The 115,343-nt window shown below is 56.8% G+C and carries 102 protein-coding genes (2 of these 102 running past the window's edge); 74 read left to right on the top strand and 28 right to left on the bottom strand.

The features are described 5' to 3' along the window. The 5 genes in view from ASN_RS00985 to ASN_RS00965 are tightly spaced (at most 2 nt apart) and all read left to right on the top strand, a layout consistent with a single transcriptional unit that may run on beyond the window. Positions 1 to 2,103: the 3' portion of an adenylate/guanylate cyclase domain-containing protein gene (locus tag ASN_RS00985; RefSeq protein ID WP_058986951.1), read on the top strand. It extends 234 nt beyond the left edge of the window; the window shows 2,103 of its 2,337 coding nt (coding positions 235-2,337); its start codon lies beyond the left edge, outside the window; its stop codon occupies positions 2,101 to 2,103. Further along, complete coding sequence (locus ASN_RS00980; RefSeq protein WP_058986950.1) at positions 2,100 to 2,993, top strand: MlaE family ABC transporter permease; 894 nt, start codon at positions 2,100 to 2,102, stop codon at positions 2,991 to 2,993. The genes ASN_RS00985 and ASN_RS00980 overlap by 4 nt, the downstream gene beginning before the upstream one ends. A gap of 2 nt (positions 2,994 to 2,995) precedes the next feature. Continuing rightward, on the top strand, positions 2,996 to 3,697 hold the full coding sequence (locus ASN_RS00975; protein ID WP_006557254.1) for a P-loop NTPase family protein: 702 nt from the start codon (positions 2,996 to 2,998) through the stop codon (positions 3,695 to 3,697). Beyond that, a complete protein-coding gene (locus tag ASN_RS00970) occupies positions 3,697 to 4,647 on the top strand; it encodes an MlaD family protein (RefSeq protein WP_006557255.1) in 951 nt (316 codons plus the stop codon). The genes ASN_RS00975 and ASN_RS00970 overlap by 1 nt, the downstream gene beginning before the upstream one ends. Next, positions 4,644 to 5,570 carry an outer membrane protein assembly factor BamD gene (locus tag ASN_RS00965; protein WP_058986949.1) on the top strand — a complete coding sequence of 309 codons (927 nt, stop codon included), beginning with the start codon at positions 4,644 to 4,646 and terminating at the stop codon, positions 5,568 to 5,570. The genes ASN_RS00970 and ASN_RS00965 overlap by 4 nt, the downstream gene beginning before the upstream one ends. Positions 5,571 to 6,013: 443 nt before the next feature. On the opposite strand, the gene guaD is transcribed toward ASN_RS00965, so the two are convergent. Further along, positions 6,014 to 7,348 (bottom strand): guanine deaminase, encoded by a 1,335-nt coding sequence (gene guaD / locus ASN_RS00960; protein ID WP_058986948.1) that lies wholly within the window; start codon positions 7,346 to 7,348, stop codon positions 6,014 to 6,016. A gap of 173 nt (positions 7,349 to 7,521) precedes the next feature. On the opposite strand from guaD, the gene ASN_RS00955 reads away from it, so the two are divergent. Further along, a complete protein-coding gene (locus tag ASN_RS00955) occupies positions 7,522 to 8,535 on the top strand; it encodes an ion channel (protein ID WP_006557260.1) in 1,014 nt (337 codons plus the stop codon). 386 nt (positions 8,536 to 8,921) lie between these two features. Next, entirely contained in the window at positions 8,922 to 9,269 is a 348-nt protein-coding gene (locus ASN_RS00950) for a type II and III secretion system protein family protein (protein WP_157765070.1), read from the top strand. Positions 9,270 to 9,319: 50 nt separating this feature from the next. Here ASN_RS00950 and ASN_RS00945 read toward each other — a convergent pair whose 3' ends face one another. Further along, positions 9,320 to 11,497 (bottom strand): FUSC family protein, encoded by a 2,178-nt coding sequence (locus ASN_RS00945; protein WP_330937346.1) that lies wholly within the window; start codon positions 11,495 to 11,497, stop codon positions 9,320 to 9,322. 601 nt (positions 11,498 to 12,098) lie between these two features. Next, positions 12,099 to 14,279, bottom strand: coding sequence for an FUSC family protein (locus ASN_RS00940; protein WP_058986945.1), 2,181 nt, complete (start codon positions 14,277 to 14,279; stop codon positions 12,099 to 12,101). Positions 14,280 to 14,535: 256 nt separating this feature from the next. On the opposite strand from ASN_RS00940, the gene ASN_RS00935 reads away from it, so the two are divergent. After that, positions 14,536 to 14,910, top strand: coding sequence for a YidB family protein (locus ASN_RS00935; protein ID WP_058986944.1), 375 nt, complete (start codon positions 14,536 to 14,538; stop codon positions 14,908 to 14,910). A 287-nt stretch (positions 14,911 to 15,197) separates the two neighbouring features. Next, on the top strand, positions 15,198 to 15,725 hold the full coding sequence (locus ASN_RS00930; protein WP_035377612.1) for a hypothetical protein: 528 nt from the start codon (positions 15,198 to 15,200) through the stop codon (positions 15,723 to 15,725). A gap of 538 nt (positions 15,726 to 16,263) precedes the next feature. On the opposite strand, the gene ccmI is transcribed toward ASN_RS00930, so the two are convergent. The 6 genes from ccmI to ASN_RS00900 form a co-directional block, all read right to left on the bottom strand. Continuing rightward, positions 16,264 to 16,995, bottom strand: coding sequence for a c-type cytochrome biogenesis protein CcmI (ccmI, locus tag ASN_RS00925; RefSeq protein ID WP_058986943.1), 732 nt, complete (start codon positions 16,993 to 16,995; stop codon positions 16,264 to 16,266). A gap of 4 nt (positions 16,996 to 16,999) precedes the next feature. Next, complete coding sequence (locus ASN_RS00920) at positions 17,000 to 17,494, bottom strand: cytochrome c-type biogenesis protein (RefSeq protein ID WP_006557269.1); 495 nt, start codon at positions 17,492 to 17,494, stop codon at positions 17,000 to 17,002. Continuing rightward, the gene (locus ASN_RS00915) at positions 17,491 to 18,072 is read right to left on the bottom strand and encodes a DsbE family thiol:disulfide interchange protein (RefSeq protein WP_058986942.1); all 582 of its coding nucleotides are present in this window, start codon (positions 18,070 to 18,072) and stop codon (positions 17,491 to 17,493) included. The genes ASN_RS00920 and ASN_RS00915 overlap by 4 nt, the downstream gene beginning before the upstream one ends. Then, the gene (locus tag ASN_RS00910) at positions 18,069 to 20,054 is read right to left on the bottom strand and encodes a heme lyase CcmF/NrfE family subunit (RefSeq protein WP_058986941.1); all 1,986 of its coding nucleotides are present in this window, start codon (positions 20,052 to 20,054) and stop codon (positions 18,069 to 18,071) included. The genes ASN_RS00915 and ASN_RS00910 overlap by 4 nt, the downstream gene beginning before the upstream one ends. Positions 20,055 to 20,104: 50 nt before the next feature. Further along, the gene (gene ccmE, locus ASN_RS00905; RefSeq protein ID WP_006557272.1) at positions 20,105 to 20,644 is read right to left on the bottom strand and encodes a cytochrome c maturation protein CcmE; all 540 of its coding nucleotides are present in this window, start codon (positions 20,642 to 20,644) and stop codon (positions 20,105 to 20,107) included. Between the two features lie 155 nt (positions 20,645 to 20,799). Then, a complete protein-coding gene (locus ASN_RS00900; RefSeq protein ID WP_006557274.1) occupies positions 20,800 to 21,573 on the bottom strand; it encodes a heme ABC transporter permease in 774 nt (257 codons plus the stop codon). 166 nt (positions 21,574 to 21,739) lie between these two features. Between ASN_RS00900 and ASN_RS00895 the strand changes: the two genes are divergently transcribed. Beyond that, positions 21,740 to 22,033 (top strand): YciI family protein, encoded by a 294-nt coding sequence (locus ASN_RS00895; protein ID WP_006557275.1) that lies wholly within the window; start codon positions 21,740 to 21,742, stop codon positions 22,031 to 22,033. 2 nt (positions 22,034 to 22,035) lie between these two features. Then, positions 22,036 to 22,455: an EVE domain-containing protein gene (locus ASN_RS00890; RefSeq protein ID WP_006557276.1), complete on the top strand. Its 420-nt coding sequence runs from the start codon at positions 22,036 to 22,038 to the stop codon at positions 22,453 to 22,455. Positions 22,456 to 22,547: 92 nt separating this feature from the next. Here ASN_RS00890 and ASN_RS00885 read toward each other — a convergent pair whose 3' ends face one another. Both ASN_RS00885 and ASN_RS00880 read right to left on the bottom strand, forming a co-directional pair. Then, the gene (locus ASN_RS00885; protein ID WP_006557277.1) at positions 22,548 to 22,886 is read right to left on the bottom strand and encodes a protein tyrosine phosphatase family protein; all 339 of its coding nucleotides are present in this window, start codon (positions 22,884 to 22,886) and stop codon (positions 22,548 to 22,550) included. A gap of 68 nt (positions 22,887 to 22,954) precedes the next feature. Then, complete coding sequence (locus ASN_RS00880) at positions 22,955 to 23,659, bottom strand: hypothetical protein (RefSeq protein WP_058986940.1); 705 nt, start codon at positions 23,657 to 23,659, stop codon at positions 22,955 to 22,957. Between the two features lie 296 nt (positions 23,660 to 23,955). Between ASN_RS00880 and ASN_RS00875 the strand changes: the two genes are divergently transcribed. Beyond that, positions 23,956 to 24,789, top strand: coding sequence for an EcsC family protein (locus ASN_RS00875; RefSeq protein WP_039903230.1), 834 nt, complete (start codon positions 23,956 to 23,958; stop codon positions 24,787 to 24,789). A gap of 408 nt (positions 24,790 to 25,197) precedes the next feature. On the opposite strand, the gene ASN_RS00870 is transcribed toward ASN_RS00875, so the two are convergent. Together ASN_RS00870 and ASN_RS00865 are read right to left on the bottom strand one after the other, a co-directional pair. Further along, a complete protein-coding gene (locus tag ASN_RS00870; RefSeq protein ID WP_006557281.1) occupies positions 25,198 to 25,383 on the bottom strand; it encodes a hypothetical protein in 186 nt (61 codons plus the stop codon). An 11-nt stretch (positions 25,384 to 25,394) separates the two neighbouring features. Next, entirely contained in the window at positions 25,395 to 26,369 is a 975-nt protein-coding gene (locus ASN_RS00865; RefSeq protein WP_058986939.1) for a 2-hydroxyacid dehydrogenase, read from the bottom strand. A gap of 223 nt (positions 26,370 to 26,592) precedes the next feature. On the opposite strand from ASN_RS00865, the gene aat reads away from it, so the two are divergent. The 4 genes from aat (at position 26,593) to ASN_RS00845 (ending at position 29,948) form a co-directional block, all read left to right on the top strand. Beyond that, positions 26,593 to 27,249 carry a leucyl/phenylalanyl-tRNA--protein transferase gene (aat, locus tag ASN_RS00860; protein ID WP_006557283.1) on the top strand — a complete coding sequence of 219 codons (657 nt, stop codon included), beginning with the start codon at positions 26,593 to 26,595 and terminating at the stop codon, positions 27,247 to 27,249. Positions 27,250 to 27,633: 384 nt separating this feature from the next. Then, entirely contained in the window at positions 27,634 to 28,479 is an 846-nt protein-coding gene (locus tag ASN_RS00855; RefSeq protein WP_231948315.1) for a DUF4412 domain-containing protein, read from the top strand. Positions 28,480 to 28,535: 56 nt separating this feature from the next. Next, entirely contained in the window at positions 28,536 to 29,231 is a 696-nt protein-coding gene (locus ASN_RS00850; RefSeq protein ID WP_082666530.1) for a hypothetical protein, read from the top strand. Positions 29,232 to 29,267: 36 nt separating this feature from the next. Continuing rightward, a complete protein-coding gene (locus tag ASN_RS00845; RefSeq protein ID WP_157765068.1) occupies positions 29,268 to 29,948 on the top strand; it encodes a hypothetical protein in 681 nt (226 codons plus the stop codon). Positions 29,949 to 29,969: 21 nt separating this feature from the next. Here ASN_RS00845 and ASN_RS00840 read toward each other — a convergent pair whose 3' ends face one another. Together ASN_RS00840 and ASN_RS20610 are read right to left on the bottom strand one after the other, a co-directional pair. Further along, positions 29,970 to 33,218, bottom strand: coding sequence for an AsmA-like C-terminal region-containing protein (locus tag ASN_RS00840; RefSeq protein WP_058986936.1), 3,249 nt, complete (start codon positions 33,216 to 33,218; stop codon positions 29,970 to 29,972). Beyond that, positions 33,215 to 33,388, bottom strand: coding sequence for a hypothetical protein (locus ASN_RS20610; protein ID WP_231948314.1), 174 nt, complete (start codon positions 33,386 to 33,388; stop codon positions 33,215 to 33,217). Before ASN_RS20610 ends, ASN_RS00840 begins: the two co-directional genes overlap by 4 nt. Positions 33,389 to 33,465: 77 nt before the next feature. Between ASN_RS20610 and ASN_RS00835 the strand changes: the two genes are divergently transcribed. Together ASN_RS00835 and bcp are read left to right on the top strand one after the other, a co-directional pair. After that, positions 33,466 to 36,408, top strand: coding sequence for a bifunctional [glutamine synthetase] adenylyltransferase/[glutamine synthetase]-adenylyl-L-tyrosine phosphorylase (locus ASN_RS00835; protein ID WP_231948313.1), 2,943 nt, complete (start codon positions 33,466 to 33,468; stop codon positions 36,406 to 36,408). Positions 36,409 to 36,742: 334 nt separating this feature from the next. Next, positions 36,743 to 37,219, top strand: coding sequence for a thioredoxin-dependent thiol peroxidase (bcp, locus tag ASN_RS00830; RefSeq protein WP_058986935.1), 477 nt, complete (start codon positions 36,743 to 36,745; stop codon positions 37,217 to 37,219). Between the two features lie 199 nt (positions 37,220 to 37,418). Here bcp and ASN_RS00825 read toward each other — a convergent pair whose 3' ends face one another. The 3 genes from ASN_RS00825 to ASN_RS00815 form a co-directional block, all read right to left on the bottom strand. Then, positions 37,419 to 37,808, bottom strand: coding sequence for a hypothetical protein (locus tag ASN_RS00825; RefSeq protein ID WP_006559122.1), 390 nt, complete (start codon positions 37,806 to 37,808; stop codon positions 37,419 to 37,421). A 117-nt stretch (positions 37,809 to 37,925) separates the two neighbouring features. Further along, the gene (locus ASN_RS00820) at positions 37,926 to 39,224 is read right to left on the bottom strand and encodes an MFS transporter (protein WP_006559123.1); all 1,299 of its coding nucleotides are present in this window, start codon (positions 39,222 to 39,224) and stop codon (positions 37,926 to 37,928) included. Between the two features lie 138 nt (positions 39,225 to 39,362). Continuing rightward, complete coding sequence (locus ASN_RS00815) at positions 39,363 to 40,646, bottom strand: dicarboxylate/amino acid:cation symporter (RefSeq protein ID WP_006559124.1); 1,284 nt, start codon at positions 40,644 to 40,646, stop codon at positions 39,363 to 39,365. Positions 40,647 to 40,827: 181 nt separating this feature from the next. Here ASN_RS00815 and rmuC point away from each other — a divergent pair, with 181 nt between their 5' ends. From rmuC to ASN_RS00560, 51 genes are all read left to right on the top strand, one after another. Continuing rightward, the gene (gene rmuC / locus ASN_RS00810) at positions 40,828 to 42,156 is read left to right on the top strand and encodes a DNA recombination protein RmuC (protein ID WP_407922289.1); all 1,329 of its coding nucleotides are present in this window, start codon (positions 40,828 to 40,830) and stop codon (positions 42,154 to 42,156) included. Continuing rightward, positions 42,153 to 42,896 carry a response regulator transcription factor gene (locus ASN_RS00805; protein WP_006559126.1) on the top strand — a complete coding sequence of 248 codons (744 nt, stop codon included), beginning with the start codon at positions 42,153 to 42,155 and terminating at the stop codon, positions 42,894 to 42,896. The genes rmuC and ASN_RS00805 overlap by 4 nt, the downstream gene beginning before the upstream one ends. Further along, positions 42,883 to 44,241: a sensor histidine kinase gene (locus ASN_RS00800; RefSeq protein WP_082666527.1), complete on the top strand. Its 1,359-nt coding sequence runs from the start codon at positions 42,883 to 42,885 to the stop codon at positions 44,239 to 44,241. The genes ASN_RS00805 and ASN_RS00800 overlap by 14 nt, the downstream gene beginning before the upstream one ends. Positions 44,242 to 44,370: 129 nt before the next feature. Next, positions 44,371 to 47,541, top strand: a complete 3,171-nt coding sequence (locus ASN_RS00795) for an efflux RND transporter permease subunit (RefSeq protein WP_058986933.1) — start codon at positions 44,371 to 44,373, stop codon at positions 47,539 to 47,541. After that, entirely contained in the window at positions 47,538 to 48,872 is a 1,335-nt protein-coding gene (locus ASN_RS00790; RefSeq protein ID WP_058986932.1) for an efflux RND transporter periplasmic adaptor subunit, read from the top strand. Before ASN_RS00795 ends, ASN_RS00790 begins: the two co-directional genes overlap by 4 nt. Beyond that, positions 48,869 to 50,485 (top strand): efflux transporter outer membrane subunit, encoded by a 1,617-nt coding sequence (locus tag ASN_RS00785; RefSeq protein WP_197603314.1) that lies wholly within the window; start codon positions 48,869 to 48,871, stop codon positions 50,483 to 50,485. Before ASN_RS00790 ends, ASN_RS00785 begins: the two co-directional genes overlap by 4 nt. Positions 50,486 to 50,590: 105 nt before the next feature. Further along, positions 50,591 to 51,022: a 50S ribosomal protein L11 gene (gene rplK / locus ASN_RS00780; RefSeq protein WP_006557743.1), complete on the top strand. Its 432-nt coding sequence runs from the start codon at positions 50,591 to 50,593 to the stop codon at positions 51,020 to 51,022. Positions 51,023 to 51,026: 4 nt separating this feature from the next. Then, complete coding sequence (rplA, locus tag ASN_RS00775; RefSeq protein WP_006557744.1) at positions 51,027 to 51,719, top strand: 50S ribosomal protein L1; 693 nt, start codon at positions 51,027 to 51,029, stop codon at positions 51,717 to 51,719. A 288-nt stretch (positions 51,720 to 52,007) separates the two neighbouring features. Then, positions 52,008 to 52,532, top strand: coding sequence for a 50S ribosomal protein L10 (gene rplJ / locus ASN_RS00765; protein WP_006557746.1), 525 nt, complete (start codon positions 52,008 to 52,010; stop codon positions 52,530 to 52,532). Positions 52,533 to 52,632: 100 nt separating this feature from the next. Beyond that, a complete protein-coding gene (gene rplL, locus ASN_RS00760; protein WP_006557747.1) occupies positions 52,633 to 53,010 on the top strand; it encodes a 50S ribosomal protein L7/L12 in 378 nt (125 codons plus the stop codon). A gap of 226 nt (positions 53,011 to 53,236) precedes the next feature. Beyond that, positions 53,237 to 57,409, top strand: a complete 4,173-nt coding sequence (gene rpoB / locus ASN_RS00755; RefSeq protein WP_039903568.1) for a DNA-directed RNA polymerase subunit beta — start codon at positions 53,237 to 53,239, stop codon at positions 57,407 to 57,409. 93 nt (positions 57,410 to 57,502) lie between these two features. After that, positions 57,503 to 61,681: a DNA-directed RNA polymerase subunit beta' gene (gene rpoC / locus ASN_RS00750; protein ID WP_058986931.1), complete on the top strand. Its 4,179-nt coding sequence runs from the start codon at positions 57,503 to 57,505 to the stop codon at positions 61,679 to 61,681. 338 nt (positions 61,682 to 62,019) lie between these two features. After that, positions 62,020 to 62,391 carry a 30S ribosomal protein S12 gene (gene rpsL, locus ASN_RS00745; protein ID WP_003622698.1) on the top strand — a complete coding sequence of 124 codons (372 nt, stop codon included), beginning with the start codon at positions 62,020 to 62,022 and terminating at the stop codon, positions 62,389 to 62,391. Positions 62,392 to 62,405: 14 nt separating this feature from the next. Then, positions 62,406 to 62,882, top strand: a complete 477-nt coding sequence (gene rpsG / locus ASN_RS00740) for a 30S ribosomal protein S7 (protein WP_006557752.1) — start codon at positions 62,406 to 62,408, stop codon at positions 62,880 to 62,882. A gap of 92 nt (positions 62,883 to 62,974) precedes the next feature. Continuing rightward, positions 62,975 to 64,165 carry an elongation factor Tu gene (gene tuf / locus ASN_RS00735; protein WP_039903569.1) on the top strand — a complete coding sequence of 397 codons (1,191 nt, stop codon included), beginning with the start codon at positions 62,975 to 62,977 and terminating at the stop codon, positions 64,163 to 64,165. Between the two features lie 106 nt (positions 64,166 to 64,271). Beyond that, entirely contained in the window at positions 64,272 to 64,580 is a 309-nt protein-coding gene (rpsJ, locus tag ASN_RS00730; protein ID WP_007282720.1) for a 30S ribosomal protein S10, read from the top strand. A gap of 10 nt (positions 64,581 to 64,590) precedes the next feature. Further along, positions 64,591 to 65,274, top strand: a complete 684-nt coding sequence (rplC, locus tag ASN_RS00725; protein WP_006557756.1) for a 50S ribosomal protein L3 — start codon at positions 64,591 to 64,593, stop codon at positions 65,272 to 65,274. Between the two features lie 4 nt (positions 65,275 to 65,278). Next, positions 65,279 to 65,893: a 50S ribosomal protein L4 gene (rplD, locus tag ASN_RS00720; protein WP_006557757.1), complete on the top strand. Its 615-nt coding sequence runs from the start codon at positions 65,279 to 65,281 to the stop codon at positions 65,891 to 65,893. Beyond that, positions 65,890 to 66,225, top strand: a complete 336-nt coding sequence (locus ASN_RS00715) for a 50S ribosomal protein L23 (protein ID WP_006557758.1) — start codon at positions 65,890 to 65,892, stop codon at positions 66,223 to 66,225. Before rplD ends, ASN_RS00715 begins: the two co-directional genes overlap by 4 nt. A gap of 16 nt (positions 66,226 to 66,241) precedes the next feature. After that, positions 66,242 to 67,072, top strand: coding sequence for a 50S ribosomal protein L2 (rplB, locus tag ASN_RS00710; RefSeq protein WP_006557759.1), 831 nt, complete (start codon positions 66,242 to 66,244; stop codon positions 67,070 to 67,072). 13 nt (positions 67,073 to 67,085) lie between these two features. Further along, a complete protein-coding gene (rpsS, locus tag ASN_RS00705; protein WP_006557760.1) occupies positions 67,086 to 67,364 on the top strand; it encodes a 30S ribosomal protein S19 in 279 nt (92 codons plus the stop codon). Between the two features lies 1 nt (position 67,365). Continuing rightward, positions 67,366 to 67,776 carry a 50S ribosomal protein L22 gene (gene rplV / locus ASN_RS00700; RefSeq protein WP_006557761.1) on the top strand — a complete coding sequence of 137 codons (411 nt, stop codon included), beginning with the start codon at positions 67,366 to 67,368 and terminating at the stop codon, positions 67,774 to 67,776. 3 nt (positions 67,777 to 67,779) lie between these two features. Continuing rightward, positions 67,780 to 68,457 carry a 30S ribosomal protein S3 gene (gene rpsC / locus ASN_RS00695; RefSeq protein ID WP_006557762.1) on the top strand — a complete coding sequence of 226 codons (678 nt, stop codon included), beginning with the start codon at positions 67,780 to 67,782 and terminating at the stop codon, positions 68,455 to 68,457. Positions 68,458 to 68,475: 18 nt separating this feature from the next. Further along, positions 68,476 to 68,892 (top strand): 50S ribosomal protein L16, encoded by a 417-nt coding sequence (gene rplP, locus ASN_RS00690; protein ID WP_006557764.1) that lies wholly within the window; start codon positions 68,476 to 68,478, stop codon positions 68,890 to 68,892. 1 nt (position 68,893) lies between these two features. Then, positions 68,894 to 69,130 (top strand): 50S ribosomal protein L29, encoded by a 237-nt coding sequence (gene rpmC / locus ASN_RS00685; RefSeq protein ID WP_006557765.1) that lies wholly within the window; start codon positions 68,894 to 68,896, stop codon positions 69,128 to 69,130. 13 nt (positions 69,131 to 69,143) lie between these two features. Then, positions 69,144 to 69,416, top strand: coding sequence for a 30S ribosomal protein S17 (gene rpsQ / locus ASN_RS00680; RefSeq protein WP_035377670.1), 273 nt, complete (start codon positions 69,144 to 69,146; stop codon positions 69,414 to 69,416). An 18-nt stretch (positions 69,417 to 69,434) separates the two neighbouring features. Next, positions 69,435 to 69,803: a 50S ribosomal protein L14 gene (gene rplN / locus ASN_RS00675; RefSeq protein ID WP_006557767.1), complete on the top strand. Its 369-nt coding sequence runs from the start codon at positions 69,435 to 69,437 to the stop codon at positions 69,801 to 69,803. A 2-nt stretch (positions 69,804 to 69,805) separates the two neighbouring features. Then, positions 69,806 to 70,126 (top strand): 50S ribosomal protein L24, encoded by a 321-nt coding sequence (gene rplX, locus ASN_RS00670; protein WP_006557768.1) that lies wholly within the window; start codon positions 69,806 to 69,808, stop codon positions 70,124 to 70,126. Positions 70,127 to 70,136: 10 nt separating this feature from the next. After that, positions 70,137 to 70,706: a 50S ribosomal protein L5 gene (gene rplE, locus ASN_RS00665; protein WP_006557769.1), complete on the top strand. Its 570-nt coding sequence runs from the start codon at positions 70,137 to 70,139 to the stop codon at positions 70,704 to 70,706. Between the two features lie 83 nt (positions 70,707 to 70,789). Next, positions 70,790 to 71,095: a 30S ribosomal protein S14 gene (gene rpsN, locus ASN_RS00660; protein ID WP_035377675.1), complete on the top strand. Its 306-nt coding sequence runs from the start codon at positions 70,790 to 70,792 to the stop codon at positions 71,093 to 71,095. Between the two features lie 9 nt (positions 71,096 to 71,104). Beyond that, positions 71,105 to 71,503: a 30S ribosomal protein S8 gene (gene rpsH, locus ASN_RS00655; protein WP_035377678.1), complete on the top strand. Its 399-nt coding sequence runs from the start codon at positions 71,105 to 71,107 to the stop codon at positions 71,501 to 71,503. A 10-nt stretch (positions 71,504 to 71,513) separates the two neighbouring features. Further along, the gene (rplF, locus tag ASN_RS00650) at positions 71,514 to 72,047 is read left to right on the top strand and encodes a 50S ribosomal protein L6 (protein WP_006557772.1); all 534 of its coding nucleotides are present in this window, start codon (positions 71,514 to 71,516) and stop codon (positions 72,045 to 72,047) included. Beyond that, positions 72,047 to 72,409, top strand: coding sequence for a 50S ribosomal protein L18 (rplR, locus tag ASN_RS00645; protein WP_006557773.1), 363 nt, complete (start codon positions 72,047 to 72,049; stop codon positions 72,407 to 72,409). The genes rplF and rplR overlap by 1 nt, the downstream gene beginning before the upstream one ends. A gap of 15 nt (positions 72,410 to 72,424) precedes the next feature. Then, positions 72,425 to 73,003, top strand: coding sequence for a 30S ribosomal protein S5 (rpsE, locus tag ASN_RS00640; protein WP_006557774.1), 579 nt, complete (start codon positions 72,425 to 72,427; stop codon positions 73,001 to 73,003). Next, positions 72,996 to 73,181, top strand: a complete 186-nt coding sequence (rpmD, locus tag ASN_RS00635; protein WP_006557775.1) for a 50S ribosomal protein L30 — start codon at positions 72,996 to 72,998, stop codon at positions 73,179 to 73,181. The genes rpsE and rpmD overlap by 8 nt, the downstream gene beginning before the upstream one ends. Position 73,182: 1 nt before the next feature. Next, positions 73,183 to 73,671, top strand: coding sequence for a 50S ribosomal protein L15 (rplO, locus tag ASN_RS00630; protein ID WP_058986930.1), 489 nt, complete (start codon positions 73,183 to 73,185; stop codon positions 73,669 to 73,671). 136 nt (positions 73,672 to 73,807) lie between these two features. Next, positions 73,808 to 75,166, top strand: a complete 1,359-nt coding sequence (gene secY, locus ASN_RS00625) for a preprotein translocase subunit SecY (RefSeq protein ID WP_006557777.1) — start codon at positions 73,808 to 73,810, stop codon at positions 75,164 to 75,166. After that, entirely contained in the window at positions 75,163 to 75,813 is a 651-nt protein-coding gene (locus ASN_RS00620; RefSeq protein ID WP_058986929.1) for an adenylate kinase, read from the top strand. Before secY ends, ASN_RS00620 begins: the two co-directional genes overlap by 4 nt. A gap of 141 nt (positions 75,814 to 75,954) precedes the next feature. Further along, positions 75,955 to 76,332 (top strand): 30S ribosomal protein S13, encoded by a 378-nt coding sequence (gene rpsM, locus ASN_RS00615; RefSeq protein WP_006557779.1) that lies wholly within the window; start codon positions 75,955 to 75,957, stop codon positions 76,330 to 76,332. A gap of 67 nt (positions 76,333 to 76,399) precedes the next feature. Then, complete coding sequence (rpsK, locus tag ASN_RS00610; RefSeq protein ID WP_006557780.1) at positions 76,400 to 76,792, top strand: 30S ribosomal protein S11; 393 nt, start codon at positions 76,400 to 76,402, stop codon at positions 76,790 to 76,792. Between the two features lie 112 nt (positions 76,793 to 76,904). After that, positions 76,905 to 77,924 (top strand): DNA-directed RNA polymerase subunit alpha, encoded by a 1,020-nt coding sequence (locus ASN_RS00605; protein WP_006557781.1) that lies wholly within the window; start codon positions 76,905 to 76,907, stop codon positions 77,922 to 77,924. A gap of 29 nt (positions 77,925 to 77,953) precedes the next feature. Then, positions 77,954 to 78,379, top strand: coding sequence for a 50S ribosomal protein L17 (gene rplQ / locus ASN_RS00600; RefSeq protein WP_058986928.1), 426 nt, complete (start codon positions 77,954 to 77,956; stop codon positions 78,377 to 78,379). A gap of 300 nt (positions 78,380 to 78,679) precedes the next feature. Further along, positions 78,680 to 80,008, top strand: coding sequence for an MFS transporter (locus ASN_RS00595; protein ID WP_039903570.1), 1,329 nt, complete (start codon positions 78,680 to 78,682; stop codon positions 80,006 to 80,008). 301 nt (positions 80,009 to 80,309) lie between these two features. Continuing rightward, entirely contained in the window at positions 80,310 to 81,350 is a 1,041-nt protein-coding gene (locus ASN_RS00590; RefSeq protein WP_058986927.1) for an ABC transporter substrate-binding protein, read from the top strand. Beyond that, positions 81,350 to 82,111 (top strand): ABC transporter permease, encoded by a 762-nt coding sequence (locus ASN_RS00585; protein WP_058986926.1) that lies wholly within the window; start codon positions 81,350 to 81,352, stop codon positions 82,109 to 82,111. The genes ASN_RS00590 and ASN_RS00585 overlap by 1 nt, the downstream gene beginning before the upstream one ends. After that, a complete protein-coding gene (locus ASN_RS00580) occupies positions 82,108 to 82,926 on the top strand; it encodes an ABC transporter ATP-binding protein (RefSeq protein WP_058986925.1) in 819 nt (272 codons plus the stop codon). The genes ASN_RS00585 and ASN_RS00580 overlap by 4 nt, the downstream gene beginning before the upstream one ends. 84 nt (positions 82,927 to 83,010) lie before the next feature. Further along, positions 83,011 to 83,247, top strand: a complete 237-nt coding sequence (locus ASN_RS00575; protein WP_039903572.1) for a hypothetical protein — start codon at positions 83,011 to 83,013, stop codon at positions 83,245 to 83,247. A gap of 49 nt (positions 83,248 to 83,296) precedes the next feature. Further along, positions 83,297 to 83,473, top strand: coding sequence for a DUF1328 domain-containing protein (locus tag ASN_RS18385; RefSeq protein WP_082666526.1), 177 nt, complete (start codon positions 83,297 to 83,299; stop codon positions 83,471 to 83,473). A gap of 501 nt (positions 83,474 to 83,974) precedes the next feature. Further along, positions 83,975 to 84,964, top strand: a complete 990-nt coding sequence (locus ASN_RS00570; RefSeq protein WP_058989029.1) for a CgeB family protein — start codon at positions 83,975 to 83,977, stop codon at positions 84,962 to 84,964. A gap of 198 nt (positions 84,965 to 85,162) precedes the next feature. Further along, the gene (locus tag ASN_RS00565; protein WP_231948312.1) at positions 85,163 to 88,051 is read left to right on the top strand and encodes a glycosyltransferase; all 2,889 of its coding nucleotides are present in this window, start codon (positions 85,163 to 85,165) and stop codon (positions 88,049 to 88,051) included. A 97-nt stretch (positions 88,052 to 88,148) separates the two neighbouring features. Then, positions 88,149 to 91,475 (top strand): glycosyltransferase, encoded by a 3,327-nt coding sequence (locus ASN_RS00560; RefSeq protein WP_058986923.1) that lies wholly within the window; start codon positions 88,149 to 88,151, stop codon positions 91,473 to 91,475. Between the two features lie 1,137 nt (positions 91,476 to 92,612). On the opposite strand, the gene ASN_RS00555 is transcribed toward ASN_RS00560, so the two are convergent. The 5 genes from ASN_RS00555 to ASN_RS00535 form a co-directional block, all read right to left on the bottom strand. Continuing rightward, positions 92,613 to 94,190 (bottom strand): efflux transporter outer membrane subunit, encoded by a 1,578-nt coding sequence (locus ASN_RS00555; RefSeq protein ID WP_006557792.1) that lies wholly within the window; start codon positions 94,188 to 94,190, stop codon positions 92,613 to 92,615. 9 nt (positions 94,191 to 94,199) lie between these two features. Then, on the bottom strand, positions 94,200 to 97,499 hold the full coding sequence (locus tag ASN_RS00550; protein WP_058986922.1) for an efflux RND transporter permease subunit: 3,300 nt from the start codon (positions 97,497 to 97,499) through the stop codon (positions 94,200 to 94,202). Continuing rightward, positions 97,496 to 100,675 carry an efflux RND transporter permease subunit gene (locus tag ASN_RS00545; protein ID WP_058986921.1) on the bottom strand — a complete coding sequence of 1,060 codons (3,180 nt, stop codon included), beginning with the start codon at positions 100,673 to 100,675 and terminating at the stop codon, positions 97,496 to 97,498. Before ASN_RS00545 ends, ASN_RS00550 begins: the two co-directional genes overlap by 4 nt. After that, positions 100,672 to 101,937, bottom strand: coding sequence for an efflux RND transporter periplasmic adaptor subunit (locus ASN_RS00540; RefSeq protein WP_058986920.1), 1,266 nt, complete (start codon positions 101,935 to 101,937; stop codon positions 100,672 to 100,674). Before ASN_RS00540 ends, ASN_RS00545 begins: the two co-directional genes overlap by 4 nt. Positions 101,938 to 102,226: 289 nt before the next feature. Continuing rightward, positions 102,227 to 103,621, bottom strand: coding sequence for an MFS transporter (locus tag ASN_RS00535; protein WP_058986919.1), 1,395 nt, complete (start codon positions 103,619 to 103,621; stop codon positions 102,227 to 102,229). 111 nt (positions 103,622 to 103,732) lie between these two features. Between ASN_RS00535 and ASN_RS00530 the strand changes: the two genes are divergently transcribed. The 3 genes from ASN_RS00530 (at position 103,733) to ASN_RS00520 (ending at position 105,923) form a co-directional block, all read left to right on the top strand. Further along, positions 103,733 to 104,038 carry a CsbD family protein gene (locus ASN_RS00530; RefSeq protein WP_006558982.1) on the top strand — a complete coding sequence of 102 codons (306 nt, stop codon included), beginning with the start codon at positions 103,733 to 103,735 and terminating at the stop codon, positions 104,036 to 104,038. A 110-nt stretch (positions 104,039 to 104,148) separates the two neighbouring features. Then, positions 104,149 to 104,793 (top strand): ribonuclease HII, encoded by a 645-nt coding sequence (locus tag ASN_RS00525; RefSeq protein WP_197603349.1) that lies wholly within the window; start codon positions 104,149 to 104,151, stop codon positions 104,791 to 104,793. Continuing rightward, positions 104,790 to 105,923, top strand: coding sequence for a site-specific DNA-methyltransferase (locus ASN_RS00520; RefSeq protein ID WP_006558984.1), 1,134 nt, complete (start codon positions 104,790 to 104,792; stop codon positions 105,921 to 105,923). The genes ASN_RS00525 and ASN_RS00520 overlap by 4 nt, the downstream gene beginning before the upstream one ends. A 93-nt stretch (positions 105,924 to 106,016) precedes the next feature. Here the strand turns inward: ASN_RS00520 and ASN_RS00515 are convergent, their stop codons facing one another. The 5 genes from ASN_RS00515 to ASN_RS00495 form a co-directional block, all read right to left on the bottom strand. Continuing rightward, the gene (locus ASN_RS00515) at positions 106,017 to 106,622 is read right to left on the bottom strand and encodes a hypothetical protein (protein ID WP_006558985.1); all 606 of its coding nucleotides are present in this window, start codon (positions 106,620 to 106,622) and stop codon (positions 106,017 to 106,019) included. A gap of 69 nt (positions 106,623 to 106,691) precedes the next feature. Continuing rightward, on the bottom strand, positions 106,692 to 108,884 hold the full coding sequence (locus ASN_RS00510) for a hypothetical protein (RefSeq protein ID WP_058986917.1): 2,193 nt from the start codon (positions 108,882 to 108,884) through the stop codon (positions 106,692 to 106,694). Between the two features lie 6 nt (positions 108,885 to 108,890). Beyond that, positions 108,891 to 111,836 (bottom strand): DUF4159 domain-containing protein, encoded by a 2,946-nt coding sequence (locus tag ASN_RS00505; protein WP_058986916.1) that lies wholly within the window; start codon positions 111,834 to 111,836, stop codon positions 108,891 to 108,893. Further along, complete coding sequence (locus tag ASN_RS00500) at positions 111,833 to 112,897, bottom strand: DUF58 domain-containing protein (RefSeq protein ID WP_058986915.1); 1,065 nt, start codon at positions 112,895 to 112,897, stop codon at positions 111,833 to 111,835. Before ASN_RS00500 ends, ASN_RS00505 begins: the two co-directional genes overlap by 4 nt. A gap of 4 nt (positions 112,898 to 112,901) precedes the next feature. Further along, the gene (locus ASN_RS00495; protein ID WP_058986914.1) at positions 112,902 to 113,915 is read right to left on the bottom strand and encodes an AAA family ATPase; all 1,014 of its coding nucleotides are present in this window, start codon (positions 113,913 to 113,915) and stop codon (positions 112,902 to 112,904) included. Positions 113,916 to 114,103: 188 nt separating this feature from the next. Between ASN_RS00495 and ASN_RS00490 the strand changes: the two genes are divergently transcribed. After that, positions 114,104 to 114,616 carry a DUF1285 domain-containing protein gene (locus tag ASN_RS00490; RefSeq protein ID WP_227004961.1) on the top strand — a complete coding sequence of 171 codons (513 nt, stop codon included), beginning with the start codon at positions 114,104 to 114,106 and terminating at the stop codon, positions 114,614 to 114,616. A 20-nt stretch (positions 114,617 to 114,636) separates the two neighbouring features. After that, a protein-coding gene (locus ASN_RS00485; protein WP_058986912.1) for a CCA tRNA nucleotidyltransferase crosses the window boundary here: on the top strand, positions 114,637 to 115,343 show its 5' portion. 517 nt of this gene lie beyond the right edge of the window; the window shows 707 of its 1,224 coding nt (coding positions 1-707); the start codon lies at positions 114,637 to 114,639; its stop codon lies off the right edge, out of view.

Below are 115,343 nucleotides of genomic sequence, written 5' to 3'. Positions count from 1 at the left end.
GCCTCGGCTGGGAATGTGATTGCCAGCGGCATGATCGAACACGTGCCGCCCGCAGTGCAGGACAAGGTGTTCTATTCCTATGGTGGGGCCATGTTGCGCAGCGTGCCGCAGCTTCAGTCCTTTTACCTGGCCGATGATAGCGGGCGCTTTACCCTGATTACCCGCCACGGCAAGGATGGGAAGGAGCAGGAACGCACCACCTTGCAGGTGAAGGATGGGCATCAGGTTTTCCATCATGACTATTACACCATTGATGGCACCAAGACGGGTGAAGCTGATGATGATGCCAAGGATTATGATCCGCGCAAACGGGCCTGGTATCAGAACACAAATGGCACCAACCAGATAAAATGGACGCAGCCTTATCTGTTTCCCACAGATAAGCAGTTTGTCATGACCAGTTCCCTGCGATTCAAGGGGCAGGATGGGCACACACTGGTTTTTGCGACCAATATCTCGTTGAACGAACTCAGCGCGTTTCTTGACAACATCAAGGTGGGCAAAAGCGGCAACGCCATTGTGCTTGATAGCAAGGGCCGTGTCATGGCTGGGCGAAACCTGATGCAGCTTGCCGAAGCGGCCGGGTGGGACCCCAACAAGATGGTACTGGACCCCAAAACGCACCCCGTCTTCGCCCGTGGGTATGATCATTACCGGGTGCGTGGATTTGGCCCCCGGACCTTTACCCTGAACAAGAAACGCTATGTGACCATTGCCTCGCCGTTGCCGGGGTCTTCTGAAGGCTGGATCCTGTTGCTGTCCGCGCCGGAGAGTGATTTTGCGAGCTTTGCCAAACAGAGCAGCCAGCAAAGTCTCCAGTTTGCGGGCGTGATTATTACGTTTTCCCTGATATTGGCCGGGTTGCTGATCCGTCAGGTCAGGCGGTCTGAACGGAACGCACGTCTTCTTGCACGCCAGAAAGCTCAGGTGACGCACGAAACAGGTGCCGTGCAGCAGGTGGCGTCCACGCCGCGTTTGTTTGACCCGACCAATGATTCCCTCGTGCTGACAGAGCAGTTGGCCTACGTTACCCACGCTCGTCGCGCGAGTATCTGGCGCTTCCTGCATGATGGGTCCGCCATGGTCTGCAATGATTCGTATGATGAAAAGCAGGATGCCCATTCTGGCGGGTTTGAAATGTCGCGGTCTGAACTGGATGCGTTTTTCAAGGCGGTGGAAGAAGGCGAGCCCTTTACGGTTGCAGATGCAGCGGTTGACGAACGCACCACGCAATTTGAACGGCTGGTCATGCGTGAGGCCGGAACCCGCATGCTCTCCGTCTACCCCATTCATGAAGCCGGGGGCGTAGCGGGTGCCGTGGTGCTGGAAGATGCGAACATGGCCCCGCATCTGGTGTATTTTGTCGATCTCATTGCGGCTATTGCTGGCATGCGGTTGGCTGCGGCAGCGCAGAATACGCCGGAAATTGATCACCCGAGCGAGGCCGGAGCGGACCACAGCACTCAGGCCGTGCAACAGGCATCCTCTCTGCCGACAACGCAGTTTGACAACATGCTGATGCGTGCGCCGGAAGTGGCTGCGGTTACAACATCCGGCATCTATCCTGCCGTGGCTGTTCTGGTCATCACGTTCTCTGACCCCGTGGTGGACGGAGAATCAGAAACGCAGGCTCTGCTGGCGCTCATCAATCAGCTTGCTTCCGATGTGCAGCGCATTGCGCAGGACAGAAAACTGTTCGCGGTGGAAGTGGCCGGGCACCGCCTGATCTGCATGGCGGGCTGCTCAACCGAGGAAGACGCTACGGCTATTATCCGGATGGCTGATGCCGCGCTGACCATGCGTGAAACGCTGATGGCAGCCCTTGCTGCAGCAGATCTGGAGCCCGTGTTCACCATGGGGCTGGACTACGGGGCCGCCTTTGGTGGGCCGGTTGGCGCAGACCCGCAGGTGTTCAACCTGTGGGGGCAGACTGTTTCTCTGGCCGAACTCATGGCGCAGGGTGCATCGGATGCGGGCACTATTCAGGTAACCGAACGTGTCTATGCGGCCCTGCGTGACCGTTACCTGTTCCGAAGCCGCGGAACATTTTTCGCGCCTCATCTTGGTCTGGGGCAGGCCTATGTTCTGGCAGCCCGCCGATGAGTGAGGACAACATTGCCCCACGCGAAGGCGGAGGAGACCGGGACCCCATTCTGGAAGGGGATGTCACCCCGCACCGTCAGCGCAGACCTTTTGTGCTGCACGAATGGATCAGGGAAAAACTGGCGTGGCTTGGGCACATCACGCGGCATCAGGCACGTTTTTTCCTCATCATGCTCGGAGCATCATGGGGCGTTATTTATGAAAGCTTCCGCTCCCACTCATGGCGCAGAACCGTCTGCTACGAGTTTGGTGTAACGCTGAACAGCGTAATCGGCGGCGGTCTGATTGCCACCCTGTTTGCGGGCACACTTACGGGCGTGGCGGCTGTTTCCCAAACCATATACTGGCTGGGGCTTGCGGGCCTTGCCAAAATGACAGGCTCCATTCTTGTCAACGTGGTCATTCGGGAAATTGCCCCCATTCTGGTGGGTATTCTTCTGCTGGGCCGTAACGGCATGTTGTCCGTGACAGAATTGGGGCTGCTGACAACCGGCGGCCAGATCCGGTCCATGCAGGCGCAGGGGCTGGACCCGTTTCTGCTGCTGGTCATGCCGCGCACACTGGCATTTACGGTCGGCGGCTTTACGCTGGGCATTCTGTTCTCGTTCGCAGCGCTGCTGACCGGTTACATCATCAGCCGTATTTCCGGGGTGATCACCAATCCGGTCTGGACGTTCTTTTATGATGTGGTGGTGGCCATGTCCTCCACAGATTATCTGGTCATTCCGCTCAAATTCATCACGGTCGGGTTTGTGGTGGGGCTGGGGGGCTGTCTGACAGGCCTGACTGCTACCAATGAGGACAATCTGCGCACGCTTCTGCCGCGTGGCTTCTCCCGCGGGATGCTGATTGTGATGGCTGTCAGCGTTCTGTTCAGTCTGGATCTGTAAAGATGGAGACACGCACCGTTGGCCCGCTGTTGGAACTGAACAAGGCCGTTCCTTCCTTTGATGAAAGCGGCCTTCCGCCCGTGCCGTTCAGCATGCGGCTGATGCCGGGGGAATGCGTGGTGGTTGAAGCACGAGACCCGGAAAACGCAATCCAGTTTGCAGATATGTGTTCCGGGCTTGTGCCGCTTGATGATGGCAGCGTGAAATTCATGGGGCTGGATTGGGCAGAACTGCATGACAGGGAGGTCAATGCCCTGCGTGGGCGTATTGGCCGCATTACGCGCAGGCCAAGCTGGCCCACGTTTCTGGGCACACATCTGGCCATCACGTTGCAGCAGTTGCATCATACCAACCGCCCGATGGATGATGTGGTGGCCGAGGCAACCCGCCTGAGCGAACAGTTTGGCCTGCCGGGCCTGCCGGTGCTCCGGCCAGCCCTGCTGTCTCCGGCTGATCTGGTGCGGGCGGAATGCGTTAGGGCTTTTATGGGACGCCCCCGTTTACTGCTTCTGGAAGACCCGCTGGAAGCAAGTCCCGTGGAACTGGAAAATGCGTTTCTGAGCGCGTTGACAGATGCGCGGGATAAGGGGGCAGGTGTGATCTGGCTGGTACGCAATAATGCCATATGGCAGGGCTACCGGCAGGGTGTAACCAGTATGTGGCGTCTTGCCGATGACGGGCTTGTAGCAGTACGGACGGGGTAATGTTCCAGATCCGCTTACGACAGAAAGTAAAACCGCTGATCTCTCTCCGCTATGCGGATGAGTGGGTGGGCTTCCTTGTGCTTCTCAGCGTGGTGCTGTTTGCCGGTGCTGTGGTGGAGGCAGGCGTGTTGCGAGACTGGCTGACGCCGCCCGCCACCTTGCGGGTGACATTGCCAGCAGGCGGGGTAGGGGGCCTGACAGTGGGGGGCGATGTGCAGCTTCTGGGCGCGCATGCGGGCACGATCCGTTCCGTCAAGCTGAACCCTTCGGGCGACATGTATGCCATTGTTGATCTGGACCCTCAGGCCAAACCGTTCATTCGGCGGGATAGCACGGCGGTTATCCGCAAGCAGTTTATTGTGACAGGGGCCGCCTATCTGGAACTGAACAAAGGGCATGGGGACCCCATGGACTGGAGTTACGCTGTGATCAGCGCCACCCCAGCCCCCAACCCGGCAGATATGATTACCGCCACCCTGAACGATATTCAGGCCCAGATCATGCCTGCCATTGCCAGCGCCCGCCACATGATGGCGCAGCTTGATGCCACCATTACAGACATGCATGCGGGCAAAGGCACCGTCGGGCAGTTGATGACCAATGATGAACTGATCCGTCAGGCGCAGGCGGCTGCAGTTTCGCTCAACACGGTTATTGACCGGCTGAAACCCATTGAAAAACAGATTTCGGGTGTGATGAACAAGACGGATGCCACTATGGGCAATCTGCGCTCGGCATCGCAGGATCTGAAAGGCGCCACGCCGCATCTGCCGGCCATTGCGGGCAATGTGGAGGCCAGCACGGCAGATCTGCCCGCTCTGCTGGCGCAGGCGCAAACCACTCTGTATGGGCTTGAAAAGCTGACTGACCAGTTACGTGGCATGTGGCTGCTGGGTGGCTCGAAGGTTCAGAAAAAGACGCGTCTCGCACCGCGGCAGGTGCGGCCATGAAGCGCCTGCATGCCGTGATGCTGCTTGGCCCGCTGCTTCTTTCGGGTTGCGGCGGCACCAAGGAAGCGCCCTCCGCTCGAGACGATGCCCAGTGGGATCAGGCCATGACAGCGGGACAGGATTCCTTTGATCTGGGCCGCTATAGCGTTGCCATTACCCAGTATCGGAAAGCGGCTGATCTGGCCCTGATGCGCGATGATGGAAAAGCAGCGGCCGAGGCAGGCTACAATCTGGCAGTTGCCCAGCTTGCGGCTGACCAGCCAGCGGATGCGGTGCGCACGGTCCAGGCCGCGCGGCAGGCTGCGCGTGTTCGCGGTGAGGGGATGCACGCCGCGTTTGATCTGGTGGAGGCTGCGGCTGATTATCGGCTGAAGCAGTATCCACAATCTGTTGCGCTGGCGGAGCAGGCCATGGGCGCGTCAGAGACAGCGCTCGCCAGTCGGGCGGCTTTTGTGGCTGGCCTCTCGGCTTCGGAGGGGGGAGATAGTGCGGCCCTTCAGAAGGCGAACGCGTATCTGCAAGGCATGAAGCCACCGCTTTCGCGCTCCATGCAGGCGGACAAGGCCGAGATTGCGGCGCGGGTTCTTCTGGCGTCTGACCCCACACAGGCAGCACAGCTTGCACAGAATGCTGCTGACTTGCGGCGGGACGATGCCTCTTATCGGGATATGTCGCGCGCGTTGGCATTGGCTGCCACGGCAACAGACCGTGCCGGAGATCATCAGAAAGCGGCAACGCTCTGGGCTCGTGCAGCACAGAGTGCGGCCATTCAGGCAAACGCGGCAGGAAAAGTGGATGCCGCCACGGTGGCGCATGGTGCTCTGGCCAAAGGCGGCACCCGCACGGCAGAAACTGACGCCGAACAATGGGCGCGTCTGGCTGGCGGTATCTCCCTGCATCCGTTTGAGACTGACACCAAGTAAGAAAAGACGCTCTGCCTTCAGCTTCGGAGGGGCGCGGGAAAACGCGCCATCCCGTGGCAAATGTGCCTGTTCGGAATTGCTGGAAAGACTATTCGGCTCAGCAACTCATGCTGTGCGCGCCTGCAAAATGTTGGAGAGGTGTTTCAAAAGGCGCATCGGATTGCCCGGATGTGCCTTTTGATAGATGTGTTCAGGCAGGAAATGGCCTGCGCTTTCAAAGCAGCACTCTGTTGATGCGTTAAGAAGCCTTGCTCACAGGAAGGACTGTGCCGGAGCACGGTGAAACTCCCTGCTGTCCCTGGCCGGGAACGACAGGGACAGGATGGCTGCCAGCACTTTTCATGCAGGAAGGCTCTTTTTTGAAACAGGCTTGAAATCATTCACTGTTTCATACCTTTTTCTGCGGGGCGCTGAAAGCCTTGGCCTGAGGCAGGTGTAACCCTTTATGCCTCTGATGAAGGACGTTGATGCACGCACTGGCCATTCACCCATGTGGCATCCACACAGCGGTCGTCCCCCAGTGTCATCAAGACAAACAGCATATCCGCGACAGTCTTGCTTTCACGCGTGCGGAGAGCCAGCAGCGGTGTGGCCTGTGGGTCAAGCACACAGAGGTCAGCCTCCATACCGGGGGCGATGGTGCCAATCAGGTCTTCAAGATGCAGGGCTTCTGCCCCTCCTCGGGTGGCCAGCCAGAAGGCCTGAATGGCGTGGAGCCGTTGAGGCGAGGCCATGAGAGAGACCTTGTAGGCTTCCCCCATGGTGGCCAGAAGGGAGAGGCTGGTGCCTGCGCCTACGTCTGTTCCCAACCCGACATGCACAGGGCGGTTGGTGGCTTTTGCGTCGAACAGTCGGAACAGGCCACTTCCCAGAAAAAAGTTGGATGTCGGGCAATGGGCCAGTGCGCATCCTGTATCATGGCAGTGCTGGAAATCATGCTCATGCAGATGAATGCCGTGGCCAAAGATGGCGCGCGGGCCAACCAGTCCAGCTTTGTCATAAACATCCAGATAGGAGGCGCTGTTGGGGAAGAGGCGCGCAACGGTGGCGATCTCTTCCCGGTTTTCGGAAAGATGGGTCTGCATGAACAGATCATCCTGACTGCGGTAGAGGTCTCCGGCCAGTTCAAGCTGTTCAGGCGTACTGGTAATGGCAAAACGGGGTGTTACGGCGTAAAGCTGCCGCCCTTTGCCATGCCAGCGCTCAATCAGGCTGCGGGACTGCTCATACCCGGTGCGGGCTGTATCACGCAGGGTATCGGGCGCATTGCGGTCCATCAGCACTTTGCCTGCAATCATACGCGTGCCAATCCGTGCAGATTCTTCAAAGAATGCGTCAACGGATTCTGGGTGCACCGTGCAATACACAGCGGCGGTGGTTGTGCCGTTGCGCAGCAGTTCGGTCAGGAAGGATTTGGCAACAGCCTGTGCCACATCCTTGTCTGAAAACTTGGCTTCTGCCGGAAAAACATACTGTTGCAGCCAGGCCAGCAGTTCTTCCCCCCAGGATGCGATAACGGGCAGTTGGGGGTAATGAACGTGGCTGTCAATAAACCCGGCGCTGATCAATTTGTTGGGGTAATGCGTGACGGAAACGCCTTCCGGCAGGAAAGCGCGTGTCTGCGTATAAGGCCCAGAATGCGTGATCTTGCCATCCGTGATCAGGATCAGGCCGTCTTCTTCCACATGAAGCGCGTCTTCCGGCGCTGTCAGGAAAGGGTTGGCGCGAAACGTGACAACGCACCCGCGCAACGCGGCATGACGGGAAGAGGCAGGCATACAGGCTCCTGAGATATCAAGAATGGCAAGGTGTGATCTCGCCCTTGTTACGCGGGTTTTCGCAACGGTTCCATGCGTAAATGGCCGGAGCGCCGCAAAAGCTGCGGGTGTATCACCGTGCGAGCGCGTAGCCATGGCGAGAACATGGCGGCTCTGGCACAGGAAGAGCAGACATGAAAAGCTTATGGCAGCGGTTGAAAGAAAAACGCGAGGCAAAGCAGCGAGATCGCTACACCAAACTGGATGAACTTCCCCCCACCGGGGCAGGTGCGCGGAATGGTGAGAAGAAAATTCATTTCACAACCAACGAGGCAGTACGCCGCTTCCGCGCTCATGCTTTGGTTGAAGAAAAAAGTCACCGCGATGTGGTGCGGGTGGGGCTGCGCGATAGTGTCTGGACAGACCTTTACCATCACGCGCTTACCGCAAGCTGGCCTGCTTTTGCTTATACGGCCGTTATTTCCTATTTCCTGATCAATCTGTTTTTTGCCGTTCTGTACTGGTTTGCGCCAGATCAGGTGACAGGGGACGGACAGCATACCCTGCTTTCTCTGTTTTTCTTTAGCGTGCAGACGTTGTCCACCGTGGGGTATGGGGGCATGGCCCCGGTTGGTCTGTATGCCAATACAGTTGTTTCGTTTGAAGTGCTGGTAGGTATGATGATCAACGCGCTGGCAACGGGGGTTGTGTTTGCCCGTTTTGCCCGGCCGCGCGCACGGATCATGTTCAGCAACACGGCGGTTATCAGTAACGAGAACGGCGTTCCGGCCCTGTGCATCCGGATTGCCAACTTGCGGATCAGCGTGATTTTATCTGTTGATGTTGAGGTTGCGCTCTCGCGCCTTGTTGTGAGTGAAAATGGCCATCTGGTGCGCCGGTTTGATCAGCTTCTGCTGGTGCAGTCCCATGTGCCCGTTTTACGTTTTGCCTTTGTAATGGCGCATGTCATTGGGCCGGATAGCCCCTTGCATGGCAAAACAGTTGCCGAGCTTGAGCATGAAGAAGCCGAAATCATGGTGACAGTCACCGGGACAGATGAAGCGTTGGGGCAGACTGTTTTTGCCCGGACCGCTTACCGGTTTGATCGGGTGCGCCATAATCATCGGTTTGTGGATATTGTGGCATCCCGGCCTGATGGAAGAATTGCCGTGGATTACACCCGTTTTCACGATATTGAAGAACACTGATCTGCGGCTTTGCGTCAGTGCGGCAGGATGGTCTTGGAACAGTGTCATCTTCGGCTATACACGCTGAACGTGGGTTCGGTTTTTGTGGAAGCGGTTTTGATCGTTATCGTTCTGCTATCGCCGGCATGACGAACTGCTACGCTTGAAAGACTTAAAGACGGGGTTAACAACACAAGCACGGCAACGGGTTGTGTCTGCAACGCCCGTGCTGAGTGTTGTTATCCTCTTTGCGGCATTCGTTGCCGCAAGGAATACACGTTTTTAGTTTGAAGATTTTTGTCAGCCTCACACTTTATATGAAGGGTAGTATTTTTTTCTGTTTGACATCGTCTCTCTTCGAAATTTATCTATTTATTACGTTATTTTAGTAAAAGGGATGAAGTGATTTGATCTATCGATTTGCGCCTTCAATCCGGCACCTCGGCATGATCGTTTTTGTGGGGGCAATGCTTCCGTCTATAGCGCTCGCTGATATCTCAAAGCCAACGGTTTCAAAAGTGGGCGATATGACAGTCGAGGATAGCACGCTTACGCTTGTTCCCGGAGGCTCTCAGATCGTTGAATTGCCTGAGAACGTGAAGTCTGCGTCCGCTTTACCGGGAGTTGTCTTAATCAATATTACGTCTCCCCGTGTTGCAGAAATCATTGCCCAAAAACCGGGGCGAGTGGACGTTATCTTTAATGGAAAAACGAAGATTGTGCGCCTGCACGTGACTGTCGCTGCCCCCAAATAGGGGCTTCTCACAGATCATTTTCTTGAGTTGATCTTCATAATTCCTGATGCTTAAGGTGCCTTCACGCCGGAAGGCACATGAAAGCGCCTTGTGGTATCCAGAAAAACAGCATTTTGAGCCAGTTCCTTGCGCATGACTTCCAGACTGCTGACAGCGCGGGTGAGTTCAAGATGAGTGGAAAGATTTTTCTCTTTCAGTGTAGCGGCCAGAAGTTTTTCCAAAGCATCTGATGCTGTTTGCGCAGGCGTTAGCGAATACCCACGCAGATGCGCAATGGCGTGCAGAACAGTGCGCAATGTTTGGGCCAGTTCTGGTGGCAGATCCCTGTAAGCCAGAACATGGTGCAGCCGCAGGATCAGTAACCCCACGGACATCAGGCCCATTGCGCCTGCCAGATAGGCTTCCGTTACGGCATCTGGTTTTGAACCTGCATGGCGGATGATCTGCGCCAGTCTTCCCCCAGAGCGGGCTATCCAGTCAGATGTGGAAAAAGCGGTGTCAGATGCGGCAAGAGCACGAAGGTCTCTGACCAGCTTGCGCCGAATACGCCACCGTTCGGCCGCGGCATCAAAAGGAAGCACCAGCCTGAACGCCCAGACACCCAGCCCAATGCCAAACACGACGGCGGGTGTTGTGTTGAACCACATCATCTCATCCATGCGTGTGTGGTTTGCAGGGCCGACCATAAAAGGCAGAAAATTGTTATAGGCCGCAGCTGTGCCTGTGGCGTTTGGTGCACGAAGCGCCAAACCACCAACCAGCATGGGGAAAAACAGGGAGGCCAGTAAGGTTTCATTGCTCGCCTGTTCCGGCAAAATCAGAAAGACCAGAAAGAAGGAGACAATAGCAGCCCATACAGCTCCCCTCAGAAAACCACCCGATGCCTGAACAGGATTTTCAAAAGAAGAAAAACGGGTGCTGGTAACGGCCACAAACATGGCGACGGTTGAGCCCTCCGGCCAGGCCGTAACTTCCCATAGCAAGCCGCCCATGCAGATGGCTGCTGCCGAGCGCAGGCCGTTGTTCAGGGCAAGTGTGAAATCTTTTTCGGGATGGCGATCAAACCGGAAATGATCTTTGGGAATGGGGTCTTGCGTTGCAATGAAATGAGCAAGCGCAATATCCAGTTCCAGAAGCAGTTTAGCCAATGCGGCTTCCAGAATGCGGCTTTCAAGCAGGTCGCGCATGGCCTGCGTTGGCTGCTCTGACTGAAGTCTTAGCTGCTCAAACGCGATCAGATCATCTACGGAGCGTTGCAGGCAGTCTGTGCGGTAACGGGTGAACTCCCGCCGGATGGCGATGGCGGCGGCAACCGGGTTGTCACTCTTGATCTCGTTGGGAACCTGACTGAGTAGCAGTGACAGTTTGCGAAGGATGCTTTGAAAAGACTCAGGCAGCGGGGCTGCGGCTTGCATGTGAATATGCAAGGTGAGCCCGCGCGAGAGGAAAGTGGAAATGGCACCCAACGCAGCACGTGCATGATCCCCGGCATGGGAGTGCGGGCCCATTTCAATATCGCTGAACTCAATCTGGTCAGCCAGTGAGGGAATGCTTCCCATCAGGGCCTGTGAGCGGAAGAGTCCGTCCTGCTGGCCAAGCAGAAGGTCGGTCATGCTGCGGCAGGCGCCGCTTAATGCATCCTGAAGCCGCGAGCATATTTCCTGTTTCGCAACACGATCAAGCCGGGGGGCGAACAGCATGGCAAGCGCGCTCTCGCACAGAATACCCAGCGTGATGTAGGTGGTGCGGGAAAGGGCGATCATGAACACGTTGTCTGGCTGGTTGGCGGCACTCAGCACAATAATGGTGCAGGTAAAGGCTATCAGAACCAGAGCGTAAGAGCGGAAGTTGCGTAAAAACGTGGCGTAAGCGCAGCACAGCCCGGCCCCAAGTGCCAGAGAGGGAAACAACAGCCACGGACTTTGCGGAAAGGCGGCCAGAAAAGCCACACCCGCAACAGCCCCAATGCATGTGCCGGTAAGACGCCACTTTGCTTTTGAAAGACTTTGCCCGCGGGAGTTCTGCGCCACGATCCAGGCTGTCATGGGGGCCCATTGGGGGCTGTCCATTTCCATCCACAGGGCAATGGTCAGCGCCAGTAGCGCCGCGCATGTTGTTCTGATGGCAAACCCCAGATTACTGGGAGAAGGCGCAACAAGCCAGGCCAATGGCGCTGTTTCTGGCAGGCCTTTCAAGCCCTCGGTTGCTCTGATGATCCATGTCCGCAAACGCAGGGGCAGGTGCTCAGAGAAAGAAAATGCGTGCACGAACCAATCAGTCCTCCCTTTTGTTGTTATAACAGAAAAGTGAGGGCTGGGCGCATATTAAAATAGTTTTTCAAAAACGGGAGATTTTCTGAATCTAGAGCAGGAAGATGCGTGGTGCATGCTCCTTTCCTCCAGGGTCGATCCGCCCTTAGAGGATGGAGTGGTATGGATTGATGCAGCCCGAAAACGCTCTGGGTGCAATGCCATCTTTGGATGATCGACCTGCTGGAAGATCGTTTGAAAAAGGACTTTCCGCCGATGGATGAATGAGGGGTTACTATAAGGCAGCTTGAAGCCTCAGTAGTTGAGCGATGGCGAGAGAGTTTTGTGATTTAATAGGTAGAGATGAAGGCGCGAAGCCTTCTGGCTCCAAAAGCTGCCAAGCAATAAGCCACAAAAAGACCCGCTAAAGTGAGTTGAGAGACTATTCAAACAACTTCAAAGCCTGAAAAGGCGAATTTCAAAGTTGGATGCTCAGGCGTTGGGCCGGGCCATACGGCTTAACGCCGCCATAAGCAGGAATGTCTCTCAAATACGGGTGCCAGACGCTATGGGGTTACCCTTATACGGCGCGGTATGGCTTGGTGGCGTCCAGGAAGACGGCGTTGGCTTCCAGTTCGTGCGAGACCACAATCAGGTAGGCAATCGCGCGTGTCAGTTCGATGCGGGTTGTGATGTTGGGTTCTACCGCTTCAATACGCCGCAATGTCTGGGTGGCAATGCGTGCCGAGCGTGAGGTGCGGCCATATTTCCCCGTAAAGCGGCTCATGCGTTGCATCACGACTTCAATGGGTCTGCGGGCTGAGGGCGGAATCTGGTTCCGTTCAAGCAGAACGCGCAGCCGGATGATGTTCAGCCCTATGGTCATGGCGGCAAGGGTGCCTTGCAGGCAGCCTTCAATGGTCGGGCTGGGCGTGGGGCCAGCATGACGGATCAAACGGGCGAAACGGTCAATATTGCGACCAATCCAGTCCCGTGTCTGCGGCATGGGCTCGGCGGAGGCCAGTGTGCGAAGATCTCTAAGCAGCGTGCGGCGCATCCGCCACCGTTCTGCCGCGCTGTTAAAGGGCAGAATGGCGCGGAACACGATAACCGCAAACGCAACGCCCAGCAGCACGGCCGCCGTGGAGTTGAACCACGCAACCTCGTTCTGGCGGCCCTGATTGAGAGGGTGAACAAAGTTGGGAAGCAGAAGGGTATAAGCGGCAGAATGCAGCGCCGTGGCGGCATTTCGGGCTGCCAGCCCGCCTGCAATCATGGGCAGGGCGAGGGTTGCCACCAGCATTTCATAATCCGCCTGTGTGGGCAGGATCCAGAACACCAGAAAGAAGGAGACAAATGCCGCCCACAGGCCACCGACCATGAACTGGGTGGTGGCAACAACCGGGTTTTCACGTGTGGCGAACAGGCCGCAGACAATGGCGACAAACGTGATGAAGCCCAGGCCAGCAGGCCAGGCGGTAATTTCCCACACCAGCCCCGCTGCGGTAATGGCCACAGTGGCGCGAATACCATTATAGATGGCCTCGCGCTTATCAACGTGGGACTGAAGCCGGAAATGGAAATGGTCGCCGCGGATTACATGCTGGCTGGCATCATATTCCCGAATGGCCTGTTCCAGTTCGCCCAGAAGTTCATCCAGCGCGTTGTGCAGAATGCGGCCATCCAGCAGAACCTGAATTTTTTCAGCCGTGCGGTCCTCATAGGGCGTGCTGATTTCAGCCGTCAGGGCATCCACAATCTGCTGGCGGCACCCGGCCCGTAATAATTGCAGATCACGCAGCAGAGCCTGGGTGCTTTCATCCGTTTCAAGCCGTGGCGCCAGACCGTTCAGAAACGTGCTGACACGGGTCGCCGTTTCGCGAAAAGCAGCCTGATCCGTGTCCAGCCATTGCAGACGCACTGCCATCCCAAGACCGCGTGAAAGCAAGACGGAAACAGCGGCCAGCGCTGCGCGGGCGTGATCGCCCTCGTGGCCGTGGGGACCCATTTCCACTTCTGAAAATTCGATCTGGTCATTGATGGACAGCAGCGGGCCGAACATGGCGCGAGACTGCACCAATGCTTCATCATCACCAGACAACAGGCTTGCGACAGAGTTCGAGACGTTCCCCAGCGCGGTGCGTAGCTTGTCGCGGATGTTTTTCCGCGCGGTGGCGGCCAGATTGTGGGCGAACAACCCCGCGACGGCACTTTCACAGACAATACCCAGCACAATATATGTGGCGCGGGACATGGCCGTCATGAACACGTTGGCAGGGTTGGGAATGGCCCCAATGGCGATAATGGCGCAGGTATAACCGGCCAGAACCAGCGCGTAGGATCGGAAATTGCGGACAATGGTAGCCAGTGTACAGCAGACGCCCACCCATATGGCCAGGGCAGGGAAGAACAGCCATGCCTGCTGAATGAAGGCGGAAATCAGGGTGATGGACATCACCACCCCAATGGCAGTGCCAACCAGACGCCAACGCGCCTTGGAAAGACTTTCCCCGCGTGAACCCTGCGCCACAATCCAGACGGTCATGGCCGCCCATTGCGGATCATCCAACTCCATCCACAGGGCGATCACCAGCGCGATCAGTGCGGCGGCTGTGGTGCGAACGGCAAAACCAACGGCGGAAAGAGATGGCGCAAACAGCCATTGCAGGCGCGCCGCGCTCTGCTGCCCGGGCCGCCGAAGGGGGCGGAAATGGCGCAGGGGGCCAATGCGATCAAGAAGGAAGAGCGGAAGGCTTGGCAAAGCGGATACTTTACTGGCTACGGCTGGAAGGTGCGTGTCTGATAAGGAAAGTAGCGCGATTCCCGAAAATTTCCTTGTAGTGTCAGATGCATATCAGCCAACCGGCTTCCTACGGTCTGTCCAGAAGGGCATATTTATCGCGTTTATAGCTCTCGCATATGTCAGCTATTTGGTCCATGATGAAATGCGCTGGTAGTGCGTGTGTGCAATACTGGGCTTACGGGTGCAGCAAAACAGACGAGCGGAGAAAGTCTAGATGTCCGATTTCCTTTCTAACCTGGTTGGTAAGGTGGAAAGCGCACTGGGTGTAGATTTGCAGGGCGCATTACAGCAGCAGCTTCAGAAGTTGCTCCAGCCGGAAAACCTGCAGGCTATTCTGGCACAGGCTGATCAGGCCGGACTGGGAGACAAGGTGCGCTCCTGGGTTGGGCATGGAGAAAACCTGCCTGCCACCACGGATGAAATCCGTGAAATTCTTGGCAGCTCCGTTGTGCATGATCTGGTGGCGCGTACCGGCCTGCCTGCGGATACCGTGCTGACAACGCTCTCGCACTACCTGCCGGAAGCCGTTGATAAAACCACGCCCGCTGGCGAAGTGCCTGCCGCGGCACCTGCGCCCAAGGAAGCCTGATTGCTCTTCGCACAGGCCTGAGCCAAGGGCCGATTGATATTTAAGCGGCAAAGTGAGGGATGCGTCTCTTGCTGCGTCGCTTTTCTGCAGGAAGGCAGCTCTCGTGAAGAGGGCCGCACCGTCGTCTTCCGTGCTGATGATATGCCCTTTTATGTGGCCGGTTGAGGCAGTGCAGTATGCCGTGTCAGTCAGCGTAAGCGGCGGTAAAGAGAACGTCCGCAGAGTGCCTTGGCATACGGGGGAATTCAGCAGGTGCGTTTGTCTTCATATTCCGTTATGATGATGAGATGAACCTAGGCGAGCGTATTACCCGAGTGGATAGCTGGCTGCTGGATGATGTGTGCCAGCCTCTGGCTGACCGTCTGCCCGAGCGGCTTCCTGCTCTTGAAGTGGGCATGAGCTTTCAGTTGGGCTCCCTCCTGTTTTCGGCTGTTTCCATTATCGCGGTTTTTGTTCTTGGCGGCATGATGGATTTCACCAACATGGCCTTCAATGTGCTGGTGTGGTGCCTGTGTGTAACGTTCTTCATCGGGCTGAGCCGCATGCGCGTGCTGGTCAAGCCGGGGCGGCCTAATCCTTTCCGTTACATGTTGCAGGGGGTGCGGCTGGTTTCCATTCCGTTCACCCTGTATGTGCTGTATCAGGCATCCACGACACCGCCGCCTTTTCGCATCGCCATGTGGTTCAATGCGCTCTCCAATCTTGTGTTTGTTGTGGGGCTGTATTTCATTTCCTGTCAGCCACGACCGCCTAAGGCCCGTGCGCGGGAAGATATCTGGGCCCGAGCGCATCTGCGTGAGGTTGGCACAGGTTAGGGCGCAAAACACCGTTTTCATTCAAGGAAGGCCCACAGAGGTGCGGCTTTTTTTTGTGCCTGCTGACAGGCGCTTGATCAGGTGCGTCCAATGCCTGTGCGGTTTTCATGAAAAAAGGCTGTTTGAATGGTTTCCCATGTTGGGAGGGCTTTTTGTGGCGGGAACCTTTGGGTTTTTCGTCCCGATGGCAACCGTGCCAAGCTTTCACATTTGCCTTCTTAGTCTCAAAATTTTTTGCCACCTCTCAATGCCTTCTAACGTTTGGGAAGATCTCTAATGCAGGATCGTAAGAGGCAAAGTGCGTGGCGGAGAGGTGGGGCGGCCCAATCTGCTGGCAGAAAGCGCGCGTTGGCAACGGTGGGAAAGAAAACTGCTCTGACGCTGCTATGCCCTGCATAGAGACTTCCTTACCCGTGTTCGGGTACAGCGTCTTGGGCTGCTTTTCCGGGATGAGGGTTAGGCAAAGAAAAAGCCGGGATACCATAATGGTCCCGGCTTTTTGGTCTGCTGCTAGGGCTGTTCCGCTGTGGTGGGCGGCTCAGGGGTTATCCTGATCGTGCTCGCCTTGGGCAATGCGGGCCTGTGCGGCCCCACGCCATGGAGCATCCTTGGGGGCGGCGTCCAGTGCTTTGCGGAACAGGGCGAGAGCCTCTGGCGTTACGTGGCCGTTTGCGCGGGTAAGAGCTTCCCCGGTGCGGGCGGCAATTTCTGGGTCAAAGCTCAGATCGAGCGCATGCTGCCACGCCGCTGCGGCTTCTGCATAATGTTCGCGAGAGGCTTCAGCCTGCCCCAGAAGCAGGTAACCCTGCCGCAGATTGGGGTCGTCCGCTGGCAACTGTGCCAGTGTCTGCTTCAGTTTGTTCAGAATGGTGTCATTCTTGGTGTTCTGCTCATGCTGTGCCACCAGACGCGGGCCAAGAGGCTGGGCTGGTAGGGATGGCACACCGTTGGTCAGATAAAGCCCTACGGCCACCAGAGGAATAAGCCCGAGCGCGACCCAGACCAAAGTGGGAGAAATGGCGTCCGCTGCCTCTGCCGGTGCGGTATCCGCCACCAGAATGCGGCGCTGGATTTCCAGGCGGGCAATATCATGCTCGGCTGGGGCAATCAGGCCGATGGCAAGATCACGGTCAATTTCAGAAAGCTGGGCTTCGTGCAGGGCGAGGGCCGCGCTGCGTTCATCCCGCACCTGCCGGGTGCGCCGCCACAGCGGTATGGCCGCCGGGGCCAGAGCCAGCAGGCTTAACAGGGCAATGGAGAGCCAGATCATGCGCTCAGTCCTTTGTCAGCTTGGCCAGACGGGCCTTTTCTTCGTCTGAAAGCGGGGGCGGAGCCGCAGGGGCAGCGGCACGGCGGCGATAGGCAAAGAATGCCAGTGTCAGGCCAAGCAGCAGGGCCAGAACCGGCATGCTCCATAACAGCAGAGTGCCAACAGAAAGCGGCGGGCTGAGGCGGATGAAGTTGCCGTAACGGTCCACCATCCAGTCCATGATCTGCTTGTTGGTTTCGCCCTTGGCCACATGTTCACGCACCACGCGGCGGAGGTCCCGCGCCAGTCCTGCACTGCTGTCTTCAATCGATTCATTCTGACAGACAAGGCACCGCAACTGGGAGCCAATGGCTTCCGCGCGGGATTCCTGTTTGGGGTCTGGCAGCATTTCGGATGGATCATCCACAGCCATCACCAGAGCCGGGGCCAGCAGCACACTCAGGCCGATCAGAAACGCCGGGACAAGGCGGCGCAGGGAGGTCAGGCGCGGGCGGCTCATGCTGTTTTCAGCTTTTCAAGCAGAGGGGCGAGTGTGTTGCGGATGGTATCAACATCCAGTGGAGAGGCCGTGTGCCAGCGGATAATGCCGCCGGGGCCAATCAGGAAGGTTTCAGGCACACCCGAAATACCCCATTCGATCCCCACGCGGCCTTCATGATCGCTACCCAGACGGGTGAAGGGGTTACCGGAATGTTTCAGGAAGTTGGCGGCGTTTTCAGGGCGATCCTTGTAGGCAATGCCCCAGAGGGTCACATCGTCTTTCAGGCTCATCAGTGTGGGCATTTCAGCCAGACACGGGATGCACCAGGAGGCAAAGAAGTTCACCAGAACCGGCTTGGTCAGGTTGCGCAGATCCTGTGCGCTAAAGCCCTCGCCGGGCGGCTGGTCGGGCAGAGTGAAGTCTGGCACCGGGCGGTTGAGCACCGGCGCATTGATGTCATGCGGATTGAAGGAGCCATGCTGCATGCCTGCCAGCATTTTCCAGAACCCCACACCCAGCACGGCAGCCCCGGCCAGAGGCAGGCCCATCATCAGCCGTCGGCGGGTGAGGTTCTCGTTCTGAGGGGAGGTGCTCATGCTGCTGTTACCGTTTCTGCGGAAAGTTTGGCACGGCGGGGAGCGCCCACGCGCATGCGGCGGTCAGACAGGGAAAGCGCACCGCCAATGGCCATGACCAATGCCCCCAGCCACATCCATGGGGCCAGCGGATTGTAATGCAGCCGCAACACGTATGTGGGGGCGGCATCCGTGCCGTGCTTATCACCTAACACACCATACAGATCGGCCAGCAGATTGGTGTGGATGGACACTTCCGTGGTGGTCTGGTTCTGGCTGTTGAAGCTGCGTTTTGACGGATGCATCACGGTCACAAGTTTGCCGTGGTGGCGGATTTCAATGGTGGCAACAAGGGCGGAATAGTTGGGGCCGGGCTCCTGCGTCTCGTATAACTTCGTATAATGTAAGCCCGCAAGATGCTCGGTGGTGCCCACTGGCACTTCCACAATTTTATGCTGGGCCTGAGACATAGCTGCCAGCCCCAGCACGGTAATGCCTACACCGGCATGAGCAAGGGCCGTACCAAAAATGGAGCGGGGCAGCATGCGGGCGCGTTGCAGGCTGCCAGCCAGCGGCATACGGAACAGGCGCACGCGCTCTGTAATATCCGTAACGCTGGCGGCAATGATCCATACCGCGACGCCACAGGAGAGCACAGGCAGCAGACCGGACACACCAAATGCAGCCACCAGAAACGCAATGGCGGTGACAATGGCGGCCAGCCAGAGCCGCTGAAGCACCGGCCATAACTGCGCGCGCTTCCATGGCAGCATCGGGCCAAAGCCCATGAAGATGAACAGGGGCAGCGCCAACGGAATGGTGGTGGCATCAAAGAACGGTTTGCCAACAGAAATGGTGCGGTCAAACAGCAGGGACATGAAGGGCGGATACATGGTGCCGGTGACAACCACTGCGCAGATGGAGCACAGCAGGATGTTGTTCAGCACCAGTGCACCTTCACGCGAGACCGGGGCGAACAGGCCACCCGCCGTCAGCGATGGGGCCCGATAGGCGAACAGCGCCAGAGAGCCGCCGATGACCAGCGCCAGAAGCCCCAGAATGAAGATGCCGCGGGCCGGATCATTAGCGAAGGCATGCACGGAATTCAGAATGCCCGAGCGCACAAGGAAGGTGCCGGACAGGGAGAATGAGAACGTGGCGATGGCCAGCAGAACGGTCCAGATTTTCAGCCCTTCACGCTTTTCCACCACAATGGCGGAGTGAATCAGCGCGGTGCCGGTCAGCCATGGAATGAGGGACGCGTTTTCCACTGGGTCCCAGAACCAGTAGCCGCCCCAGCCGAGCACGTAATAGGACCACCAGGAGCCAAGGGCGATCCCGCATGTCAGGAAGCACCATGCTGCCACGGCCCATGGGCGTACCCAACGGCCCCATGCGGCATCCACCCGGCCTTCCATCAGCGCAGCGATGGCGAACGCGAAAGGCACCGCAAACCCCACGTAGCCCGTGTAGAGAATGGGCGGGTGGAAGGCGAGGCCGGGGTCCTGCAACAGGGGGTTCATGCCCTGCCCATCCATGGGGGCAGGCCACACGCGGGCAAATGGGTCTGACGTGGTCAGGCAGAACAGTTCAAACCCGGCGGCCACGGCACCCAGAACGGCAATGACGCGTGCCCGCAGAGCCGAGGGAAGGTTCCGCCCGAAGGCCGCAACCGCAGCACCGCAGATGCCCAGAATAAGCGCCCAGAGGAGCACTGAGCCTTCATGGTTGCCCCATACGCCGGTGATTTTATACAGAAGCGGTTTGGTGACGGCGCTGTTTGCCGCCACGTTCTGCACGGAAAAATCATCCGTAACAGCAGCGTTCACAAGACACAGGAAGGACACCACAAGGGCAAAAAGCTGACCAAGGGCAAGCCCCGGTGCCAGCATCATCACACGCCTATCCCGCCGATGTGCGCCAATCAGAGGCAGGATGCCCTGTGCAGCAGCAAAAATACAGGCAAGTGCCAGGGCATAATGTCCGAGTTCGGGGCTCAGCATATCAGGGGGGTGACTCCCGGTGTTCTGGGTAACGGTATGAAAAGAAGGGCTTAGTTGGTGGAAGGCGCTGCGGGTTCTTTGGGAGAAAGATCTTTTTTCGCGTCCTGCACGGTCATGCTGTTCCAGCTTGCAGCACTGGGCGGCGGCCCGAAGCGGGGGTCCCATTTGCCTGACTTCTTGAGGGCTTCGGCTACTTCCTTGGGCATGTAGGTCTCATCATGCTTGGCAAGAACCTCGCTGGCCACGAAGCCGTCCTTCTGCATGGTGCCCACGGCCACAACACTCTGCCCCTCCCGGAACAGATCAGGCAGAATGCCTTCATACCGCACGGTTACGGCGGCCTGCCCATCGGTTACGTCAAAACGGGCAACGGGTGTTTCACCGTGCTTTTCACGTTTGACAGAGCCAGCCACCACCATGCCGCCCAGCCGCACGGTGCGGTCAGCCGGTGGCGGTTTGGTTGCAACCTGAGAGGGCGTGACAAAAAACACGATATCGGAGGAAAACGCCCGGAGCATCAGGGCCGCGGCGGCTCCAAGGCAGGCAACGCAGGCAATGATAAGCCAGAGGCGGCGGGTCTTGCGGGTCATGGAGTAAGGGGGGGCTCCTGAAGGCCGGGAGGAAGTGCGTTCAAGCGTGGCAAGCCGGGCACGGGCTTTTTTGAGGCGCAGGGCCGCACCAACGGACAGCACAAGCGCCATGCCAGCAAACAGCCCGTAGCTGGCAAGGATATAAGGAAGGTGTGTCATGCAGCGCCTCCACGGCGGCGGGGGCTGGAGAGCAGGCTGCGGATACGGTTTTCCATGACTGCTGCCCGCAGACGCGCCACCACGATGGCAGCAAACCCAAGAGAAATGCCGATCATGGAAAGAGCCAGCGGCCACAGCATGCTGCTGGACATGGTGGGGGCACCTGTCAGCGTGATGCTGTCTGGCTGGTGCAGAGTGTTCCACCACTGCACACTGAACTTGATGATGGGCAGATCAACCGCACCAGCCAAAGCCAGAATGGCGGCGGCCCGGTAGCCACGCTGCGGATCATCAAATGCGCGGATCAGGGCAATATGGCCCAGATACAGGAAAAACAGCACCAGCACGGAGGTCAGCCGGGCATCCCACACCCACCAGGTGCCCCACATGGGTTTACCCCACAGGGAGCCCGTGGCCAGACAGAGTGCGGTAATGCACGCGCCTACCGGCCCGATCTCCACAGCAGCAAGGTCTGCCAGCGGATGCCGCCAGACAAGGGAGAGCAGGCCGCACACTGCCAGCGCGGCGTAGCCGCTGGATGCCAGAATGGCGGCGGGCACATGTACATACATGATGCGCACGGAATCGCCCTGCTGCCAGTCAGCCGGGGAATAGAACAGTCCCCACCCAAGCCCTGCGAGGGTGAAGAGTAGCGCGGTCCATGTCAGCCAGGGCTGGATGCGTGCGCCCAGCTTCAGAAACCGGCCGGGATTGGCATACCGGTGAAAGAAACTACCAGTACGCGCGACAAGGGTCGGTGAGGCGCTCAAATGTCAGTCCGTTTCGTGTGTCACAACCAGATGAGCCGCAACATCATCCGGCTGTATGGGGGGCGCGGATAAGTGTGCTCGGGCTCTCTCCTATATCATTATAAGCCTCTTGACACGAGGCCGTTGTTCATGGGCGTCCTGCCCACACAACACAACGGAGGAAGACATGCTGTTTGCCATCATCTGTACAGACCGCCCCGGCGCGCTTGAAACGCGCATGGCCACGCGGGAGCACCATCTGGCATTTCTGGAGCAGTATAAAGCGTCCATCCAGTTTGCCGGGCCTCAACTGGATATCAATGGCAAACCCTGCGGCAGCCTGATTCTGATTGATGTAAAAGACCGTGCCGAAGCTGAAGGTTTTGCGGCGGCAGACCCTTATGCAAAAATCAATCTGTTTGAGAGCGTGATTGTGCGCCCGCTGCGGACAGTGTTCCGTGACGGCGCTCTGGCGGAATAGCCATGGCATTCTGGTTGGTGAAAAGCGAGCCTGACGCCTTTAGCTGGGATGAGCAGGTTGCAAACGATGTCGAACCCTGGACCGGGGTTCGGAACCATCAGGCCAAGAAAAACCTTGCTGCCATGAAGGTGGGAGACCGCGCGTTTTTCTACCACTCCAACGTGCAGCGGGCCATTGTGGGTGTGGTTGAAATTGTGCGTGAAGCCTATCCAGACCCCACGGCGGAAAGCGGGGCTTGGGTCTGTGTGGATGTCAAGGCCATCGGCCCCATGCCTCGGCCCGTTACACTGGCGGAGATCAAGCAGAGCCCGGAACTGGAAGAACTGGCCTTAGTCAGGCAATCCCGGCTCTCTGTCTGTCCGGTGTCCGAGGCGCACTGGCAGGTGTTGTGCCAGATGGGCGGCTGGCAGGAGCCGGCCTGACAGGCGATGCCCATTATCCGTTAAGCCATAAAAAAGGCGGCCCATGTGAGGCCGCCTTTTTTAACGCCGGGTTATTCGTCCGGAAGTATGGCTCAGCCCTGTGTGGCGAGAGTCCACAACTGGCCAGCACGGTTGCCAGATCGACAATAGCTGAAGACAGGCCCGGGCAGGGTGTTCAGGGCTTCCTGCATTTCAATCACGGCATCGGAAGACGGCGCATGGCCAGCCGCAACCGGAATGGAAATGAAGGCCAGCCCGGCAGCGCGTGCGGCTTCGCCAATGGTTTCAGCAGATGGCTGGCCGGGTTCTTCACCATCAGGACGGGTGCAGATAACGGTTTTGAAACCAGCATCCTTGATGGCAGGAATGTCAGAGGTGGAAATCTGGGGGGCAACGGCAAAATCGGCGGTGAGGCTACGGTAATGGGTCATGAATACGACTCCTTTGCAATGAATGGCTCTCCCGCTGTGGGGAGGGGATGACAATCAGACTCGCGCCCTCAGCGATGAATGAAATACAGGTCTGAATACAGATTTTTCAGCGCGGCCCGGTTTGCGAGGCAACGGCGCACCAGATGGGCGCGAAGATCAACTGCCGCCTTCTGCACCATCGGATCAGAAGAGGGCGCATTGAAGGCAGGGTAGCGGGTGATGCAGGCTTTCAGGTCCGGATCATTCATGTTCACCCCGGCTTTGATCTTTTCCATCAGGGCATCATATTTTTCCGTGATTTCCGTATCCGGGTGCCATTCTGCCAGTGCGGACTTGGTCACGTTATCGCGTACCAGATAGGTGAAGGTCAGGAAGCCCGTTTCCGGTGCGGCGTCTCCTACCTTCACGCTCAGGCGGCAGGAGCGCTGGCTGTAGGGCGGCACGCTGAGTTCCGGCATGGCGGTAGCGCCTGTTACGGTAACTGCGGGCAACGGCGCTGCCTCTGCCGGGGTTTTATCCTTCTGGCCATTGCCCTGTGTGGAGTGCGCGCGCTGCCATGCTTCTGCCAGAACGCCGTCATAACGGTTGGAATAGCAGAAATTGGGGTCAGTCTGCGCGGTTTGCAGAGTCTGCTGATAGGCCTTCTGTTCAGGTGATTCCGCACAGCCAGCAATGCCAAAAGCGGACAGAACAGTAACCACACGCAAGGCTGCTCCCCACTTGAATGGCTTCCGGGTGGGGGAGGAAGCGGAAGAACGCACCGTGACTGACATTGCTCGACTCCTTGATGGCGCAGCCTCTGCGCAGGCGGGAACTGGTGCCTGCTGTCTAAGTCTTTCAGGCAAGCGTTACAACGCTGTGTTTACCGTGCCGCGGGCAACTTATGCACGTGTCAGGCATTTTGAAGAGCAGATGCGTGATGCAAGCACGGCTGGGGGGCTGTCATGTCGCTTTTCATGGCCGGTATGATAATTATGCTTCTCAAGATGAGTTACGGAAGGGTGCCTGATGGCGCCAAGGCCCTGTGCGGTATGTCTGGCAGGGTGGACACAAAGCGGAAAGGTCACAGATGAGCACAGTAGATAGGCCGGGCAGCGATATTGTCTCCCTCAAGCTGACCGGACAGGATCTGGGCGAACTTGAGCAGGCGCTGGCACAGGTTGAATCCGGCAAGGGCGTGCTCGTCAGGCTGGCGGACCTGATGGGTGGCGCGGTTGGGCATGCCGCGCGGCTTGGGCTGCGTGGCCTCGGCATGGCCCCCACTATGGAAGACAAGCTGCGCGGGCTGGCTGAGGCCTCCATTGCGCGGGCGTTTGATGTCGCCATTCTCGGCCTGCGCCCGACAGAAGATGCCGCCGTGGAAACCAAGGCATGGCGCACACCGGCGCTTCAGGCAGCGGTTGCTGTGTCCGGTGCTGTCGGCGGCTTTGCCGGGCTGGCCGGGCTGGCTCCGGATATCGGTTTCACCACCTTGACCATCATGCGTGAAATTGGCCGTATTGCCCGTGAAGAAGGGGAAGATCTGTCTGACCCGGATGCGCGCCGTGCGTGTCTGGAAGTGTTCGCGCTGCGGGCGTTCCCCAATGTGCGGCAGGGTGATGAGAGCGAGCTTGGCTATTTCTCCGCCCGTGCCCTGTTGCGGGGTCGGCCTGTTGTGATGCTGATTGCGGAAGTGGCTTCTCATTACGGGCTTGCGCTGGGGCAGAAAGTTTCCCTTCAGCTTATGCCCGTTGCCGGTGCGCTCTGCGGGGCCTCTCTGAACACCGCATTCCTGAATCATTATCGGGCTTTGGCGCGAGCGCACTTCACCATTCGGCGGCTTGAGCGGGAGCACGGGCCAGTGGTGCGGGATACTGCTTTGGCCATGCGGGAAACAGTCTACGCCCGCGCAAAAGCGGAATAACAGCGGGGTCTGCTAAATCTCGTCCCCGAAGCTTTTATCAGCAGGACGGGGACGGCTGACCTTTGTGTCTATCACCAAGCGGCTCGAAGTGTTTGATGCAGCGGCAGGGGCGTTTGGTGGGCAGATCGTGGGCGAGGGGGCTTGGCTGAGGTAACAGAAAGCCTCAGCGCTCCCAGCGCACTACGTGTTCTTAACCAGAGAACCCTAATCCAATTCCATTCGATAAGATAAAGGCCACCCGTTCAGTCGGGCGGCCTTTTTATTTGATATTTAGTCCTGAGATTTGACGGGGCATTGTTTTCGCGGAGCTAAACATTTAGGCGCGGAATACCGTGATTGCAGCGGCCCCGCCTGAGTGGATGGGATAGGCGATTTTCGCCCCTGCTGCGTGACTTCCCGGCGGGAGCTTTACTTCTGCTTGGCTTTCTTGGGCGTAGGTGGAGTTTCATCCAGAATAACGGTGGCAATCAGGGCGGTCAGCAACATGCCGCCGCCTACAATTTCCGCAGTCAAATGGTAATGCGGGGCAAAAAAAGCCAGCAGGGTACAAACGCCAATACCAATCAGGCAGGCCAGACGCAGGGTAAGGGGCATGGTGGCGGTTCTCAGACGGTAACAGGGGTGGGGAGAGGCTTGCCCGCAACAAGGGCCGTCACGTTATCCAGCGCGAGCATGCACATGGCTGTGCGGGTTTCAACCGTGGCGCTGCCCGCATGGGGTGTCATGAACACGTTCGGCAGAGCCAGAATACGTGGGTCCGGGTTGGGTTCGTTCTGATAAACATCCAGCCCTGCACTGAACAGGTGACCAGAACGGAGGGCATCAATCAGAGCGGTTTCATCAACCAGCGCACCACGGGCCGCGTTCACCAGCACACTGCCACGCGGCAGAAGGGCAAGCGTGCGGGCGGTTATAATGGGGCCGCCAGACGGGGCAGCAGGCAGATGCAGGCTGAGGATGTTGCATTTGGGCAGCATGTCCTCAAGGCTTTCATAGTAGTTGGCCCCTTGCTCGTGTGCCGGGTCCAGCCTGCGGCGGTTGTGGTAGAGCACGTTCATCTCAAACCCGCGTGCGCGGCGGGCCACGGCCTGCCCAATGCGGCCCATGCCAATAATGCCAAGCGTTTTACCCGTTACGCGGTGGCCCAGCATTTCATCCATGCCGAGGGTATGCCCCCAGCCTTTCTTCATGAGCGTATAATATTCCGCAGCCCGGCGGCAGGCGGCGATAATCAACATCATGGCAAGGTCTGCGTTGCAGTCTGTCAGCACATCCGGCGTGTTGGAGACGGCAATGCCACGGGCCAGCAGGGCGGGAACATCCAGATGGTCCAGCCCTACGCTTACGGTGGCGATCAGCTTTACGCTTTCCGGCAGGGCTGCAACATCAGCGCCTTTCAGCGGAGAATGATGAGTGACCAGAATGGCAACGGGTTGAAATTCATGCGCCAGTTTGAGAATGGCGGCGGTATCAAGCGGTGTAGTGGGCGGCGGTGGGGCAATGAAATCTGTCTCGATACGTTTTTCAGCAGCGTTCAGCAGACGGACGGAGCGAAGAATACGAGGTTTGGTATCAGACATATGGACAGACCTTGCTGATGAGACAGATTTGAGTTTCCGTGCAGGCAGACTAGCATGAACCCGGCGGAAAACCATGAGGTGCTCAAAACGGAATGCAAAGCGCTGAGTTGTGCATGCCTGTAAACATTTGAGTGACTATCTGCCGGGGGAGTCTGCTTCTGTCCGGGTGTTCGGGCTCAGGCCTAACTCATCCCGCCGCAAGCCGTAAGGAGAGCGTTCAGGAATGTCTGATCAGGGTTTAACGCCGGAACTTATGTTAGGAGCTTACGCCGTGGGCTTGTTTCCCATGGCAGCGGATGCCGAGGATGAAGACCTGCAATGGTATGATCCCGACCCACGAGGTGTTTTGCCGCTACAGGCGTTCCACCTTCCCCGCAGATTACGGCGCACGGTGCTCTCTGGCCGGTTTGACGTTACGGTCGATCAGGATTTTCCCGCTGTCATGAAAGGCTGCGCTGCCCCTGCGCCGGGGCGGGAGCAGACATGGATCAATAGCGAGATCTACCGTCTGTTCTGTGCCCTGCATGAGATGGGATACGCCCACAGTGTGGAGTGTCGCCAGAATGGGGAACTGGTTGGTGGTCTGTATGGCGTGGCCCTTGGCGGTGCATTTTTTGGAGAAAGCATGTTCAGCCGGGTGACGGATGCATCCAAGGTGGCGCTGGTGCATCTGGTGGCGCGGCTCAGATTATCCGGTTTCATGGTGCTGGATACTCAGTTTGGCACGGATCATCTCACCCGTTTTGGCGGTGTGGAAATACCGGCTGCAGAGTACAAAACCACATTGGAGCGCGCTGTCCACATGCCGCCATGTTGGCAGGCTAACTTCACACCCCAGCAACTGGAAGCCGAGATCAGAACCATGCGGCAAGGTAGCTAGGGCTTTCAGTAAATATCCGATGTCAGCCCAGAGTGTGTTGCCTGACACCGGATAGGCTTTTGGGCTGATGTCGGGTGCCCTGAGCGCGAAAGCCCATGTTCTTGGCTGTTGGTAGCAAAGGTCCGTTCTCTTCTTCAGAAACGTTATCAGCGAACACGCCTTGTCGCTGTGCAACCACCCTCCGGTAAAAAGCTGATCTTCCAAATTTTTATCGTGGCGATCACCTCTTGGCCGCAATTCTCTCTCTTAATGGGCAACACACTCCCACGGTGCACAGGCTCTCTCCCAAGGGGCATGTTTCTCCGGCTGGTGGGGCTGGCAGAGACTAGTGAACACGGTAGTAAGACAGTTATGAGACAGAGACGGAAAGAAAGAAGCGAACGCATGATGACTCGCCAGCCGGGCCGCATACTCCGCCAGCTAACCTTGTGTGGCCTGCTGGCTGCAACGCCTCTGGCATGGAGTTTGTCTCTGGCTTCTTCTGCCCATGGGGCTGATCAGGGTGCTGCTGTTCAGCCGGATCATCCGCGGCTTACGCCGGGGCGGGATGCCGTAATTGATTATGTGTTTCAGCCCAAACCCCCAGCTGATCTGGTTCAGGCGGGCAAGGTGCCTCCCGGTCCGTTGCCAGAACGCCATGTGCAGGTTCTGTTTTCAGGCGATGGCGGCCTGATGCGCATCCGTTACATGAAAAGCATGGAGGGGGATGACAGCCGGGGTTCCGTGGTCATCAACCGTGCCGCGCAGGAAGTTCTGATTATTCTGGATGACAGAAAAATCTACACCCGGCTGGTGCAGCAGGAGGTGGCACGCAGCCCGTTCCTTCTGGATATGTCCATGCAGTTTGCGCGCAAGGGGACGTCTCAGGTTACAGGCCAGCCCTGCACCATCTGGAGTGTGCAGTCCACGGAGGGAACAGGCTCTGCCTGCGTAACGGATGACGGTTTTATTCTGGAGCAGGATGGTGTGGATGTGGATGGTCTGAATGGCCACCTGAAAGCCACGCATATTTCCTATGATGATGTACCGGCCAGCGCTTTCATGCCCCCCGCCGGATATCAGGAAATTACGCCACATTCTCCACGTCCCGGTTCAGGAACTGAGGAAAATGCAGGCTCATTGGCCCCCAGCGGGCCTTCGGGTAGCCCCATCCCGGGTGTTGGCCCCACAACGCAGGTTCCGGCAGGCGACGGGGCCTCAACGGCACCTGAAGGGAGCAACGCCCAATGAATTGTGTTCGGCGCTCTCGGCAGGGAGAAGGAAGAGCATTGCCTGACAGGAAGAGTATGAGCGAACGCAAAGCACGGGTTCTCCACGGCGCGGGCGTGACCCTTCTACTGGGTTGCGTAGGCCTTGTGTCAGTGCTTCCCGCTCAGGCTCAGGCTCAGGCTCAGGCTCAGGCTCAGGCTCAGGCTCAGGCTCAGGCTCAGGCTGGAGGAGGGAGCGCTGGGGACGCTGCCCAACAAGGCGTCTCACAGGATGCACCCTTCATCACCCCCTCAACGGATGTTGATGTGTTGTATGAAGTCACGTCTCCCATGGGGGATGCCGTGATGAAGCAGCGCATGCGGTGGCAGGTGGCCTCTCTGCGCCAGCGGCTGGACCCTCAGAACTCTGCTGTTTACATGATCACATCCTGGCCGGACCACACCTTGACTGTAGTGGATGAGGCGCGCCGCCGGCAAAGTGTGATGCCAGCCCCCAGCCAGGTGCTGACACCGCCTGGTCATACAGCCATGACGGGCACCTATGCGCGTTTGGGTGGTTCCGTAGTGGCAGGAGAACAATGCACATTATGGCGCACGAAAGATACAGACGGGCATGCCAGTGATGTGTGCTACACGGCGGATGGGCTGCTGTTGCAGGTTGCGCAAGGCGGCCAGATTACGGTCAGGGCCCTGAGTGTAAACAGGGTATCGCAACCCGATACGGTGTTTGCCATCCCTGCGGGGCTGAAGAAGGAAGCGCCCGCTACGCCATAACCTTGCCCGCCCTGTTGAGAAGGAAAGGGAATGGGCATGACGCCACAAAACACCAGAGTTCTGGCCTATGCATTGGCCGGTCTGGCAATAGGTGTGCTGGGTAGCACGCTGTCAGGCACCGGGTGGGCACAGACTGGTACGCAGTCCTCTGGGGTGGCATCTTCTGGTGCTGGTGCTGGTGCTGGTGCTGGTGCTGGTGCTGGTGCTGGTGCTGGTGGGCTGGGTGGCGTTGCGCCGTCCCTCAACGGACAGGGCGGTGTGGATATCTGTTTTGCGCATCAGAAAAGCGATCATCCCGATACGTTGATGGTTATCCCCTCCGGCACGGTATTTGTGGCGCGCAGGCCAGCGAATGGCCGCAAAGACCCTGCTCAAATGGAAGGGCTGGTGACCACGGAAACTGTAACCCTTACAGAAATGCAGCCATGCGGCATGGCGGATGCCTCAACGCTGGTGTCCAGAACCCGGCACTGGTTGATCAATCCTGTCCGCCCACAGGTGGACGTCACATTCCAGCCCGTAGGGGAAGTGAGTGGAAACGGGGTTGATACGACTTTTGAGGATGAAGCATCAGGCTTTCAGGCTGCGGTGAAGGCAGGCATTATCACCGCGCATGTGGAAGGCCCGCTGCATGATACCGTTTATCTGAGCGAAAGCCCCGCTGACATTGAAGACCCGGATGCCCCTTCCGCAGGGACAGGGCCGGAAACCCCCTGATTTTTTCGGGGAGGTGGGATTCTAGAACAGCTTGCGCAACATCCCCGGCAGGAAGATGGAATACGGGTTCACGTGAAGATCCGGGTTGTCCAGCTTGCCGGAAATGCCAAATTTCATGGCGACAAGCCCTCCATCCTTTTCGGGGCTGAACAACCGGCCAATGGCAGGTAGCTTGCCCGGCAGCTTGTTGATGGCAAAGGCAGGTACCACCGTGCCGTTCAGATCAAGCACGTTGCGGTCCAGATCAATCTTGCCTTCCAGCGTAGCGCCCAAGGCATCATTTCCTGCGCGTCCATCCTGAATGCCCAGAACGCCATCCTTGAAGGTGACGGGCATGGTCAGGTGAGAGATTTCAAATTCCGGCGCTTTGCGGGCGTTGATCCATCCGTAAAGGGAGAGGTTGCGGGCGATCAGCACCGTGCTGGGTGTTTTTGTCAGAACAAAAGGAGTGATGTTCAGCACGCCCTTGAAGGGGGCCGAGGGCAAGGTATCGTCAAAGTTGCCCTGAAGGGCGGCCTGTCCGCCTTCCACGTTGGGCAGAATGTTGAACGCTGCCAGAAAAGCGCCCATGTCGGGAATAGCAACATGCAGGCTGCGTTTGCTGCCGTTGGGTGTGAGATGCATGGCAACCGGCGAGGGGCCGCGCATGGTGAAATGCATGCTTTCCAGCCGCATGCCGTTATCTTCAAAATGGGCCTTCACACCTTTCAGGGGCTGCCGGGTCTGGTTGTAGAACAGGGAATCTGCCTGCAGATCAATAACCCACGCATTTCCCGGTGGCCCGTGGATGGTGCCGGTTGCCGCTTCTGGCACATGGTATCCGGTGCTGGTAGGTTTGGGGGCTGTAGGGTCTCCTTCCATCAGGGGAGAGAGATCCAGCGTGGAGGCATAGACGCCAACGCGGATGGTCTTGTCTTGCGCGGCGTATGGGAGCACCAGCCGGGCATGCCCGGTGGATCGATCAATCCGGAAAGAGGAAATCAGCAGTTCCGGCGGGCGGTTGGGGCGCAGGCGGGCCTGTCCGCGTACATCCAGATTGGGGCCTGTCGCCAGCAGTTTGTTGACGGCCGTGATATGCCCATCCACCAGCGCCAGTTCAGCCGAAACCTGCGCCCTGCGCCCTGCAGCCTTGTGCCATAGCGGGATGAGAATTTTTGCGGGTGTCAGGTTCAGGGCAAGCTCAACTTTTCCCGTGTTGTTTGCGAGGCGGGTATAATCTGTCTGAAGTTCAGCGTTCCCGTAAAAATGGTCCCCTACGGCAAAACCACTGGCAATGGCCGTGGCGGGCGTAATGTGGGTGATGACATGGGCTTTCTCAGCAACCTCGGTCGGGGCAAGGGCGCGGAAATCCATGAAATAGCTGACATCGGACGGAAGACTGCTTAATGCGGCGTGGCCGGTCAGGTTCAGGTTCTGGGCGGTCGCATCAATCTGAATGCGACCATTGGTAATGGCCCGACCCATGACAACATTACCCAGATAGGTGCGGGTCAGATCGGCATGGGCATTGATGGTCATCTGATCGGTCGTGACATCGCTCTCAAGCGGTAGGGTGAGAGAGAGCATGACAGACGCATTGCCCGATGGCTTTGTAAAGCTGATGGGGTGGCGGGAGAGAAGATGAAGCCGCGGTTCGGCCAGCAGAGCCAGAATATCGCGCAGATTGCCGCGCAGGGCGGTCTTGATCGTGCCGTCCTGATCTTTTTTGGTGAGCCCGGTGATATCCATGGAGCCCGGCCCGGCCTCCACCCGGCCAATGCCGGTCGCGCCCACATTTTTATCCGCACGGTTCACCAGTTGGTAGGCGTGGTCAAACGTGATGTGGAGCTTATCCATCCCATCCACTTCCAGATGGGCATTCATCCCCTGTAAGGGGGAGATGGGCCGCAACCAGTGAACTGTCAGGCCCGTAGCGTCCACGCCGCCGGTAATGCCAGTGACATTCAGACCATTCCAGCCTGTATCACTATGCAGGCTGGCAGCCACATGCAGATCATGTGCCAGCCCCTGCGTGATGTTCTTCTTCACCCACAGTCTGCCACCCTTGGCGGCTTTTTCCGGCCAGAACTGGGCAATATTAGCAAAATCAATCTGCGGTATTTCAAGGCTTGCCTGCCCGGAAAGCGCCTGAGGACTGAACAGGTCAGAGGCGCTGAGCGTGGCATGACCGTTGACGGTAATACCTTCTGCTGCAGCGTCAGGCTGATTGGGATCAAGCAGAACAAGCCGCAGGGCGGTGAGGGAGAGCGTTGCCGGAATATGAGACTGCGAGGCGTGGTTGAGGTCCAGATGCACGGCTGCTGTGCCATGGTTCAGCAGGTAGTGCGAATGGGCGACAGTCAGCGGTCCTTTGCCAATATCTGCCAGAAGATCCAGCGCATGTGGCAGCAACCAGAAACTGTGTGGCGCGGGTGCAAAAATGGCATCGCCGTTCAGGCTGACCGTATTCTCCACATCTTTCAGGGCAGGGCTCAGCTTGGCAAAACCAGCCGGTTGCGTGGGGGCAACAGATAGATGCCACGTAACCGTATTTTCAGGTGTGCGGGTGCCCGATGCAGTCAGATCCAGCCGGGCATGGGTTTCCTCCCCGGTGATGCTGAACGTGACAGTGCCCGTCACGCCATTTTTGCCCGCTACGGGAAGAAGATGCAGAGTGGTGTCAAACGGCGTGGCAAGCCAGCGGGTGCCGGTAAGCTGATCATTGACCGTTACCCGGGCGTTGTGAACGCTCAGCCGCTCAATGCCTAGCGGATCAAGTGCATTGTTCTGTGACTGATCGGGTGGAACGGAGGGAGCATTCACGTCCAGCCCTACGCTGCCATCCTTGCCCCGGCGTAGCGCAAGACGCACGCCCTCAATATCCACCGTTCGCAAGGCAAGAGAGCCATGCAACATGGCCAGCGGTGCCAGCGTGATGCGGGCATCTTCAATTGTGTCGGGCGGGGTGCTGTCTGTTTTGAGAATACGCAGGTTATGCAGATCAAGCATAACAGGCGTGCTCCAGCCATCATGCAGACCATTCCAACGCAGTTCCGCCCGGCCGAGTGTAAGGCGCGCGGCAGGCGGCTGGTGGGGGGCACCCGGCATGACGGTTACCGGCAGGAACGGGCGGGCCAGAGGTGTGATGTTGACCGGCCCGAATACCATGCGGAGCATAAGTCCCGCCACCACCAGAAACGGAAGAAGCAGGACGGCCAGCGCCAGAACAGTTAAAACACGCAAAACCCGCTTATGCAGCGGGCGGCGCAGGTCTTGACCTGTGGAAGTCAACGCAGCAACCCTTCGTCCTTCACCAGAATGGTCAGACCATGACGCCTGTTATTCAGTCCCAGTTTAAACATGTGCCCCAGTTCAAGGATGTACGCGCCCGTCGTGGTGAGCATCGCGTCTGGCCGGATGCCAGTTGGCCCGCTGCGGCGGATGCGCAGGCCGCCCAGCATCTTGAGGACGACATGATCACCCTTCTGCGGGATGTGGGCCGGGGGAGGTTCTTGAACTGCCGGGGGCCACGGAACTGGTGGCCTGCCTTGGGGGCAACAGCCCGTATCTGTCTGATCTGGCCCGGCAAGATCCACTCTCCTTTGCCGCCTTGTTGCAGGACGGCCCGGAGGCCTGCGCGAAAGACGCGTTTGCGGCATTGGCTGCGTGTGACATTACATCTGGGCGAGAGTATGTTGCCGCCACACTCCGGCGTGCCAAAAAACAGGTGGCCCTGCTGTGTGCCGTGGCTGATCTGGGCGGGTTCTGGCCGCTGGAAGACGTAACGCAAACGCTCAGCCGTCTGGCTGAGGCCGCGTTGGAGGTCTCGGTCAGGCATTTGTTATGGGTCGCCCATCAATCCGGTCAGCTTCAGTTACGTGACCCCAAACGCCCGACATACGGTTGTGGTTTTTTTGTTCTGGCGATGGGAAAGCTCGGGGCACGGGAACTGAATTTCTCCTCCGATATAGACCTGATGGTGCTGTATGACCCCTCAGGTCACAAGCAGCCGGATGCCGTGCGGCGCGTGTTCATCCGTATGACTAGCGATCTTGTCAGCCTCATGGAAGCGCGGGATGCGAATGGCTACGTTTTCCGTACCGATCTTCGTCTGAGGCCGGACCCATCTTCCACGCCAGCCGCAGTCTCGGTGCAGGCTGCCATCCTGTATTATGAAAGCCTTGGCCAGACGTGGGAACGCGCCGCCATGATCAAGGCGCGCCCGGTGGCGGGAGACCTCAAGCTGGGGCGGGATTTTCTGGCGGCCATCCGCCCTTTTGTGTGGCGTCGGCATCTTGATTTCGCGTTGATTGACGATATCCACACCATGAAGGCGCGGATTGACCGTTACCGTAATGTCGGGCGCACCGGCCTTGCCGAGATGCCTGACAGTGTGCTGGCTGATCCCGCCGCCAGCATGCAATGGCTACTGGGCCATAACCTGAAGCTGGGGCAGGGCGGCATTCGGGAAATTGAGTTTATTGCGCAGGCCATGCAGCTTGTGTGGGGCGGTCGCGTGCCCGCTTTGCGTGAGAAAACAACCTTCGGCGCGCTGAAAAAACTGGTGGGCTCGGCTTACATCCCGCGGGAGGAAGCCGAGGTTCTGGCCCGCACCTATCGCCTGCTGCGAGATGCCGAGCACCGGCTGCAAATGCGGGCCGACCACCAGACGCACTCCCTGCCCGAACAGCCGGAGGCCTTTCACGCGTTTGCCGTGTTCATGAACTATGCAGACGGTGAAGCACTGGCGCTGGACCTGCTGCCGCGTATGCGTGAAGCAAGGCGTATTTTTGAGCGCCATTTTGTCAGCCAGCCACAGGCGGCGGAAGAAGCGGAAACGGCCCTTCTGGCCATTGCGCCGGACGATGAAAACTCCCCCACGCTGCTTCAGAATGTCGGTTTTCCGGCCGATCAGGCGGCAGAAGCCGCGCAGGTTCTGGCCCGCTGGCAAGGCAACAGTTTGCGGGCGCTGCGGTCTGAGCGGGCCCATGCGCTGCTGCGGGCTCTGTTACCTGCCTTGCTGGCCAGCTTTGCCGCGCGCAGTAACCCGCTGGCCTGCTTACGGCGGTTTGATACCTTGCTGGCCCGTCAACATGCCGGGGTGCAGCTTCTCTCCCTGTTTGAACGCAATCCGGCGCTGATAGACCGTATTGCCGCCCTTTTTGATGCCTCTGCCTTTCTGGCCAACCATCTGGCAGATACGCCTTCAGCACTTGAAGGCTTGTTGGAGCCTGAACCGGAAGAGGGGCGAAACGTGCAGGCCCGCCTGCGCCAGTTGGCGGCGGAAGTGGAGCACACAGACCTGCTGGTGACTGCTCTGCGCCCCTTGCTGCGCGGAGAAGAGTTTCGCCTTTCCGTAGCCGTGCTGGAAGGGCGCATGAGCGAAAATGAGGCCGAGCGTGCGCGCACCGCCTTGGCTGACACCATCATGATCGTGCTGAAACAGGCGGTAGAGAAAGATCACGTGCGCCGTTACGGGCGCGTGCCCGGTGGTGGCATAGCGGTTATTGCGCTGGGCAAGGCGGGTTCCAGAGAAATGATGCCCGGTTCAGACCTTGATCTGCTTTTGATATTTGACCACCCGGAAGAGGTTCAGGCCAGTATTGTGCCCAAAACTCCGCCGCAGAAAACGCCGGAAGGGCTTGTATTGGCCGCCCCGCGCTCCGTTGCCGTGGCCCAATATTATACGCGTCTGGCGCACGCGTTTATTGCGGCGCTAACCGCGCCGGGGCCGGAGGGGCCGCTTTATGCCGTAGATATGCGGTTACGGCCCTCCGGTGCAGCGGGACCAGTGGCTGTGTCACGCCGTGCCTTTCTGAAATATCATACGGAGGCCGCCTGGACGTGGGAGCGCATGGCGTTGACGCGTGCCCGTATCATCAGCGCGCCGGTTGGCCTGAAGCGCGAGGTGCAGGACGATCTGCGGCGTATTCTGGATGGTGAGATACAAAGCAAGGCTCCGGTGCCCGCAGGCGTGCTTGAAGATGCGCGGGCCATGCGGGCCCGTCTGGCCCGTGATCTGCCAGCCTCCAGCCCATGGGATATCAAACGGCGCGCAGGCGGCCTGATAGAAGTGGAATTTGTGGCCCAGAGCCTGCAACTGGTGGCGGCTGATAGAAGTGTGCGTGATCCCTGCACCCGTCGGGCGTTGACCCGGCTGGGTAAGGCTGGATTACTAACACCTGACGACACGGCCCTTCTGCTGGAGGCTGATGCCGTCTGGCGGCGACTCCAGTGTCTGCTGCGTCTGCTGTGCGGACCGGTTCCTCCGCTTGATCTGGAGCGGGAGCTTGCACCGCCAACCTTGGCTGTTCTGCTTCACGCTATGGAGATGGAAAGCGTGGTCACACTTCTCACGCGCACAACAGCTCTGGCGCGCAATGTGCGGGCCTGTTTTGCCCGAGTGGTCGGCCCTGTGGCGGAGGGAGACGCCTTCGCCGAAGTGATGGTGGAAGCGAACCTTCCGCATTCCCATACGTAGGACGGTGTGCGTTGGGGCTTCCGGCAGCCATCAGGGGCGGACTAACGTCAAGGGTTGAGGAAGATGGGGAGTGAACGCAGGTCCTCCTCCAAGCTTATGACGAAGGACTGGACGGACATTCTTGATTTTCATTGGGTCGCGGAAAGCGCAGCCAGTCCAATCTGACGATGTTTTCAGATGCTCGGCTTGATGCGGCTGCCAGTGTGGCATTGACTGCATTCTAGGGAGAGCGAAAGCCGGAAGGCTGCCGCAAGCGTGTCTTCCGGTTTGCGCCTGTGGCCGCTACGGTTGAGAGACAGCGTGTGCCCTAACGCGCGGAACAAGGAGAACCAGCATGGCCGATGAACAGATTTTACAGGAAGGGGATATTGCCCCTGATTTTTCCATGCCTGCCAGCCGTGACCGCCATGTCAGCTTTGCTGACTTTAAAGGCAAACCCTTTGTGCTCTATTTCTACCCCAAGGCAGACACGCCCGGCTGCACGAAGGAAGCATGCGGGTTTAATGAGGCGCTAAAGCAGTTTGAGTCTGCCGGTTTGAGCGTTATTGGCGTCTCTCGTGATCCCGTGAAAAAGCTGGACGCTTTTGCCGATAAATTTGATCTCACCTTTCCGCTTGCATCTGATGAAAAAGGAGACGTGACGGAAGCCTATGGCGTGTGGGGAGAGAAGTCTCTGTACGGAAAAACCTATATGGGTGTTGATCGTACAACGTTTCTGATTGGCGCAGATGGTAAACTTGCTCGCATCTGGCGCAAGGTCAAAGTGCCAGGGCATGTTGAGGCCGTGCTGGAAGCGGCGCAGGCTCTGTAAGTCATATATCTGCGGGGCACAAAGACTATGGGGCTGCATTCAGGCCTATAGTCTTTGTGCCCCGCAGATTGATCCTGAGCTGCGAGGCGAGATGCAGCTTTCAGCCGACGCTGTAAGATTTCCTGATGATGTGGCTCAGCAGGATGAACCCAGCCAAACCGTGCGGCTGGGGAAGAAAAGGTCGGAAACCGGCTGGGTCTTACCAGCCGGAGTAATAGCCACCCGGAGCAGCATAATAGCCGGGTGCAGGTGCCACTGGCACAGCCGGGACAGCATAAACCGGCGGCGGAGGAGGTGGCGGCGGCGCATAGGCCACGGGCGGGGGAGGTGCTGCATTACCAAGGGCGGCTCCGGCCAGAGCTCCGACTGCCAGCCCACCAATAACGGCTCCGGCAATGGCTCCGCCATTTCCACCCCGGTGCCAGCCGCGGGGGCCACCGCCCCAGTAGCCACGCGGCGGCGGGGGAGAATGCCAGCGCGGGCCACCGCCCCAATTGGGGCCAGGATGCGCCTCGGCTGCCGGAACGCTTGCCAGCGCAGTGCCAGCAATAATGGGCAGAGCAAGAAGAAGTTTTGTCATACGGCGCATGATGTATGCCTCCTGAAAACGGGAAGGGAGAGGCGAACCACTCCTCTTCTCTGCTTTCAAATAATGCGCTCGCTCATGGCAATTTAAAGGCCCATTGCGGGCGATTTTGGCCTCTTCCTAATTTTTTTGTAATGTATGAGGCGTGGAAGAGCCGTTTTCTTCGCTGAGCCGATCGGTTTTGCGCAGGGTCAGCACCGTCAGCAATGTGACTGCCGCGCAGATGGAAACATAATAGGCAAACCAGATGTCATGCCCGGCCTGACGGCACCAGAGCGCAATATACTCCGTGGTGCCCCCGAACAGGGAAACGGTAACGGCATAAGGCAGAGCCACCCCCAATGCGCGGACCTGTGTAGGGAACAGTTCAGCCTTCACGATGGCGTTGATGGATGTATAGCCGGAGGCAATGCCCAAGGCTCCCGTAATCAGCCCGAAGGCTGCCCATGGAGAATGGACGCCGGAGAGAAGTGTCAGCAGCGGCACAGTGCCCAACGTTGCGCAAATGCCAAAATAAAGCAGAAGCGGTTTACGTCCAATCCGGTCAGACAAGGCTCCGAACGCAGGCTGCATCAATGCGAAGGCAAGCAGTGACGCGGAGGACACCAGCGTGGCGGTGTCCTTGGGGAACCCAAGTGTGTTGGCGAGGTATTTCTGCATGTAGATGGTGTACGTATAGAACACCACCGTGCCACCCAGCGTCATGCCGCATACGGTCAGGACGGAGCGCTTATGCTGAAGCAGAACGCGCAGGCCGCCTTGTTCATGTTTTTCATGGCTGCGCTCAAAGCGTTCACTTTCCTGCATCTGCCGCCGGAGCCAGAAGATCAGCACTGCACCAGCAGCACCCAGCAGGAAGGGAATACGCCAGCCCCATACTTCAATCTGATGGGGCGTCAGAAACACATACTGCATCAGCAGCAGGATAATAAGCGCGAGCAACTGGCCCATGACAAGCGTGACGTAGAGAAAACCGGACCAGAAACCGCGGTTCTGTGGGCTAGACATCTCCGCCAGATAGGTGGCGGAGGCCCCATATTCTCCACCCAGGCTGAGGCCCTGCACCAAGCGCGCCACAAGCAGCACGGCGGGCGCCAGCAGGCCGATCTGCGTATAGGTGGGGCAGACGGCAATGGCGAGAGAGCCCAGGCACATGGCGGTAACAGAAAGAGTCAAAGCCCAGCGACGACCATAGCGGTCAGCCGCTACGCCCAGCAGCCAGCCGCCGATTGGGCGCATGAAAAAGCCAACGGCAAAAATGGCGGCAGCGTTCAGAAGTTCTGCGGTTTCATTGCCACGGGGGAAAAAGGCATGTGCGAAGTAAATGGTGAAAGAGGAGTAAACATACCAGTCATAATATTCCAGCAGGTTCCCGGCGGACCCTGCCAGAATACCACGCAGACGCTGCGCCGTGGTCATTCCGGATCTCCGTTGTTTTTAAAAAGCCTGAGAACTGTTTGAAAAGCGCAGCCATGCGCCCTGACAGACATTTCAAACAGTCTCTAAGCCGGTTCTGATACAGAAGTTGCGTGGCAGACTGGACGGAGCAGTTTGCCCTTATTCGGGTTTCCGGTTTTCAAGCGCGGCATGCAGTTGGGTTGTATCCAGCGCATTTTCCCACCGGGAAATGACAATGGCGGCCACCGCGTTCCCCACCAGATTGGTGAGAGACCGACATTCTGACATGAAGCGGTCAATGCCCAGAATAAGCGCCATGCCCGCCACAGGCACGGTTGGCACAACGGAGAGGGTGGCTGCCAGCGTGATAAAGCCTGCACCAGTTACTCCCGCAGCCCCTTTTGAGCTGACCATGGCCACCAGCAGCAGCGCCGTCTGCTCGCCAAGGCTGAGGTGCACATCTGTGGCCTGCGCAATGAACAGGGCGGCGAGTGTCATGTAGATGTTGGTGCCATCCAGATTGAAAGAATAGCCCATGGGCACTACCAGCCCCACAATTCCTTGCGGGCAGCCAGCATTTTCCAGTTTGGAAATAAGGCCGGGCAGCGCAGATTCAGAAGAACTGGTGCCAAGCACAATCAGCAGTTCTTCCTTCAGGTAGCTTAGCAGACGCAGGATGCTGAACCCCATCAGGCGGGTGACAATGCCAAGAATGCCGCACACAAAAAGAATGGCCGTAAGGTAAAAGGCCAGCACCAGTTCGATCAGGTGGCCGATAGACGCCACACCAAACTTGCCGACCGTAAACGCCATGGCGCCAAATGCCCCGATAGGCGCCACATACATCACCAGCCGCACCACGCCGAACACCAGTTCCGTCAGGCTGCGGAACAGGGTCAGCACTTTTTCCCCCGCAGGCCCCATCTTGGCCAGACTGATACCAAACAGGATGGCCACCAGCAGAACCTGAAGAATTTCGCCAGATGTGAAGGCCCCTGCCGTTGTGGCGGGGATGATGCGCATCAGGAATTCTGTAAAGGAGTGGGAGTGGGCTTCACTCACAAAGGAGGCCACGGACCCCGCATCCAGAGATTCCGGCTTGATATGCAAACCGGCGCCGGGGCGCGCCACGTTGGCGACAATCATGCCCACAACAAGCGCGAAAGTGGAGAAAAACAGGAAGTAGGCCATGGCCTTGCCTGCCACGCGGCCTGTCTGCTTCAGGTCTGCCATACCGGCAATGCCGGTGCACACAGTCAGAAAAATAACTGGTGCAATCACCATCTTGATCAGTTTGACAAAACCATCCCCCAGAGGGCGGAGCGATGCGCCGATATTGGGGAAAAAATATCCAACCAGAATGCCTGTAACAACAGCAATAATAACCTGAAGATACAAAGAATGGCTGCGACCGGAAGCAGAAGAATGGCTAGGCAGGGACACGCGTAAGTTTCCTGTTTGTTCGTTATTCTTGTAAAGCAGCTATTTGCGCGGCAAACCTCATACCATTGTTATCAAAGGGATGTCATTGCATTGTCGTGATAAGAGTGAATTGGATCATCACATGTTGCATGCATGCCCCTTTTTTCCGGCGGGGTGATCAGAAGGGCTTATGGAGAATAGTATGCTGCTTGTGGGCGTTGCTGTGGGGGCGCTCGTGCTGGGTGCGGCGATGGCCCTGTTTTTGCGTCCCCGCCCGCAGGAAGGCGGGGCGGACGCTGATCTGCTGGCCAAGCTGTATGTGTTGATAGAGCGCGAGGCAGCAGTCAGCCGATCGGAGGTAGCACAGCAACGCGGCACCCTCTCTGAAATGGAGCGGGGCATGATGGCGCGGATTGAACAGATGCGCGCGGAAATGGCCGAGCGGCTGGGCGGCATAGCGGGCAGCATGGGGCGAGAGCAGGCCGAAGCCCGCGCAGCGCAGTCGGAAGCTCTGCGTGAGATGGCCGAGGCCTCTGCCCGTCAGTTGGGGGCCATTCGCACAGCGGTGACAGAGCAGTTGCATGAGGCCGTTGAACGCCAGATGCAGACTTCCTTCCAGCGCGTGCTGGAGCAGTTTTCCGCCATGCAGAAGGCCATGGGGGAGGTCCGGGCCATGACAGCGCAGATCAGTGATCTCAAACGTCTGTTCAGCAATGTGAAGACCCGTGGTGGCTGGGGGGAGGCGCAGCTCAAGGCCATTCTGGATGATGTGCTGCCCGAAGGCGCGTATGAGTCAAACGTGCGGCTGGGGCCCGGGAATGATGTGGTTGAATTTGCCATCCGCATGCCGGTGCGTGCCAGCACGCCGCCCGTTATGGCCATTGACAGCAAATTCCCCACCGAGGCGTACGAGCGCCTTCTGAACGCGGCGGAAGAAGGGGATGCGGTGGGGGAAAAGGCCGCACGCAAGGCGCTTGAAAACACGATGCGGCTGGAAGCGCGTAAAATTGCCGCCAAATACATTCAGCCGCCCAGAACGGTTGAATTTGCCGTGCTCTATCTGCCAACCGATGGATTATATGCGGAGGCCGCGCGTATTCCGGGCCTGTTTGATGAAATCAGCCGGACCTGCCGTGTCATGATCATGGGGCCAGCCCTGATGCCCGCCATGTTGCGCACGGTGCATCTGGGGTATGTGACCCTCGCGCTGGAAGACCGGACGGAAACAATAGCCCGGCTGTTGGGGGCCACCCGTCAGGAAATGATCAAGATGGACGGCGTGTTGGAAAAACTGGCCCGGAATGCACAGGCCATGTCTTCCTCCATTGAGGAAGCGCGGCGGCGCACGCGGGTTGTCAGCCGCCGTTTGCGAGAACTTGATGGCCCGGAAGACACGGAAGGGAGTATGGTGCCTGAAAGCTCGGCCCGGAAACCAGAGGGAGAAGGGGGACTTCCCCCAGCAGGTGTCTCTCACTCTGAAATGGAATTTACTGGCGTAACCCCACAGAAGACAGCATCAGAACAGATATGAATGACGAAACGGCATTGGAAACAGCACAGGGTGATAACGGCACAGGGCAGGAAAATCAGCCCCGTGGCGCGGTTCTTCTGATAGAAGACGATAGCACCATTGCTGAAGAAATTGTTGGGGAACTGACAGCCCACGGTCTGGATGTGCAGCATCGTGCCACAGGCGATGCTGGTCTTGCGGCGGCGCTGGCGGGTGGTGTGGATGTAATGGTGGTGGACCGTCTGTTGCCCGGCATGGATGGCCTGACGGTTATCGAAACCCTGCGTCAGCGCGGCATCCGCACGCCTGTTCTTGTGCTGTCTGCTCTTTCCGCCGTGGATGACCGCGTGACCGGTCTGAAGGCGGGCGGTGATGATTACCTAACCAAGCCCTTTGCCATGGAAGAACTGCTGGCACGGGTTGAGGCGCTGCTGCGCCGTCCGGATGATACCCGCAGCACGCGCCTGCGCGTGGGGCCGTTGGAGATGGATCTGATCGAGCGCCGCGTCTGGCGGGATGGGCGAGAGATTGAACTGCTGCCGCGTGAGTTCCGGCTTCTGGAATATCTGATGCGCAGGCCGGATCAGGTGCTCACCCGGTCCATGTTGCTGGAAGATGTGTGGCAGTATCGCTTTATTCCGCGCACCAATCTGGTGGATGTGCATATCGGTAAACTGCGTCGCAAGGTTGATGCTCCGGGCGAGGAACCATTGATCAGAAGCATTCGTGGCACCGGATTCCTGCTGCGTGTTCCTGACTGAGCTTTTCCGCACCGCCGCATTCCGCCTCACTCTTATGGCGCTGGCCGCCATGGCGGGCGTGATGGTGATGCAGTTTGCGCTGGTATATACGCAGATGGAGGCGGTGGAATCTCATCGTTCTACTGAACTGCTGCGTGGTGAAGCCAAACTGCTTGCTGAAATGACGCCGGAGCATCTGGAATACGTTATCCGGAAACGTGCGACGGATGATATGCGGCTGGTTATCAGCAGCGCAGGGCTGTTTGACCCCGGCCATGCCCTGATTACAGGTGATCTGCGGTCCTGGCCTCGGGGCCTGAAAGCAGACGGCAAACCTCATAATATTGAAATCTACCCGGAAGAAGGGGCCGCCTATCCGTTGCGCCTGCTGGCTGTCACGCTGGCGGATGGCAATATTCTGGTGCTGGGGCGCAGTTTTCATCTTCTCGCAGAACAGAAACTCATGCTCCGGCATGCCACGGTGCTGGCGGCCGTGCCGACCTTGCTGTTCGCGCTGTTGCTGGGGATGGTGCTCAGCCATCGCGCCCTCTCCCGCGTGAAAGACATGCATGAGGCGATAGACCTGATTATGGCAGGCGATATTCATGAACGCCTGCCTGCGGGCAAGGAGCGTGATGATCTGGAACGGCTTGCGGGAAGTGTGAACCGCATGCTGGACCGGCTGGAAAGCCTGATGAATGGCATGCGCGAGGTAGGGAACGATATCGCCCATGATCTGCGTACACCGCTCTCCCGCGTGCGGGCCAAGCTGGAGCGGGCGCTTTCCACCGGCGGCCCGCGCGATACGCTGGAGGGGGCTGTCTCCCGCGCAGTGGATGATCTGGACCAGTGTCTGGCAATTATCACGGCTTTGCTGCGGATTGCCGAAATTGAAAGCAGCCGTCGTCGGGCTGGCTTTGCTTCCCTCAATCTGGCCGATCTGGTGGCGGATGTTGTGGATCTGTATGAACCCATTGCGGAAACGGAAGGAATCCACCTTGTCACGCAGGTAGGCACTACGCCGGTTCAGATAGATGGGGACAGGCATCTGCTGATCGAGCTTCTGGCTAATCTGGTGGACAACGCCATCAAGTTCACGCCGGAGGGCGGGCAGGTGACGGTGGCCGTCATGCGGCAGGCGGACAAGGCCGTTCTGGCGGTTACGGATACCGGGATCGGGATAGCCCAAGGCGAGCGCGAGGCCGTGCTGACCCGTTTTTATCGCTCTGACAAAAGCCGACACGTGCCCGGAAGCGGGCTTGGACTCAGTCTGGTCTCAGCCATTGCGCATATGCATGACGCCACTGTGGTGGTGGAGGAAGGGGCCGGCGGGCGAGGCACCTGCTTCAGGATTATATTTCAATGACAAATGCATTTATACGGCCTGATTAAAAGCATTTTTATTGGCGCTTGAGAAGGATATCTGTATCTCACGTAGGTATGACTGATTCATCTGGATGCAGCCATTTGTGTGTCTTTACCGGAGGTGGGACACATGAATGAGATTGTGGTTACGGCGCTTAAAAAGCCATACACATTTGTCGTTCTGTCGATCCTCATTATGGTGTTCGGCATCAGGGGAGTATTCACGACACCAACGGACGTCTTCCCCAGTATCAAAATTCCCGTTGTGGCTGTTGTGTGGACTTATACTGGCCTTATGCCAGAAGATATGTCCGGCCGTGTTGTGTATTATTATGAGCGCGCCCTGACAGCGACGGTCAATAATATCGAGCACATAGAAAGTCAGTCTTATTACGGGCGCGGAATTGTTAAGATCTATTTCCAACCCGGAACCGATACGGCTGTCGCCCAGACGCAGATCACATCCGTTTCCCAGACAGTCATCAAACAGATGCCAACCGGCTCCACGCCGCCGCTGGTTCTGGCCTATAATGCATCATCCGTGCCGGTCATCACGTTGCAGGTGTCTTCCACCTCCATGACGGCCTCACAGATTTATGACATGTCCTCCAACCTGATCCGGCCTGCGCTGGTCTCCGTAGCGGGGGCCGCCATTCCCAACCCGTATGGGGGGCAGCCCGGCAACGTGATGGTGGATCTGGACCCCATCAAGCTGCTGGCGCACCAGTTGTCTCCGGTGGATGTCTCCCGTGCGTTGAACAGCCAGAACATTGTGCTGCCTGCTGGGGATCAGCGCATCGGCGCGTTTGACTGGATGGTGCAGACCAACGCCTCGCCCCGTGCGCTGGATGAATTGAACATGTTGCCCATCAAGCAGGTGGGGAACGCTGTTGTCCGCCTGCAGGATGTGGCGTGGGTGCATCAGGGTGGCCCGCCGCAGACAAACCTCGTGCTGGTCAAAGGCCAGCAGGGCGTGCTGATTGTGGTGATGAAAAGCGGTGATGCCTCAACGCTGGATGTTGTGTCCGGTGTGAAGAAACTGCTGCCGGGCATTACCAAAACCCTGCCGCCGGGTGTGGACATCAAGGTTCTGAATGACGCTTCCACCTTCGTGAAGGAATCCGTGCAGGACGTGCTGCGTGAAATGCTCACCGCCGCCTGTCTGACGGGTCTTGTGGTGCTGCTGTTTCTGGGGTCCTGGCGTTCCACGGTCATTATTGCCACCTCCATTCCGCTGGCCATGCTGTGCTCCATTATCGGGCTGGGCTGGGCTGGGCAGACCATCAACGTCATGACACTGGGTGGCCTTGCGCTGGCCGTTGGTATTCTGGTGGATGACGCCACGGTGATGATCGAAAACATCGATGCTCACCTTGAAATGGACAAGGATCTGGAGACCGCCATTATTGATGCGGCCAACCAGATTGTTATCCCGACCTTCGTGTCCACGCTGTGCATCTGTATTGTGTGGATGCCACTGTTCCAGTTGACGGGCGTTGCGGGCTGGCTGTTCATGCCCATGGCAGAAGCCATTATCTTTGCCATGATCGCTTCGTTCATTCTGTCCCGAACCCTTGTGCCGACCATGGCGAAATACATGCTGGCAGCGCAGGTGGCGGCACACGCCCATGGCCCGCAGCAGCCCAAAACCATTTTCGGTCGGTTCCAGAAAGGGTTTGAACGCAAGTTCGAGCAGTTCCGCCATGGGTATCAGGATCTGCTGACCCATCTGGTAGCAACGCGTGGCACCTTTGTGCCTGTATTTGTTCTGTGCTCCATCGGCTCGCTTGGTCTGCTGTTTTTTGTCGGGCAGGATTTCTTCCCAGAAATCAATTCCGACACCATGGCCATTCACATGCGTGCGCCACTCGGCACCAAGCTTTCAGAAGCAGGCAAGATTTCACAGTTGGTCAATGATGAGATCGAACGCACGCTCAACGGTCAGGTGGAAAGCATTGTCGATAACTGCGGTTTACCGTTTAGCCCGCTGAATCAGGCGTACATTCCAACACCAACAGTTGGCACGCAGGATTGTGATCTCACCATCTCCCTCAAGGACCCGGATTCTCCGGTGGCCGAGTATCGGAAGATGCTGCGGCGCAACCTGAAGGAGAAATTTCCCGGCACGCAGATTTCCTTCCTGCCGGGGGATCTGACTGCCAAAATTCTGAACTTCGGTCTGCCGTCACCGATTGATGTGCAGGTGGTGGGGCGTAACCTTGCGGACAATTTCCGCTTTGCCAACCGTCTGGCTGACCGGCTGCGGCATGTCACGGGTCTGACAGATGTGTCCGTCCAGCAGCCCATGACCACGCCCACCCTGCGGGTGAACGCACGCCGGACATACGCACTGGGCACGGGTATTACAGAATCAGACGTTGCTAACAACGCGCTTGTGTCCCTCTCGGGTAGCTCGCAGGTCGGGCAGGTGTACTGGCTGGACACAAAGACGGGCGTTTCGCATCTGATTGATATCCAGACCCCAGCCACGTTCCTGCAAACCATGAACGATCTGGAAATTACGCCCATTGATAAGGGGGACGGCAACCCAACGGGCCAGCCTCCGCAAATTCTGGGTGGCCTGAGCCATATTGAGCAGATCGGCACACCGGGCGAAGTGGCGCATTACAACATCATGCCGGTGTTTGATATCTATGCCTCTAATGAGGGGATAGATCTCGGCACAGTCTCGCGTGAAGTAGAGCGGATTGTGGACGAAGTGCGGCCTGATCTGCCGCGTGGCTCCACGCTGGAAGTGCGCGGTCAGGCTGTGACCATGAACAGTGCCTACGCACAGCTTCTGGGTGGCTTGGCCATGTCCGTGCTGCTGGTGTACCTGCTTATTGTGGTCAACTTCCAGTCCTGGCTGGACCCGTTCATCATCATCACCGCGCTGCCCGGTGCGCTGGCGGGTATTTCCTGGAGCCTGTTCCTGACCCACACCACCCTGTCCGTGCCCGCACTGACGGGGGCCATCATGTGCATGGGCACTGCCACGGCAAACGCCATTCTTGTGGTATCCTTTGCGCGGGAACGGCTGGAAGAGCATGGGGATGCCATTGCGGCGGCCATTGAGGCCGGGTTTGAACGTATCCGCCCCGTGCTGATGACGGCGTCTGCCATGATTATCGGTATGTTGCCGATGTCTCTGAGTAATTCACAGAACGCGCCGCTGGGTAAGGCGGTCATGGGTGGCCTGATGGTGGCCACGGTGGCCACCCTGCTGTTTGTGCCCTGCGTGTTCGCAATGCTGCATAATCGAAAAAAGCCGGTGACGACGGAAGAGGGAGAAAGCGCATGAGCGCGCAGAACGAGGGCGATCATGATCACACGGAGCGTCATGATACCCAGCCAGCGCCTTCCTCATCCCGCCGTAAGTTAGGGATTGCTCTGGTAGGGGGCGCTGCGGTCATTCTGGCTGTGGTCGGGATTGTCGAACGTCATTCCAATTACATGAATCTGGCGCAGGAAACCGCGCGGGATGCCACGCCAGCGGTGCAGGTGATCTACCCGCAGCCGGGGCCATCCGTGCGCAAGCTGTCTCTGCCCGCCAACATTGCCGCATGGTATCAGGCACCCATCTATGCGCAGGTCTCTGGCTACGTGAAAATGTGGTACAAGGACTTCGGCGCCGTGGTGAAGGCTGGCGATGTGCTGGCAGAAATTGACACCCCGGGTCTGGATGCTCAGTACGCTGCCGCCAAAGCCAACCTGAACGTGGCGCAGGCCCGCTATAAACTGGCCCAGATTACCGCGAAACGTTGGAAGGCGTTGCAGGGCACGCAGGCTGTTTCTCAGCAGGAGGTGGATGTACAGGCCGCCAATGCGGAGGCGCAGAAAGCGCAGGTTGAAGCGGCCGAGCATGAGGTCGAGCGGTTTGCGGCCCTTGAAGGGTTCAAGAAAATCGTCGCGCCGTTTGATGGCGTCGTCACGTCGCGTTTTGCCGATGTGGGTGACTACGTGAATGCCGGGCGCGGGGATGTGGATGCCCACGGTAACGCGACCGAACTGTTCAGCGTGGCGGATGTGCATGCCATGCGCGTGTTTGTGGCGGTGCCGCAGGATTACGCGGATATCATTTCCCCTCGGCTGGAGGCGGATCTGAGCATTCCGCAATATCCGGATCGCACGTTCAAGGCCAAGTTCCTCGCCACGGCGTCGGCTTTCAATGCCTCAACCCGCACGGTGACAACGGAACTAACGCTGGATAACAAATCCGGCGAGCTATGGCCCAATTCCTACGCCACGGCGCATTTCAGCGCGCCGGGTGATGAGGACATGCTGATTCTGCCTGAAGGGGCCATCATATTCCGGGCAGAAGGAACGCAGGTGGCGCTGGTGGATGATTCCAACCATGTGCATCTGGTCAATGTGACGGTCGGCACCAATCTGGGAACGACCGTGCAAATTCTGAGCGGGGTGAAAAAAACAGATCGCGTGGTGAACAGCCCATCTGCCGGGCTGCTGGATGGGCAGGAAGTTAGAATTGTCAAAGGCACGCCGGGTTACAATCTTCCGTCCAAAAAGCCAGCCACCAAGCCTAAGCCCGCTGCGGACGACACCAACAAGGATGATACGCGGGCCATGCCCGAAGATGAACGCCCCGGCCCTGAGGCTGGAGGGCGTCAATGACGGTGCGGATGGCGTCTCGTAAAACGGTGCGTTCGGGGTTTCTGCTAGGGCTGTCTCTTGCAACCATGTTGTCCGGTTGCGATATGGCGCCCCGCTACAAGCCTACCCCCCTCAAGTTACCGGAAAACTGGGGCGAGCAAGGCGTGCTGCGCGCAGCCCATCCTTCTGATGATGCCATCCGGTCTGACTGGTGGACCATGCTGGGGGACCCGGAACTCAACCAGTTGGAAGATCAGGCCATGCGCCTGAACCCGGACCTTCAGGCCCAGGCTGAGGCCTTCATGCAGGCCCGTGATGTGGCGATGGAGGCAAAATCCCACCTCTATCCGCAACTCAACGGCATGGCGGCTGGAGAGAAATACAAAGGCTCCCGGCACAGGCTCTGGCGTGGGGCCGGGTCTCAGGGGCCGGTCTATATGTCCTCCGAGCAATATTCGGCAACGGCAACGTGGGAGCCTGATTTCTGGTCTGCCATCCGCAACAAGGTGCGGATGAGCAAACAGCGCACGCAGGAGGCTGCGGCACAATATGCTCTGGCCCGGCTGAGCCTACAGGCTGAACTGGCGAGTGACTACGTTCTGTTGCGTGGGCTGGATGCGCAGGATGCGGTTTATAAGGATTCCATCCGCTATTATCAGACCGCCGTGCAGGTCACTAAAATGAGGCTCGCCGGTGCCATTGCGCCCGGCATGGATGTCTCGCGTGCGGAGGCGCAGCTTTACGCCACGCAGGCGCAGGAGACGGACATCAAGGCCCAGCGGGACGTGATGGAACATGCCATTGCCGTGCTGGTGAATGAGGCTCCGGCATCCTTCCATATCGCGCCGACAACCCGGCTCAGCTTTACAGAACTGCAGCCTCCTGTGGCGCTGCCGGCTACCCTGCTGGAGCGCAGGCCGGATATTGCAGCGGCTGAGCGGCGGATGGCGCAGGCCAATCGTGCGATTGGTGTGTCCCGCGCGGCGTTCTATCCGCACATAACCTTCAACGCCATGACAGGGTTCATGGATAACGGGTTCGATCTCGCGTCGCTCTCCAATTCCATGTACCAGTTTGGTGTGCAGGCGCTTCTGCCTCTTTTCCAGGGCGGTCTGCGGCGTGCGGAACTGCAACGGAACTGGTCGCAATATAGGCAGGAAGAGGATCTGTATCGGAGCACCGTGCTGGATGCGTTTCAGGAAGTGGAAGACAACCTGACCCGTACCTCGCGCCTGAAAACGGAAGCCCAGCAACAGAGTGGCGCGGTTGATGCAGCGCTCCGCACGCAGAGCATGACCATGGCGCTCTATACTGGCGGCCTGACCAACTATTTGGATGTGGTGGTTGCGCAGGTGGCGGCGCTACAGGCACGCATTGCGCTGGTGCAGGTGGAAACCCGTGCCGTGGATGCCCGTGTGCAGCTTATCCGTGCATTGGGGGGCGGGTGGTCTCGTGCTGAACTGCCCAAGCCGGACAAGATCATGCCGTTCCATCCGCTGCAATATGGCAATTTGCGCCACGCCAAACCGCTGGCTGGTATTGACACAAATGCCGATCCCGCATCCTCTGATCTGACAGGGCAGGGGGTATCAAAAACCTCTCAGCCCCTTGACAGAACGGATACGCCCCGGTAAGCGCGCCTTTCCTATCGGAACGCGGGAGGTTCTTCCTGCGCCATATCCATGGTGCAAAAGAGTCGAATGAACCGCGGTCCGGGTTCAACAAGAGGAGTCCCGGATATGGCCAAAAAAGTTGTTGGCTACATCAAGCTTCAGATTCCCGCTGGCAAGGCGAATCCTTCGCCGCCGGTTGGTCCCGCGCTCGGTCAGCGTGGTCTGAACATCATGCAGTTCTGTAAAGAATTCAACGCCAAGACCCAGGGTCTTGAGCCCGGTATGCCGATTCCGGTCGTCATCACCGCTTATGCAGACCGTACGTTCAGCTTCATCACCAAGACCCCGCCGAACACGTACTTCCTGTTGAAGGCCGCCAAGGTTTCCAAGGGCAGCCAGACTGTAGGCAAGAGCGCCGCCGTGGGTAAGGTGACCATGGATCAGCTGCGTGAAATTGCTGAGCAGAAGTTCAAAGACATGAACGCCAACGATATCGATGGTGCAGTGCGGATGCTGGTTGGTTCCGCTCGCTCCATGGGTCTGACGGTGGAGGGCTGAGAGCATGGCCAAGAATAAGCGTTTTGCCGCTGCGCAGGCAAAAGTAACGCACGGTCAGGCTTATGGGCTGGATCAGGCAATTGCTCTGGTAAAGAGCAACGCAACCGCCAAGTTTGACGAAACGGTTGAAATCTCCCTGAACCTCGGCATTGACCCCCGTCATGCTGACCAGATGGTCCGTGGTTTCGTGTCCCTGCCGAATGGCACGGGCAAGACCCTGCGCGTTGGCGTGTTCGCACGTGGTGCCAAGGCTGAAGAAGCTCAGGCTGCCGGTGCAGACGTTGTTGGCGCAGAAGACCTGATGGAAAAGGTGCAGGCTGGCGAAATCAATTTCGACCGCTGCATTGCCACCCCGGACATGATGGCTCTGGTTGGTCGTCTGGGTAAGATCCTCGGCCCGCGTGGTCTGATGCCGAACCCCAAGCTGGGCACCGTGACCATGGACGTTAAGGGTGCGATTGAAGCAGCCAAGTCCGGTCAGGTTGAATACCGCGCTGAAAAGGCCGGTATCGTGCACGCTGGTATTGGTAAGGCTTCTTTTGACGCTGCCAAGCTGGAAGAAAATGCCCGCGCATTCATTGATGCCGTGCAGAAGGCTCGTCCGTCTGGTGCAAAAGGCACGTACCTGAAAAAGGCAGCGCTGTCCTCCACCATGGGGCCGGGTGTTCAGTTGGATATCTCAGCTTTCGCTGGCTGAGTATGAAATGCTGCTGCGTCAGGCTCTGTCTGGCGCAGCACCATGGGAAGGATGGTCATCTGGCTATTCTTCCGGAACCTGTCCGAGACCACACGCGGCTTGGCCGTAATTAGCCCCCTAGGGCTTGCGGGTGGTAAGATGGGGATGCTGGTTGCAGGCTGTATGTTCGGCAGGCTCCGGGTATTCCGTTCAAGGACAGGCGAGCTGGATTTCATGGTGGTCATGAAATCCTGAGGGCAACCCGTTCTGATCGGCTTCGTGCTGGGCAGAACAAGACGGAGACGGGATTTGAACCGTACGGAAAAGCGGGACTTCGTTGCTTCCCTTGCCGCCGTGTTTGCCGAAACGTCCATGGTTGTGGTTACCCGGAATGACGGGCTGACCGTAGCTGATGTGACGGATCTGCGACGCAAGGTGCGTGCAGCGGGTGCGACGTACAAAGTCGCGAAAAACCGGCTGGCAACTCTCGCCCTGGATGGGACCCAGTTCGATGGCATCGCGCCGCTGCTGAAGGGGCCGACCGCGCTTGCGTGGTCAGCAGACCCTGTGGCTGTGGCAAAGGTGATCGTCGAGTTCGCCAAAACCAATGACAAGCTTGTGCTGCTCGGCGGCGCTCTTGGTTCTCAGGTATTGAATGCCGACGGAATCAAGGCTCTGGCCGAACTGCCGTCTCTGGATACGCTTCGTGCGCAGCTCGTGGGTCTTATCTCCACGCCGGCTACACGCATTGCAGGCGTTACCCAGGCACCGGCTGGCCAGCTTGCTCGGGTTTTTGGGGCCTATGCCAAAACGGGTGAGGCGGAAGCCGCCTAAAGCCATATCCTTGCAAAAGGGTGTGTTTTCAATTGAGCGTGGCCTTCCTGCTGAGGGGGTTGCGCTTTGCTAACCAGTGTTTATATTAGGAAGTCTAATCATGGCTGATCTGAACAAGCTCGTTGACGAACTGTCTGCTCTGACGGTTCTTGAAGCTGCTGAACTTTCCAAGCTGCTCGAAGAAAAGTGGGGCGTTTCCGCTGCTGCTCCGGTTGCTGTTGCTGCCGCTGCTGCTCCGGGTGCCGCTGCTGCTCCGGCAGAAGAAAAGACCGAATTTGACGTGATCCTGGCCAAGGCTGGCGACAAGAAGATCAACGTCATTAAGGAAATCCGTGCCATCACCGGTCTGGGCCTGAAAGAAGCCAAGGATCTGGTTGAAGGTGCACCGAAGACCATCAAAGAAGGTGCCAGCAAGGACGAAGCCGAAAAAATCAAGAAGACTCTTGAAGACAACGGCGCAAGCGTCGAAATTAAATAAGTTCGCCATAGCTTCGCCGCGTTGCGGTGAGGTGATGGAAAAGGTTTTCGGGTGGAGGTATAACGCCTCTGCCCGTTTGCCTGTTTCGGGTTCTGTTTCGAAGCAGGGTGTTACGCCGGGTTTTCCGGTAGGGCTAAGCGGCCTGAAACAAAAGGTCGGACCATCAGGCCTGCGGTAAGGCGGCAGGCCTGATGGTCCGAGTACTAAGGGCGGGGCAGGAGCGACGATGAACGCAATCACCAAATCGTTCACAGGACGGAAGCGGATTCGCAAGAGTTTCGGGCGGATTCCCGAAATCGCTCCGATGCCGAACCTGATTGATGTGCAGCGCGCGTCTTACGAGACGTTTCTTCAGGCAAATGTATCGCCTGATGCGCGCACGCCAACAGGTTTGCAGGAGGTCTTCCGGTCTGTTTTCCCGATTAACGATTTTGCTGGTCGGGGGCGGCTTGAATTCGTCAGTTACGAATTCGAAGAACCCAAATATGATGTTGAAGAGTGCATTCAGCGCGGTCTGACGTTTTCCGCCCCGCTGAAGGTTATCCTGCGTCTCATTGTGTGGGACGTGGATGAAGATACAGGTTCACGCTCCATTCGCGATATCAAGGAGCAGCCGGTGTACATGGGCGACATGCCCCTGATGACCGATAACGGAACCTTCATTATCAATGGCACCGAGCGTGTTATTGTCAGCCAGATGCACCGTTCTCCCGGTGTGTTTTTCGATCACGATAAAGGCAAGACGCATTCTTCCGGCAAGTATCTGTTTGCCGCGCGTGTGATCCCCTACCGTGGTTCCTGGCTTGACTTTGAATTTGACGCCAAGGATCTGATTTACGTCCGTATTGACCGTAAGCGTAAGCTGCCGGTCACCACGCTGCTTTACGCCCTTGAAGGTGCTGCTTCTGAAGCCGCCCGCAAGGCGAAGGCTGCTGAGGGTGGCGATGTTGATGCCCTTGATATCAAGGGTATGGATGACAACGAAATCCTGTCCTACTTCTACGGTGAAGTGAAGTTCGTCAAAACCCCCAAGGGTTGGGCACGTCCGTTCGATGCTGATGCTTTCCGTGGCCTGAAGCTGCTGGCACCGCTGGTGGATGCTGAAACCGGTGAAGTGGTCGCTGAAGCGGAAGCTAAGCTGACCGCGCGCATGGTGCGTAAGATTGCGGAAAAAACCCGTGAAGTGCTGGTGGGTGACATTGACCTGATCGGTCGTTTCATCGCGCACGACATTGTCAATTACGACACGGGCGAAATCTACGGCGAAGCCGGTGAGGAAATCACGGAAGCGCGTCTGGCGGCTCTTGAAGAAGCAGGTGTGACGGAACTGCCGTTGCTGGCGATTGATGCTGCCAATGGCCCGTGGATCCGTAATACGCTGACCGTTGATAAAAACAGCTCTCGTGATGAAGCGCTGATTGATATCTATCGTGTCATGCGTCCGGGTGAGCCGCCGACGGCTGAAACAGCCGAAGCCATGTTCCACGGCCTGTTCTTTGATCCTGACCGTTATGATCTGTCTTCCGTTGGTCGCGTGAAGATGAACATGCGTCTTGATCTGGATGTGCCCGACACCGTGCGCGTGCTGCGTAAGGAAGACATCCTGCGCACCATCAAGGTGATGTGTGAACTCAAGGATGGCCGCGGCCAGATTGACGATATTGATAACTTGGGGAACCGTCGTGTCCGCTCTGTGGGCGAGCTGATGGAAAACCAGTATCGTGTCGGTCTGCTGCGCATGGAGCGCGCTATCCGTGAACGTATGGGCTCTGTCGATATCGACACGGTCATGCCGCATGATCTGATCAATGCCAAACCTGCTGCTGCTGCTGTGCGCGAGTTCTTCGGGTCTTCCCAGCTCAGCCAGTTTATGGATCAGACCAACCCGCTGTCTGAAGTCACGCACAAGCGTCGTCTTTCAGCACTGGGTCCGGGCGGTCTGACCCGTGAGCGTGCAGGCTTTGAAGTGCGTGACGTTCACCCGACTCACTATGGCCGTATCTGCCCGATTGAAACGCCGGAAGGTCCGAACATTGGTCTGATCAACTCCCTGGCAACCTATGCCAAGGTGAACAAGTACGGCTTTATTGAAACACCGTATCGTCTGGTGAAGGACGGCGTTCTTCAGGATGGCTGGAAATATCTTTCCGCCATGGAAGAAGAAAAGCTGATCGTTGCTCAGGCCGACGCCAAGCAGAGTGCTGATGGCGCACTGACGGACGAGCTGGTCTCCGTTCGTCGTGGTGGGGACTTCCGTCTGGTGCCCCCCACTGAAGTGACGGCCTGTGACGTGTCACCCAAGCAGCTTGTTTCCGTTGCCGCCGCGCTCATTCCGTTCCTTGAGAACGATGACGCGAACCGCGCACTGATGGGGTCCAACATGCAGCGTCAGGCTGTGCCGCTGGTGCGTTCCGATGCGCCGCTCGTTGGCACTGGCATGGAAGCTGCTGTGGCTCATGACTCTGGTGCAACCATTGTTGCCAAGCGTGATGGGATTGTGGACCAGATTGACGGGGCACGTATCGTTGTGCGTGCAACGGATGCCAATGGGTCCACGCAGGGCGTCGATATCTATCGTCTGCGTAAATATTCCCGCTCCAACCAGTCCACCTGTATCAACCAGCGTCCGCTGGTGCATGTGGGCAATCAGGTGAAGGCCGGGGACATTATTGCGGATGGTCCGTCCACCGAACTGGGTGAACTGGCTCTGGGCCGTAACGTGCTGGTCGCGTTCATGCCCTGGAATGGTTACAACTTCGAAGATTCCATCCTGATCTCCGAACGTATTGCGAAAGATGACGTCTTTACCTCGATCCATATCGAGGAATTTGAAGTCATGGCGCGTGATACCAAGCTGGGTCAGGAAGAAATCACGCGTGATATCCCCAACGTGGGGGAAGAAGCGCTGCGTAACCTGGACGAAGCTGGTATTGTTTACGTTGGGGCTGAAGTGAACCCCGGTGATATCCTCATCGGTAAGGTCACGCCAAAGGGTGAAAGCCCGATGACGCCGGAAGAAAAGCTTCTGCGCGCCATCTTTGGTGAAAAAGCGTCTGACGTGCGTGATACCTCCCTGCGTCTGCCGCCCGGCACCACCGGCACCATTGTTGACGTGCGCGTCTTCTCCCGTCGCGGCGTGGATAAAGATGAACGCGCCATGGCGATTGAACGGGCGGAAATCGAACGCCTGTCCAAAGACCGTGATGATGAACGCGGTATTCAGGAACGCTCCTTCTACAGCCGTCTGCGTGAAAAACTGCTGGGTCAGGTTGCCGGTGCCGGGTTCAAGGGCATCCGCTCTGGCACGGAAATCACGGATGCGGTTCTGGATGAGCAGCCCCGTGGTGCATGGCGTAACATTGTTGTGGCCTCTGATGCGGTCATGGCTGAGCTGGAAACGCTGCGTCGTGAATTTGATGCCTCTGTGCAGAAAATTCAGGCTCGCTTTGACAGCAAGGTTGAAAAGCTGCAGCGCGGTGATGAACTGCCGCCCGGCGTGATGAAGATGGTCAAGGTGTTTGTTGCCGTGAAGCGTAAGCTTCAGCCGGGTGACAAAATGGCCGGTCGTCACGGGAACAAGGGTGTGGTGTCCCGCGTGGTGCCGGTTGAAGACATGCCGTTCCTTGAAGACGGGACGTCTGTTGATATCGTGCTGAACCCGTTGGGTGTGCCGTCCCGTATGAACGTGGGGCAGATTCTGGAAACGCATCTGGGTTGGGCCTGCGCAAATCTTGGCCGTGATATTGGTAATCTGGTTGATGATTATCAGCGCACGGGTGAGAAGCGTCAGGAACTGCTTGATCGCCTTAAAGACGTGTATGGCGACAAGATCTATGAGGACGACATTGCTAACATGAGCAATGATGAACTCATTGAACTGGCGAACAATCTGCGCAAGGGCGTTCCTATCGCCACGCCGGTGTTTGATGGTGCTTCCATTCCGGATATTGAAGCCATGCTTGAAAAAGCGGGCGTCAACAAATCCGGTCAGTCCCAGTTGATTGATGGCCGCACGGGCGAGCCGTTTGAGCGTAAGACCACTGTTGGTTATATTTACATGCTCAAGCTGCACCATCTTGTTGATGACAAGATCCATGCGCGTTCCATCGGGCCTTACTCGCTTGTTACGCAGCAGCCGCTGGGTGGTAAGGCGCAGTTCGGTGGTCAGCGCTTTGGGGAAATGGAAGTCTGGGCGCTTGAAGCTTATGGCGCTGCCTATACGCTGCAGGAAATGCTGACGGTGAAATCGGATGACGTATCCGGTCGTACCAAGGTTTATGAAGCCATTGTGCGTGAGCAGGATGACTTTGAAGCCGGTATTCCTGAAAGCTTTAACGTTCTGATCAAGGAACTGAAGTCTCTTGGTCTGAATGTTGAGCTGGAGCAGGGGGCAGAATAAAGGTGAGGCTCAGCACCATTCTCCGTTCTTATTTTGAAGGGGTAGCCGGAACAGCAGTTCCGGCGCCCCATTTCCCTTTGGGGGCTTCCGCACATGAATGAACTCATGAAAATTCTTGGCCAGACCGGCCAGGCGATGACCTTCGATCAGATCAAGATCCAGTTGGCATCACCCGATCAGATGCGGTCTTGGTCATTTGGTGAAATCAAGAAGCCCGAGACCATCAATTACCGGACATTCAAGCCGGAACGCGATGGTCTGTTCTGTGCGCGCATTTTTGGCCCGATCAAGGACTACGAATGCCTGTGCGGCAAGTACAAGCGGATGAAGTTCCGCGGCATTATTTGCGAAAAATGCGGCGTTGAAGTCACGTTGGCCAAGGTGCGTCGTGAACGCATGGGCCACATCCAGCTTGCCAGCCCGGTTGCGCACATCTGGTTCCTGAAATCTCTGCCCAGCCGTATCGGCCTTATGGTCGATATGACTCTGAAAGATCTGGAAAAGGTTCTCTATTTTGAGAACTATCTGGTTCTGGAGCCCGGCACGTCTCCGCTGAAACAATATTCTCTGCTGACCGAGGACCAGTACCTTGATGTCATGGACGAATATAGCGAAGAAGGCATTGAAGTCGGGATCGGTGCCGAGGCCATCAAGAAGGTTCTTGAGCGCATCGATTGCGATGCCGACAAGGTTCATCTGCGTCAGGAACTCAAAGAAACCACTTCAGAAGCCAAGCGCAAGAAGCTGGTCAAGCGCCTGAAGCTGATTGAGGCTTTTGCTGAAAGCGGTTCTCGTCCGGAATGGATGATTCTGGATCTGGTTCCGGTTATTCCGCCGGAACTGCGCCCGCTGGTGCCGCTGGATGGTGGCCGGTTCGCAACGTCTGATCTGAACGATCTGTATCGTCGCGTTATTAACCGTAACAACCGTCTCAAGCGCCTGATGGAACTGCGTGCGCCTGATATCATCGTGCGTAACGAAAAGCGCATGCTTCAGGAAGCCGTTGACGCCCTGTTCGATAACGGTCGCCGTGGGCGTGCCATTACCGGCGCAAATAAGCGTCCGCTGAAGTCCCTGTCCGATATGCTGAAAGGCAAGCAGGGTCGCTTCCGTCAGAACCTGCTTGGTAAGCGCGTTGACTATTCCGGTCGTTCCGTGATCGTGGTCGGGCCGGAACTCAAGCTGCATCAGTGCGGCCTGCCGAAGAAGATGGCGCTGGAACTGTTCAAGCCGTTCATCTACTCGAAGCTGGAGAAGTACGGTCACGCAACAACCATTAAAGCTGCAAAGCGGATGGTTGAAAAAGAACGTCCGGAAGTCTGGGATATTCTTGAAGAAGTGATCCGCGAGCATCCTGTGATGCTGAACCGCGCGCCCACGCTTCACCGTCTTGGTATTCAGGCGTTTGAACCCGTGCTGGTTGAAGGTAAGGCCATCCAGCTTCATCCGCTGGTTTGCACCGCGTTCAACGCTGACTTCGATGGTGACCAGATGGCGGTGCACGTGCCGTTGAGCCTTGAAGCTCAGCTTGAAGCGCGTGTGCTGATGATGTCCACCAACAACATTCTCAGCCCGGCTAACGGTAAGCCCATTATCGTGCCGTCTCAGGATATTGTTCTGGGTCTTTACTATCTCAGCCTCGAAGTGCCGGAATTTGCTGCAACGCCTGATCGCAGTGAATATGACAACACGACGGGTGAACTGGTTAAGGCAGGCGCTCCTTCTTTCTCCTCCATTGGGGAAGTGGAATATGCGCTGAGCGCCGGTGTTCTGAAGCTGCATGACAAAATCCGCGCACGCCTTGAAAGCGTGAACAAGGACGGTCAGAAAGTTTACGAAACCATCGTGACCACGCCAGGCCGCGTTCTGATTGCTCAGATCCTGCCGAAGAGCGATGCCATTCCGTTCTCGCTGATCAACAGACAGCTGACCAAAAAGGCCGTGTCTGATGTGATCGATACGGTTTACCGTCACTGCGGTCAGAAAGAAGCGGTTATCTTCTGTGACCGTCTGATGGCTCTTGGTTTCCGTCACGCTGCAAAGGCAGGCATTTCCTTCGGTAAGGATGACATGATCATCCCGGCTGAAAAGAAAGTGCTTGTTGATCGTACGGCTGCTGAAGTGAAGGAATTCGAACAGCAGTATCAGGATGGTCTGATCACGGCTGGCGAACGCTACAACAAGGTGGTCGATGCCTGGTCACGCTGCACGGACGAAGTGCAGGCGGCCATGACGAAAGAGATTTCCCGTCAGGAAATTGGCAAGCCCATCAACTCCGTGTGGATGATGAGCCACTCCGGGGCGCGTGGGTCACCGGCCCAGATGAAGCAGCTCGCCGGGATGCGTGGTCTGATGGCCAAGCCGTCTGGTGAAATTATCGAACAGCCGATTATTGCCAACTTTAAAGAAGGTCTGTCGGTTCTCGATTACTTTACGTCTACCCATGGTGCACGTAAGGGGCTGGCCGATACCGCTCTGAAAACGGCGAACTCCGGTTACCTCACCCGTCGTCTGGTGGACGTTGCGCAGGATAGCATCATCATTGAAGAAGACTGCGGTACGGAACGTGGTCTGACGGTTCGCGCCGTTCTCGATGGTGGTGAAATTGTTGCCTCCCTGTCAGAACGTATCCTCGGTCGTACCGCGGCTGCGGATGTGGTCGATCCGGCTTCTGGGGACGTGATTGTTCCACGCAATCATCTCATTGAAGAAGCGGATGCAGAGCGCATTGAAAAAGCGGGCATTGAGTCCATTTTCATCCGCTCCGTGCTGACCTGCGATAGCCGGGTAGGCGTTTGCGGCCATTGCTATGGACGAGACCTTGCCCGCGGCACACCGGTCAATATTGGTGAAGCCGTTGGTGTTATCGCTGCACAGTCCATCGGCGAGCCCGGCACTCAGCTGACCATGCGTACCTTCCATATCGGTGGTGCGGCTCAGCGTGGTGCCGAGCAGTCCATGATCGAAGCATCTCGTGACGGTAAGGTTGTTATCCGCAACCGTAACGTGGTGCAGAACTCTCAGAACGTGCCGATTGTCATGGCACGTAACTGTGAAATTCTGCTGACTGACGATGCTGGTGTGGAAAAAGCCCGTTATCGTGTGCCTTACGGTGCCCGGTTGCTGACAACGGAAGGCGCATCTGTGTCCCGTGGTCAGAAACTGGCAGAGTGGGATCCCTACACCCTGCCGATCATCACAGAGCAGGCTGGTAAGATTGAATATCTTGACCTGATTGACTCCATCACGCTCGTCGAGCGTATGGACGAAGTCACCGGCCTGACCTCCAAAGTGGTGGTTGACTACAAGCAGGCAGGGAAGGGTGTTGATCTGCGGCCGCGTCTGCAGATCAAAGGCCCGAACGGCGAGGTCATCAAACTGGAAAACGGCAGCGATGCCCGTTACTTCCTGTCACCTGAAACACTGCTGTCCGTTGAAAACGGTGCAGAAGTTCATGCCGGTGACGTTCTGGCCCGTCTGCCGCGTGAAGGCTCCAAGACCCGTGATATTACAGGTGGTCTGCCGCGTGTGGCAGAACTGTTTGAAGCACGTCGTCCGAAAGACCATGCCATCATTGCTGAGATGGAAGGGCGTGTTGAATTCGGGAAGGATTACAAGTCCAAGCGCCGTATTATCGTGAAGAACGATGAGACAGGTGAAGAGACCGAATATCTGATCCCGAAAGGCAAGCACGTTTCCGTTCAGGAAGGTGACTTTGTTGAAAAGGGCGATCCGCTGGTCGATGGTCCCCGCGTGCCGCATGATATTCTGAAGGTCATGGGGGTTGAGGCTCTGTCCGATTACCTCGTGAATGAAATTCAGGATGTCTATCGTCTTCAGGGCGTGAAGATTAACGATAAGCATATCGAGGTTATCGTTCGTCAGATGCTGCAGAAGGTTGAAATTCTGGAGCCAGGCGACACGACATACCTGATTGGCGAAACCGTTGATCGGATTGAGCTGGATATCGAAAATACGAAGTGCCTGAACGCAGGTGAACGTCCTGCCGTGGCCATGCCGGTGCTGCAGGGGATCACCAAGGCGTCCCTGCAGACACAATCCTTCATCTCTGCAGCCTCCTTCCAGGAAACCACGCGTGTCCTGACGGAAGCTGCAACGGCCGGGAAAGTCGACAGACTGAACGGCTTGAAGGAAAACGTGATTGTTGGGCGCCTGATCCCTGCTGGGACAGGAAGCGTCATGAACCGCCTGCGGGCTATTGCTGCCTCTCAGGACAAGCAGCGGGTCGGACGGTCTTCAGCAGCCGAATAAGGCGTGTCTGCTTCGATGTGAGCGGGAAAGGGGGCGGGAGTTATTCCTGCCCCCCTTTCTTTTTTGCACTGGGCCAAAGCAAACTGCGGAGAATCGTTCATCTCCGCTTGACTTCAGCCAGGTGCAGGGGTAGGTAGCAGCCCTCAGCTCCGCTCCATTGCAGGAGCAGGGGTAAATCGTAATTCTCTGTTAAGCATGCGGTTGGCTTCCGGCAGGAAGTGGTGCCGGATGTCAACATAGCCCCATACGGGTGTTGTGCCTGGTGGGATTTTCAAATGAAAGTCGGCAGCCGATAAAAAGGTTAGCCGGCCGAACTGTGTAAGGATCGGGAAAGGCGCATGCCGACCATCAACCAGCTCATTGCCAAGGGGCGCAAGCCTGCGGTCAAGCGCAACAAAGTGCCTGCACTGCAGGGTTGCCCCCAGAAACGTGGTGTTTGCACCCGTGTTTATACGACGACGCCCAAAAAGCCGAACTCCGCACTGCGTAAAGTTGCCAAGGTGCGTCTGACGAACGGCTATGAGGTGGTTAGCTATATTCCGGGTGAAGGCCATAACCTTCAGGAACATAGTGTCGTGCTGATCCGTGGCGGTCGTGTGAAGGACCTTCCGGGTGTGCGTTACCATATCCTTCGCGGTGTTCTCGATACCCAAGGTATCGCTAAGCGTCGCCAGCGGCGTTCGCTTTATGGCGCCAAGCGTCCGAAGTAAGGGAAGGTTAAGGTATGAGCCGCCGTCACCGCGCTGTTAAGCGTGAGATTCTTCCTGATCCGAAGTTTGGAGACATTGTCATCACGCGTTTCATGAACGCTCTGATGTATGATGGCAAAAAATCCACTGCGGAAGGGATTGTTTACGGAGCTCTCGAGGCGCTTGTTCGCCGGAGTGGGGCTTCTGCTGATCCGGTTGCATTGTTCCACAATGCTCTGGATAACGTTAAGCCTGCAGTAGAGGTTCGTTCTCGCCGTGTTGGTGGTGCAACCTACCAGGTGCCGGTTGAAGTCCGGGCTGAGCGTCGTCAGGCGCTGGCTATTCGCTGGGTGATTGATGCCTCTCGCAAGCGGGGCGAAAACACCATGCAGGACCGGCTGTCCAACGAATTGCTGGACGCTGTGAACAACCGTGGTGCTGCTGTTAAGAAGCGCGAAGATACCCACCGTATGGCTGAAGCCAACAAGGCATTCAGTCACTATCGCTGGTAATCATTCGAGGGTGCCATTTTTGCCCGTAAGGGAAGTGGCAAACTTATTTGGAAACTGCCTCTTGAGTGGTTCGAGAGGTATGGAGTGGAAAAATGGCTAAGGCTAAATTTGAGCGGAATAAACCGCACTGCAACATCGGCACCATCGGCCACGTTGACCATGGCAAGACGTCTCTGACGGCTGCTATCACGAAGACGCTGGCAAAAAGCGGCGGTGCTGACTTCAAAGCATACGACCAGATCGATGCTGCTCCTGAAGAACGCGCTCGTGGCATCACCATTTCCACGGCTCACGTGGAATACGAAACCGCGAAGCGTCACTACGCTCACGTGGACTGCCCCGGACACGCTGACTATGTGAAGAACATGATCACGGGTGCCGCTCAGATGGACGGCGCGATCCTGGTTGTGTCCGCTGCTGACGGCCCGATGCCGCAGACCCGTGAACACATCCTGCTTGCTCGTCAGGTTGGTGTGCCGGCTCTGGTTGTCTTCCTGAACAAGGTTGACCAGGTTGACGATCCGGAACTGCTTGAACTGGTTGAAATGGAAGTTCGTGAACTTCTGTCTTCTTATCAGTTCCCGGGCGACGAAATTCCGATCATCAAGGGTTCTGCTCTGGTGACGCTGGAAGATGGCGATCCAGAAGTTGGCGAAAACCGCGTCAAAGACCTGATGGACGCTGTTGACGAATACATCCCGCAGCCGGAACGTCCGATCGACCGTCCGTTCCTGATGCCGATCGAAGACGTGTTCTCCATCTCTGGTCGTGGGACCGTGGTGACGGGCCGTGTCGAACGTGGTGCTGTGAACGTTGGTGACGAAGTTGAAATCGTTGGCCTGAAAGACACCGTCAAGACGACCGTTACCGGTGTTGAAATGTTCCGCAAGCTGCTTGATCGCGGTGAAGCTGGTGACAACATTGGTGCGCTGCTGCGTGGCACGAAGCGTGAAGATGTTGAACGTGGTCAGGTTCTGGCCAAGCCGGGCTCCATCACCCCGCACAAGAAGTTCAAGGCAGAAGCCTACATCCTGACGAAGGAAGAAGGTGGCCGTCATACGCCGTTCTTCACCAACTATCGTCCGCAGTTCTACTTCCGTACGACTGACGTGACGGGTGTTGTGCACCTGCCAGAAGGCACGGAAATGGTCATGCCTGGCGATAACTGCGCCATGGATGTTGAACTGATTGCACCGATCGCCATGGATGAAGGTCTGCGCTTCGCTATCCGCGAAGGTGGCCGCACCGTTGGTGCAGGTGTTGTGGCTTCCATCACCGAGTAATCGGTAAGAGGCCTAAGAACTGTATGGCCCCGGCTGAGTCCTTCAGCCGGGGTCTTACTTGGCGGCCGGGTTTCCCCGGACAAGTAAAGTGTTGGACTAAGAAACAATGGACAACCAGAACATCCGCATTCGCCTAAAGGCGTACGATCATCGCGTGCTTGACAACAGCACAAAGGAGATCGTCAACACGGCGAAGCGTACGGGTGCGCGGGTTCGGGGTCCTATCCCGCTGCCGACGCATATCGAACGGTTTACGGTTAACCGTTCTCCCCACGTGGATAAGAAAAGTCGCGAGCAGTTCGAAATTCGGACTCATCGCCGCCTGCTCGATATTGTCGAGCCGACTCCGCAGACCGTGGACGCTCTCATGAAACTCGACCTCGCCGCTGGCGTGGATGTCGAGATCAAACTTTAAGGTCCAGACGATGCGCACCGGATTGATCGCAAAAAAGTTGGGCATGTCCCGACTGTTCAAGGAAGATGGCACACATGTGCCTGTTACCGTCCTGCATGTTGATGACGTGCAGGTGGTGGATGTCCGTACTCAGGAGCGGGATGGCTATACGGCTGTTCAGCTGGGTCTGGGCAAAGCCAAGGTAAAAAATGTCACCAAGCCGAACCGCGGCCATTTTGCCCGCACAAAGGTTGAGCCCAAAAAGGTTGTACGCGAATTTCGCGTGGCTGAAGATGCCGCGCTTGAGGTTGGCGCATCCCTTTCCGCTGCTCACTTTGTTGTAGGCCAGAAAGTGGACGTGACCGGCACCAGCAAGGGTAAAGGGTTCGCAGGCGCCATGAAGCGCTGGAACTTTGCTGGTCTTGAAGCCACACATGGTGTGTCTATTTCTCACCGTTCTCATGGTTCTACCGGTAACCGTCAGGATCCCGGCAAGACCTTCAAGAACAAAAAGATGGCAGGCCATCTGGGTGATGAACGCGTGACCACCCTGAATCTTGAAATTGCAGCGATCGATCCGGAAAAGAATCTGATCATGGTGCGTGGTTCCATTCCTGGAGCAAAAAACGGCACCGTGTTGATTCGTGATGCGATCAAAAAAGCCCGCCATGTCGATGCGCCTTATCCGGCCGCTCTCGTGACGGCGGAGGGCTGAGGTCATGGAAATCGAAATCAAAACGCTTGATAACGGCACTGCTGGTTCTGCTACGCTGCCGGATGAACTGTTTGCAGTCGCTCCGCGCGCAGATATCATGGCGCGTGTCGTGCATTGGCAGCTTGCAAAGCGCCGCGCAGGTACGCATCAGGTAAAAGGCATGGCTGACGTGTCTGGCACTACCAAGAAGCCGTATCGCCAGAAAGGCACAGGCAGCGCCCGTCAGGGGTCTCTGCGTGCACCGCAGTATCGTACCGGTGGTGTGGTCCATGGTCCGGTGTCCCGTGACCACGGATATGACCTGCCCAAGAAGGTGCGTCGTCTGGGCCTGATCTCTGCGCTTTCCCAGAAAGCTCAGGATGGCAAGCTGATTGTTCTGCAGTCTGCTTCCGGTGTGGCACGCACAAGCGAACTGGCTGTCAAGCTGAAGACCCTCGGCCTGAAGTCCGCCCTCATTGTTGACGCTGCTGTTGATGAAGGCTTTGTTCGCGCTGCGCGCAACCTGCCCAAAATCGACGTTCTTCCGACGATCGGCGCCAACGTTTACGATATTCTTAACCACGAGGTTCTGGCCATTACCCAGGCTGGTCTCGAAGGTCTGAAGGAGCGCCTGGCATGACCAACATTCTTGCGCTGCGCAAGAAAGCTGAGCGTCTTTCCCGTGAGGCGATGTACGATATCGTTCGTGCGCCGCTGGTCACGGAAAAGGCAACCGCGCTTTCTGAAAAAAATCAGGTTGTTTTCAAGGTTGCCATCACGGCCACCAAGCCTGAAATCAAAGTGGCAGTGGAAACACTGTTTGGCGTCAAGGTTGTTGGTGTGAACACCCTTGTCCAGAAGGGCAAGACCAAGCGCTTCAAGGGGCGTCTGGGACAGCGTTCTGACATCAAGAAGGCGTTCGTCCAGCTTGCGGAAGGTCAGTCCATTGACCTGACCGCCAAACTGGCGTGACGTGGGGTAGGAACAAATGGCACTGAAGCACTTTAATCCCGTCACGCCGAGCCTTCGCGGCACGGTTCTGATTGATCGCGCCGATCTGTGGAAAGGCAAGCCGGTCAAGCAGCTGACGGAAGGCAAGAACAAGACGGGTGGTCGTAACAATAACGGCCGTACGACTTCTCGTTTCCGTGGTGGCGGTCACAAGCAGTCTTATCGTTACGTAGACTTCAAACGGCGCAAGTTTGATGTGCTCGGCACGGTTGAGCGTCTGGAATATGACCCCAACCGTACGGCCTTCATTGCTCTGGTGAAGTATGAAGACGGTGAACTGGCATACATCCTGGCTCCGCAGCGTCTGAAAGTTGGCGATAACGTTATCGCTGGCACGCGCGTTGACATTAAGCCGGGTAACGCGATGCCGCTGGCCTCTATCCCGGTCGGCACCATCGTGCACAACATCGAACTGAAGCAGGGCGCTGGTGGCAAGCTGGCCCGTTCTGCAGGCACATATGCCCAGCTCGTTGGTAAGGACTCCGGTTACGCGCAGATCAAGCTGCAGTCCGGTGAACTGCGTGTTGTGCGTGGTGAATGCATGGCAACAATCGGTGCTGTGTCCAATCCGGACAACATGAACCAGCATCTGGGTAAAGCCGGTCGTGCTCGTTGGTTGGGACGTCGTCCGCATAACCGCGGCGTTGTGATGAACCCGGTTGACCATCCGCATGGTGGTGGTGAAGGCCGGACATCCGGTGGTCGTCATCCGGTCACACCGTGGGGCAAGCCCACCAAAGGTTACAAAACTCGGGTCAACAAGCGTACGGACAGTCTGATTATCCGTCGTCGCAAGACCGGCAAGTAAGGGGCAATAGAAGATGGCACGTTCCGTCTGGAAAGGCCCGTTCGTCGACGGGTATCTGCTAAGCAAAGCTGAAGCGTCCCGCGCGTCGGGTCGTAATGAAGTGATCAAGATCTGGTCACGTCGTTCCACGATCCTTCCGCAGTTCGTTGGACTGACGTTCGGTGTTTACAATGGTCAGAAGTTCCTGCCTGTGCAGGTGACGGAGAATATGGTCGGGCACAAGTTCGGCGAATTTTCTCCCACCCGTACATTCCACGGGCACGGGGCCGACAAGAAGTCGAAGCGGGGCTAAAATGAGCAAGCCGAAACAGCCGCGCACGCTCGCGGAAACTGAAGCGCAGGCCGTTACGCGCAACATTCGGGTTAGTCCCCGCAAGTTGAACCTTGTTGCGGGTCTTATCCGCAACAAGCCGGCGTCTCAGGCAGTTGCCACTCTTACGTTCTCCAAGCGTCGTATCGCCCAGCAGGTCAAGAAGACCCTGGAAAGCGCGATTGCGAATGCAGAGAACAATCACCAGCTGGATGTTGATCAGCTGGTGGTAAAGACGGCTGAAGTTGGGAAGTCCATCGTGATGCGTCGCTTCCATGCACGTGGTCGTGGTCGTTCTGCCCGCGTGGAAAAATTCTTCAGCCACCTGAAGATCGTTGTTGCCGAACGGGCTCCCGAGCCTGAAGCAGCTTCTACTGAGCAGAAGGCGGCCTGAGGTATGGGACATAAAGTCAATCCGATCGGGCTGCGGCTCGGTATCAATCGCACGTGGGACAGCCGCTGGTACGCTGACGGTGATTATTCTCGCCTGCTGCACGAAGACCTGAAGCTGCGTGCGTTCCTGCGCCGCAAGCTTTCCGGTGCTGGTGTGTCTCGTGTTGTGATCGAACGTCCGGCCAAGAAGCCGCGCGTGACGATCTATGCAGCACGTCCTGGCGTGGTCATCGGCAAGAAGGGTCAGGATATTGACGCTCTGCGTAAAGAGCTGACCCGTATGGCTGGCACGGAAGTGGCGCTCAACATCGTTGAAATCCGTAAGCCGGAAATCGACGCAACGCTGGTGGCAGACAACATTGCCCAGCAGCTTGAACGCCGTGTTGCCTTCCGTCGCGCCATGAAGCGCGCTGTGCAGTCTGCCATGCGTCTTGGTGCGCAGGGTATCCGGATCAACTGTTCCGGTCGTCTGGGTGGTGCAGAAATCGCTCGTATCGAGTGGTATCGTGAAGGCCGCGTGCCGCTTCACACTCTGCGTGCCGATATCGACTACGGAACAGCTACTGCGAAGACCACCTATGGCACCTGCGGTGTAAAGGTATGGATCTTCAAAGGTGAGATTCTGGCGCATGACCCACTGGCTCAGGACCGCCGGGCGGCCGAACAGGCCCCTCAGCGCTGAGGCGAAGGATAGAAGACAATGCTTTCTCCAAAGCGTACTAAGTTCCGCAAGGCGCACAAAGGCCGTATTCACGGTCTTGCCAAAAGCGGAACCACGCTCAACTTTGGCACGTTCGGTCTGAAGGCTCTTCAGCCCGAACGCATCACCGCACGGCAGATCGAAGCGTCTCGTCGGGCCATTACCAGAGCGATGAAACGTGCTGGTCGCGTGTGGATTCGTATTTTTCCGGACCTTCCGGTCTCGACAAAGCCCGCAGAAGTGCGTATGGGCTCCGGCAAGGGATCACCCGAATACTGGGTGGCCCGTGTGAGGCCTGGTCGCATTCTGTTCGAAATCGAAGGTGTGCCGCCCGAAGTCGCGCGTGAAGCGCTGGCTCTCGGTGCAGCAAAGCTGCCGATTAAGACCAAGTTTGTGACCCGAATTGGAGATGCGTGAGATGGCAAAGGCAACAAAGCCAGCTGATCTGCGTGCCAAGACGTCAGACGAACTGAACGCGCTGCTCATCGAGCTCAAGCGCGAACAGCTCAATCTGCGTTTCCAGCAGGCAACCGGGCAGACCGAAGGCCAGAGCCGCGTTCGGGTGATCCGGCGTGAAATTGCGCGCATCAAGACGATTGTGGCGCAAAATGAGAAGACTGCGGCAGGTGCGAAAACATCTGCTGCCATTTCCTGAAGGGAGTTGGACGATGCCAAGGCGCGTCCTTACCGGACGTGTGACGAGCGACAAGATGGACAAGACCGTAACGGTTCTTGTCGATCGTCGCGTCATGCATCCGCTGTATAAGAAGTTTATCCGTCGCTCCAAGAAGTACGCGGCGCACGACGAAGAAAACGTCTGCAAAGTTGGCGACACGGTGCGTATTATTGAATGCCCCCCGGTTTCTCGGCGCAAGGCATGGGCTGTGGTTGCTCGCAATGGCGAGGCCGTAGACGCCTCTGCTGTCGGCGTGTCGGCGTAAGGTAAGGATATCTAGAACATGATCCATCCCGAGACCAACCTCGACGTAGCCGACAACTCCGGTGCGCGTCAGGTGCAGTGCATCAAGGTGCTGGGCGGCTCCAAGCGGAAGTCCGCCTCGGTCGGCGACGTGATCGTCGTATCTGTCAAGGAAGCCATCCCCCGCGGGAAGGTGAAAAAGGGCGACGTCCACCAAGCTGTTATCGTGCGTACTTCCTATCCGGTACGTCGTCCTGATGGCAGTGCTATCCGCTTTGACAAGAACGCCGCTGTGCTGATCAACAAGCAGCAGGAACCGATTGGTACCCGTATCTTCGGCCCGGTTGTTCGTGAGCTTCGTGCACGCAAGTTCATGAAGATCATCTCTCTGGCTCCGGAGGTGCTATAATAATGGCCGCTCGTATTAAAAAAGGCGATACGGTTGTTGTCATCAGCGGCTCCTCCAAGGGTGTTGAAGGTGAAGTTCTTTCTGTGCGTCCGGCAGAAAACCGCGCCATTGTGCGTGGCGTTGCTGTTGTGAAGCGTCACCAGAAAGCAACCCGTATGGGCGAAGAAGGTGGGATCATTTCCCGTGAAGCGCCTGTTCATCTTTCCAACCTGAAGCTGGTTGACCCGGCTTCCAAGAAGCCGACGCGTGTTGGTTTCCGTGTGCTGGAAGATGGCCGTAAAGTTCGTGTTGCCAAGGCAACCGGCGAAGTGATTGAAGGCTGAGGAGGCGAGAATGAGTGAGTCTAAGGGCGTTCGTTCCGTTCCTCGTTTTCAGGAACGCTATGAAAACGAACTGCGTGCCAAGTTGCGTGAGCAGTTCGGCTACAAAAACGTCATGCAGGTGCCGCGGCTTGAAAAAATCGTCCTGAACATGGGCGTTGGTGAAGCTGCTGGTGACCAGAAAAAGCTTGATGCAGCAGTTGCTGAAATGACGTTGATTGCTGGTCAGAAGCCGGTGAAAACCGTTGCCAAGAAGGCTATTGCGGGCTTCAAGATCCGTGAAGGTCTGCCGATCGGCTGTAAGGTTACGCTGCGCCGTGCCCAGATGTATGAATTCCTTGATCGTCTGGTGACGATTGCGATGCCGCGTATTCGCGACTTCCGCGGTCTGCCAGCTAACAAGGGTTTTGACGGGCGTGGTAACTTTGCCCTGGGTCTGAAAGAACAGATCGTCTTCCCGGAAATCGACTATGATAAGGTTGATGAAATCCGCGGTATGGACGTTGTGTTCGTGACCAGCGCAAAAACGGATGCGGAAGCTAAGGCGCTTCTGAAAGCGTTTGATCTTCCCTTTGCAGCCTAAGGGAAATCGTTTACCTGTCATCAGGTGTTGTTGTCTTGGAAAACCGTCGAAGGTTTTCGAAGGGTTCCGGAGGATAAAAATATATGGCTAAGACTTCTGCCATCACGCGGAATGCCAAGCGGGCTCGCATGTCTGCGCGTGACAAGGAAAAGCGTGCGGCGCTGAAGAATATTGTGATGGACCGCTCGCTTCCTGTGGAAGATCGGTTTGATGCGTCTTTGAAGCTGGCAGAGCTGCCGCGCAATGGGTCACGCGTTCGCGTGCGTTTGCGCTGCAAGCTGACGGGCCGGTCTCGCGGTAACTACCGTAAGTTTGAGCTGTGCCGTATTGCACTGCGTGATCTGGCTTCAAGTGGCCAGATTCCGGGCATGGTTAAAGCTAGCTGGTAAAGGCGCACAATGTCACTTTCTGATCCGCTGGGTGATATGCTCACCCGTATCCGTAACGCACAGCGTGCGCGCCATGCTGCCTGTGTGTCTCCGGCTTCTAACCTGCGTTCAAACGTTCTGGATGCTCTGCAGCGCGAAGGTTATATTCGTGGCTACAAGCGCGAAGAAGTGCGCAAGGGTATCGTTCAGCTTCATATCGAACTGAAATACTCTGAAGGTGAGCCGGTTATTAAGGAAATTCACCGCGTTTCCCGTCCGGGGCGTCGTGTTTATTCCAAAATCAAGGAGCTGCCGCGTGTATGCGCCGGGCTGGGTGTTTCCATCCTGTCCACGCCGCGTGGTGTTCTGTCCGATGTCGAGGCTCGCGCTGCCAATGTTGGCGGTGAAGTCCTCTGTCGCGTGTTCTGAGGAGGGATACATGTCACGTGTAGGCAAATATCCCGTTGACGTTCCCGCGGGTGTGACTGTCTCGATTGCAGACGGTGTTTTCAAGGCCAAGGGCAAGCTGGGTGAACTTTCCGTTCCCCTGTCTTCTCACATTGAGGCTGAAATTGCAGAAGGTAAGGTCGCCGTTCGTCCGGTGAACGATGCTGCGCAGGCTCGTATGATGTGGGGTACCACGCGCGCTTTGATCGCCACGGCCGTCAAGGGTGTGTCTGAAGGCTTCTCGAAAGCTCTGGAAATCAACGGCACCGGTTATCGTGCTGCCGTCCAGGGCTCCAACCTTGTGATGAACCTCGGTTTCTCTCACGACGTGGTCTATCCGATCCCGCAGGGCATCAAGATCTCCACGCCGCGTCCGACCGCTATTCTTGTCGAAGGGATCGACAAGCAGCGTGTAGGGCAGGTTGCTCTTGATATTCGCAGCTACCGCAAGCCGGAACCCTACAAGGGCAAGGGCGTGCGTTATGAGACGGAAACCATTCGCCGCAAGGAAGGCAAGAAGAAATAATGAGCACTCAGCAGGAACTGCGGAATCGGCGGCGGGATCGTCTCCGTTTTCAGCTCCGTCGCAAGGCTGGTGGTCGTCCGCGTCTGTCGGTCTTCCGGTCTGGCAAGAACATTTATGCGCAGGTCATTGATGACGTGCAGGGGCGTACCCTCGCTGCTGCTTCCAGCCTGGATAAAGAGCTGCGTGAAGGCCTGAAGACAGGTGCCAACAAAGACAGCGCTGGCGCTGTTGGTAAGTTGGTTGCCCAGCGTGCTGTTGCCGCTGGTGTCTCTCAGGTTGTGTTCGATCGTGGGGCATATCTTTATCATGGGCGCGTGAAGGCGCTGGCGGAGGCTGCCCGCGAGGGCGGTCTCTCCTTCTGAGGAAAGGATCACGTAATGGCTCGTGAACCAAGAGAAGGCGGTCGAGGCGGCCGTGATCGTGAACGCGAAGGCGATGAACTGGTAGATAAGCTGGTTACCATCAATCGTGTTGCGAAGGTTGTTAAGGGCGGTCGGCGCTTTGCATTTGCAGCGTTGGTTGTTGTTGGTGACCAGAAGGGGCGTGTTGGCTACGGTGCAGGTAAGGCACGTGAAGTGCCGGAAGCGATCCGTAAGGCTACGGAACGCGCCAAGCGTGGTATGATCCGCGTGCCGATGAAGGAAGGCCGCACCTTGCATCATGATGTTGCTGGTCACTTCGGGGCTGGTAAGGTTGTGCTGCGCTCGGCTGAAGCCGGGACCGGGATCATCGCTGGTGGTCCGATGCGTGCTGTTTTTGAAAGCCTGGGCATCAACGATGTGGTTGCGAAGTCCCTCGGGACCCGGAACCCGCACAACATGGTGAAGGCAACGTTTGATGCTCTCACCCGCTGTGCCAGCCCGCGTTCAGTAGCGAACCGTCGCGGCAAGAAGGTTGCAGAAATCTTCGGCAAGCGCGACCAGGCCGCTTCAGTTGGGGAGGCTGCAGATGCCTGAGACAAAAACCTTCAAGGTTGTCCAGATTGCGTCTGGTAACGGACGCAAGCCTGGCCAGAAAGAAACCCTGATTGGTCTTGGCCTGAACAAGATCGGTCGTGAGCGGGTTCTTGAAGACACCCCTTCAACACGCGGTATGGTCCGTAAAGTGGCCCACCTTGTGAAGGTGGAGGATTGATATGAATCTGAATGAGCTTCGCGATAACGACGGTGCTCGTTATCGTAAAAAGCGGCTTGGCCGCGGTATCGGCTCCGGCAAGGGCAAGACTTCCGGTAAAGGTGTGAAGGGGCAGAAAGCGCGTGAAGGCGTTTCCCTGAACGGCTTTGAAGGTGGTCAGCTGCCGATCTATCGTCGTCTGCCGAAGCGTGGCTTCAAGAACATCTTCCGCAAGGTCTATGCGCCGGTTAATCTCGGTGCAATTGAAAAGGCTCTTGCAGATGGTAAGCTTGATGCCGGTGCAGCGGTGACGGAAGATCTGCTGAAGAAAGCTGGTCTTGTTGGCACTGGTAAATATGCTGGCGTGCGCATTCTGGGAGAAGGCGAACTGACACGTGCTGTCACGTTTGAAGTCTCTGGCGCTTCTGCTTCCGCAGTTGCAGCTGTCGAAAAGGCCGGGGGATCTGTAAAGATTCTTGCGCCGAAAGCAGCCGAAGCCAGCGCATCCTAATGCGAATGGAAGAGGGCAGGGTCATAGCTGTCCTCTTCTGGTCGGTTTTTCCAGAGATGTTCTGGTTTAACTTTTAGACTATCATGCCAGCGTCCCGCATTATGTGGTGACGCTGTTTGTGTGAAAGGACGGATGCATGGCTTCCGCGGCCGAACAGTTGGCTGCCAACTTTAATGTGGGCTCCTTCGCCAAGGCAACCGAACTCAAAAAGCGGATTTGGTTTACCCTTGGTGCGCTGATTATTTACCGTCTTGGTACGTACATTCCTGTTCCAGGAGTGGATGCCACGGTCATGGGGCAACTGCTTGCGCAGCATCAGGGCGGCATATTGGGCATGTTCAATATGTTTACTGGTGGTGCTCTGGGCCGTATGACGGTTTTTGCCCTGAACATCATGCCTTATATCTCTGCATCCATTATTGTGCAGTTGATGTCTACAGCGGTTCCGTCTCTCGAAGCGCTGAAGAAGGAAGGCGAGCAGGGGCGTAAGAAGCTCAATCAGTATACGCGCTATCTGACTGTTTTTATTGCTTTGTTCCAGGCTTACGGCATTGCTGTGGGGCTTGAAAATATGCACAGCGCTGCCGGTGCGGCAGTGGTGAACCCAGGCGTTTTCTTCCTTACATCCTGTGTCATCACCCTTGTGGGTGGCACGATGTTTCTGATGTGGCTTGGTGAGCAGATTACATCGCGCGGGGTAGGGAATGGTATTTCTCTGATCATCTTTGCGGGGATTGTGGCCAACCTGCCGCAAGCTTTGGCGAGCTTGTTCCAGCTTGGTTATACGGGAGCGCTTTCACCCTTCTTTGTTCTGGTGTTTCTCGTGCTGGCAGCTATCACGATCACGTTCATCGTGTTCATGGAGCAGGCTCAGCGTCGCGTGGTTATTCAGTATCCCAAGCGCCAGATGGGACAGAGGATGTTTGGGGGCGATACCACTCATATGCCTCTGAAGGTCAATACAGCTGGGGTTATCCCGCCGATTTTTGCGTCTTCCGTACTGCTGATTCCGGTCACTATTTCGGGTTTCATGAACGGTAAGTCCATGCCGGGGTGGCTCTCTTTCCTGGGTGAGGAACTCGGGCAGGGGCAGCCGCTTTACATGCTGTTCTACGCCGCCATGATTGTGTTCTTTTCTTACTTTTACGCGGCGGTAACGTTTAATCCGACGGAGACGGCGGATAATCTTCGCAAGCAGGGAGGCTTCATTCCCGGTATCCGTCCCGGAGCGGCCACAGCTGCGTACTTTGATAAGATTCTGACCCGCCTGACGACGATTGGGGCGGCATATATGGTGCTGGTTTGTCTTCTGCCGCAGATACTCATCAGCCATTACAATGTGCCGTTTTACTTTGGTGGGACCAGTCTGATTATTATCGTCTCGGTTACGATTGATACGGTCACGCAGGTGCAGTCGCATCTTGTGGCGCATCAGTACCAGGGACTGATGCGTCGCTCTCGGGGCGGTAAGAAACAGAGGATCATCCGGCGATGAACATTATTTTTCTGGGGGCGCCCGGAGCAGGAAAGGGAACCCAGTCCAAACGTTTGGAAGAACGGTATGGGCTGGTGCAGATCTCGACTGGCGATATGCTGCGGGCAGAAGTGGCGCGTGGGTCGGATATCGGCAAGCAGGCCAAAAGCCTGATGGATGCCGGGCGCCTGGTGCCAGACGAGCTGATCATCGCCATGCTGAAGTCACGGATAGAGCAGCCAGATTGTGTGAAAGGATTCATCCTGGATGGATTCCCACGCACAACCGGACAGGCAGAAGCGTTGGATACAATGCTGAAGGCCGACAACAAGAAGATTGATGTCGTTCTGTTTCTGGATGTGGATGAGGACGTTCTGGCGGATAGAATCTCTGGCCGCTTTACGTGTGCGCAGTGTGGGGCGACCTACAATGAAGTCTCCAACCCTCCCAAGAAGGAAGGTGAGTGTGACGCATGTGGGAGCCACGAATTCAAGCGTCGGGCTGATGATCGGCGGGAGACGGTCGTTGAGCGTCTTAAGGAGTATCGGAAACTGACTGCGCCGATTCTTCCGTTCTACGAAAAAACCGGTCGTCTTTATAAAATTAACGGCATGTTGCCGGCTGCCGAAGTTACTGCGCAAATTGAAGCAGTTATGGCTGGACAGTGATCGATCACGAAAAAGTGATCCGTTTTCGTTGACTTGTGCGGGTGGCCGGTATATTTCGCGGCCACTGAGTGAAATCTGCTTCCGGTGGCGGAGGCTATGAGTGTTCGCCCTTTTTGGGTGAACCCGACAGGAGTGTAAGGCGTGGCACGTATTGCCGGCGTGAATGTCCCGACAAACAAACGGGTTGTTATCGGGCTTCAGTATATCTACGGGATTGGCGCAACCAAGGCTGACCAGATTTGTAAATCTGCTGGTATTCCTGAAGCGAAGCGCGTGAATGAACTGAGCGACGACGAAATCATGAAGCTGCGTGAGCTGATTGATACCCAGTATCGCGTTGAAGGCGATCTGCGTCGTGAAGTGGCGATGAACATCAAGCGTCTGATGGATCTGGGCTGCTACCGCGGTCTGCGTCATCGTCGTGGCCTGCCTGTGCATGGTCAGCGGACGCACACCAACGCCCGTACCCGCAAGGGGAAGGCTGTTGCGATTGCAGGCAAGAAGAAAGCCACACGCTAATCCGATTTGTTGAAGTTTTCCGGATGGCTTTAGCGGGCTTCTGGGCAGGGACTGAGGTAGAAAAATTATGGCGAAAGCCGCTACACCGCGTATTCGTAAAAAAGAGCGCAAGAACATTATTTCCGGCGTGGCACACGTTCTGTCCACGTTCAATAACACCATGATCACCATCTCTGATGCCCAGGGGAATGCTATTTCCTGGTCTTCCGCCGGTGCTCAGGGGTTTAAGGGCTCTCGTAAGTCCACGCCGTATGCTGCACAGGTTGCGGCTGAAGACGCTGGTCGTAAGGCTCGCGAACACGGCATGGAAACGCTGGAAATTGAAGTTTCCGGTCCTGGGTCAGGCCGTGAAAGCGCACTGCGTGCTCTGCAGGCAGTTGGGTTCTCCATCACGTCCATCCGTGACATGACGCCGGTGCCGCACAACGGCTGCCGTCCGCGCAAGCGTCGTCGCGTCTAAGGATTGAAAGTGTGCGGTTATCTTATGGTAACCGCCGTCTTTTGGTTTGTTTATTAATGTTCAGAGAAATCGCTGCTTCAGCAGTGGTTTTTCATATTGAAAGGCCGGTACCTTGGTCCTTCAGAAAAACTGGCAATCTCTGATCAAGCCCGAAAAGCTTGAAGTCGAATCCGGAGTGGAGCCGACACGTATTGCAACGGTTGTTGCCGAGCCGCTGGAACGTGGTTTCGGGATGACCCTGGGTAACGCCCTGCGTCGCGTGCTTCTGTCTTCCCTGCAAGGGGCAGCAGTGACCGCCGTGCAGATTGATGGCGTTCTGCACGAGTTCTCGTCTGTTGCTGGCGTGCGTGAAGATGTGACGGACATCGTCCTGAACATCAAACAGCTTGCGCTGCGTATGCATGGCGAAGGCCCGAAGCGCATGGTGCTGACGGCAACCGGCCCTGGCGAGGTTCGCGCCGGGCAGATCCAGACAGGCCATGATGTTGAAATCATGAACCCGGATCTGGTAATCTGCACGCTGGATGACGGTGTGAAGCTGGGAATGGAATTTGTGGTTGGTATGGGCAAGGGCTATGTGCCTGCTGCTGCAAACCGCCCGGAAGATGCGCCGATCGGTCTTATCCCGGTTGATGCTATCTATTCCCCGGTTAAGCGCGTGTCTTACAAGGTTGAGCCGACCCGTGTTGGTCAGGTAACTGACTATGACAAGCTGCTGCTGACGGTGGAAACCAACGGTGCGATCACGCCGGAAGATGCGGTTGCACTTGCTGCCCGAATCCTGCAGGATCAGCTACAGTTGTTCATCAACTTTGATGAGCCGCGCCCGGTTCAGGCGGAAGAACCGCAGGATGATCTGCCGTTCAACCGTAACCTGCTGCGTAAGGTTGATGAGCTTGAATTGTCTGTTCGTAGTGCAAACTGCCTGAAGAACGACAATATCATCTATATTGGGGACCTGGTCCAGAAGAGCGAGCAGGAAATGCTGCGGACTCCGAACTTCGGCCGCAAGTCTCTGAACGAGATCAAGGAAGTCCTGACCTCCATGGGGCTTTCTCTCGGTATGAATGTGCCGGCTTGGCCGCCGGAAAATATTGAAGATCTGGCAAAACGGCTTGATGAGCCGTTCTAAGCCCACTTCTTAGGACTAGGAACTGAACTATGCGTCACCGTATTGCCGGCCGAAAGCTCGGCGTTACCTCTTCTCACCGCGCTGCCATGTTCCGTAACATGGCAGTTGCTCTGCTCAAGCACGAGCAGATCACCACCACGCTGCCGAAGGCAAAAGAACTTCGCCCGGTTGTGGAAAAGCTGATCACGCTGGGCAAGCGTGGTGATCTGCACGCTCGTCGTCAGGCATTTGCCATGCTGCGTGACGATGTGATCGTGAAGAAGCTGTTTTCTGCTATTGCAGAACGTTACAAAGGCCGCACGGGTGGTTACTCTCGTGTCATGCGTGCCGGCATGCGTTATGGCGATGCCGCAGACATGGCTGTGATTGAACTGGTTGATCGCGATGTTAGCGCGAAGGGCCAGGACAGCGGCCCCCGTCCGGAAGTGACGGAAACGCAGGATCTGGCAGCTTAAGTCAAGCTGACGGTTTTGCAGGGAGCCGCCCAGCGGCTCCCTTTTTCCTTTTTATGCCTGTCGTTCATGTGTATGAACGATTGAGACAACACTGGATGTCGAGTTTGGCTCCGTCCCTTGTTGTTGGGTGAGATCTTCCAGATCTGTCTAATCCGCTTTTATGCGGTGCCCGAACAAAAATCTTTTTCTGACGGACCGGGTGAGCACTCCCGCCATGGTTCGTGTTGATGATGAGCCCGAAGCTGGCACAATGAGGTGCTGGATATGCGTGCCATCATCGCATGTAAGGAGAGCATGTAGATGCAGACAGCAACGCAACAGGAACCGCAGAATCTTATAGACCGAATAGGTATACCTCGCCCTTTGCTTTGGGGCTTTGTTGGGCTTTTGCTCTTCATGATCGGGGACGGTGTTGAAGCCGGTTATCTGGCACCGTTTCTCGAAAGTCAGGGGCAATCATCAACACGCGTTGCTCTGCTGTTTACTGTTTATGGTGTTGCTGTTTCCATCTCTTCCTGGCTTTCCGGCCCGCTCTCCGACATGTGGGGCCCAAAAAAGGTTATGTGGGTAGGGCTGTGGATCTGGGGCATTTTTGAAGTCCTGTTTCTGGTCCTCGGGCTTCAGCCGAACAACTACAATATGATGGTTGTGGCTTACACGGCTCGTGGCCTTGGGTATCCGCTTTTTGCTTATGGTTTTCTGGTCTGGATTGCGGCCGCCACTCCCGCACGGCAGCTTGGCTCGGCCGCAGGTTGGTTCTGGTTTGCGTTTTCTGGTGGGTTGCCCACATTAGGGTCACTGTTCGCCAGCTTTGCTATTCCGCGCATTGGGGAAATGGGGACGTTCTGGTCTTCCCTCGCACTGGTTATGGCGGGTGGTTTGGTGGCCCTGCTGTGCACGCATGAACCCAGCGGCTCCAAGCGTCTGAGCCCGCCGGATGTAACGTTGAAGCAGGCCATGTTCGGCTCTATCAGCATTATCTGGCGTGAACCAAAAACCGCTATTGCGGGCCTTGTGCGGACGATCAATACGTCTTCTGAATACGCCTTTCTGGTGATCATGCCGGGCGTGTTTACCAAGCTGGTTGGTTTTTCTCTGGAGCAGTGGCTGCAATTGCTGTCCATCGTGTTCCTGAGCAACATTATCTTCAACCTGCTCTCCGGTATTCTGGCAGATCGTCTGGGCCCAAGGACTGTTGTGGCTGTTGGTGGTGGTCTTGGTGCCGCTATCTGTGTGCCGCTTTTCTACTACGTTCCGTTGTCCATGCCGCATAACTTCCCGATTGCTGCTGCAATGGGTGTTCTGTACGGGGCATCTTTGGCCGCGTTTGTGCCCTTGTCCGGACTGATGCCGCAGGTTTGCCCCAAGGAAAAAGCAGCAGCACTTTCCATTCTGGGTCTCGGTGCCGGCGCGAGCACATGGGTTGGTCCGGCCATTGTCACATGGTTTCAGGGTTCTGTTGGCACGGCAGGGGTCATCTGGATCTTCAGCGGTCTGTATGTGCTCTCCGCCCTTATGACGATGGCGATTACGGTTTCTCCCGAGGCACGGGCGTATACCCGGCAGGCTGAACTGGAAGCGTCTCAGCTTGATAAGGAAGCAGCGATGCATGCTGCCGGGGGTCAATAAACTTCTCAGCCAGGTGACGCCGATGCGTTAAGCTATTTTGAGGTTTGACCGAGGAAAAGGTGCATGGGGTGTTCTCCATGCACCTTTTTTATTGGATCAATGAGGTAACTCTGCGTGGCTTCCTTAAAAGGCGAAAGGTGATTTGAGCCGATAGGGGCAGCCTTCTGGCTGATCGTATTTTCCGGATTTGAATAGTATGTAGAAAATTCAATCCCACTTTTGTCTGTGATATTGACACTGCTTGGAATTTAATCACCTTTAAGAAGATAGATTAAACCCTCTTTTCTATATTGGTGATGAAATGAAGCGGCTCTTTTCCCGATTGATCATGCTGGGAGGCATGGCGCTTGCGGCAGTAGCACTGCCGGCACAGGCGGGCACTCCAGTGCGGGTGGGGTATATTCCCGTACTGGGTTCGTCCGCGCTTTTTGTGGTGGACGGCGAGGGCTGGGCGAAGGATGCCGGGCTGGACTTACAGCTTGTGCGGTTTACGTCGGGCCCTCAGGCTATTCAGGCTCTGGTTTCTGGTCGGATTGATGCCTACGTGGCCGGGGTATTACCTCTTTTGCAGGCGCGCGCTCATGGCTCTGATGTGAAGGTGGTCACGGCGGCCTCGGTTGAGGAGCTTGAGGTTGTGGCACGCGGGGCATTAGCGGCACAGCTTCCCAAAGATCAGGACGGTGGGTTTTCTGCTGATACCGTGAAAAATACGTTCGCGGTGTTCAGCAAGGAAAATGGGCGTCTACCGCGTATTGCTGCGCAGCCTGTAGGGTCCGTGCCAGATAGCCTGTTGCGTTTCTGGTTGCAGAAACGGGTGGGGATAGCTTCTCTTCCGACTGCCGTCAGTATTGTGGGCGTGGATATTGATGCCGCACAACAGGCTTTTCTTGCCAGCGCGGTTGATGCGGCTGTCTTGCGTGAACCTGCGCTGACTGTCGTGCGCAGTCGTCTGCCTGATGTGCGCACCTTGGCGACGGGCCATGATCTGTTACCCGATCAGCCTGGCTCCGTATTGGCGATTGTCAAGCCGGATGCGCCTGATCGGCAGGTATGGGCAAAGCAGTTGGCCTCGCTGTTTATTCGTGCGACCACGATGCTCTCCTCTCATCCTGATGATGCGGCTCCGTTTGTCACCAAGGCGCTTGGCGGCGGCATTTTGAACGAGGATGTCATGAAGAAGGCGCTGGAACGGTCTGCCAGCCGCTTTATTAGTGATCCTACCCGCATTGTGGACGGTGTGCGCCAGTTGCAGGATTTCGAGGTGGAACAGGGCTTGCTTCGTAAGGCTCAACCAGTGGATGATCTGTTCGATCTCGATTTGTGGCGGCAACTGAAACAGTGATGCGGACTTTGTCTAAACGGAACCGGCTGCTTTTATCGGCAGTCGGTTTATTTGTGTTTTTTGGATCTTGGGAAGCCTCCGTCAGAACCGGGTTTCTCCCATCAGGGATGGTGCCCGCCCCAAGCTCCTTATGGCAGGCGTGGCTGGACGAGGTTCATGGTGGTTTCTGGCAGCAGGCTATTGTGGACAGCCTGAGCCATTACAGTCTGGGGTTGCTGGTCGGTTCAATATTCGGGGCGCTTCTGGGGCTGCTGTGCGGCATGGTGGCCGTAGTGGATGGTTTGCTGGAAGGGATAGTGAGACTCCTGCGTCCGGTGCCGGGGTTGGCATGGGTACCCTTTGCCATCTTGTGGTTCGGGCTCAATACGGCGGGTGCAACTTTTGTGATCGCCATATCCGTCTTTTGGATCAATTTTTACGCGGCCTATGCCGCAGTGCGCAGTGTTGACCCTGAGTTTTATGAACTGGCAGCTGCTTTCGGGCACGGCAGTTTTTGGGGGCGGTTGTTCAAGGTCGTGCTGCCTGCTTCAGCACCCGGCCTGATGGCAGGATTGAGAACTGGCCTTGGGCAGGGATGGATGTCTGTTGTGGCGGCAGAACTGTTTGGCGTGCCGGGTATTGGCGCGCGCATGATGCAGGCATCCAGTCTGCTGGCAACAGACGTCGTGGTGGTTTACATGCTCACCATGGCGTTGCTGTATGCGTTGACCGATTTTCTGTTTGGTTTTGTAAGTTCTTATATTTTGCGGTGGCAACCATGAATGGCAGCGGTAGTGTTGCGTGCCTTGAAGATGTAGGGCTTTCTCATGATGGCGGGCAGAATTTCATACTGCGCCATGTCAGTCTCTCTTTGCAGCAAGGAGAGTTTGTCGCGTTGCTCGGTCCGTCGGGTGTGGGCAAATCAACTCTGCTGCGTGTGTTTATGGGGCTAAGCAAACCGACGGAAGGCCGTGTAACTGGCGCCAACCAAAGTGCCGCAGGTGTGGCCGCAGGGCAGCGTGAGGCAGGGAAGCGCCGTGCACAGGCTCTGGTCTTTCAGGATGCGCGGTTGATGCCGTGGCGCACTGTGCTGCGTAATGTCATGTTTGGCCTGGAAGGGCTGGCGCTCACGCGGGACGAAAAACAGGCGCGTGCCTTGGCGGCTCTGCGGTTGGTTGGACTTGAAGGGGAGGGAGGCCGTTGGCCCCGGCGACTGTCTGGCGGCCAGCGTCAACGTGTGGGGGTGGCACGGGCTTTGACTGTGGACCCTGATTTGTTGCTGATGGATGAACCTTTTGGCGCGTTGGACCCTATAACCCGTGGTGCCTTGCAAGACGAACTACTGAAAATCTGGCAGCAGACACACAAAACAGTTCTTTTCGTGACCCATGATATTGAAGAGGCTCTGAAGTTGGCCACCCGTATCGTGGTACTGTCCGGCGCACCGGCAGGGATTACGGGAGAGCTAAGGGTGGAAGACAGTCAGAAAGACCCCAATTCTTCCGCTTTCAAGGTCTATACCGCCCGGCTGCGGGCCATGATCGCTGGGGAGCCGGACCCCGGTGGCGCCCCTTACTGGCATTCTGCAGAAATTTAACGCAAACCGTAAGAAATTTGCCTTGTCAGTGCATCCCTGTGCATGAGGGGACGTTAAAAGGTGTAACGATAAGGAGTGTGCGTGATGAGTGATGAAAACGACATCCAGCATAAGCTGGAAGAAGGTATTGGACGCGTTCAGGATGGCGCGGAAAGCCTGCGGGACAAGGCATCTGATACCATTGAAGATCTGGCCTGTAACAAAGGCTGCGGTGCTGTAGAAGCTGTGCGCGACGTGATTGCTGATCAGCCTATCGTATCTGTTGTGGTGGCTTGGGTCAGTGGTTTTCTGCTTGGGGCGCTGCTTGCCAGAAAGCTCTGATTTTTAGAGATTTTGCATAAAATTTTTTAGCGTTGAAAGGGAGTAAGAGATGTTAAAGCTGGCATTATTTTTTCTGGTGATTTCTATTATTGCAGGTCTCTTTGGGTTCGGCGGAATTTCTTCTGCTGTCGCAGGGATGGCGAAAATTCTGTTCTTTATCGCAATTGTTCTATTCGTGGTGTTTCTGGTGGTCGCGTTGCTTGCGGGCCGTTCACTTACGAGATAACCGCCTCTCTTTATTTCTTATTTGCAACGAAGCTCTCGTCTGAAAGGACGGGAGCTTTTTTTTGCCTGTTCTGAACTGTCGAGAGATATAGTATTGGCATTCGGCCACTATTTTATTCTTGTGTAATAAATATTTAACTTGGAAGAGTGGGGTATTCCCCGTGGATTGTTTTTATTTTCAAAACATATATTTGATTTTTCTATAGAAAGCTTTCTTTGAGTAAAAAGAAATGAAAGAATAGAACGAGAGACATATTTTTTATATTTTTTGGTATAGATCGCTTGTTTTTTTTGGATGAATAGTTCGATCTATGAATTTCAATAAATAAATAATAAAATTTTTATTTTTGTATTCGCAATGAGAACTATTCAGGTCTGGTTTCTGGCGCGATGTGTGCACGGAATGTAACTTTACAAAAATACCCTGCCTGCGTAAAAAAGCCGAGATTTTTATTTATATTTATGTTTGGATGCTTTTGTGAAATCTCTCAAGGGGAATAACGTGACATTCTCAGGCCTTGAAACAGACCAGCGTGTTTTGATTTGTAGTGGTGGTCGGTATGAATCTCAGGCAAATGCCCAGATTCGTGAATCTATTATGGATGGTTGGGCCGAATGTATTGGGGCGGAGAATGTAACGGCTGTCCATATTAGTGGGGCGGCAGCATCAATAGCTCAGCTTAAGCCAACTATTGTTTTTTCTATTGGCTCTTATCTCCCGGAAAGTATTTATTTTGGGGAAGTCAGCCGTGAGGCCAAGAAGATCGGCGCGACGACCGTTTTCTGGGCAACAGAAGATCCTTACGAACAGGATGCCAACTACCGCATTACGGACGATTTTGACGTCATTTTCTCCTGTGACCGCTGGGGTTCAAACTTTTACCAGCGGGATAGGGTCTATCACCTTCCTTTGGCAGCCAGCCGCGAACTCCATTACGCTCCTGTTATGGACGAAACCAACAGGAATATCGATGTCCTGTTCTGTGGGGTCGCTTTTACCAGCCGTAAAGACATTGTTCGTAACCTGATGCCGTCTTTGCGGCGTTTGAACATTCGCATCATCGGCCCGGGTTGGGGGGAGTTCGGTGTTGGATTTTCAGATGCCCGGATCGAAAAGCATCAACTGGTTGAACTGTATCAGCGCTCTAAAATTGTGCTGAATTTGGGGCGCTCCCTGCACTTTGAAAACAAGCGCTTCATGATCTCTCCGTCTACGCCGGGCCCGCGTACATTTGAAGCGGCCGCAGCAGGTGCATTTCAGATTTTCCATGAAGATACCTATGAACTTCGCCGCTACTTCACGGCTGATGAGATCCCGACATTTTCCAATAAGCGCGATTTTGATGAACTGATTGAAACCTTTCTGGATGACCCAGACCGTAGATTGGAAGTTGCTCAGCAGGCCCAGAAACGGACGCTGGATGAGCATACCTACGGCAACCGTATTCATGATGTGCTTTCCATTCTTCGGAAAGAAAAACTCATCGCGTAAGGGCCTGGAGCCGGAGAGCGAAGCGTGCTCTCCGGTCTCTGAATAAATGGGCAAGCGGACCGTGTGATCTGAGGTTGGGTATTCTATATATGGGCTTGAATGATGGTTCACTCTGACACAAAAAAGAGTTTTGATTGGAGTGAATTCGACTTCGATTGGTATAAAACAAAATATAACCATGTCCTGAATTTTTTAAATGTGACATCGGAAGACGATGTCAGAGAATTTTATGATCGTTTTGGGGGCGCGCTACAGCATTCCCCCAATTCGTTTTTTGATGAGCAATGGTATACACAGCGGTATGCTGATGTAAGGGAACAGGTTTGTTCCGGTCAGTTCAAATCCGGGTTTGATCATTACTGCAAAGTCGGCTTTTGGGATAAAAGTCCTCATTGGTTATTTGATGAAGACTATTACCGGCGGAAGTTTCTGGATTTTTCACGAGACGACATTGAAAGAAACGGGTTCAGGAATGGGTATGACCATTACCTGAAGCAGGGAAGCCGCCTCAATTGTCCCTCTTCGCCTTTTTTTGATCCTGTCGTTTTCCTGGCAGAAGCCCCAGACTTTGTTGTGGAACCCGATGAGGGGGCGTATATCAGCTTCCTCAAGGCGTTTCCTGACAATGTCCTGCACGACAAAAAGCTATCCTGGTATTTTGATCCTGTCTGGTATCTGGAGACTTATCCTGATCTGGAGAAAGCTGCGGTTCACTGGCAGGGGCCGCTGCATCATTATCTGACGAACCCGACGCCAGAAGCATTTAATCCCAACGCTTTTTTCTCCGAGCAGTTCTACGCTCAGGCCTATGAAGATGTGGCCGGCGCGGTCAAGCATGGGGCGTTCAGAAACTGCTATGAGCATTTTGTAAAAAACGGTCAGTATGAACTTCGTCAGCCCGCCCAGGATGTCAATCTCCGGGTGTATGCAGAAAATCCCAAAGTAAAAAGTGAAATTGCGTCACAACGGTATCCCAGTTTTTTTGTTCATTACATGGTGCATGGTGGTGTTGTGGAAGAAGGAGGATATTCTTCAGAGGAACGGGAGTTTATTTCCAAGGCTGTTTATCAGGAAATGTGCCGTATCCGCCTGCCTCTTCTCCTGCGTGGTGGGCTCGATTTCTCGTATGATCACCCAGAACTGAGTGTGATCATGGTGGCGCATAATAATTTCGCCATGACGATGACAGCACTTAATTCCTTGCGCGAGAATTTCGGCGGCCAAATTCAGGTTGTGCTTGTTGATTCCGGTTCATCGGATGAAATTCGGCATATTGAGCGCCATGTCCGCGGCATCAATGTTATTAGAACATTAGGGAATGTTGGCTTTTTGCAAGGTTGTAATGCTGCGTTACAGCATGTGCAGGCAGATTTCACACTCTATTTAAATAATGATCTTGAATTGATGCCGCGCGCCATAGAAACGGCTCTGGCACGCTTTGTGAAAGAGCCTCAGGCAGGGGCGGTGGGTGCCAAACTGGTGCGCACCAACGGCCTTCTGCAGGAGGCAGGAAGCATTGTCTGGAAAAATGGGTCCGTTTGCGGCTATTTGAGAGATGAATCCCCTGATTGCCCGGAAGCAAACTATGTTCGCTCTGTGGATTTTTGTTCTGGTGCCTTCCTTATGGTCAGAACAGATCTGCTGCATAGCCTGAATGGGTTTCTGGATGATTATGCCCCAGCTTATTTTGAGGAGACGGATCTTTGCGTTCGTATCCGTAGGCATGGATGGGATGTCATTTATGATCCCGGTGTTGTTATTCTTCATTATGAATATGGAACGTCTGGCACGATAGAAAGCGTTCACATGATGCAGAGGAACCAGGGCCTCTTCACTGAGAAGAATGCAAACTATATTGCGTCCCGTTATCCTCGGAACGCCCAGAAAGACCTTCTGGCGCGGTCAGCGCGCTCGTTTGATAAGCGGGTGTTGTTTCTGGAAGATTTCCTGCCGTTCAGGCATCTGGGGTCAGGCTTTACCCGGTCCAATGACATCATGACAGTGATGGTGCGGGATCTGAACTGTCATGTTACCGCATACCCCATTTTCCGCCCTCTTGGTATGACGGAAGATATATACACCGGTTTTCCTGACCGTGCGGAAGTCATGTGGAATAAGGGGCTTGAGGATCTGGCGGGTTTTCTCAACTCCCGTCCGGGATATTATGATGTTATCTGGATAGCGCGCACGCATAATCTGGACAGGCTGGCACCGGTGTTTGCGGAATGCGCTGCGGCGCTGGCCGGAAGCAAGATTGTTCTGGACACTGAGGCCGTAGCGGCCCCGCGGGAACTCCAGAAATGGGTGCTGAAAGGTGAAACGCCACAGCATACCCTGGATGAACTGCTTCAGAAGGAATTCCGCGCAGCCTGGTATGTGAACAGGTTTGTGGCTGTTAACCAAAAAGATGCCAGCATCCTACGCCGTTTGGGGCATAGTGATGTGCATGTGCTTGGCCATTTACAACAGGCGCGTCGCTTTACACCCGGTTTCAAGGAACGGCAGGATATCCTGTTTATTGGAGCGATACACGACACAGACTCTCCCAATCTGGATTCACTGATCTGGTTCGTAAGCGAAGTTCTGCCGAAGCTGGATAGTAAATTACCGCAAGATGTTAAATTCCGGATTTGCGGCTACCTGAATCCTGAAGTTGATGTGTCCCGCCTGCTGCTCAATCCGCGTGTTGAGATTGTTGGCCGCGTGCCTGAAGTCTCGCCGTACTATGATACGCATCGTATCTTTGTGGCGCCAACGCGTTTTGCCGGTGGGATACCGTATAAAATTCACGAGGCTGCAGCACATGGTTTGCCAATTGTGGCATCAGACATCCTGTGTGAGCAGGTGGGCTGGCAGGCTGGTGAAGATATGTTGGCACCCGCTACAGGAAATGCGGCCTCTTTCGCTGACGCAATAGTGTCGCTTTATGAGGAAAGGGAGTTGTGGCAAAAGCTGCGCTATAATGCTTTGCGGCGGATAGCGCGCGAAAATAATGCTGAGGCTTATACCCATGAGATCAGAAATATTCTGTCTCAATTCCCGCAACGGTCAGGCAATAAGGTTGAAGGCTTTCCTGTAACGTCATAAAATCAGTTCAAAGTAGAGTATTTTTCAGAAGGTATCCGGTGAACTGGCTTTAACGTTATTTTGACACAGTAAACACCTCCCCGCAGAAGAGAGCACGATGGCAGTTATTTATAATACAAACTATACGCACAACCCGAATGCCTACCTGACACTCGCCATCGAGCGGGCCGCACGGGAGATTCTGGGGAAGGATCAGGTTGTTGTTGCAGACAACCGTTCCTTGGGTGAACTGGCTTCCAAAGGGGAGCATGAAACGCTCATCTGCATAGACGGGCAGCGTATTAATATTCCTCTTCTGCAACGTGTACGTCCGGCATTCAAAACCATGATCCTCTGGACATTCGAGGATCCGTTCATGAAAGAATTCAATGCTGCGAACGCAGGATTGTTCGATCATGTCTTTACCAATGATCCCGTGTGCGTGGAGGCTTACGGCAGTAAAGGCCATTATCTACCGCTGGCTGCATCTGTGTCTCTGCATGATCGTAAAATCAAGAAAGCGGATGAGCTTGATTACGATATCTTCTTCGCGGGCACCATGTGGCCCAACCGTGTGGAAACCCTGCGGCATGTCATCACCGCATTTCCTGATGCGCGCCTGAAACTGATCTGCCCGGGTAACGAATATCTGCCGCCTCTGCCAAGCGATCTTGCAGAAATCGCCATTCAGCGTCCGGTCAGTCATGAAGCGTTTATTGATTTCGCAAACGCCAGTGCCGTTACGCTGACCATGTTCCGCGACTATGCAAGTCATGGGGACACCAGCCAGGCAACTGCTCCGGGACCGCGTTTCTATGAACTTGGGCTGGCAGGGACGGCTCAGGTGGTTGAAGCCCCCGAGGTGATGGACAAGGAATATTTCGACGATGTGCACGGCACCATGCTGTGCCGTAACGTCGACGATGTGATCGCCGCTATTGATGCTCTCCTGAGCAACCCTACTCTAAGAAGGCGGTCAGCACAGAGTGCGAAAAAAGATGTTCAGAACAAGCATCTTTATGAAAATCGCATTCGCACGATTATGGAAGTGTCGGGCGCGAATTTTGGTCGCGTCCAGCCGCCTGCACTGCCTGCTGAAAACCGGCGGCTCAAGGTGCTGATGTGTACGCATTCCACCGTTTATGAAGCGGCCTGGGGCGGGGTTGAGGTCTATCAGGAAACCCTGTGCAATCTGCTGGGAAGAAAGGTCGATTTTTATTACTGGCTGCGCCGTGGGGACAAATGTCGCTTCCTGACGGCCGATGGGGAAGAAATCGAACGCTTTGATGTGCCGGAAGTCGGCTGGACAGACGCTATGTGCGATGGTCCGGAAGAAATGGCATTCTCCAATGTCATCAGCCATTATAATATTGACCTTGTGCATTTCCAGCACCTTGGCCACCACGCGTTGTCTTTGCCGATTATCGCGAAGTCCTGCGGGGCAGGGGTGGTCTTTTCCGCGCATGATTTCTGGCTGGTCTCGTCACGCTACAATCTGCTCGATCAGAGCTTTCAGTATGATGAAGAAAAGGCAAAATCCGTTGTTGCTTATGACATTATTCTGAAAAATGCAGAAAATGTTGAATTCGGGGGCGAGCAGACCCGTCGCGCCTTTATTGCAAACATGCTGCATTCTGTTGATGCTTTCCTGTTTGGGTCTGAACACTCTTACAATCTGATCAGTGAAGTCTATCCTGTTGTTGAGACGAAAAAATGCTCGGTCCTGGGTATTCCGTCTCCTGAAAGCACCTTGCCGGTCACACCCAAAGAATACGCTCCGTTGAATGGTCGCCCCTTGGGCGTTGCCGTGGTCGGGAACTTCCTGCGTACCAAAGGGGCAGATACTATTCTGAGCCTGTTTGAACTGGCGCACCCCGACCATTTCCATTTCCATATTTTTGGGGCCGTTCACCCGGAATACAAACAGGTTCTGGCAGATCTGAACCGGCCCAACATTACGGTTCATGGTCAGTATTCCATGGGGAATATTGATAAGCTGAAAATTGCTGATGTTGCCCTCAATCTCAGCATATGGCCCGAAACCTATTGCATTTCTCTCTCAGAAGCTTGGCAGACGGGGCTTATTCCCATCGTCAGTGACATTGGCGCGCTGCATGATCGTGTGAAAGACGGTGAGAACGGCTTTGCTGTGAAGCTCAATAGCCCGGCAAAAGTGCTTGAGCGTCTGGAACTGCTCCGTTCTTCAGAGCCCCTGCGTCAGCAGATAATGGCCAATATCTCGCCTGATCTGTGGCCTGACGGGCAGAGCTATGGCGAGAGCCTCTTTGAAATCTATAACGAGGTTGCCCCGGTTACACGGCTTGGGTTCTCGGAAATGCAGATTGATGCAGGGCAGGTGCATCTGCTGCCGCATCCGTCCTGGCGCCATCAGGCTCCGCCCCGTCATATCTTTGATCCGCCGACAGCGCGTGATCTTACGGTGGAGCTGCCCGAGCCTGTTACAGACTGGTTCTCCATTCAGGATGCCAAATTCTATATTGATGATATCTGCTTCCTGGTCTTTGCGGAAAGCGAGCCATCTGATTTTGAAGAAGCCTACGAATTCCATATTCGTGGTTGGTATGCCGTGCCGCGGGTCAATGCGTCCGGAACACTTTATACGGTGCTGATTGGTAATGAGGATCAGCCCATTATCTTCCTGCCCTGTATCCGGGAATCTCGCCCCGACGTTCTGACTGTTTATCCGGATGCGCCGCGGCGTTCCGGGTTTGCCGGGCAGGCCGCTCTGCGTGGGAAGTGGTGTGAAGGCACATACCGCATTGCGCTGATGAACGTTATCAACACCAAAGCCAGCTTTGCTGTAACCAGCTGCCAGATTACAGTAAAAGAAGGTAAAATTGTTGAAATCGAACAGGAAGACCCGACGACTAAGCAGATCCTGAGTGATTTTGCCCGGGTTTCTCATCGCGATGGTAAACTCAGAAACATCAAGATGGTCGATATCGACACGGATGTTCTGGAACGCGACCATAGTAGCGATATGGTGTATTTCATCGACAATTGCGGTGATCTGATTGGTGATCTGCCGCCGGAAGTTGATGGAAACGGCATTTACATGAAGGGCTGGACCTTCATGCATAATCTTCGTGCGGCGGGGCAGGTGTACCTGGCTTGCGTGAGTGAAGACGAGGATGATGTCGTTTATTTCCGCACTACGCGTGCTATCCGCAATGATGTCAGCGGCATTTTCTCTGATGCGCCTCTGTGCTGTGGCTTCACGGCCAATATCAATTTCAACAGCGGTTTCTCAAAACCGTTGAATGGCAATTATCGCATGTCACTGGTGAATATCGTCAATGACACGGTGGGCGTGATGCCGTTGAACATTATTGTGGAATTGAAAGATAGTGTGGTGCAGAGCCTGTTTACTCAGGACGTTACGGCAGAAATAGCTGAACGAGTGAAAGACATCGTTCTCGCCTAAAGTTATCGTGTTCGGGATGCCTCTGATTTTTCGTTGAGAAAGTCAGAGGTGTTCTTATTTCTGTGGATTTCTCTCGCATTGGTTTTGTGTAGTTAGTGTGAGATTTGGGTGATTGGAATTATTCCAGTCATGAGAATAAATTTTTCAAAAAATAAACAATAGGCTGTTCATATATCGCCGGGGTGAAGTCTGGTGTTTCTTTTGACACTAAATATGTCACCAGTCCTCATCATCAGATTTATGAAAAAGCTATAAGAAAAAGTGTCGAGCTATATAGTCGGTAATGCAAGGTGGCGGGGATCAAAAAACCTGGCCGAGCTTTTTGTGACGAGTGCTATCAATGGGGCATGATTTTGATGTGATCAAAATCAGATTTTTTGAGGCTCCCAGGTGAAGTTGTTGTGAAAATGGCTCGATCAACCAAGCATGATTGAAAATTTCGGTAGAGACTTGCAGAAATCTGTATCACCTGAAGTTCTCTAATGTTTCAGCTTGTTCAAAAAAGCTTCGGAATGATTTCGGAAAATAACGTACATAATGAGAAATGCTGGGTGGCATTCTATAAAAGCGAGCAGCATTCGATCCTTTGCTGCGGCCTCTCTCTCGAATTAAGCCTGCTGGATTGAGCTTTTTCGTCCTGACTTTAGAAGAGACCTATAATGACAGGGCAGACGCAGTGTGAGGGTAAAAGACGGTTTCGGGAATTCGGGGAAGAGGACTGCTAAGCATTTTTTAGGGTTGGAAAAGTGCTTTGTTGTTATCTTGCAGTACCTTGAGGGCCAGAAGTCACATAGGACGCGAAAGATAGGGCCGACTGTTCCGAGTGACTGCTGAAACAGCCCTTTTAAGTAGTGGTTCTGAAACAGCTAGCGTGTTCGCCGGAGCAGAGCTTGGCTCTATCTATGCGAGCAGGTGTGCGCGGTTACTCTTGCAGCCCCCATTGGGAAATGATGCGGAGGAGATGCGCGTCGGCATGGGAATATGGCTTGCTCTTAGTCTCTTTTTGGCGAGGAAGCCGCGTTCTATGTCGCACTTACAATAAGCAGCGTCTTTGTTTTATGGCGTTTGTTTTTGGAAAGAGAAAAAAGCCTCTTTGGTAAGGTATTTTTGCAATACCATTCCAAAGAGGCTGCGCGGTTATTTGTGGTCGTTCGGGAGGAAGTTTTTATCTTTCTGAATGAAAGAAGGCAGGAAGGGGTTATCTTTCTGCATGGAGTTTTTGCTCGGCAGTTCGGAAGCATTCCAGCCACCGCCAAGATTTTGAATAAGCGTGACGGAATCCAGAATACGGTTCTGTTGAATTTGCAAGGCCGTTTCCGCATTGGAAAGCGCGGTGACTTCCGATGTGATAACCGTAGTGTAGATCTGTGTGCCAGCCAGATACTGGTTCAGGGCCACGGTAACAGCTCGGTTGGCGGCTTCCAGTGCAACCTGCTGCTCGTCAGCCTGCTGGGCCAGCACGCGCAGGTTGGAGAGTTGATCTTCCACATTCTGCAATGCTGTCAAAACGGTTTGGCGATAGGTGGCAACATAGTTGTCATACGTTGCATCCGCTTCATGCACGGCGGCGGTGCGGCTGCCGCCGGAGAACAGTGTTTCCGTAGCCGAAGCACCAAGAGACCAGATACGGTTGGCAACCTGCACTAGAGTGCCAACAGGGTCACCGCTATAGGAATAGGAAGCCGTCAATTGGACGTCTGGATAGAACGCGGCAATGGCTGCGCCAATCTGGGCGTTATATTCTTCCATCCGGCGTTCTGCCGCCGCAACGTCCGGTCGGCGTTCAAGAAGCTGAGCCGGTACGGAAACCGGTATGGCCGGAATGGCGCGGGGCAGGGCACCGGGAGCAATGGAAACTTCAGCGGGGGGCTTGCCGATCAGGACAGCGATAGCGTGTTCATACTGTGCCCGGCTTGCCTGCGTGGCGGTGGCTTGTGCGCGTGTCTGTTCAAGCTGTGTCTGGGCTTGAAGCAGGGTGGTCGGGTCTGCCGTGCCAGCTTCATACTGATTGCGGGTAATCTGATAGGAGCGTTCGTAAAACTTTACGTTGCGTTCAAGCAGATCATAAAGGCTGTCCTGATAGCGCATGTTGAAATAGGCCGTGGCAAGCTGCGCCTGATAGGACAGTTTGGCATTGGCCAGATCAGCCGCGGTGGCCTGTGTTTCCGTAACCTGTGCCTGAATCTGCCGGCGGATCTTACCCCACAGATCAAGATCCCATGAAGCCGTCGGCCCCATTCCGTACGTGTTTTCGGTGGTGTTGGAAGGGGTGTAGCCAGAAGAGGAGGACCCATCACTCCCGTAATTGATGATAGTGCCACTGGAGCGGGAGCCACGTCCCGAGCTCTGCCTGTTGAAGGAAAGCGAGCCGCTGAGTGTGGGATAAAGTTGGGCGCGGACGGAATTGATGGTGGCGCGCGCGCTGCGGTAACGCGCCTCATATTCCTTTACGTTCTGGTTGTTGATTTCAACCTGTGCCTCAAGCTGGTTCAGGATGGGATCATTGTAGATGGTCCACCATGTACCTTTGGGAATTTCAGCCAGAGCGGGGTTGGCGTAGTTCCAGCCGGGGGCGGGCCGCAGTTCCTTGAATTTGGGGGATATAATGGCGGTCGGCCGTTTGTAGGAAGGCCCCACCATGCAACCGGTCAGAACAAGAGGCGCCAGCAGGATACCCAGGCGACGAGAAAGCGGACGGGAGAAGATGGGTTTCATCGGAAAACTTCAGGTATCTTGCGGGTTACGGGAGAAGAAAAAGGGCCGGATCTTTATCTGTTTAAAGCGCAGGCGCAGGGTATCCAACATCAGATAAACCACAGGCGTTGTATAGAGGGTGAGCGCCTGACTGACGATCAACCCGCCGACAATGGCGATCCCCAAAGGCCTGCGAAGTTCGGCCCCATAGCCATTGGCGATGATCAATGGAAATGCGCCCAGTGCAGCAGCGAGGGATGTCATCATGATCGGGCGAAAGCGCAGAAGGCAGGCTGTGTGGATGGCCTCAAGCGGAGAAAGATTATGCTCCCGTTCGGCTGCGATGGCAAAATCGACAAGCATGATGGCGTTCTTTTTCACAATGCCGATCAGGAGAATAACACCGATCATGGCGATCAGAGAAAATTCTTCTCCGGCCAGTTGCAAGGCCAGCAGGGCCCCAACACCTGCGGAGGGCAGGGTGGAAAGAATGGTGAGGGGGTGAACATAGCTTTCATAAAGCACCCCAAGTGTCACATAAACCGCAGCCAGTGCTGCCAGGATCAGAATGGGTTCATTGTTGACGGTTTTCTGAAACTGCGCCGCGTTGCCAGCGAAGCTGCCATGGATGGTTGGCGGCATGTGTAGTTCAACCTGCGCAGTCTGAATAATCCGTGTGGCAGCACTGAGAGAAACTCCGTTGGCCAGATTGAAGGAAATGGTCGAGGCGACCGATTGCCCCTGATGGTTGACGGAGAGGGGCGTTTGAGACGGCCTGAGTTTGGAAACCAGCGTAAGTGGCACCATGGCGGACGACGATGTGGAAACGGCGGACCCTGTGGACACGCTGTTTCCGCCAGCCAGTGAGTTAGCAATCTGGTTCTTGAAGGATTCACTGCTTAACGTTGAGGCGGAACTGCTGCCAGAGGAATCCCTGCCAGTTGTATTGCGCACGCGTACCGTGTTGGAGGCTGTGCCGCCTGCGGCCGAGCCGCCGGATACGCTGACCCACACCTGCATCAAACTGTTGGGGTTTGACCAATAGGTAGGGTCGGCTTCCATAACCACGCGATACTGGTTCAAGGGGTTATAGATAACGGACGCCGCACGTTGACCAAACGCATCATACAACGTGTTGGAAAGAAGCTGCGGCGTAATGCTGACGCGGGAGGATGTGTCTCGATCAATATCCACATCAATGGCGGACCCACCCTGCTGAACATCTGAAGACAGCTCAGTCAGTTCGGAATGTTTGGCCAGCGCAGCGAGGAGTTTGTCCGTCCATTGATAAACTTCGGACGCATCCTCTCCTTCAAGGGTGTACTGGTAAGATGCGTTGCTCTGGCGCGCACCTGCGCGCACGGCACCCGGCTGCATCAGAAAGAACTGGGCCCCGACCATATGACTCAGTTTTTTCTCAATGCGGGCAATCAGTTCCGTTGGTGTATCGTTTCTTTCGCTTTTGTCTTTGAGTTGCAGGAACATGTTGGCGGAGTTGGATGAACCGCGGCTCCCCATGAAGCTGGCAACGCTCTCCACATCCGGGTCAGTTTTGATAACCTTCTGCACTTCTATCAGTTTTTTGGAGAGCGCCTGAAAGGAGATGTTCTGATCTCCCTGCAAATGACCCATCAGCAGGCCAGTGTCTTCAGTCGGGAAGAACCCTTTCTGCATGCTGATGAAAAGCGCCACAATGACAACAAGCGTAAATGGCAGGGAGAGAATGACAATCTTGCTGTATTTCAGCGCAGTATTCAGAGAGCGCTCATATCCTCTTTGCAGGCTGTCCAGCAGGTTTGTGGTCAGCGTGATGAGAAACTGCGTTACCTTGTTTGAAGGTTTATGCGGGGCTGTGGGTTTCAGAAGCTGCGCTGCCATCATGGGGGTGAGGGTTAGAGACAACACCATGGAGATCAGAATGGTGATGGAGACTGTCATGGCAAATTCATGAAACAGGCGTCCAGCCAGACCGCCCAGAAGCAGGATGGGCAGGAAAACCGCAATCAGCGAGATGGAAATTGAGATAACTGTAAAGGCAACTTCATTACTGCCTCTTAGCGCCGCATCACGCGGGGACAGGCCTTGCTCAATGTAGCGGGCAATGTTTTCCATCACCACAATGGCATCATCCACCACAAAACCGGTGGAGACTGTCAGCGCCATCAGGGACATATTGTCCAGCGAGTAGCCGAGAAACCGCATGACGCCGAAGGTGGCGATAATGGAGGTAGGCACCACAATGGCCGGGATAAGGGTCATGCGGACGGAATGAAGGAACCCCAGCACCACCAGCACCACCAGCACGACCGATATCACGAGGGTAAGTTGGGTATCCGCCAGAGACGCGCGAATGGTCAGTGAACGGTCCAGCCCCGTATGCAGGTCCACACCGCCGGGCAGGGCGGCACGAAGCATGGGGAGTTTGGCGTTGATTTCATCAACCGTTTCAATAACGTTTGCCCCGGCCTGCGGAAAAACAATGGCCAGAACAGAATGAGCGCTATTGAAGTAGCCAGCATTGCGGCGGTCTTCAACGCTGTCCACAACAGTTGCCACATCTGACAACCGTACCGGGCGGCTGTTACGCCACGCAATAATCAGATCCCGATAGGATTGGGCACTTCTGGCCTGATCATTGGTATCAAGGGTGAAGCGTGTGCCGTTCTGATCAATAATGCCCTTGGGGCCGTGCGCATTGGCGGAAGCAAGGGCCGCACGGATATCTTCAAATCCGATCCCGTAACGGTACAACGGCAGCGGATTGATTTCCACACGCACTGCCGGGAGCGAACTGCCCCCGATTTCCACCTGACCAACGCCGCGGATCTGTGAAAGATGCTGCACCAGAACGTTGGTTGCATAATCGTAGAGCTGCGCCTGCGTATGGATGTCCGATGTCAGGGCCAGAATAAGAACGGGTGCGCCGTTAGGGTTGGCCTTGGAATAGCTGGGGTTCTGGCGGAGAGACGAGGGGAGGTCTGCATGGGCCCCCTGAAGGGCGGCCTCAACATCCCGCGCGGCCCCGTTGATGTCCCGTGACAAGGCAAACTGAAGGGTGATGCGCGTGGTGTTCTGGGACGATTGCGACGTCATTTCCGTGAGGTCTGCAATCTGGCCCAGATGTCGCTCTAGCGGGGCGGCCACCGAACTGGCGATTTCCTCCGGCGAGCCACCAGCCTGACGGGCCTGAACCTGAATGACGGGAAAGTCGACATTCGGCAGGTCCGCTACTGGCAGGCTTCTGTAACCCAGCGCTCCGGCAAGCAGGAGCGCCACAGTCATCAGAATGGTGGCGACGGGCCGATCAATAAAGATCCGGCTGAAGTTCACGGTGCGGTCTGCTCAGAAGGGGGAAGCGTATGCCCGCGCTGCCGCCACGTGTTCCACCGGTGTGCCCAGGTATCCAGCGTGTAATAGATAACCGGAGTGGTGAAGAGCGTGAGCAACTGAGACAGGGCCAGCCCCCCGATAATGGCCAGCCCCAGCGGGTATCGCAGTTCAGACCCCGTGCCCTGCGAAATGACCATGGGAACCGCACCCAGCATGGCCGCCAGGGTGGTCATGAGAATAGGGCGGAAACGTAGGGTGGCTGCCTGCCGGATGGATTGCAGAGAGTCCATGCCATGTTCACGTTCGGCTTCAAGCGCGAAGTCGATCATCATGATGGCGTTTTTCTTCACAATGCCAATCAGCAGCACAATGCCGATAATGCCCATGACATCCAGACCCGCGCCAGCCACCCACAACGTGAGCAGCGCACCAATGGCGGCGGAGGGCAGGGTGGACAGAATGGTGACAGGGTGAATGAAGCTTTCGTAGAGAATGCCCAACACGATATAGACCGCCACCAGTGCCGCAGCCACAAGGAACAGTTCGTTACTCAGCGAGCCTTCAAACGCGGCTGCCGTTCCCTGAAAGGACGTCTGGAAAGAGGCAGGTAGGTTGATGTCCTTTTCCACCTTCTGGATGGCGGCAGTGGCGTCACCCAGCGAATAACCCTTGGCCAGATTGAAGGAGATGGTCGTGGCCGGGAACTGTCCGAAATGGGTGATCAGCAGCGGTGCGGTTTCGTGCGAGACCGTGGTGACCGCCGCCAGTGGCACCAGTCCGGACGTGGGAGACCGGGTCGGCCCGGATGCGCTTTCACCGGAATTGCCGCTGATACCGGGCAGATAAAGCTGGTTGAGGGAATACAGGCTGCTCTGGAAGCGGGGATCAGCTTCCAGAATGACACGATACTGGTTGGACTGCGTGTAGATGGTGGAAATTTGCCGCTGACCAAAGGAATCATAGAGCACGTTATCAATGGTCTGGGGCGTGATGGAATACCGTGCGCCAGTTGTGCGGTCGAGCGTGACTTTTGCCACCAGCCCCTGAGCCTGAAGATCAGACGTGACATCAGAGAGCGAGGGTTCAGCCCTCAGTTTTTCCAAAAGCTTTGGAATCCATGTCTTGAACGCATCATAATCCGGGTTTTCTAGCAGGAACTGGTACTGGGTAGCCGTGACGGTTGTGTCCAGCGAGAGGTCCTGAATGGGCTGCATGTAGAGCTTGATGCCCGTAACCTGTGCTGTTTCCTGCGAGAGGCGGCGCGCGATTTCCGCGGCACTGCTGGAGCGGGAATCATGGTCTTTCAGGTTGATCAGAAAGCGACCCTGATTGAGCGTGGCATTCTGCCCGTCCACCCCGATAAAGGAGGACAGGGAAACCACATCCGGGTCTTGCAGGATGACTTTTGCCAGGTCCTGCTGGTGTGTCTTCATGCTCTCAAAGGAGATGGACTGGGCCGCAACGGAAATGCCCTGAATGACGCCCGTGTCTTGCTCGGGAAAGAACCCTTTGGGGATGACAAACGCCAGCACCCCAGTCAGCACCAGTGTGCCGACGGCCACCATCAGCGTCAGCACCCGGTGGGCCAACACAACATCCAGCGCGCGGTCATAGGCGGCGATCAGCTTTTCCGTGGCCACTTCCATCCGGGCCGACCAGCGCTGGAATGCCGTTGTGGCGCTGGCTTCATCATGCGGACGTTCCGTAAGAATACGGGCGCACATCATGGGCACAAGCGTCAGGGACACCACGGCGGACAGGATGATGGTGATGGCCAGTGTCATGGCGAATTCGTGGAACAGACGCCCCACAACATCGCCCATGAACAGCAGCGGGATGAGCACCGCGATCAGAGATATGGTCAACGAGATAATGGTGAACCCGATTTCTCCCGCCCCTTTGATGGAGGCAGTCATGCGGTCTTCACCAGCTTCCACGTAGCGGGAGATGTTCTCGATCATCACGATGGCATCATCCACCACGAAGCCGGTGGCGATGGTCAGCGCCATGAGCGAGAGGTTATCCAGCGAGAAGCCGAGCAGATACATGATGGCCAGCGTGCCAACGATGGAGAGCGGCACGGACAGGCTGGGGATGATGGTGGCCGGGATATTGCGCAGGAACACAAAAATGACGGCAACAACAAGCACCAGCGCCAGAAAGAGTTCGAACTCCACATCCGCAACGGATGCGCGGATGGTGGTGGTACGGTCTGTCAGCGGCACAATATCAATGCCTGGCGGCAGGGATTTGCGCAGGACGGGCAGGGTGGCCTTGATATTGTCCACCACGGAAATCACGTTCGCGCCGGGCTGCCGCTGCACGCTCATGATCAGGGCGGGGGTGAGGTTGGACCACGCAGCAAGCTGGGTGTTTTCCGCACCGATTACAACGGACGCGACATCCCGGATGCGGATGGGGCCACTGTTCTGATAAGCGATAACCTGATTGAGCAACGTATCAATGGAGGTGATCTGCCCATCCACGCGCAGGGTAGCGGCGCGGGTTGCGCCATCAAACGTGCCGGTGGGGGAGTTGACGTTGACGTTGCCAATGGTGGTGCGCAGCGTATCCAGATCAATCCCGTAGGAGGTGAGCTTGGGAATGTTCACCCGTACGCGAATGGCCTTGCGGTTGCCGCCTGAAAGTGTCACCAGCCCAACGCCCGAAATCTGACTGATTTTCTGCGCAAGGCGGGTGTCGATATAGTCCTCTACCTCCGGCAGGGGCACCGTGGCGGAGGTAATGCCCAAGGTCAGCACTGGTGTATCGGCCGGGTTGACCTTGGCGTAAATGGGAGGGGCTGGCAGGTCAGTCGGCAGGAGAGAGTTGGCCTGATTGATGGCCGCTTGAACTTCCTGCTCGGCCACATCCATGGACATGGTCAGGTTGAACCGCAGGGTAATGACAGAGGCCCCGCCAGAGGAGCGGGAGGTCATCTGATCCAGCCCGGGCATCTGGCCGAACTGTGTTTCCAGCGGCGCGGTAACGGAGGTCGCCATCACATCCGGGCCTGCGCCGGGGTAGAATGTTTCTACCGTGATGGTGGGGTAATCAACCTGCGGCAGGGCGGAGATAGGCAGGAAATGGTAGCCAAGCAGGCCCGCCATCAGAATGGCGAGCATCAGCAGCGTGGTGGCAACCGGCCTGCGGATAAAGAGACCTGAGGGATTCACGGGGCAGGTGCACCTGATGAGGAGTCAGATTTCTCGGCAGTTTCAGTAACCGCCGGGATTGTCACTTTGATGCCAGCGCGCAGATGATCGGTGCCATCCGTTACCACGCGGTCTCCGGTTTTCAGGCCACCGCTGACAACCGTGCGGTTGCCGTCTGAAATGCCAACCGTCACGGGGCGGACTTCAACCGTGTTGTCTGCCTTCACCACATACACAAACTGGCCGGAGGGGCCGGTCTGTAGAGACGTGGCGGGAACAAGAATGACGTCTTCCAGCGTTTTGACCAGAAGGCGTGCGTTCACAAACTGGTTGGGGAAGAGATGTTCATCCGTATTGGGGTAGAGCGCACGCAGGCGCACGGTGCCGGTTGCGGTGTCAATCTGGCTATCAAGCGTGCTGACGGTACCATCGGCAATCTTGTGGGTGTTTGAACTGTCCCATGCTTCAACAGGCAGGGAGCCCTTGGCGCGCAGTTGTTCCGCCACGTCCGGCAACTGGTCCTGCGGAAGTGTGAAAATGACGGAAATGGGCTGCATCTGCGTCAGGATGGCGAGGCCGCCAGACTGACCTGCCGCAACGTAGTTCCCTTGGTCAACCGCACGAATACCGATCCGCCCGTCCACCGGAGCGATGATATGACAGTAGGTGAGCTGCAGCTTCTGGTTATCGACCAGTGCCTGATCGGATTTGACCGTGCCTTCCATCTGCTCGACGGTAAATTCCTGATCCCGCGCCGTTTTGGCGTCAATACTGTCCTGCTTGATCAGGCGCTGGTAACGGGCGTTATCCACCCGGGCCTGGGCAAGCTCGGCCTTGTCCCGTTCAAGCTGGCCCTCATATTGCGCAAGCTGGACTTCATACGGGCGTGTATCAATCACGGCGAGCAGATCGCCCTTGTGAACATGCTGACCTTCCGTGAACAGGACCTTGGTCAGATAGCCTTCCACACGGGTCTGGACCGTCACGTTGGTGACGGGCACCACCGTTCCAAGTTCGGTCAGCACAACGGGCATGGCGCCGGTTTTAACGGCTTCAACGGCTACGGGCTGGGCATCAGCTCCGTCAGAGGTCTGCTGCACAGCGTGGCGGCGATGATGTTTGCTGGTGCCAGTGTTTTGTGTGCCATGAGGGCGCAGGAACGCAAATGCCAGCACGCAAACACCGGCAACGGCGACGCCGCTCCAGATAAGACGTTTTTTTCTGCTGGAAGAGCGAGGAGGCGTGGGTGAATCGGATCGGGGGTCCGTGGTCTGGTTATCCATGGGGCGCGCGGGTCGTTCACCTAATTAAATGTTGAAAAAAACAGACAGGGAGGCTCATCCCACTGCCTGCCCGAGAACAGAAACGGTATAGGCGGTTGTCTATGCCAGATTCGATACCATTAAGAAACAAGTATAAGGCAGACATACCTCCGACTGCCCATCAGAATGCGCTGAGCGTATACCAGAATAAGGGCATGGTCCAAGGGTTCGGGCGGAAAAGAAAAACTATAAATAAAAACTTAAAAAATTCCGCCCCTTTTGCGCCTTAAATCATGCAGAGGGCTGAGCATTATTCCTTCTTGCCGCTGAGTGCTGCGCCGGCATTGGGGTTAAGGCTGGCGGCCGCAGGCACTGCCAGTAACGAGATGACGCCAACGGCAATGAAGGCGGTTGCAAAATCGTGGGAGGTTGGTTCGATGCGCCCATGCAGAAGGCCGGAGAGAGTAAGCGTGCCTGCTGCGATACAGATGCCCAAGGACAGCATCAGTTGCTGCATGGTTGCGTAAAAGCTGGTGGCGGCGCTCATGCGGCTGGCGGGAATATCTGCGTAGGCAATGGTGTTGTAGGCCGAAAACTGTGTGGCCTGTGCCATGCCTGCGGCAAGCAGAATGGGGTAGAGCGGCCAGAGAGCCTGACCCTGATGAAAGCTGGAAATCAGGATGGAGAGAATCCCGCCTGAAAACCCATTCACCATAAGCACTCGGCGAAACCCCCAGCGCTTGAGCACCGCGGGCACCCATGGACGCATGGCGAGCGCTCCCACAGGGGCAATGAAGGTGACCATGCCGCTTTGGGCCGCCGTCAGCCCGGACCCGATTTGCAGAAAAGCAGGCAGCAGGAAGGGAAACGCCCCCACGGCAATGCGCGAGGCGGCACCGCCCAGCACAGAGATGCGGAATGTGGGAATGGCCAGCAACCTGAAATCAAGCAGGGGGGTGCTCAATCTTGCTGCGTGAAAACCGTACCCGCCCATAAAGGCAAAGCCCCCCAGAAAGAGCGACAGGAGGAGCGTGGCTGATCCCTGATTGTGGGTGAACAGTTCCGTGCCGACAGAAAGGGCGGCCAAGCCGCCGCCTGCAAGAAACAGGCCCGTGAGGTCAAACGGCGGGGGCTCCTTCTCTTTTACCTCTGGGATGAAACGGCGGGTGAGGATGAACCCCAGAATGCCGACCGGGATGTTGAGGTAAAAATTCCACCGCCAAGACAGATAGGTGGTGATGAACCCACCCACCACAGGCCCCATGAGCGGACCAAGCGTTGCGGGGAGCATCATCCACGTCATGGTGCGCACCAACTCCTCCCGCGGCGTGCTGCGCAGCACGACAAGACGCCCGACCGGGACCATGAGCGCGCCCCCAATGCCCTGCAAAGTGCGCATACAAGCCAGAAACAGGAGGCTGTGCGCCGAGCCGCAGGCTACGGAGCACAAAACGAAAATAATGATGGCGCAACTGAGAACCGTGCGGCTGCCCAGCCTGTCTGCCAACGCGCCGGAAGCGGGAATAAATATGGCTAACCCTATGATGTAGGAGGTTAGCGCAACGGATGTTGCAACCGTATCCACATGCAAACTGTTAGCAATGGATGGCAGGGCGGTTGAGAGGATGGTGCCATCAAGCTGCTCCATGAACAGCATGGATGCGACGATAAGGGCGGTGAGATGAACACGACTGACAGACAGCATGCTAGTCAGAGACGAGTTTTTGCGTTCTGATGCAACAGAAGACCGTGGCCCGGATGGCCCCAAAAGAGCCGCCGGGTGGAAGAATGCGGTCAAAAAACAAGGAGAAAGCCTATGGCTGACGATAAACTCAAAACGGTCGCAAACAAGGTTGAAGGCGTTGCCGAAGACGCAAAAGGCCGGATCAAGGATGCGGCTGGCGGCCTGACTGGCGATCTGGGTCTTCAGGCAGAAGGCAAGTTCGATCAGTTCTCCGGCATGGCGCAGCAGGAATTTGCTGACCTGTATGAGGAAGGGGAAGGCGTGGTAGAAAAAGCTGTCACGTTTGTGCGTGATAAGCCTTTGCTTTCATTGGGTATTGTGTCCGTGTTTGGTCTGCTGATCGGCTGGCTGGTGTTCCCGCGCGGCAAGCGTTCCTGAAAATTTCCTGCACCGCGACTCTTGCGCTGAGCGGTGAAAAGTGATTCTCCTTGCCTCACGGAGTCGCAGTTGGTGCGACTCGGTATTTTTTGCCGAGTCGCACCAAATCGATGGAAAGAGGGGCAATGCCGGATTTTACGCGGGAACAGCAACATGGCGGACGTGTCGCCGGAGTAGATGAAGTGGGCCGTGGCCCGCTGGCTGGTCCCGTAGTCGCCGCCGCCGTAGTCTTTGCCGCAGGCGTGCCCGCTGATCTGGCGGTTATTATTGATGATTCCAAAAAACTGAAACCGGTAGTGCGTGAGGCCATTGCGGCCCGCCTGCCTGATGTGCCCGGTATTGAAATCGGGCTTGGCGCAGCCTCAACTGCCGAAATTGATTTCCTGAACATCCATCATGCGGCTCATCTGGCGATGCAGCGCGCCGTGGCCCGGCTGCCGCGCTTGCCTGATCATGTGCTGGTGGATGGTAACAAAACGCCCGATTTTGGATGCAGCACGCAAACAGTGGTGGGGGGCGATCGCCTGAGCCTGTCCATTGCTGCAGCCTCCATTGTGGCCAAGGTTGTGCGGGACCGCATCATGGCCCGCCTGGATACGCGCTGGCCCGCTTATGGGTGGGAGAAAAATGCGGGCTACGGCACCGCAGCCCACCGGCTGGCGCTGACCACAACGGGGATTACCCCGCATCATCGTAGAACCTTCGGCACTGTGCGCCGGCAAATTGAACATTTTTATACGGAGGGCCGGGCATGAGCGGCGCAAAATCAATGAGCATGGAACTGCCTCTGGACCAGATTCTGCGTGGCGAATGTGTTGAAACCATGCGCACGTTGCCCTCCGGCTCTGTTGATTGCGTGTTTGCTGATCCGCCTTACAACCTGCAACTTCGTGGTGAACTGCGCCGCCCAGATGATTCCCTGGTAGATGGTGTGGATGATGATTGGGACAAGTTTTCCGATCTTCAGGAGTATGATCGCTTTACCCGTGCATGGCTGACAGAAGCGCGGCGTGTGCTGCACAAGGATGGCACCATCTGGGTGATCGGCTCCTATCATAACATTTTCCGCATCGGTGCGATTTTGCAGGAACTGGGGTTCTGGATCCTGAATGATATTGTGTGGCGTAAATCCAACCCTATGCCGAATTTTCGGGGGCGTCGTTTTACCAACGCGCATGAAACCCTGATCTGGGCAGCCCGGAGCGAGGATAGCCGGTACCGGTTCAATTATCAGGCCATGAAAGCGCTGAATGATGATGTTCAGATGCGGTCTGACTGGTATCTGCCGCTTTGCACCGGCAATGAACGCCTGCGGAATGAACACGGGCTGAAGCTGCACCCCACGCAGAAGCCGGAAAGCTTGCTGCACCGGGTGCTGCTCGCTTCCACCACGGTTGATGATGTGGTGCTGGACCCCTTCACCGGTACAGGCACGACCCCCGCCATGGCCCGCCGGTTGCGCCGCCGTTTTATCGGAATTGAGCGGCATCCGGATTATGTGGAAGCCGCCATGAGCCGTGTGGCGCGGGAAACGCCGCTGGCTGATGATGCGGTTGTGACCACGCAGGACAAGCGTGAAGCCCCGCGTGTGCCTTTTGGTAGCCTTGTGGAGCGCGGACTTTTGCCCGTTGGCACCGTGCTGTGTGACAAAAAACAGCGTGTGAGCGCTACGGTTTCGCCTGATGGCACGCTGGTCAGTGGTGCCAAACGGGGTTCCATCCACAAGTTGGGCGCACAGTTGACCAATGCGCCGTCCTGCAACGGCTGGACCTTCTGGCATTTTGAACGCAATGGCGAGTTTCTTCCGCTGGATGTCTTGCGTCAGGAAAGTCTTGAACAGGCAAAAACAACGGCATCCATGGCCAAGGCTGCTGCCGCCGGTTGAGCCAGTATCATGGCATGATATGAAAAAAGCCGCCTCAATAGGGCGGCTTTTTTTTATGAACGGACTGCGCGGACTAAAAGGAAAGCGGGGGGCTCAGCCGCCGCTAAATCCAAGAAACCCGACATCCGGCTGCGGTCTGCCACCAGATGTATCGTAACGGCTTTCATGGGGAAGGGCGCCGTGTCGGCCAGCGCTGCCGCCAATGGTCAGATGCCCGCTACCGTTTTCCATTTTCATGCTGCGGGTTTCAGCCGCAACATCCGTGCGCACACGATCATCATTGCCGCGCAGGGAGAGCAGCAGGAAGGTGATGGGGTTGCGGTTCAGATCGATGGACATATCAAGCGGGGTCTGCCCCAGCACATTCTTGCTGTGAAGATCCGCCCCACGATTGATGGATTCCTTGGCTGCGCTGATGCTGCCACGGTTGATGGCATCAAACAGGGCGGCAGTGGGTTCCATATCCGTATTGGAATGTTCGCCATCGTCGTCGTCTTCAGCGCCCGCGCCGGGAATGGCTGCAGGAGGAGCCGCGCGTTTTGCGGCCTTGGCGGCTTCAGCCTTCTGCGCGGCTTCTTCCGCAGCAGCCTGCGCTTCCTGCTCGCGGGCGGACTGGGCCCAGCCGGTGGCGGGAAGGGCGAGAGCCAGAAAACTGCTGCAGGCCAGAGCAGCCGGAATAATGCGGAACGAGCGGGTCATGGTCTGTCCATACAGGAAACGTCACTTATAAATTACCACAATGGTGGGAGTGCGGAAAGGAGCTGAGGGTCAGCTTCGTCCTTCCCGCCACCATCCGGCAAACAACAGCAGGAGCGACAGGCTCAGCATGACCCATGCAGGCAGCAGGGGTGTTGCACTTCTACCTGTTACTACATGAGCATTCCGGTGCGGAAACGCAAACCAGTTCTCGCCGTGCAGGGTGCGGCCGTCTGCCAGTTGAAGCTGGGGCACAGCCGGGGCGGAGGCGGTATCCCCCGTCCAGAGCATGCCGCCACCAGTGGCTGAAACCATGTCCTGCAGTTTGCTGGCTGTAGCGCGGAGGTCTGCAAATTCCTGCGGGTCTGGCGGCATGGGTGCGGCAAAGGCTTTGTGGGCCCCATCATCCACCTGCCAGATGCCGGGCTGTTCCGCTGCCATATGTCCGGTGCTGATCCCACTTTGCCCACCATCGGCATCAGGTGCGCCAGTTTTCCGCGTCTGTGCCGAGGCTGTCGTAGCATCAAGCGTTAACGTGACAGGCGTGCCCGAAGGGGGCGTGACGGTAGCGTTATGCCGGGGCTCCGCCGCCGTGCTGCGCCGTGTAACGGTGAGTTCTCCACCGGCAATGCTGGCGTTCAACTGTTCTTCTTCCAGCTCAGGTTCTTTCATGAGCCAGTGAGAGATACGGCGCAGAAGTTCGGCCTGCGGGCCGCCGCCGCCCTCTCCACGGGACCAAAGCCAGATCTGGTCAGACAACAGCAGCGCAACGCGGCCCTGATCCACATGGTCCAGCACCAGCAGGGGGGTGTTGTCTGGGCCGCTCATCAGGGCCTCGCCATGCGTGGTGTCTGGCTTTAGCGCCCGGTACCATGGCCCCCACTGGCCCGGAATGGTCTGAGCCGCAGAGTCCGCGTTGGTGGGCGGCGCACCGGGGAGGGCCGCCGTTACCGGGTGCCTGCGGCCTTCTGGCGTCAGATGGGGGCGGAAGCGTTGTTCCACCATGCCATTTTCCAGCGGCACGTGTGCGGGCAGGATGTCACCCACAGGCGTATCCTGAAGGGTGCCAGGGCCGACAAATTCTGGTCCGGCTGTCAGCAACAGGCCGCCACCTTTGCGCACAAAGTTGGCAATGTTGTTCAGATAGGCATGCGGAAGAATGTTCTGGTTTTCAAATCCGTCCAGAATGATGAGGTCAAACTGGTTGATTTTTTCCTGAAACAGTTCCCGCACCGGGAAGGCAATCAGTGCCAGATCGGACAGCGGTGTGCCGTCGTCCTTATCCGGTGGCCGTAAAATGGTGAAGTGAATCAGATCAACCGAGGGATCAGCCTTAAGCAGCCGACGCCAGACGCGTTCCCCCTGATTGGGGGTGCCAGAAATCAGGAGCACACGCAGGCGGTCACGGATGCCCGTCATGCGGGTAATGGTCTGGTTGTTGATCTGCGAGACCTCACCCGCCAGCGGTGAGACGGCCAGACTGATCAGCATCTGTCCGGGATGGGACACCGGCAGGGAGATATCCTGCGGCGTACCCGTTGTGACGGGTATGGAGAGCGGTTCTTCTCCATTCACGCGCAAGGTGAGTTCCGCCTGTGTGCCCGGTGTGGTTCCGGGGCCTGCGTCATCCACCTGCACACGCAGTTTGGCGGGTTGGCCAACAATACCGTATGGGGGAGCCTGCAGAATACGCAGTTGGCGGTCTGTTTCCTCGCCTTTGGCCGGGATCAGCACATGCAGGGGCAGGTGGGTTTTTTCTCCATTCTGCCCGGCTGGCGTCAGGCGTTCCGGAATGGATTTGGGAATGTCTGATACCTGTCCATCCGTGAGCATGACAGCGCCCGCAAACTGATCGGGCGGAATATCTGCCGCGGCCTGATCCAGCGCATCAAACAGACGCGTGCCGTTATGGCCGGAATTCCGCACGGGAACGGTGCGCAGAGTCAGGCCCTGTGTATGAGCCTGTTCCATGGCCTGCGCAGCTTGCCGCGCCAGAGCAGCCCTGTGCCCGATGGACATGGAGGGAGATTGATCCACCAGCAGCAGCGCGGTTTCTGGCAGAACGTGCCAGCTTTCATGCAGACGTTGGGGCCCTGACAGCCAGAGCAGAAGGGAAAGCACCGCCCCCAACCGGAGGACGGCCCCTTTGGTGCGCCTGCTTATGGCATAGGCACAAAGCACGAGCGCAAGTATGCCGATGCCAGCGAGCAGCCAGAAGGGAACGAGGGGAGCAAACCCATAGGATTGCGCAAGATGAGTCAGCATGGGCGTTTATTCTCCCAGCCGTTGCAGCAACATGGGCACATGCACCTGATCTGCCTTGTAATTGCCTGTCAGGGCGTAAATTACGGCGTTGACCCCAAACCGGTAAGCAAGCTGGCGCTGATCCGCACCATCAGGAATTACGGCGTAGGGGGTGTTGCCTTCCTCATCCACGGCCCAAGCATGCGCCCAGTCCGCAGAACCGATAATAACCGGGCTCACATCATCATTTTCTGCCTGTCCTTCCCGTGCCACCCAGATGGGTTGCCCGGCATAGCGGCCCGGAAAATCATGCAGCATGTAGAAGGTGTGGGCCAGCAGATGATGGTCTGTAATGGTGGCCAACGGAGGAATGGGCAGCCCGTTGGTCACCCGCCGCAAGGCGGACCGGGTGCCGGGTGCATCGCCTGCAAAGCTGCCTGAATTCTCCCCGTCAGTCTGGCTGCTGGCATCCTGCCCCTGTGTGTCAATCAGCAGAATACCGCCATGCGCCATGAAGGTGGTCAGCGCGGCTGTCTGTGCCGGAGTGGTGCGGGCGTCGGGCGTGATGGGCCAGTAAAGCAGCGGATAATAGCTGAGATCATCCTGGCCCGGGCGCACGCCATCCGGGTGGCCGAGTTTGGCGGACGTGCGGGCGTTGGTATAGTCCGACAGACCCTGCAAGCCCTGCCGGGACACAGTATCCACATCGTCATGGCCGGTCAGAACATAAGCCAAGCGTGTTTCCAGCGCCGCCCCCGGAACCTGGGACTTTCCTTGATCGCCAGATTGAGGAGACGCAGGCGCGGTCTCAGTAGTCGGGGTTGAGGCCGTTGCGGGCGGAACCGTCTGTTCAGGCTGCGGGGTCTGCTGTGCTTGGACGAGCGCCGGGTCATGCCGGTCTGCGGCCCAAAGGCTGGCAGGGGATGCCATGGCGAGAAGAAACGCCAGAGAAAGAGCCGCGCTGGTTGGCGGGCGTTTTCTGCCAAAGACAACACCAGCACGCATGAGCAGCACCATCAGGGTATCCAGCAGGAGAAGCAAAGCTGCGGCAAGCAGGCAATAGCGGCCCAGAGGTGTATCGGGTCTGCGCCCTGCCGGGGTGGTAAGTGTGCCCACAGGTTGCGCGGGAGAAAGGCTTGCCAAATGGGTGCCTACGTTCAGGGCGCGCCGGGCGGCACGGGGGCCATATAGCCCCGGCGGATGGGCAGGTGAGACATCTGTTTCAGCAAAGGCGCTGGCTTTCAGGCCACGCGCAGTCGGCGGTGGCGGGCCCAGAACACCTTCACCATCCAGCGTCATGACAGGGGCCAGCAGGCTGTCATCGGCAGGAATGCTCACACCATTGGCGTGATCTGTCAGCCGCTGCAGCATGGCCACAAACAGGCCGGAGAGCGGCAGGTTTGACCAGTCTGCCGTGCTGCTGATGTGGAACAGCACAATTTCACCTTTGCCGAGCGAGGCATGGGTGACCAAAGGCGTGCCGTCCGTCAATCTGGCCCAGCTATGTGCGGCGAGATCCGCCACGGGGCTGGCCAGAACCTGCTGCGAGACGGTGACATCCGCCGGGATATCGAGCCCGTGAAAAGGGGAGCTGGCGTCAAACGGCGCCAGCGTCTGCGGGGCTCCCCATGTCATGGTGCCTCCCAGTTGGCGGGAGCCATCAAGCAGGGCTACCGGTAGGAGGTCCGCCGTGGGGTCCGTTGACGTCTGGCCGGAAGGTGGCTGTGCGGTGCCATCGTTATCTGCATCGTCTGTTGGAGCGGGCTGGCCTGATTCATGGTGCTCACCTGCCAGAGCAGGGCCAGCAAAACGGACGAGCGTGCCGCCATTTTTAACCCATTCCGCGATTTTCTGCCGTGTGCTGGGGTCTGCCAGTGTGCCGTCAGGGGCAATAATAACGGAAAGAGGTTGGGTCAGCAGGGCCGCACCGTTGCCTTCATGCAGGTCTGCCGTGGGGGCGAGCGCCCGCCGCAGATAGAACAGCGGCCCGATCAAAGGCGTATCGGCGGCACCGGTGGTCATCAGCCCTACGGGGCGCAGGCGGTCGCCTTCATCAAACAGCAGGGTGCCTGCTGCGCTGGACTGCCCTGCCAGAGCAACCTGATCAATCCGGTTACGCACGGTGTTCGGCAGATCTACGGGCACATCTACGCTGGCCGCACCGGCCGGAAGCGTAACCGGCACAACAGCCAGTGTCCCGCCATCCTGCGTATGAACACGCACGGTAAAGGCACGGGGCGCAGATGGATCGGGCAGAGCCAGAAGGCGGGCAATAACAGGCCCGTTCCGCGCTGGGGCGGGAGCAAGAACCACTGCGGGCGCATCGGGAAAACGTACTTCCTGCACAGGGCCCTGGGCGCGCAATGCCTTGGCGAAGGCCGCATCACCGGCGGAGGCGACCCCATTGGCCAGATAGACCACATTGCCCACGTCAGCCGGCGGATGGGTCTCCAGCAAATGGGCGACGGCGGCCCGGTCTGTGCCCCATGGAGCAGGACGCGGGCTGTTCAGATCCTGTTGCACGGCGCTGGCCGGGCGAGGGTGAGGAATGTCCTGATCAGCGAGGGCTTCCGGTATGGCGGCTGTGCGGAGCAGCAGGACAGGGCGGCCCGCATGGGCTGCGTCATCCACAAATCCTTGCGCGGTGGCAATGCGTTGCGTCCAGCCGGGTGCGGAAAGCATGTCATCATCCAGCACCAGCAGCAGGGGGCCGTGGCCAGAGGTAGGCACATGCTCACCCGGTAGTACAGGGTGCGCCAGCCCGAGAACCAGCAGCGTTACGGCCGCCAGACGTACCAGCAGCAACCACAAAGGCGAGCGGGCAATATCCGTTTCACGCTGCCGCAGGCCGCGCAGAATCTGGATGGGCGGAAAGCTCTGTTTGCGTGGCTTAGGCGGGGTGGCTTTGAGCAGCCACCAGACCAGAGGCAGAGTGACCAGACCGAGGAGAGCAAATGGCGTGAGAAAAATCATGGCCGCGCGCCCTCACGGTGGCTGCCGGATCTGCCGCTTATCAGGCCATGCAGCGTCAGCAATGTGGGCAGGGGCGCATCCTGCGTGCAATGTAAAACAAGGTCATGCCCATATGTTGCGGCCTGCGCTGTTAAAGCAGCATTGCGGGCGGTGACAAGGCTCTCGTAGTCCTGCCGTAGCGTTTGCACATGGGGCAGATCAACCGGCGCTTCCTGTTGCTCCAGCCCCTCAAATTCTACACGCCCTTGATAGGGCAATGTGAGCTCTGCCGGATCTGCGATCTGGATCAGATGTGCCCGTGCAGGCAGGCCCGCCAGATGGCGCAGGCAGGATAGCAATGCTTCATCCGGGCACAGAAAATCACTGGCAATGAGAACATGGGCATGGCGTGGCACCAGAGAAACCGGAGGAAGTGCGCTGGCTGAGGGTGTGGAGGTGCGCTCCATATGGGCCAGTCCGAGCGCCAGCCGTTCCAGCGGTGTCCCGCTGGCGGGCAACGGGGCCATGCCGGAGGGAGTCAGCAGCTTTACCCGCTCCCCATTGCGCAGCAGCAAGGCGGCCATGGCCAGTTGCAGCAGCACCGCGCGATCCCGTTTTTCAGGCAGAGAGGATGCAGAGCGCCACTGCATGGAGGGGGAAAGATCACACCACAGCAGGATTGTCTGAGCGGATTCGGCTTCCGTTTCACGCACATAAGCATGGGTGCTGCGGGCAGACTGTCGCCAGTCTATGTGTGTTGTTGGCTCACCGGGCTGCGCCTGACGATATTGCCAGAACGTGTCTCCCCATCCTGCGCGCCGCTGGCCGTGCTGGCCTGCATACAGCGTGGCGGCAATATGGTCTGCTCGGATCACGAGGTCCGGCAGGCGTGCGGCAAGGGAGGACGCCTGATTGGCGACGCCAGAGGCAGCGCCGGAGGGTGCTGCCGCCGTGCGGGTATCGGGCTGGCGGCCGGTAGGGGCCGTGAAGGGCGTGGTCTCCCCGCTGCTCAGATTTTGTCCGGCAGACCGGGTCCGAAACAGGCGCAGCAGGGCGGCGGGTGAAAAGGCAGACTGTGCCAAGGCGTCAGCCCAGCCGGTTGACGAGCCGGGTGATCACATCATCCAGATGCACGCCTTCCGCACGTGCCGCAAATGTGAGCGCCATACGGTGCGCCAGAACCGGACGGGCAAGCGCAATCACATCATCCAGACTGGGGGAGAGGCGGCCATCCAGCAGGGCGCGGGCACGGGTGGCCAGCATCAGGGCCTGTGCGGCGCGTGAGCCTGGGCCCCAGGCAATCTGGCCGCGCAAGGTTTCGTCCTGCGTGGTTTCAGGGCGAGCGGAGCGCACCAGCGCCAGAATGGCGTCTACAATTTTTTCACCCACTGGCAGGGTGCGCACAAGAGCCTGCGCCGCAATCAGACTTTCCGCACTCATAACCTGCTGGGGCGGAGCCTGCTCCGCGCCGGTGGTGGCCAGCAGCATGGCGCGTTCCGACTCTGCATCCGGAAAGGTGAGGGGAATTTGCAGCATGAAGCGGTCAAGCTGGGCTTCTGGCAGGGGGTAGGTGCCTTCCTGCTCCAGCGGGTTCTGGGTTGCCAGCACATGGAAAGGCTGGGGCAGTTTATGCTCTGCTCCGGCCACGGCCACCCGGCGTTCCTGCATGGCCTGCAACAATGCGGACTGTGTGCGCGGACTGGCGCGGTTGATTTCATCAGCCATCAGCAACTGGCAGAAGACCGGGCCCGGCACAAAGCGGAAACTGCGGTGGCCGGAGGCGTCTTCGTCCAGAATTTCGCTGCCGGTAATGTCAGACGGCATCAGGTCCGGGGTGAACTGCACGCGGCGCGCATCAAGCCCCAGCACGGTGCCAAGGGTGGTGACCAGAAGGGTCTTGCCCAGCCCCGGCGCACCAACCAGCAGGGCGTGGCCCCCGGCCAGTATGGCGGTGAGCGTCTGGTTGATGACCTTCCCCTGCCCAAAAATCACGCGGGCTGTTTCCTGCTGCACGGCCTGCAGGTGGGCGCAAAGGCGGTCGGCCTCACGCACATCAGGTTGGGTCGGGGCGGGTTGGGGCTGTGTGTCTGATGCGGTCATGGGTCCAGTCTGTGCAGATACAGGGCTTACATCAAGCGGGGTATGATCCCTATATCATTCTCCACGCAGTGAAACAGTCATAACAGGATTATCTGTCAGTGCATGATGAAGGCCCACACCCTGACCGCGGATCTCCCTGCCATACCGCAGGACCCGATACGGCGAAAACAGGCGAAGAGCCCAGAAAACTGCCGTTTCTGATCCGTCGGGATGGGGTCTGGTTGTATCGGGGCACCCCTATAGAGCGCAAGCCCATGGTGTGTCTGTTCGGGTCCATGCTGACCAGAGACAAAAAAGGCGGCTATTTGCTCCGTACTCCTTTCGAGACGGGGTATATTGAAGTGGAAGATGTGCCATTTCTGGCGGTAGAGCTGGAATGGAAGGGCTGTGGCCGCATGCAGCGCCTGTGTTTTCGCACCAATGTGGATGAACCGGTCATCGCTAGCCGTGAGCATCCGATTCGCGCCGTATGGGATGTTCCGCCTGATGCCTGCGGTGATGGTGGGTGCCCGCCTTACCTGCTTGTGCGCACCGGTGATGGCATGTTCCCGGTAGAAGCGCGGCTAACCCGATCCGTGTGGTATGAGCTTGCGGCACTGGCCGAGCCCGGCACCTGCAATGGGGTTCCCTGCATGGGGGTATGGAGCTGTGACAGCTTTTTTCCTCTGGCCCGTTTATGTGCAGAGAGCAAAATGGCGTGAAGGGCAGGGCCCCCAAGGAGATGGACGCTGGCAGTGAAGGGCTGACTTCTGCCCAGCGGCGCGCGCTTGCGCAGATATGGGCCGTGTTGCCTCAGGCCCGGCTGGTGGGCGGGGTGGTGCGGGACCTGCTGATGGGGCGGTCCGTGGCGGACGTGGATATGGCAACCCCGGAAACGCCCGAACAGGTGCAGGACACGTTGACGGCAGCCGGCATCAAGGTGGTGCCCACTGGTCTGTCACACGGCACGGTTACAGCGGTCATTGCTTCTGCCCCTTATGAGATCACAACGCTTCGCCGGGATATGGAAACCGATGGGCGTCATGCCGTGGTGTGCTGGACCACGGATTGGTGGGAAGATGCTGCCCGGCGTGATTTTACCATCAACGCCATGTCACGCAGCCGGGATGGTACTCTGCATGATTATTTTGGCGGGCAGGCGGATCTGGCGCAGGGTCTTGTACGGTTTGTGGGGGATGCTGGCACCCGTATAGAGGAAGATGCCCTCCGGATTCTGCGTTTTTTTCGGTTTCAGGGTCGGTATGGCACCGGCAAGCCGGATGCAGAGGCCATGCGGGCCATTACGCAGCGTGTGGGGCTGATAATGCGGCTATCGGTCGAGCGCGTGTGGTCCGAACTCCAGCGGATTCTGACCGGCCCCAATGCAGCCACACTGGTTGCGATGATGGCAGAGGCCGGAGTGCTCTCCGTGATTCTGCCTCAGGGTTT

The organism is Acetobacter senegalensis (assembly GCF_001499615.1).
GTDB classification, from domain to species: domain Bacteria; phylum Pseudomonadota; class Alphaproteobacteria; order Acetobacterales; family Acetobacteraceae; genus Acetobacter; species Acetobacter senegalensis.
The sequence above is the reverse complement of the archived record's forward strand: the minus strand, read 5'-3'. Positions and strand labels throughout refer to the sequence as shown.

Coding starts and splice junctions, on each gene's coding strand:
- ASN_RS00920 (WP_006557269.1), bottom strand. CDS start 17,494: ATGAGCCGCCCGCGCCTGACCTCCCTGCGCCGCCTTGTCCCGGCGTTT.
- rplR (WP_006557773.1), top strand. CDS start 72,047: ATGAGCACTCAGCAGGAACTGCGGAATCGGCGGCGGGATCGTCTCCGT.
- ASN_RS00525 (WP_197603349.1), top strand. CDS start 104,149: ATGGAAAGAGGGGCAATGCCGGATTTTACGCGGGAACAGCAACATGGC.
- ASN_RS00855 (WP_231948315.1), top strand. CDS start 27,634: ATGATGACTCGCCAGCCGGGCCGCATACTCCGCCAGCTAACCTTGTGT.
- rplL (WP_006557747.1), top strand. CDS start 52,633: ATGGCTGATCTGAACAAGCTCGTTGACGAACTGTCTGCTCTGACGGTT.
- ASN_RS00970 (WP_006557255.1), top strand. CDS start 3,697: ATGTTCCAGATCCGCTTACGACAGAAAGTAAAACCGCTGATCTCTCTC.
- ASN_RS00930 (WP_035377612.1), top strand. CDS start 15,198: ATGAACCTAGGCGAGCGTATTACCCGAGTGGATAGCTGGCTGCTGGAT.
- ASN_RS00715 (WP_006557758.1), top strand. CDS start 65,890: ATGACCAACATTCTTGCGCTGCGCAAGAAAGCTGAGCGTCTTTCCCGT.
- rplE (WP_006557769.1), top strand. CDS start 70,137: ATGAGTGAGTCTAAGGGCGTTCGTTCCGTTCCTCGTTTTCAGGAACGC.
- ASN_RS00535 (WP_058986919.1), bottom strand. CDS start 103,621: ATGCTGTCTGTCAGTCGTGTTCATCTCACCGCCCTTATCGTCGCATCC.
- ASN_RS00795 (WP_058986933.1), top strand. CDS start 44,371: ATGAATGAGATTGTGGTTACGGCGCTTAAAAAGCCATACACATTTGTC.
- ASN_RS00980 (WP_058986950.1), top strand. CDS start 2,100: ATGAGTGAGGACAACATTGCCCCACGCGAAGGCGGAGGAGACCGGGAC.
- rpsE (WP_006557774.1), top strand. CDS start 72,425: ATGGCTCGTGAACCAAGAGAAGGCGGTCGAGGCGGCCGTGATCGTGAA.
- ASN_RS00895 (WP_006557275.1), top strand. CDS start 21,740: ATGCTGTTTGCCATCATCTGTACAGACCGCCCCGGCGCGCTTGAAACG.
- rplX (WP_006557768.1), top strand. CDS start 69,806: ATGGCCGCTCGTATTAAAAAAGGCGATACGGTTGTTGTCATCAGCGGC.
- bcp (WP_058986935.1), top strand. CDS start 36,743: ATGGCCGATGAACAGATTTTACAGGAAGGGGATATTGCCCCTGATTTT.
- ASN_RS00520 (WP_006558984.1), top strand. CDS start 104,790: ATGAGCGGCGCAAAATCAATGAGCATGGAACTGCCTCTGGACCAGATT.
- ASN_RS00880 (WP_058986940.1), bottom strand. CDS start 23,659: ATGTCAGTCACGGTGCGTTCTTCCGCTTCCTCCCCCACCCGGAAGCCA.
- ASN_RS00510 (WP_058986917.1), bottom strand. CDS start 108,884: ATGCTGACTCATCTTGCGCAATCCTATGGGTTTGCTCCCCTCGTTCCC.
- rplK (WP_006557743.1), top strand. CDS start 50,591: ATGGCCAAAAAAGTTGTTGGCTACATCAAGCTTCAGATTCCCGCTGGC.
- rpoC (WP_058986931.1), top strand. CDS start 57,503: ATGAATGAACTCATGAAAATTCTTGGCCAGACCGGCCAGGCGATGACC.
- rplV (WP_006557761.1), top strand. CDS start 67,366: ATGAGCAAGCCGAAACAGCCGCGCACGCTCGCGGAAACTGAAGCGCAG.
- ASN_RS00785 (WP_197603314.1), top strand. CDS start 48,869: ATGACGGTGCGGATGGCGTCTCGTAAAACGGTGCGTTCGGGGTTTCTG.
- ASN_RS00890 (WP_006557276.1), top strand. CDS start 22,036: ATGGCATTCTGGTTGGTGAAAAGCGAGCCTGACGCCTTTAGCTGGGAT.
- ASN_RS00875 (WP_039903230.1), top strand. CDS start 23,956: ATGAGCACAGTAGATAGGCCGGGCAGCGATATTGTCTCCCTCAAGCTG.
- rpoB (WP_039903568.1), top strand. CDS start 53,237: ATGAACGCAATCACCAAATCGTTCACAGGACGGAAGCGGATTCGCAAG.
- ASN_RS00530 (WP_006558982.1), top strand. CDS start 103,733: ATGGCTGACGATAAACTCAAAACGGTCGCAAACAAGGTTGAAGGCGTT.
- rmuC (WP_407922289.1), top strand. CDS start 40,828: ATGCTGCTTGTGGGCGTTGCTGTGGGGGCGCTCGTGCTGGGTGCGGCG.
- ccmI (WP_058986943.1), bottom strand. CDS start 16,995: ATGATCTGGCTCTCCATTGCCCTGTTAAGCCTGCTGGCTCTGGCCCCG.
- ASN_RS00850 (WP_082666530.1), top strand. CDS start 28,536: ATGAGCGAACGCAAAGCACGGGTTCTCCACGGCGCGGGCGTGACCCTT.
- ASN_RS00590 (WP_058986927.1), top strand. CDS start 80,310: ATGAAGCGGCTCTTTTCCCGATTGATCATGCTGGGAGGCATGGCGCTT.
- ASN_RS00865 (WP_058986939.1), bottom strand. CDS start 26,369: ATGTCTGATACCAAACCTCGTATTCTTCGCTCCGTCCGTCTGCTGAAC.
- ASN_RS00935 (WP_058986944.1), top strand. CDS start 14,536: ATGTCCGATTTCCTTTCTAACCTGGTTGGTAAGGTGGAAAGCGCACTG.
- rpsH (WP_035377678.1), top strand. CDS start 71,105: ATGTCACTTTCTGATCCGCTGGGTGATATGCTCACCCGTATCCGTAAC.
- ASN_RS00965 (WP_058986949.1), top strand. CDS start 4,644: ATGAAGCGCCTGCATGCCGTGATGCTGCTTGGCCCGCTGCTTCTTTCG.
- rpsG (WP_006557752.1), top strand. CDS start 62,406: ATGAGCCGCCGTCACCGCGCTGTTAAGCGTGAGATTCTTCCTGATCCG.
- secY (WP_006557777.1), top strand. CDS start 73,808: ATGGCTTCCGCGGCCGAACAGTTGGCTGCCAACTTTAATGTGGGCTCC.
- rplF (WP_006557772.1), top strand. CDS start 71,514: ATGTCACGTGTAGGCAAATATCCCGTTGACGTTCCCGCGGGTGTGACT.
- rplD (WP_006557757.1), top strand. CDS start 65,279: ATGGAAATCGAAATCAAAACGCTTGATAACGGCACTGCTGGTTCTGCT.
- rpmD (WP_006557775.1), top strand. CDS start 72,996: ATGCCTGAGACAAAAACCTTCAAGGTTGTCCAGATTGCGTCTGGTAAC.
- ASN_RS00555 (WP_006557792.1), bottom strand. CDS start 94,190: ATGAAACCCATCTTCTCCCGTCCGCTTTCTCGTCGCCTGGGTATCCTG.
- ASN_RS00975 (WP_006557254.1), top strand. CDS start 2,996: ATGGAGACACGCACCGTTGGCCCGCTGTTGGAACTGAACAAGGCCGTT.
- ASN_RS00540 (WP_058986920.1), bottom strand. CDS start 101,937: ATGGATAACCAGACCACGGACCCCCGATCCGATTCACCCACGCCTCCT.
- ASN_RS18385 (WP_082666526.1), top strand. CDS start 83,297: ATGTTAAAGCTGGCATTATTTTTTCTGGTGATTTCTATTATTGCAGGT.
- ASN_RS20610 (WP_231948314.1), bottom strand. CDS start 33,388: ATGCTGGGCGGCCTGCGCATCCGCCGCAGCGGGCCAACTGGCATCCGG.
- rpsS (WP_006557760.1), top strand. CDS start 67,086: ATGGCACGTTCCGTCTGGAAAGGCCCGTTCGTCGACGGGTATCTGCTA.
- ASN_RS00845 (WP_157765068.1), top strand. CDS start 29,268: ATGACGCCACAAAACACCAGAGTTCTGGCCTATGCATTGGCCGGTCTG.
- ASN_RS00870 (WP_006557281.1), bottom strand. CDS start 25,383: ATGCCCCTTACCCTGCGTCTGGCCTGCCTGATTGGTATTGGCGTTTGT.
- rpsC (WP_006557762.1), top strand. CDS start 67,780: ATGGGACATAAAGTCAATCCGATCGGGCTGCGGCTCGGTATCAATCGC.
- ASN_RS00885 (WP_006557277.1), bottom strand. CDS start 22,886: ATGACCCATTACCGTAGCCTCACCGCCGATTTTGCCGTTGCCCCCCAG.
- rplQ (WP_058986928.1), top strand. CDS start 77,954: ATGCGTCACCGTATTGCCGGCCGAAAGCTCGGCGTTACCTCTTCTCAC.
- ASN_RS00495 (WP_058986914.1), bottom strand. CDS start 113,915: ATGACCGCATCAGACACACAGCCCCAACCCGCCCCGACCCAACCTGAT.
- ASN_RS00790 (WP_058986932.1), top strand. CDS start 47,538: ATGAGCGCGCAGAACGAGGGCGATCATGATCACACGGAGCGTCATGAT.
- ASN_RS00505 (WP_058986916.1), bottom strand. CDS start 111,836: ATGATTTTTCTCACGCCATTTGCTCTCCTCGGTCTGGTCACTCTGCCT.
- ASN_RS00825 (WP_006559122.1), bottom strand. CDS start 37,808: ATGCGCCGTATGACAAAACTTCTTCTTGCTCTGCCCATTATTGCTGGC.
- rpmC (WP_006557765.1), top strand. CDS start 68,894: ATGGCAAAGGCAACAAAGCCAGCTGATCTGCGTGCCAAGACGTCAGAC.
- ASN_RS00595 (WP_039903570.1), top strand. CDS start 78,680: ATGCAGACAGCAACGCAACAGGAACCGCAGAATCTTATAGACCGAATA.
- rpsK (WP_006557780.1), top strand. CDS start 76,400: ATGGCGAAAGCCGCTACACCGCGTATTCGTAAAAAAGAGCGCAAGAAC.
- rplC (WP_006557756.1), top strand. CDS start 64,591: ATGCGCACCGGATTGATCGCAAAAAAGTTGGGCATGTCCCGACTGTTC.
- aat (WP_006557283.1), top strand. CDS start 26,593: ATGTCTGATCAGGGTTTAACGCCGGAACTTATGTTAGGAGCTTACGCC.
- ASN_RS00515 (WP_006558985.1), bottom strand. CDS start 106,622: ATGACCCGCTCGTTCCGCATTATTCCGGCTGCTCTGGCCTGCAGCAGT.
- ASN_RS00580 (WP_058986925.1), top strand. CDS start 82,108: ATGAATGGCAGCGGTAGTGTTGCGTGCCTTGAAGATGTAGGGCTTTCT.
- ASN_RS00620 (WP_058986929.1), top strand. CDS start 75,163: ATGAACATTATTTTTCTGGGGGCGCCCGGAGCAGGAAAGGGAACCCAG.
- ASN_RS00560 (WP_058986923.1), top strand. CDS start 88,149: ATGGCAGTTATTTATAATACAAACTATACGCACAACCCGAATGCCTAC.
- ASN_RS00585 (WP_058986926.1), top strand. CDS start 81,350: ATGCGGACTTTGTCTAAACGGAACCGGCTGCTTTTATCGGCAGTCGGT.
- ASN_RS00820 (WP_006559123.1), bottom strand. CDS start 39,224: ATGACCACGGCGCAGCGTCTGCGTGGTATTCTGGCAGGGTCCGCCGGG.
- rpsL (WP_003622698.1), top strand. CDS start 62,020: ATGCCGACCATCAACCAGCTCATTGCCAAGGGGCGCAAGCCTGCGGTC.
- rplP (WP_006557764.1), top strand. CDS start 68,476: ATGCTTTCTCCAAAGCGTACTAAGTTCCGCAAGGCGCACAAAGGCCGT.
- ccmE (WP_006557272.1), bottom strand. CDS start 20,644: ATGACCCGCAAGACCCGCCGCCTCTGGCTTATCATTGCCTGCGTTGCC.
- ASN_RS00910 (WP_058986941.1), bottom strand. CDS start 20,054: ATGCTGAGCCCCGAACTCGGACATTATGCCCTGGCACTTGCCTGTATT.
- rplN (WP_006557767.1), top strand. CDS start 69,435: ATGATCCATCCCGAGACCAACCTCGACGTAGCCGACAACTCCGGTGCG.
- ASN_RS00575 (WP_039903572.1), top strand. CDS start 83,011: ATGAGTGATGAAAACGACATCCAGCATAAGCTGGAAGAAGGTATTGGA.
- tuf (WP_039903569.1), top strand. CDS start 62,975: ATGGCTAAGGCTAAATTTGAGCGGAATAAACCGCACTGCAACATCGGC.
- ASN_RS00955 (WP_006557260.1), top strand. CDS start 7,522: ATGAAAAGCTTATGGCAGCGGTTGAAAGAAAAACGCGAGGCAAAGCAG.
- ASN_RS00805 (WP_006559126.1), top strand. CDS start 42,153: ATGAATGACGAAACGGCATTGGAAACAGCACAGGGTGATAACGGCACA.
- rplB (WP_006557759.1), top strand. CDS start 66,242: ATGGCACTGAAGCACTTTAATCCCGTCACGCCGAGCCTTCGCGGCACG.
- rpsN (WP_035377675.1), top strand. CDS start 70,790: ATGGCTAAGACTTCTGCCATCACGCGGAATGCCAAGCGGGCTCGCATG.
- ASN_RS00915 (WP_058986942.1), bottom strand. CDS start 18,072: ATGAGCACCTCCCCTCAGAACGAGAACCTCACCCGCCGACGGCTGATG.
- rplO (WP_058986930.1), top strand. CDS start 73,183: ATGAATCTGAATGAGCTTCGCGATAACGACGGTGCTCGTTATCGTAAA.
- rpsQ (WP_035377670.1), top strand. CDS start 69,144: ATGCCAAGGCGCGTCCTTACCGGACGTGTGACGAGCGACAAGATGGAC.
- guaD (WP_058986948.1), bottom strand. CDS start 7,348: ATGCCTGCCTCTTCCCGTCATGCCGCGTTGCGCGGGTGCGTTGTCACG.
- rplA (WP_006557744.1), top strand. CDS start 51,027: ATGGCCAAGAATAAGCGTTTTGCCGCTGCGCAGGCAAAAGTAACGCAC.
- rpsJ (WP_007282720.1), top strand. CDS start 64,272: ATGGACAACCAGAACATCCGCATTCGCCTAAAGGCGTACGATCATCGC.